The organism is Pantoea sp. X-Soil-ISGK-421, assembly GCF_059730785.1.
Genome location: NZ_AP035979.1, coordinates 1,664,145 through 1,778,786, shown reverse-complemented (window position 1 = coordinate 1,778,786; position 114,642 = coordinate 1,664,145). Strand labels below are relative to the sequence as shown.

Sequence of the window (114,642 nt, the reverse complement as noted above, 5' to 3'; positions counted from 1 at the left end):
ATCGACTTTAGCCACGGCAACTGTTTGAAGCAGCATGGTCGTCAGCGTGATGTTGCTGATGACGTGGCCGCACAAATCCGTGCGGGATCGCGGGCGGTGGCCGGCGTAATGATTGAGAGTTTCCTGCAGGAAGGGAATCAAAAAGTAGTGAGCGGTGAAGCGCTGACGTATGGCCAGTCGATCACCGATCCGTGCCTCGGCTGGGAAGACAGCGCCGAGGTGCTGGCGAAACTGGCTGCCGCAGTCGACAGCCGTTTTTAGTATCGCTTAGCTGGAACAACTCACTTCCAGCGTTTTGCCCCACTCCGGTGGCCGTTGGCGCAACTCCGCGCTGACGGCCGCATCGCTAAACGGCTGCTGTAATGCACAATGCAGCGTTTCCAATGCGGTTATCTCACCGTTTTCCACCTCTTCAATCACCTGCTGTGCCAGATAATTGCGTAATACTAGCGCCGGATTGGCCGCCTTCATCACCGCCTGACGCTGCGCATCGCTGGCCTCATCTTGCAACAAGCGTTGGCGATAGTCGCTGTACCAGCGATCAAAGGCGTCGCGATCGATAAACTCATCGCGTAACGGCGAACGGGTTTCCTGCTGCTGCGTCTCGCTCAGCATGCGGAAGGTCAGCGTGTAGTCACTGTGTTCCGCCGTCATCATCGACAACAAGCCGGTCAGCAGCGTGTTGTCGTTGGCATCTGCCGTCAGCAAGCCAAGTTTGGCGCGCATTTTCTCGCCCCAAACGCGCATCAGCGCGTTTTCATAATGGCCGAGCGCCTGTTTGAGTTGCTCGGTGGTCATCAGACCCGACAAAGCATGTGCCAGACGATTGAGGTTCCACAGACCAATCATCGGCTGATTTTCGAAGGCGTAGCGGCCCTGATAATCACTGTGATTGCAGATGTAATTCGGCTGATAGTCGTCGAGAAAACCGTATGGGCCGTAATCCAACGTTAAGCCAAGAATCGACATGTTATCGGTATTCATTACGCCGTGGGCAAAGCCCACGCTTTGCCAATGGGCGATCAGGCTGGCGGTGCGCTTGACGATATCGGTGAACCACAGCACGTAGCGATCGGCCTCGTCTTTAAGCTGCGGCCAGTGATGGCGTATAGCGTAATCCGCCAACAGGCGCACTTTGTCTTGTTCACCGCCGTAATAGAAATGCTCAAAATGGCCGAAACGCAGATGGCTGTCTGCGATGCGCATTAACATCGCGCCGCGCTCCTGCGTTTCGCGCAGCACTGGCTCATCGCCAATGGCTAACGCCAGCGCGCGCGTGGTCGGAATGCCAAGATGATGTAGCGCTTCGGAAGCGAGAAATTCTCGCACGCTGGAGCGGATTACCGCGCGGCCATCGCCCATACGCGAATAAGGCGTCAAACCTGCCCCTTTTAAGTGCCAGTCGAGCTTACGACCATTCGCCAGCTGCTGTTCGCCGAGCAGGAGGCCGCGTCCGTCACCCAGTTGTCCTGCCCAGACGCCAAACTGATGACCACTGTAAACCTGCGCCAGCGGCGACATGCCCGGCAACAATCCGCGTCCTGACCACACATCGTGCCCGTTGCCTGCGAACAGCGCATCGTCTAAACCCATCTCCTGTGCCAGCGGCGCATTGTGATAAAACAGCCGTCCGCCCGCCAATGGGGTTGGGTCCAGCGCGGTGTAGAATCCGGGTAATTCTTGCTGCCAGCTATTAATAAATTGCATCGACACTCCTGAAGGTGCGCTTAAACAAGGCACCAGCATTGAGTTTTAAGATAAAGAAGAGTGTAACGCCGACACGGCGCGGAAGACAGGCGAAAGGATGACGGCTATGAAGGCGTGTGTAAATTCAGATCGGAATAGATCAGATCGTTCAAACGCTCGGCCTGTACCACCGGGAACAGGCTGCCTTGCAGTTGCGCACCGGTTAACGTAGCCATTTTTTCCATTATCTGATTATCGTCAATACCGCAAATAATGATCTGCTCTGCATACTCAGAGAAATTATTGATAACTGTCTGAATAAAAGGCGTAAACGATGCACGTTTGGCCAGCTCCTGAATAAAGCCTTTATCCAGTTTTAACACGCTGAACAGATTATCGTACACCGCCGTTGCTGGCGCCTTGCCTGCTCCAAATTGTGAAAGCGATAAGCGAAATTCGCGCTGCAATGCAGCTAACAACGGATGAGATTTACCCAACGATAATTGCGGAAACGTTTCGCTGATATCTAAAACAATAAAGGGAATTTGTCGGAATTTCCTTAGCAGAAATTCGCTGGCTAAAAGTGTATTAGCCATGGAATCATCAATACGAACCAAAGCGGTAATTTGATTAATCTCAAAAAAGTCGCGGTACTTTTCCAGCAATGAAAGCTGGCTCTGCAGCAAACGTAATTGCTGTGCATCGTCCAATTGCGGCAATAGCAAATCCTGCGGCAGCGTAATAGGTGCACTGTCGTGGACGAATTGCGTCACCAGCTCGACCGCAGTCAGCTGGCCCGCCAGAGAGTAAACTGGATAAAACCAGGTTTCCGACTGATAGTCGGCAGACAAATGGACTTTCATTGTTCAAGCCAGAAGTAATGGCAATTGGCGCATCGTATATCAACGAATACCACCAGGCAATAGGACCAAACGTTTGAAGAGGTGCCGTTTTAGGTCTTATTACGCCGATTTAAGCCGTAAATAATACTTAAGCCAAATAAGCCGGGGTTAATGTCCATACCCATTAAATAAATTTAGCTTTATTAATAGTATTAAATCGATGGCGGGTAAAGTGCCATTTTAAATGATAGTTAAATATCGGCACGATTCGGATTTAATTCAGGGTGAGATAACCTTTCTTTTCTCGCGTCTTTTATTCAGCGTAACCAGCGCTATTTAGATGCGACGGGCCTGCCAAAATACTTTTCGCCAGTAAACATTATCCAGCGAAGAGCGGATCACGCCTTGACTGGTCGAGGCGTGAATAAAGGTATTGTCCGTATCGTAAATACCCACGTGCAAACCGTTTTCTCCGCTGCCGGTTTTGAAGAACACCAGATCGCCAGGCAACAGATCGCCTTTGTCGATACGCGTACCAATGTCGGTTTGATCGCTGGTCGAGCGCGGCAACTGCATGTCGAACTTATCGCGGAAGGTAAGATAGACGAAGCCTGAACAATCAACGCCACCGCGGCTTAAACCACCGTAGCGATAAGGCGTGCCACGCCAGCGGCTCAGTTGATCGTTAAGTTGGGCTATCACGGTGATGGAATCAGACAGGCGACCATTAGGCGGCGGCGCATGATGGCTACAGCCCGCCAGCAACAGTGCCAGAATCAAAATTGTCAGTCGCATCAGCATTTTCCTTCCTCCCTCGCCCGGCAAACACTTTAGCGGCAAAGCGCCACGGCACGCAATCATCTCTCAGGGAATAAACAGCAGCGGACCTTGCGCGGTAGCGATTTGTTCAAACGGGGTTTGGTAAAGCGGTGTTAATTGCGCAGCGGTCAGCACCTCGCTGGCACGGCCCTGACGGACAACCGCGCCCTGATGCATTAACCACACGCGATCGGCATGGCGCAGGCTGTGATTAAGATCGTGCCCGCTGGCAACAATCGCCAGACCGCTGCAACAGAGTTCGGCCAGCAGCTTATCGACCGCACGTTGCTGCGCCACGTCCAATGCGCTCATGGGCTCATCCAGCAGCAGCAGTTTGCCGCGTGGATTGATCGCCGGATGAATCTGTAACACCACGGCAGCCAGCCGTATGCGTTGCCATTCGCCGCCGGAAAGCTGCGTAAGGCTGCGCGTCAGTTTATCCAGCAGGCCTAACTGAGTCAGGACGGCCTGTAAAACGCGGTCTGTTTCCGCCGCCTGTGCGGTGATATGCATGCGTAAGTAGTGCCAAACCGGCATTTGTCCCGGTGCCATCTGCTGCTGCGGCAACCAGCCGCGCAACTGGGCTAATGCCGCTCCGTTCAACGCAGTCAGCGGCGTGCCATCAAGCAGAATACTGCCTTGACTCGGCAGCAAACCCGATAGCACGTTGAGCAGCGTACTTTTGCCAGCACCGTTAGGCCCAACCAGATGCACTAACTCACCGGCAATGAGGCTAAGTTCAACGGGAGCCAATCGCCCTGCGACGTTGGCTCCCTGACACTGCAATACCATTTACTCGGCCAGCGCCTGCTCAACGCTTTTCAGAATGATGGGATCGTCCGGCGTCATGTCCGGAGAGAAGCGCGCAATCACTTTGCCCTGCTTGTTGATGAGGAATTTCTCGAAGTTCCAGAGGATATCGCCTGGTGCTTTCGGCGCGCGGCCTTTGCTCTCCATACGTTCCAGGAATCCGCTGCCCTCGGGACGTTGCGCGACCGGCTGCGCCGCCGTCAACTGGGCATATAAAGGATGACGATGCTCGCCGTTGACGTCAGTTTTATCGAACATCGGGAAAGTCACGCCATACGTGGTGCTGCAGAACGTTTTAATCTCTTCGTTGCTGCCCGGTTCCTGCTCAAGGAACTGGTTGCACGGGAAGCCGAGCACGCTGAAGTTCTTATCCTGCCAGGCTTTCTGCAGCGATTCTAACTGCTCATACTGTGCCGTCAGGCCGCATTTTGATGCCACATTCACTACCAGCAACACTTTTCCTTCATATTCCGCCAGCGTGGTTTTTTCGCCGTCTAACGTAACCAGTTCTGTTTGATAAATGCTCATAGTCGATTCCTGTTGTTGATAACAAGTTGCCAGCCAAAGCTAGCGCGAAGACTTCACTAATAACACGATAAACAGCGGCGCGCCGAGCGTGGCAGTGACCACACCAATCGGCAGTTCGGCGGAGGTGAGCACCAACCGGGCAATAATGTCTGCGCCAAGTAACACTGCTGCACCGGCCAATGCCGCAGCAGGCAACAAATAACGATGATCGCTGAAACCGCTAAGACGCAATAAGTGCGGGATAACCAGGCCGACAAATCCGATCGCGCCGGCCATTGCCACGCTTACGCCAACCAGCCATCCCATGGCTAGCACCAGCAGGTTACGCCATAGCAGCAGGGGTAATCCGAGCTGACGTGCCGAGGTTTCGCCCAGCGCCAGCAAATTTAGTGTGCGCGCGGTAGCAATCAGCAGCAGTGTTACCGGCAGCAGCGCCAGCATCATCCAGCCGTAACGCCAGTCGATACCGCTAAAGCCGCCCATCATCCAGTACATCAACTGGCGCAGATCGAGGCTGGTGCTAAAATACACCGCCCACGTCATGATGGCGCTACAGATAATGCCGAGTGCCACACCGGTTAATAGTAAGCGGCTAACCGAGAGTTGTTGGTGAGCGAAATGCAGCAAAATCAACGTGATCAGCAGCGCTCCGGCCATCGCCGCCAGTGCTAAGCTCCATAACGAACCGTTGCCGAGCATGACGCCTAACACCAAACCAATCCCCGCCCCGTTAGAAACACCGAGTAAGCCGGGTTCAGCCAATGGGTTGTTGAACAGCGCCTGCATCACAACGCCACACACCGCCAGGGCCGCGCCGACCAGCAACACCGCCAGCGTGCGCGGCATACGCAGTTGCCAGACGAACAGTTCGCCATCCGCCGAAAACCATTGTGGGGGTGAAATCCAACTGTCACCGGCACACAGGCTTAGTCCAATGAGCAGTAGCAGCAGCGCACTGAGTGCAATAAGCCAGCGCTGGCTGCGGCGATTTGCCTGATGAGCAAGCTGATCCAGCAGAGTCATAGATAAGATTGGCTGAGAAAACAGAGATTTGATTGTAGTGGGATTGCAGCAAAAAGAAAGCGGCGCTGTGGTGGCGCCGCTGGAGAAGCATTACTGATGTGGCGGAATCGGCTGACCGTGGTTATCACGCGTTTGCTGATTATCACGCTGGTCGTGATGCTGCGGCTGCGGTTGTCGCTGTGGCTGACGCTTGTCATCCCGGTGGGGCCCATTGCCCGGATGCTGCGCCTGCCAGCCGTTACCGTTCCAGTATCCGTGCGGACCTTTGGTGCCAATGCGCTGGTTATGATGCTGTTTCCACCATGTTGGCGCACGCCAGTCGTAACCATCCCAATAGTAGCCACGCTTATCCTGGTCGCCGATATGGATCGAAACGCCCGGCGTGTTGATGTTAACGGAAACATTGGCGCTAGCCAGCAGCGGCATACCTAACAGGATGCTTAATAAAAGTGCTGTCTTTTTCATCAGCTGAACCTCTTTTTATGTGATGGCGCTGTTATAGCAAAAGTGTTGACGCCGTCACTATCGGTGTGAGCCGATTTTCACCCTATTTTCCGGATACTTACGAAATCCTTACATCATGAATAAATCGTGTAGGACGGACAAATTCAAGGCAAAAAAAAGGCCGCTAAGCGGCCTTTTTGTCGTACTGAAATTAGTCAGCATCCTTGGGTGTCGCGTTCTCGACGCGACTTTTCAACTTCTGTCCCGGACGGAATGTCACCACTCGGCGCGCGGTGATAGGAATATCTTCCCCCGTCTTCGGGTTACGGCCCGGACGCTGGTTTTTGTCACGCAGATCAAAATTACCAAATCCGGACAGTTTTACCTGTTCTCCGTTTTCCAAAGCGCGGCGAACCTCTTCAAAAAAAAGTTCCACCAACTCTTTGGCATCGCGTTTGCTCAACCCGAGTTTTTCAAACAGGTACTCTGACATTTCAGCTTTTGTAAGCGCCATAGGTTCAATCCCTCAAGGTTGCCTGGAATCGCTCTTTTAATGCCGCAACACATTTGGAAACGGTCGCGGCAATCTCCTCTTCTTCGAGTGTCCGGCTGGTATCCTGCAAAATCAGGCTAATCGCTAGGCTCTTTTCGCCTTCGTTTACGCCCTTACCACGGTACACGTCAAACAAGTTTACGCCAACTACCTGATTTACGCCAACTTTCTTACACTCCGCAATGATATCTGCTGCAGGGACGTTTTCAGCCACTACAACAGCGATATCACGGCGGTTTGCCGGGAAGCGGGAAATCTCGCGCGCATCAGGCAGGACGCGGTCTGCGACCTTATTCCAAAGCAGTTCAAACACTAAGGTGCGACCGTTAAGATCCAGCTTACGTTCCAGCTCTGGATGAACCACCCCGATAAATCCGATTCGTTCGTCCTGTAAATAAATGGCGGCGCTTTGTCCTGGGTGCAGCGCCGGATTGGCTTCCGCACGGAAAGAAATCGCATCAAGTTTACCGGTCAATTCCAGCAGCGATTCTAAATCGCCTTTCAAATCATAGAAGTCAACTGTCTGACGCGCCAGATCCCAATGCTCTTCATAGCGATTGCCGCTTAATACGCCCGCTAGCATAAGATCCTGGCGGATACCCAGATCGGCCTGTGTATCAGGAACAAAGCGCAAACCGCTCTCAAACAGGCGTACACGGCCCTGCTGACGGTTTTGGTTATACACCACCGCGCCCAGCAAACCGGTCCACAGTGACAGGCGCATGGCCGACATATCACTGGATATTGGGCTTGGCAGGATCAGAGCCTCTTCGCCCGGATGCAGTAACTGCTGCAGTTTGGGATCGACGAAGCTATAGGTAATCGCTTCCTGATAACCTTTATCCACTAACAGATTTTTTGCCCGCTTCAGCGAAAGATTGGCTTCACGATGCTGTGTCATGATCAGACTGGCTTTCACCGGCACATCAGGAATGTTGTTGTAGCCGTATACGCGCGCCACTTCTTCCACCAGATCTTCTTCGATAGCCATATCGAAACGCCAGCTTGGTGCAACAGCTTGCCACTCGCCTGTGCCAACCGTCACTTCGCAACCGAGACGCGTCAGGATGTCCGTGACCTGATCGTCAGCAATCACGTGACCAATTAAACGGTCGAGTTTTTCACGGCGCAGCGTAATGGTCGCGCGTGGTGGTAGCGCACTCGCGTCAGTTTGATCAATCACCGGACCCGCATTGCCGCCACAGATGTCTAGCAATAGCTGCGTGGCACGTTCAATCGCTTTGTGCTGCAGTGCCGGATCAACGCCACGCTCGTAACGGTGCGATGCATCGGTATGCAGACCCTGGCGACGTGCACGACCGGTAATCGCTAGCGGATCAAAATAGGCACATTCGAACAGTACGTTTTGCGTCTCTTCATTCACGCCCGAATGCTCGCCACCGAAGATGCCACCCATCGCCAGCGCTTTATGGTGATCGGCGATCACCAGCGTGTCGCTGCTGAGTTTGGCTTCTGTGCCGTCCAGCAACGTCAGCACTTCGCCCTCTTCTGCCATACGCACCACGATACCGCCGTCGAGGCGATCGAGATCAAAGGCGTGCATTGGCTGGCCAAGTTCCAGCAGCACAAAGTTGGTGATATCGACCACAGGATCGATTGAACGAATGCCACAACGACGCAGCTTTTCACGCATCCACAGCGGCGTAGCGGCTTTGACATTGACGCCTTTCACCACACGGCCGAGATAGCGCGGACACGCTGCGGTGGCATCGACCCGAATTGGGAAAGTATCGGGGATGGTTGCATTGACCGGCTCAATGGCTGGCGCCGTCAACGGCAAACCATTCAGCACGGCGACATCGCGTGCAATCCCAATGATACCCAGACAATCGGCGCGATTTGGCGTGACGCTGATTTCGATGGTGTTGTCATCCAGCTGCAGATAGCTGCGGATGTCGGTACCAATCGGTGCATCAGCCGGCAGCTCGATAATGCCGCTGTGATCGTCGGAAATACCCAGCTCAGAGAAGGAGCAGAGCATGCCTTCAGAAGGCTCGCCGCGCAGTTTTGCCGCTTTGATTTTGAAATCGCCTGGCAGGACAGCGCCGACGGTCGCCACCGCCACTTTCAGACCCTGACGACAGTTGGGTGCGCCACATACGATATCCAACAGGCGATCGCCACCGACATTGATTTTAGTGACACGCAGTTTGTCAGCGTTCGGATGCTGACCACACTCAACCACTTCACCCACCACAACACCGTGGAAAGCGCCAGCAACGGGATCTACACCGTCCACTTCAAGGCCAGCCATGGTGATTTGCTCAGACAGCGCAGCGCTGTCCAGGGCTGGATTTACCCATTCGCGTAACCAGAGTTCACTGAATTTCATTGGATAACCTGCCCTTATTTAAATTGTTTGAGGAAACGTAAATCATTTTCGAAGAAGGCGCGCAGATCGGTCACACCGTAGCGCAGCATGGTGAGGCGCTCCATGCCCATGCCAAAAGCAAAGCCCGAATAGATTTCTGGATCGATGCCTACATTGCGCAATACGTTCGGATGCACCATGCCGCAGCCCAGCACTTCCAGCCACTTGCCGTTTTTACCCATCACATCCACTTCAGCAGACGGTTCGGTGAACGGGAAGTAAGAGGGACGGAAGCGTATCTGCAGGTTCTCTTCGAAGAAGTTGTTGAGGAAATCGTGCAGAGTGCCTTTCAGGTTGGTGAAGCTGATGTCTTTATCAACAATCAAACCTTCCATCTGATGGAACATCGGCGTGTGCGTCTGATCGTAGTCGTTACGATAAACGCGGCCTGGCGCGATGATGCGGATTGGCGGCTGCTGGTTTTTCATGGTGCGGATCTGTACGCCAGATGTCTGGGTACGCAGCAAACGCGTGGCATCAAACCAGAAGGTGTCATGATCGGCACGCGCCGGGTGATGGCCGGGAATGTTCAGGGCATCAAAGTTATGGTAATCGTCTTCGATTTCCGGACCGGTCACCACCGCAAAGCCCAGTTCGCCGAAGAAGTTTTCGATACGATCGATGGTGCGGGTTACCGGATGCAGACCGCCATTCTCAATGCGACGGCCAGGCAGCGAGACATCGATGGTTTCTGCAGCGAGACGTGCGTTCAGCTCAGCGCTTTCCAGCGTTTCTTTACGTGCGGTAAGACGATCCTGCACTTGCTGCTTCGCCTCATTGATCACCGCACCCGCTGCCGGACGCTCTTCTGCCGGCAGTTCACGCAGGGTGGTCATTTGCAGCGTCAAATGCCCTTTTTTACCCAGAAATTCGACGCGCACGGCGTCCAGAGCAGCGATATCCGCCGCCTCGTCAATGGCGGCCGTGGCACGCGCCACCAGATCTGCGAGTTGGGACATGATTTCCTCTTCTTCCAGCCGGGCTGGTCAGTTCTCGTTGGGATCAGATGATCCGATTAAGTGTCGCCAGAAACAAAAAAGCCTCCACGAGGGAGGCTTTTAGCGCGATTTTTCGTTTCTTTTCTTATGCGCAAAAGCCCCTGATGTTCAGGCGCTAAAGTAAAAAAAGAAACGGAAAATAGCAGCATTCATGCTTGCGTTACCTTGTCATATTTAGAAACCGCACTATTGAAATGCGCAGCGACCAAAATGTCAATCTTTTGCGTGAGTTGCGGGTAATAAAAAAGGGAGCAAGCTCCCTTTTTCAACTGACTTACGCCAGAGCTGATTTTGCTTTTTCAACAAGTGCAGTAAATGTCACTTTGTCGAATACAGCGATGTCAGCCAGAATCTTACGGTCGATTTCAATAGAGGCTTTTTTCAGGCCATTGATGAAACGGCTGTAAGAGATACCGTTCTGACGAGCCGCAGCGTTGATACGCGCGATCCACAGTTGACGGAACTGACGCTTACGTTGACGACGGTCACGGTAAGCATACTGACCAGCTTTGATAACAGCCTGGAAGGCAACGCGGTATACACGTGAACGTGCACCATAGTAGCCTTTAGCTTGTTTTAAGATTTTCTTGTGACGTGCGCGAGCAATTACACCACGTTTAACGCGAGCCATGTGAGCTCTCCTATATCATATTCTGTGATGCCCTATCCCCTGCTGGCCGAAGGCCGGTACGCAAAGTTATCAGGCAGATTTATAAAAAGTTTACTTATGCGTACGGCAGGCAGGCAATAACCAGACCCAGATCGCCTTTAGACACCATGCCTTTCGGACGCAGGTGACGTTTACGCTTAGTAGACTTTTTAGTCAGAATATGACGCAGGTTCGCGTGCTTACGCTTGAAGCCGCCAGAAGCGGTCTTCTTGAAGCGCTTAGCGGCGCCACGTACAGTTTTAATCTTTGGCATTTTTACAAATATCCACTTCGCATTGTTAATAAAATGAATCAGATAGGCGAATAAAAATCCGCACAACGCAAGCGTTGCGCGGCTTTATTACTTGAAGGCCTACTGTTTCTTCTTAGGAGCGAGCACCATGATCATCTGACGACCTTCGATCTTCGAAGGGAAGGATTCGACAATCGCCAAATCCATGTCTTCACACAGATCTTTACGGACGCGGTTAAGCACTTCCATACCGATCTGCTGGTGCGCCATCTCACGACCGCGGAAACGCAGCGTGATTTTGGCTTTATCGCCCTCTTCCAGAAAGCGAATCAGGTTGCGTAGTTTGACCTGATAGTCGCCATCATCGGTACCAGGACGGAATTTAATTTCCTTAACCTGGATAACTTTCTGCTTCTTCTTCTGTTCCTTAGAAGACTTGCTTTTTTCATAAAGGAACTTGCCGTAATCCATAATACGGCAAACCGGTGGTTCGGCGTTCGGGCTGATTTCAACTAAATCTACGCCAGCTTCTTCAGCTTTCTCAATGGCTTCACGCAGGGTGACAATGCCAAGTTGCTCACCTTCGAGGCCAGATAAGCGCACTTCGGTGGCTCGGATTTCGCCGTTGATACGGTTCGGACGTGTTGGTTGTACTCGTTTTCCGCCTTTAATAACCTTTTTCCTCTAATTGGTGAAGATGTCGGCTGCGAATCTCTTGTTGCAGCTTCTCAACAAACACATCTACGTCCATGCTCCCAAGGTCTTTACCACGGCGGGTGCGCACGGCAACTTTGCCTGCTTCCACCTCTTTGTCACCGCAAACCAGCATATAAGGGACGCGACGTAATGTGTGCTCGCGGATTTTAAAGCCTATCTTCTCGTTTCTCAAGTCTGCTTTGACACGAATGCCCGCATTCTGCAATTTCTTTGTCAATTCGCTGACATATTCTGCCTGACTGTCAGTGATATTCATCACCACAGCCTGCACTGGCGCCAACCAACTCGGGAAGAATCCAGCGAACTCTTCGGTCAGGATGCCGATAAAACGCTCCATTGAACCGAGAATTGCGCGGTGAATCATCACCGGTGTCTGGCGATCGTTGTTTTCGCCGACAAAAGTCGCATCCAGGCGCTTTGGCAGGGAGAAGTCTAGCTGAACGGTACCACACTGCCAGGCGCGGTCGAGACAATCGTACAGTGTAAACTCAATTTTAGGGCCGTAAAAGGCACCTTCTCCCGGCTGATATTCGAATGGAATGTCATTCTCTTTCAGCGCTTCTGCCAAATCGACTTCCGCACGATCCCACATTTCGTCGGTACCGATACGTTTTTCCGGACGGGTCGACAGTTTCACCACGATTTTTTCAAAACCGAAGGTGCTATACATGTCGTATACCATGCGAATACAGCTGTTCACCTCATCACGTACCTGATCTTCAGTACAGAAGACGTGAGCATCATCTTGGGTAAAGCCGCGTACGCGCATCAGACCATGCAAAGCACCCGATGGCTCATTACGATGGCAGCTACCAAACTCCGCCATACGCAGCGGCAGATCGCGGTAGGATTTCAGACCCTGATTAAAGATCTGAACGTGGCCTGGGCAGTTCATTGGCTTGATGCAATACTCACGGTTCTCCGAAGAGGTGGTGAACATCGCTTCTTTATAGTTCTCCCAGTGCCCGGTTTTTTCCCACAGCACGCGATCCATCATGAACGGACCTTTCACTTCCTGATAGTCGTACTCTTTCAGCTTGGTACGCACAAACACTTCCAGCTCGCGGAAGATGGTCCAGCCGTCATTATGCCAGAACACCATGCCAGGCGCTTCTTCCTGCATGTGGTAAAGATCAAGCTGCTTACCAATTTTACGGTGATCGCGCTTCGCCGCTTCTTCCAGACGCTGCAAATAGGCAGCCAGCTGCTTTTTATCCGCCCAGGCCGTACCGTAAATACGCTGCAGCATTTTGTTATCGCTGTTGCCGCGCCAGTAAGCCCCGGAGATTTTCTGCAGTTTGAAGTGATGGCAGAAACGCATATTCGGCACGTGCGGACCACGGCACATGTCGATGTATTCTTCATGGTGATACAGGCCAGGACGATCGTCGTGGCTGATGTTCTCGTCAAGAATGGTGGTTTTGTAGCTTTCGCCACGCTCAGCAAACACATCACGTGCTTCCTGCCAGCTCACCTTTTTCTTAACGACATCGTAATTGCTTTCAGCCAGCTGGTGCATACGCTTTTCCAGCAGCTCAAGATCTTCCTGGGTCAAGGTGTGTTCCAGGTCGACGTCATAATAGAAACCGTTATCAATCACCGGGCCGATAGCCATCTTGGTGTTTGGCCACAGTTGCTTGATTGCATGCCCTAACAGGTGCGCGCAAGAGTGACGAATGATTTCTAAACCGGCGTCGTCTTTGGCGGTAATAATGGCTACCTGAGCATCTTCGGTGATCGGATCAACGGCATCGACCAACTCGCCATTCACGCGACCCGCGATACAGGCTTTCGCCAAACCCGGTCCAATATCCAACGCAATATCCATCACGCTGACCGGACGGTCAAAGCTGCGCTGGCTGCCATCAGGAAGAGTAATTACTGGCATTTCATATCCTTAATTGCAGTGGTAAGCCACACGAAAGCCTACATGCAAAAATCAGTTTCGTAGTGTGTTACCTGGCGTGATGTCAGACCCACATTGTCGGAATGACGCCAGGAGTGTAAAGCGGCGATGATAATAGCAGCTTTCACCGCCGATCAAAACCCGTGCTGAGATTCGCTAAGCTAAAGAGAAATAAAAAAAACCGCTGCGAGGCACAGGCCTGGCAGCGGTGATCCCTATTCGGCTCGCTTACATTGAGTATGAGAGCTGGATAGTGGTTTTGGTATCAGTACGATCCGGCGCAGATTCTGGCGGATTGTTGTTCCAGGTCACGTTGTAACCCAGCTTCAGCGCGAAGTGCGCATTAATTGCCACCTGCAGCGCGGTTTCTGAGTTCAGCGTGGTGTCTTCACCGAAGCTGCTCAGCACGGAAACACCCTGGATAAATTTGGTGGTATCCGTCAGCTGCCACTGATAGCTCACCGCACCATAGCCGAGAGCTTTGGTTTCATGGCCGCCATCATGGAAATCGTCGTAACGCACACCCGGACCGACTTCAGCACGCAGTGAGTGAACAGGACCGTTGAGGAACTGGCGACCGTAACCAGCGGTCAATACGTCGCGGGAGTCATAACCGTTGAAACGGTCACTTAACCAGCTTGCCTGACCAAACAGGTAATCGGCGCTGTTGAGGTTATAACGGCTACGACCACCAATGTTGTAGGTCTCGGACGAACGCTCATCGTTAGAGGAGTTGTTCGAGGCGTTACCCCACAAGCTCCATGCAGTATTGGTTTGGTACCACGTCATGTTGGTAGCGGCACTCAGAGAAGAGCTGGTGGTGTTACCGGTTTGAGCCAGATAACCCGCTGACGCACTGCCTTCAAACGGTTTTTTTGCCGTAGAAGGATCATCCATGGAGGTGAAAACGGCGTTATCTGCAAATGCCTGGTGACAAAATGCTCCAGCAGAGAGCAATAAAACAGCGGACAGCTTGTTAAGGGCTTTCATTAAAAATAATCCGTACGACAGTTTAAAAAACGAAGAGTTTGAAGCGTTTCTCCGACCAAGCAATGCAATTTAGCGTAAGTTTTGTAAAAAAGCATGTACTCACAAAAAAAGCCAGGAAAGCCGCTGAAGCGCTCATTTAATGGGATTCTTCCCATTTCCGTTGCGCATTATAGGGGGCAAATAACCAAATAACAGCTTAAGGACAACAAGAAATATCCGAAGTGTAGCGCGGTAGATTGATGCGTCATTTCCCCCCAATAAACTGCTCGAAATTCGCTCAATCCTGCTTGCTGGTCTACGCTGAAATCTGTTCGATAACAATGAGGTGAATGATGAGCGACCATGATGTAAAACGTTACATTGTCACGCTGAAATACCAGGAGAACGGACTCGGCGACCTGCAGTCGGTTAATAGCGCCATGATTAATGGCGGATACAGCACAACGTTAACGGATGATGAAGGCCATCCGCATGAGCTTGGCACCAATAGCTTTGGCACGGTCAGCGCCTTAGAGGAGCATGAAGTCGCTGAACAAGCTGCGGGATTTGCCCAAATCGCCCTTGACCATAAACCTGAAGTGGCAGTGACAACGCTGGACGCGTTTCTGAAAAAACAATCCTGACACGTTGCAAAAAACGGCATCGAGGTCAAATTTGCTGAAGTTTTGCGCGTTACAATCGAACTCACGCAGCGAACCAAGAGGATTACCCGATGTGGTCAGCCATTAGTCGTCTGTTAAGCGAGTACGCCGGTGATGCCCAAATCACCGACCATCAGGAACTTCCCGGTGGCGATGTGCATCCCGCCTGGCGTATCCGGTATGGCGAGTTAGATGTGTTCGTCAAATGTAACACCCGCGACATGCTTACGTTGTTTAGCTGGGAAGCCGATCAACTTGATCTGCTGGCACGCACGCAAACCGTTCGCGTACCGAAGGTTTATGGCGTGGGCAACGATCGAGATACCAGCTTCTTGCTGCTCGAATATATTCCTCCCGAACCGTTTACCGAACAGAGTGCCTTTCAACTCGGTCAGCAATTAGCGCATCTGCACCAATGGAGTGAGCAACCGCAATTTGGTCTCGATTTCGACAACAACATCACCACCTCGCCACAGCCGAATAGTTGGTTACGCCGCTGGTCAGTGTTCTTTGCTGAACAGCGCATAGGTTGGCAGCTGCAACTGGCTGCTGAAAAAGGGGTGCATTACGGCGATACCGAGCTCATTGTCGATTGTGTGCAGCGCACGTTAGCCAACCATCATCCGCAACCTTCTTTATTACACGGTGATTTATGGCCCGCCAATTGTGCAGGCAGCGCAAACGGCCCGTGGCTGTTCGATCCTGCCTGCTATTGGGGTGACCGGGAATGTGATTTGGCGATGCTGAGTTATTATGCTGACCTGCCGCGCCAAATTACTGATGGCTATCACGCGGTTTGGCCCCTTGAAGACGGATTCTCACAACGTCAGCCGGTCTATCAGCTTTATTACCTGCTTAATCGCGCCAATGTTTTCGGCGGCAACTGGACGGGCGAAGCGCAGTTCGCTATCGGCCAGTTGTTAGATGAAGATGTGTTGGGAGAACGTCAGGCCAGACCGGCCTGACGCTTTACAGCATGCCGAGTAACTTCAGCACAAAGTAGCCGGCAATAGCGATAATGATTGGCAAAATATAGAGCGGGAAAATCTGCAAAAAAATGGTGTGGCGCGGGATATGGATCTTCTCTTCCAGCTGTGCACGTGTGCGCCCTTCACTGCCTTTGGTCTGTTCCAGAATCAATTGATCTTCAATCCCCTCTTTGATATGGCGTGACTGACGCCACATGCGTGCGCCCGAAGCCTGCAAAGCAATGCCCACGAAAATCAGAATGTAGATCAGCCAAAAGCCAATGTTCGCGCCACCATTAAATTCCGGCACCGGTGAGTTCTGCCAGAAAACATTCAGGAAAGGCGTATTGAACTTCACCATATCGACCATGACATGGACAAAATCCAGCATCACGGCATCAATGCCAGGCTGCTTTTCACTGTGCTTAAACATAAAACCCAGCAAAGAAATAATAGTGGATAACAATGCTGGTATAAAAATCACCCAGCCAGCCACTCGCTTGAGGATGGCGATGCGGCCAGCCTGTTGGTAAGTCATGGTGTCTCCCTGAACCGAAATAGTTTTGCCTAAGTCTACCTGCACTACTGCAAATTTTCCTGAAAAATGCGTGGCCTGCCACACATCGGCTTTCGACAGCACTCGTGATAAGGTAAGCCAAATTTTAAAGGGAGCTGTTGTATGTCATATCGTCGTCCCGTAATGGCCGCCATCTTTGATATGGACGGATTGTTAATCGACTCAGAACCGCTGTGGGATCGGGCGGAGTTAGATATTTTCGCCAGCCTGAATGTGGATATCTCTCGCCGTCATGAGCTACCGGATACTTTGGGTTTACGTATCGATCAAACCGTGCGCATGTGGTTTGAAGCGCTGCCGTGGAACGGTCCGGATCAGCAAGAAGTCACGAACCGCATTATTGCGCGTGCGCTGGCGCTGGTAGAAGATACGCGCCCGCTGCTGCCAGGCGTGGAACAGGCGTTACAATTATGCCAGCAACAGGGTTTGAAAATCGGTCTGGCATCCGCTTCGCCGCTGCACATGCTGGAGCGCGTTCTGGAGATGTTTGACCTGCGCAAATACTTTGATGTGCTGGCTTCGGCTGAAACCCTGCCATACAGTAAACCGCATCCGCAGGTCTATCTCGACGCCGCTGCCAAACTGGGCATCGATCCGCTTAACTGCGTGACGTTGGAAGACTCCTTTAACGGCATGATTGCCACCAAAGCCGCACGCATGCGTTCGATTGTGGTGCCGGCGCCCGATCATCGTGCTGATGCCCGCTGGGCATTAGCCAATGTAATTCTTGATGATTTAACCCAGCTCAAACCCGAGCATCTGCACGGTTAATCACAGCCCGCACAACGCGGGCTTTTTTATGCAACTTGATCGCACACGCAAATAAATAAAACATCGTTTCATTTTTATTGAATTACCATCTCATCCTGCCTAAGATGCCCAAAGACCCGCATCGGGACCACTTCCATTGACCCTTGAGAGGCCTGAGATGGACATTCGTCAAAGCATTCATAGCGAGCATGCCAAAACCCTGGATACCGACGGCTTACGCCGCGAGTTTTTGGTCGACAAAATTTTCGACGCCGACAATTACACCCTCACTTACAGCCATATCGATCGCATCATGATTGGCGGCGTGATGCCCGTGCAGAAAGCGGTAACCATCGGTCATGAGGTGGGCAAACAGCTGGGCGTCAGTTACTTCCTCGAACGCCGCGAACTCGGCGTGATTAACGTTGGCGGACCGGGTTTAATTGAAGTGGACGGCAATACCTGGGAGATAGGTAATCAGGAAGCGTTATATGTCGGGCAAGGCGCACAGAGCGTGATTTTCCGCAGCAGCGATGCCAGCCGTCCGGCGAAGTTTTACTACAACAGCGCGCCGGCACATACCCATTATCCGGACAAAAAAATCACCCTCGATGAGGCAGTAAAAGCCACGCTGGGTGATGCCGCCACCTCGAATCGTCGCACCATTAATAAATTCATCGTGCCCGACGTGTTACCAACCTGCCAGTTAACGATGGGGCTAACGCGCCTTGACGACGGCAATCTGTGGAACACCATGCCGTGCCACACCCACGAACGCCGCATGGAAGTCTACTTCTACTTTGATATGGCCGACGACAGTGCCGTGTTCCACATGATGGGCCAGCCGCAAGAGACGCGTCATTTATTAGTGCATAACGAACAAGCTGTAATTTCACCGAGTTGGTCAATTCACGCGGGCGTTGGAACACAGCGTTATACCTTTATCTGGGGCATGGTGGGCGAAAACCAGGTATTTGATGACATGGACCACGTCAGCATCAGCGCGCTGCGCTAACAAGGAGCGAATTATGATTCTTAACGCATTTAATCTTGATGGCAAAATCGCGCTGGTCACCGGCTGCAATACCGGGTTGGGGCAAGGCATGGCGCTAGGTCTGGCGCAGGCAGGTTGTGACATTATTGGCGTCAATCGCGCAGGACCAGATGATACGCAAGCGAAAGTTGAAGCATTAGGCCGCCGTTTTTGGGCGATTCAGGCGGATCTTACCAAACCCTCCATTGTGCCGCACATTGTTGAACAAGCGGTGGCACATGCCGGACGCATCGATATTCTGGTGAATAACGCCGGTATTATTCGCCGCGAAGATGCGCTCAACTTCAGCGAACAGGATTGGGACGATGTGATGAACATCAACAGTAAAAGCCTGTTCTTCCTGTCGCAGCAGGTCGCAAGGCAGTTTATTGCACAAGGCAACGGCGGCAAAATCATCAATATTGCCTCAATGCTCTCGTTCCAGGGGGGCATTCGCGTGCCTTCCTACACCGCATCAAAAAGTGCGGTAATGGGGTTAACGCGCCTGATGGCTAACGAATGGGCGAAGCACGGTATCAACGTCAACGCTATTGCACCAGGCTATATGGCCACCAACAATACGGAACAACTGCGCAGCGATGAATCACGCAACGAGGAAATTTTGGGCCGTATACCCTCAGGTCGCTGGGGCATCCCGGACGACATGATGGGCCCGGTTGTGTTCCTCGCCTCTGGCGCATCGGATTATGTGCAGGGTTATACTTTAGCGGTCGATGGCGGTTGGTTAGCGCGCTAACATAACCCATTCTTTTCCCGCGTCATTGTGACGCGGGAAAGTGAAAAATATTAACGCTTCGTTACAGCGTCACCATTCTCATTCACTGGATAAATCCCTATACTGGATGCATCGACAGTTTTATGCAGCCAGGTTTCATCATGACGGCCGAAGGCCATATCATTTTTGCCATTGCCAGCGCCATTTTTGCCAAGCGCGCGGAGCTGACGCCAGTGCTGGCCAGCGCCGATTGGTGGCATTTAGTCCCTGCTGCGCTGCTGACCTGCCTGCTACCCGATATCGATCACCCCAAGTCCGTTTTAGGCCAGCGATTGAGGTGGCTGTCGCACCCCATCGCCCGCGCCTTTGGTCACCGTGGTTTTACCCACAGTTTGCTGGCGGTCGCGGTAAGTTTGTGGCTATTCCAGATCAATGTACCCGCCGATTGGTTTCTTCCGGCCGATGTATTGCAAGGTATGACGCTTGGTTATCTTAGCCATATCGTCGCCGATATGTTAACGCCTGCAGGTGTGCCGCTGTTGTGGCCTTGTCGCTGGCGCTTTCGGTTGCCGATACTTAAAAGCCAGAAAGGTAACCAACTGGAGCGGGCACTTTGCCTGGCGCTGGTCGGGTATGCGTTGTGGTTCCCGCCCGGATTGCCCTCTTTTGGTGCCAATGGATGGCCGGAACAGCTCTTCAATACGCTACAAAATGGCGTCGGTCGGCTGGTTAATGGTCAAAACGGTCAATAACCAGCCGAATCAAGAGATAAAGTTATAAACCATTCCTTTTGGGTATAAGTCTGCCCCGTTCTGAACTGATAACATTCTCAATATTCCCTAACGGGGACTTACTGTTTTTCGTGCCATTCCAACGGGATGGCATGTCACACTCTGGAGTTGAGCATGGATTTTCCCCTAATCATTAATATCGTGGCGTTTATCGCGCTGCTGATTTTGTTGAACCGCATTGGCAGTCAAAGCTGGAGCTTGTCAAAGCGCGTGCTGACCGGTTTAGTATTTGGTGTAGCATTCGGTCTGGCACTGCAAACCATTTATGGCGAAAACAGCCCGACGGTTAAAGCGTCGATTGGCTGGTTCAACATCGTCGGTAACGGTTACGTTCAACTGTTGCAGATGATTGTGATGCCGCTGGTCTTCGCCTCGATTTTGAGCGCGGTGGCCCGTCTGCATAACGCCTCATCGCTGGGAAAAATCAGTGTGCTGACCATTGGCGTGCTGCTGTTTACTACCGCGATCTCCGCTCTGGTCGGCGTGTTAGTGACTGGCCTGTTTGGTCTGAGCGCCGAAGGTCTGGTGCAAGGTGTACAGGAAACCGCGCGTCTGAGCGCGATTCAGAGCAACTATGTTGGCAAAGTAGCTGACCTCAGCACGCCGCAGCTGCTGCTCTCCTTCATCCCGAAAAACCCGTTTGCCGATCTGGCGGGCGCCAATCCAACCTCGATCATCAGCGTAGTGATTTTCGCCGCGTTCCTCGGTGTAGCAGCGCTGCAACTGCTGAAAGATGACAAGGTGAAAGGCGAACGCGTGCTGGTGGCGATCGATACCCTGCAATCCTGGGTGATGAAGCTGGTGCGTTTGATTATGAAGCTGACGCCGTACGGTGTGCTGGCGCTGATGACCAAAGTAGTGGCCGGCTCCAACCTACAGGACATCATTAAACTGGGTGGTTTCGTGGTGGCCTCTTATCTTGGTCTGGCGATCATGTTTGCCGTGCACGCGTTGCTGCTATCGGTCAACGGCATCAACCCAATGCGCTTCTTCCGTAAAGTCTGGCCGGTGATCACCTTTGCCTTTACCAGCCGCTCCAGCGCAGCCAGTATTCCATTGAACGTGGAAACGCAGACACGTCGCCTTGGCGTGCCAGAATCTATCGCCAGCTTCTCAGCCTCATTCGGTGCCACTATTGGTCAGAACGGTTGTGCCGGTCTCTATCCCACTATGCTGGCGGTGATGGTTGCACCAACCGTTGGCATCAACCCGTTCGACCCAATGTGGATTGCCACGCTGGTGGGTATCGTAACGCTGAGTTCTGCCGGTGTGGCCGGTGTTGGCGGCGGTGCAACCTTCGCCGCGTTGATTGTACTGCCAGCGATGGGCCTGCCAGTGACGTTAGTCGCGCTGCTGATCTCCATCGAACCGCTGATCGATATGGGCCGTACCGCGCTCAACGTCAATGGTTCCATGACCGCCGGTTCACTCACCAGCCGCTGGCTCGGTTTGACCGACAAGAAAGTGCTGGAGAGCGACGAACACGCCGAATTAGCACATCGCTAACCTTCCTCATCACGCCAACGGCAGGCCAGTGGCCTGCCGTTTTTTTATCCCCCCTTCTCCCTAATCCCCCTCAATCATGGCGGCTGCGTCAGGATAGCGTTAAGCATGGTAAACAGACGAAAAATCGGCCGCTTTTTGCTTGAGTTTTACCAGTGAAAAGCCAATTCTGCTGGAAGTCACAGCAGGAGAATCACCGATGAAAACAGTTATCGCCTCGGTGCTGGCGTTAACCTTGTTAACACCAGCTATCAGTTTCGCCCATCCCGGCGGTTGGGGTCCCGGTCCAGGTCCGCATTGGGGTGGAGGTCCACATTGGGGCGGCCCCGGCCCGCTGCGTTTCTTACCGGAAGCGGCAACGGCAGTATTGCTAGGCGGCCTGACCTATTACATGCTCAACGGCAATTATTATCAACGCCAGGGCGACACCTACGTGGTGGTGCAACCGCCTGAAGCCCCATCGGGCGGTGGTATGCGCGTGCTGGATTTTAACGGTAAGCGTTATTACGTGCAGGAGGGTCATTACTACCAGCGCGAAATCGACGGGGATTATATTGAAGTGCCACGCCCTTACGGCTTATAAGTGCCACAACGAAAAACGGCCCGTCAATGACGGGCCGTTTATTATTTATTCTGCTGCGTTTACTGAGCCGCTTGCGGATCGGTATCGTAGTCTTTACAACTCTGGAAACCATAATTCATTACGCGACCGGTGTCGCTATAGCTCACGAAGTAGGTCTGCGGTTTGCCATCACGCTCGCCAATCACATAAGTCTGGCACGTACCACGTGCGTGAACCATGGTGATTTCGGTAGAGGCTGGACCGGCAATCTGGCGAACCTGATCACGCGTCATGCCTTTTTTTACATCCTTCACAACCGGTTTGGTTACGTAGCTTTCAGCTTTGTCATAAGTCGTACAACCCGACAGGGCTGCCAGCGTCATAGCGGCAGCGATACATCCCATCACTTTATTCATGTTGTTGTTCCTCGTTTTTTTGTCCATGTGGAGTAAGCCTGGAACATAAATCCAGATTTATCAACTTTATGGGATAAATTTAGCCAAATTCCGAAGCGTTAGGATTTGGTAAAAATGCTGTGTTGATGCGCTACGGTTCGTATAATCACCCGCGAAAAAATACCTATAGTAATGAATAAAGACAGAGGATGAATGACACCTGCACCTTCTCATCGGCTAATTTATGCCATCACGCTGGGCCTGCTCGCTGCGCTCGGGCCACTTTGTATCGATCTTTACCTGCCTGCGCTGCCTGAATTAGCGCGCGATCTGCACACTGAAACCGCCACGGCGCAGCTGAGCCTGACGGCGGGTCTGCTCGGTTTGGGGGCTGGTCAATTGCTGTTTGGGCCCATGAGCGACAAATTTGGTCGCCTCCGTCCGCTGCTGTTATCGCTGGTACTGCTGTTTATTGCCTCAATTGGCTGTGCGCTGGCAAAAGATATTCACTCGCTGCTGGTCGCGCGTTTGTTCGAAGGATTGGCTGGCGCAGGCGGCGCGGTGCTATCGCGAGCCATTGCACGTGATATGTACAGCGGCCATGAACTGACGCGTTTCTTTGCACTGCTGATGTTGGTCAATGGCTTAGCGCCGATCGGGGCGCCGGTGCTGGGCGGTGCCTTAATGACGGTGCTTAACTGGCGCGGCATTTTCGTGGTGCTTGGCTGCATCGCCATCGTGCTGATGGTCCTCGCACGCTGGAAATTGCATGAAACCTTACCACCTGAGCGCCGCAGTCAGGGATCGATCTTTTCCGCCTGGGCGGCGCTGGGCCAGGTCGTCACCCATCGTCAGTTTATGGGCTTTTGTCTGACCCAAGGTTTTATGATGTCCGGCATGTTTGCTTACATCGGTGCCTCACCGTTTGTGCTGCAACAGTTGTACGGACTGACTCCGCAAACCTTCAGCTTCTGTTTCGCCGCCAACGGGCTCGGCTTGATTATTGCTTCACAAACCAGTGCGCGCCTGTGTCCGCTGTGGGGTGAATATCGCGTATTGAAAGGCGGCCTGACGCTGGCGTTTGTCGCGTCGAGCGGCTTGCTGCTGGCGGGACTCACCGGTGCTGCGCTGCCGATTATGTTGGTCGCCCTGTTCTTCACCATTGCCAGTAATGGCGTGATCGCCACCACCGCCTCATCGTTGGCGATGCAAAGCCAGGGTCAACGTGCGGGTAGCGCATCGGCCGTAATAGGCGTTTGCATGTTCACCTTTGGCGCCATCAGCGTGCCGATCACCGGCCTGGGCGGCACCTCGGTGGTGAGCATGACCCGCACCGTCTTTGGCTGCTTTATGCTGGCGATGGTGTCGTTTAATGTGCTGGTGCAGAAGTCAAAAAACGCCTGATTTGCCAGCAAATAACCTGAACAATAAGCCGTGTGGCTTGTTGTTTGTGGGGAGAGACGTTAGCTTTAGCAGATGATTCGCATTGTGCCGTCAGGCTACTGACTTGAGGAGAGGTTCATGTCACTGCAACAAGAAATCATTGAAGCCCTTGGTGTAAAGCCCGTTATCGACCCGCAGCAGGAGATCCGCGTCAGCGTGGATTTTTTAAAGTCTTACCTGAAAGCCCATCCCTTTTTGAAAACGCTGGTGCTTGGCATCAGCGGCGGCCAGGATTCGACGCTGACCGGCATCTTGTCGCAAACCGCTATCCGCGAACTGCGTGAAGAGACCGGCGATAATGATTACACCTTCATCGCCGTGCGTTTGCCGTATGGCGTGCAGGCCGATGAGCAGGATTGTCAGGATGCGCTGGCGTTCATTCAACCCGATCGCACGCTGGTGGTGAACATCAAAGAAGCGATTCTGGCCAGCGAACGTGCGTTGAAAGACGCGGGTATCACAGTGTCAGATTTCGTACGTGGCAATGAAAAAGCGCGCGAGCGCATGAAAGCGCAGTACAGCATCGCCGGTATGACCAAAGGCGTGGTGGTCGGTACTGACCACGCGGCGGAGGCGATCACCGGTTTCTTCACCAAGTACGGTGACGGCGGCAGCGACATCAACCCCATCTTCCGCCTGCATAAAGGCCAGGGCAAACAACTACTGAAAACACTGGGCTGCCCGGAACACCTTTATCTCAAACATCCAACGGCTGATTTGGAAGACGATCGTCCAGGTTTACAGGATGAGGTGGCGCTCGGCGTAACCTATCAGCAAATCGATGCTTATCTGGAAGGCAAAACCATCGATGCCGCTGCGGCGAAAACCATCGAAGGCTGGTATCTGAAAACCGAGCACAAACGTCGCCCGCCGATCACCGTGTTCGACGACTTCTGGAAGAAATAAGCGCGTCACGTTTCCCGCCGTCGGTGCGGGAAACTTTCTCATCGCCGCTGACTGGCGAGAAAAAGCACAGTTTGATACACTGGATGAACAACCAGTAATTGGAGTGTGCTTTGGTCAGACGTGCAGCCAGCCACCGCCTCGATTTCGATGCGGCAGCAATCTATCAATATCCCGAACATTTACGTCAGTGGCTGGAAGGTTTACCCAATCAGCCCGGCGTATATACCTTTCACGGTGAAAGCGAAAATCTGCCGCTGTATATCGGCAAAAGCGTCAACCTGCGCAGTCGGGTGATGGCGCATTTTCGTACGCCGGATGAAGCCAAAATGCTGCGTCAGGCAAGACGTGTCACCTGGATCCCCACGGCAGGCGATGTCGGCGCGCAGTTGCTCGAAGCGCAGATGATCAAAACCCAGCAGCCGTTGTTCAATAAGCGCCTGCGCAAGAATCGTCAGCTCTGTTCGCTGCAGTTGGGTGAGGGTCCACCGCAGGTGGTGTATGCGAAGGATCTTGATTTCTCGCGCTCGCCCAATCTTTACGGCCTGTTTCGCAGTCGTTTCGCCGCGCTGGAGAAACTTAAAGCCATCGCCGATGAGCAACGCTTGTGTCATGGCTTGTTAGGATTGGAATCACTACGTCCAGGACGCGGCTGTTTTCGTGCCGCCCTAAAGCGCTGCGCCGGTGCGTGTTGTGGCAAAGAGTCGGTTGCTGAGCATCAGCAGCGTTTGCATGCGGCATTAGAGCAGATGCGCATCATGTGCTGGCCGTGGCAAGGCCCGGTTGGCATGGTTGAAAGTGGAACAGACATCACCCAAATCCATGTTATCGACCATTGGTTTTGGCTGGGATCGGTGAGTAACGAAGCCGAAGCCCGCCAGCTGCAGCGCGCCTCACACGGTTTTGATCATGATGGCTATAAAATCCTCTGTCGCCCGCTGCTCTCGGGCGTGTTCCCGCTGATCGAGCTATAAAAAAACCGCCAATGTTGCCCAAAGCTTCTCACGCTATGGACAACGTCGGCGGTCTCTATTCAATTAACCCATAACTTATTCAGCATCAGCTGGCGGTGGCGGAGTTTTGCCATCATGCGGGCCTTTCTCGGTCAAACGCTTTTCAAAGTTGGCGTTGTACTGTTTCTTCTGCTCAGGAGTCAGTACGTTATAAATCTTGTTCTGGGTTTCCATCATCTGCAGCGCACGATCTTTCGCATTGGCAGTCATTTTCTCGGCCTGCGCTTCGGCTTTCGCACGATCAAACGTATCGGAAGCGATAATGGCATGGTCAGCACGACGCTCTTCCAGCGACGGGCGTTTCATCTCTTTGTGACCATCACGCAGGATGGTTTTGATCTGCGCTTTCTGCGCATCGGTCAGGTTCAAACCTTTAAACATCATCTCCATGCCATGATGACGCATTGGCGGTTTGTGCATCGGTTTTTCGCTGCCTGCTGGCGGCGGAGTCAGGTTGTCTGCCGCTGCATGGACGATATTTGCAGCACCAAGAGCCATTGCGGTAGCCAGGAACACAGAAGTTAATTTACGCATAATATTGTCCTTACTTATCAGTTTAATGACGACAGCCTGTGTCGCGTCTTCGGAAACAAGCATACGACGCTGAACGTCAACTACTCAGAGGCTGAGTAAAGCCCTGAAAGCATAAAAGACAGAGATTGGGCAATCATGGAGAGAAAGAGAAGAAATGCGTGAGGAATTGAAAAAGTTTATGACAATCAAGGGAAAAACGCAGGAATTAAGGAGGAGTGTAATGGTCTTGTCGATTTTCAGAAAGGGAAATGTCGGGCTTTAATCTCGTTGCTCGCCAACGGCGCATCTAAACGCATCTCCTCCGTGGCAGGGCCGCCATACAGGGCGAAGTGCTGATCAGTCAGGGATGTAAACGCACAGGTCGTCGCGGCGCAGTACATTGCGCCGCGACGACCTGTGCGATGATTTTCTGCTGAGCTTAACTGATCGGCATTACGCCATCGTATGCAACTGCATCACAACGCCAGCGCCTGCGTCTGTTCATTCTCTTCCACCAGCATCAGCCCGGCGCGCAATCCTGGCGCAACATTGGGGTTGGGAAATAGCACGTACTCGCGCGCCTGCTGCACGTAGTAGCGTCTGTCACCCTCTTCCGCCAGCAGTGTACCCTGCGGGAAAGCGGTAAAGTTTAGCGTCTCCGATCCCATGTGTAATACAAACTTGTCACCGTGGCGGGTAAGCTGCTGCGCTACGCGATAATGACGCGGTTGTTCATGCACTTCTGGCAACGCATCGCCATACAGTAACGCCGCCAGCGCCCGGTGCACGCCGCTAAACTGACTCAGATCGTTCTCACCAAATGGCAAAGCCTTGCCGAGTTCCAGCGTGCAGCTCGCCGCATCATGGTGTTCGCAGCTGTAATGGGTGAAAGTGCCGCCCGGTGAACGATGGAACACCAGCGCTTCCATTTCTGCTGCCGCCAGCCAGTGCATAAAGTCTTCGGGCCACGGATTAGGATTCAGCGGCATCACACCAAAGCGCGCATGATACGAACCGCGAATGGCGGTATGCAGATCGAGGTGCCAGCGCACTTCGTGATCGAGACAGGTGCGCCAGAAACTCTCCAGCTCTTGCTCCAGCTGCAATGCACGCTGCGCTTCTGGCACATCGGCCACTTGCTGCCAGCGTCCGCCAAACAGGCGGTTAATATCATGTTGCTGGTAGCGCTTGCCGCTACGCAACGCAGCCGGATTGCCCAAAATCACCAACAAGCGCACTGCCAGCGGCTTCTCGCCCTTCAACAGCGGCGTCAGTAACAGATTGAGCATTTCAACCGGCGCGGTTTCATTACCGTGAATGCCCGCAGAAAGCACCAGCGCCTGCTGCGTTGGCGTATGCGGCGTGAGGGACATCAGTCCCTCATTATGCCATTGCCAACTGAGATGGTCGTTGCTGCCCTCTCTTTGCTGTGGCGGCTCACCAGACAACGTCTGCTGTAAAAAATCCTGCATGTTCACTCCTTTTTAACGTCTTGGGGCGAACCTCTCGCCCGGCGTTAACGCTGAAACGCGTAGACACTGCCTAAGTCTAGCAGCTTCGTCAGCTCATCCAGCGCGGTGCGCCCTTCCCGCAGCAGTTGCGGATCGGCTAAATCCGCCTGGGTTAAGCGATCGCGATAATGGCGATCGACCCAATCGTTGAGCGTGGCAAACAGACGATCGTTCATCAGCACCGCCGGATTCAACGCCTGCCGTTCGGTTTCGGTTAACACCACACGCAGGCGCAAACAGGCCGGCCCACCGCCGTTAAACATACTTTCCCGCAGGTCGAACACTTTCAGTTCACGAATCGGCCCGCCGCTCTCCACCAGCTCGCAGAGATAACGCCACACGCCCGCATGCTGGCGCGACTCTTCCGGCAGCACCAACAGCATGCCGCCGTCCGCGCGTTGCAGCAGTTGGCTGTTGAACAGATAGGTGTTCACCGCATCCGTCACCGACACGTTATCGCGCGGCACTTCAATGGGCTGGAAACCGCTCACCCGCGCGGCGAGGTCGCTCAGCAACTGCGGTTGATTAACAAACGCATCCTGATGGCAGAACAGCACCTGCTGATTGCTCACGGCAATCACATCATTATGAAACACACCCTGATCGATGACTGCCGGATTTTGCTGGGCAAACAGCGTGCGCTGCGCGTTAAGCTGATTTAAACGCGCCACCGCTTCACTGGCTTCCCGCGTTTGGCGCGCCGGATAACGTGCCGGTGTCGCGCCCTGCTGCTGGCCATCGCGGCCATAGATAAACAGCTGCACGCCCGCATCGCCATAATCACTGCCGAAGCGGTTGTGATTGGCCGCGCCCTCATCACCGAACTGCGCCACCTGCGGCAGCGCATCGTGCACGCTGAAGTGCTGCGGATTGCGGAAAATCGCGCGCAGCAGGTCGGCGGTTTCCGGCGCCTCAATGGCGCGATGGAATTTGTTATTTAAATTGGCAACGGTGAAATGCACGCGACCATCGGCGCTATCTGCCGACGGAGATACCGTGGCCGCATTGGCCACCCACATCGCCGAGGCTGAACTGGCCGCCGACAGCAGCTGTGGCGCGCTCTTCGCCGCCTGTGCCAGAACCTGCTCATCGCTACCGCTAAAACCGAGCTGGCGCAGCAACGGCAGATTTGGACGCTCATGCGGCGGAATGACACCCTGCACGTAGCCCATATCCGCCAGCTCTTTCATCTTCAGTAAGCCCTGCTTTGCCGCCAAACGCGGGTTAGAGGGCTGCAGCTGATTGCGCGTTGAGGCTTCATTACCAAACGATAATCCAGCGTAGTGATGCGTCAGGCCGACCAGCCCATCAAAGTTAGCTTCAAACGCTTTCATTATTTCGCTCCCTGCGGTGAGAAATCGAGGCCCGGCGATAAGCTGCCCGGCAGCGCCATCGCCGGGCTCTCCAGCGATGCCATTGGCCACGCGCAGTAATCGGCGGCGTACCATGCGCTGGCACGATGGTTACCTGAAGCACCAATGCCACCAAATGGCGCGGTACTGGCTGCACCGGTCAACGGTTTGTTCCAGTTGACAATACCGGCACGCGCTTCCAGCAACAGCTGATCAAACTGCGCGCGCTGCGGCGAAATCAATCCACATGACAGCCCATAACGGGTGTTATTGGCGATAGCAATCGCCTGCTCGAAGCTGTCGTAACGAATCACTTGCAGCAGCGGACCAAATACCTCTTCATCTGCTAAATCATTCACTTCGGTGACATCAATGATGCCCGGCGTGATGATGGCACTGTCGCGATCCGGCCAGTGCATACCGAGCAACACCTTTCCGCCCTTATCCACCTGCTGCTGCCATGCGGCAAAAATATGTCCCGCCGCAACGGGGGAAATCACGCTGCCCATAAACGGCTGCGGCTCGGCATTCCACGCGCCAGGCTGTAAGCGTGCGCTAACGTCAACCAATCGCTGCAGGAAGGCATCGCCCGCCGCGCCGCGCTTCACCAGCAGACGACGCGCGCAGGTGCAGCGCTGTCCAGCGGTAATAAAGGCCGACTGAACGGCGATGTGCACCGCGCCATCCAGATCCGCGGGATCTTCAACAATCAGCGCGTTGTTGCCACCCATCTCCAGCGCCAGCATTTTTTCAGGTTGTCCGGCAAACTGGCGATGCAGGTGATAGCCGGTGGCGGCACTGCCGGTGAACAGCAGGCCATCAATTTGCGGCTCATTGGCCAGCGCCTGGCCGGTTTCACGACCGCCCTGCACCAGCGCCATAACGCCTGCAGGTAAACCCGCTTGCTGCCACAGCTCAACGGTTTTCTCCGCCGTCAGCGGCGTCAGTTCACTCGGCTTAAACACCACGCAGTTACCGGCCAGCAAAGCCGGCACGATATGCCCGTTTGGCAGGTGACCGGGGAAATTATACGGACCAAATACCGCCAGCACGCCGTGTGGACGATGGCGCAACGAGCTCTCGCCGTCGGTCTGTTCGCCGGTGCGGCTGTGATAGGCCTTAATCGAAATGGCGATTTTATTGATCATCGCCTGCACTTCAGTCAGCGTTTCCCAGCGCGGCTTGCCAGTTTCCTGGGCGATAGTTTCCGCCAGCGCGGTTTTATGCTTTTCAAGCAAACGGGCAAAGCCTTCTACCAGCGCCTGGCGTTCCGCAAAAGGTTTTCTCGCCCACCGCGGAAACGCCGCGCGTGCCGCTTCACAGGCTTCTGCCACTTGCGCGCCCGAAGCCGCTTTACCCTGCCACAGCGTTTCGCCGGTGACCGGATTGTGTTTATTTAAGGCGTCAGCGCCGCCGGTCACCCATTGACCATTAATAAAATGCGTCATGCTTTTTTCTCCTCGCGACACAGCGTAACCACACGCAGCTCATCGCCAATGTTGCAGTGCAGCGCCGCGCGCTGGGTCTCATTAAGACGTATCGTGCCGGATGCCATATCCACCGGCAGCAGCGCCACGCGAAAATGCTGATAATCGCCGTTAGCCACCAGACACAGCGGCCAATTGTCATCGGCGTCACCGCTTTCCGCAGTCAGCAGACGGCTCTTACGAATGGCGCGAATGCGATCAATTTCGCACTCCAGCGTCGGACCGCCGTCAAAGATGTCGACATAGTTGAGATAGCGGAAGCCCTCTGCCTCCAGTACCGCACGCGCGGGCGCAGTCTTCGGATGGACTTCGCCAATCACTTTTTGCGCCGCTTCAGACAGGTAATGAATGTAGAGCGGATGTTTTGGCATCAGCTCCGCGATAAAGGCTTTTTGCCCGGTACCGCTGAGAAAATCGGCTTTGCTGAACTCCATGGAGAAGAAGCGACTGCCAACGCTGTCCCAGAATGGCGAATGACCGTTGTCGTCGCTGACGCCACGCATCTCCGCCACCACGTGTTGCATAAAGCGGTCGCGGAAGTTGGCCATAAACAGAAAGCGCGATTTCGATAACAGATGGCCGTTTTTGCCATCGCGGTAATCGGGATCGAGGAACAGCGTACAGAGTTCGCTGCTGCCGGTGTGATCGTTGCTCAGCGAAAGCGTCGGTAAGCTGGCATAGACATTCAGTTCTTTCGAGGCGTGCACCTGCGTGCCGACGCGGAAATTGTACCAGGGATCCTGCAAACCCACCGCCGCTTCAATGGCGCAAATGCCGACGGCTCGATTGTCTTCACTGTCGGCCAGCACAAACACATAGCCTTGTTCAGCGGGCGGCAGCGCACCTTGCCAGGTCAGCAGCGAACGCTCAATACGGGCTTTGAGCGTATCGCTATCCGCAGGCAGCGAAGTTAAGCCGCCTCCGGTTTTGCCCGCCAGCGACAACAACTGCGCAAGATCGTCACGTTCGACGGGGCGAATCACCATCATGATGTGGCTCCTTTGAGCACGCGTTCACAGGCACGTTCGAAGCGCGCTAGCCCTTCTTTGACTTCGCGCTCGCTAATATTAAGCGCCGGCGCAAAACGCACCACGTTAGCGCCAGCAATCAGCACCATCACGCCCTCTTCAGCCGCAGTAAGGTTGAACTGTTTGGCTTTGCCGGCGAAATCATCGTTCAGCACCGCGCCAATCAGCAGCCCTAGCCCGCGCACTTCTTTGAACACCGGCAGACGTCGGTTCAGTTCTTCCAGTGCGTTAACAAACCATTGATGACGCTCGGCCACGCCCGCCATAAACGCCGGTTGGTTAATTAACTCCATCACTTTGCCGGCCACGGCGCCCGCCAACGGGTTGCCGCCGTAAGTGGTGCCGTGCGTGCCGACACCCATCACCTGCGCCAAATCTTCGCGCGTCAGCATGGCGCCAATCGGGAAGCCGCCGCCCAACGCCTTGGCGGTAGTCAACACATCCGGCGTTACGCCGTAATGCATGTAGGCATACAGCGAGCCGGTACGACCCACGCCGCTCTGTACTTCGTCAAAAATCAGCACTGCATGGTGTTGATCGCAAAGCTCACGCAGCCCGCGCAGGAATGCGGGATCGGCTGGCAGCACGCCGCCTTCACCCTGAATCGGCTCAACGATAACCGCGCACGTTTGGTCATTAATCAGCGCCGCCGCAGAGGCCAGATCGTTGAAATGAGCGTGCTCCACCGCCGGCGGCAGCGGCGCAAAGTCACGTGAATAGGCGGGTTGTCCACCCGCCGTCACGGTGAAAAGCGTGCGACCGTGGAATGCATTATTAAAAGCAACGATGCCATTTTTCTCCGCACCAAAACGATCGTGCGCGGTTTTACGAGCCAGCTTTAATGCCGCCTCGTTTGCTTCAGCACCGGAGTTACAGAAGAACACGCGATCGGCAAAGGTGGCATCAATCAGCTGTTTGGCGAGGCGCAGGATCGGTTCATTGGTATAGCCGTTGCCGGTATGCCACAGTTTGCCCGCCTGCTCGGTCAGCGCCTGTTGCAACGCGGGATGCGCATGACCCAATGCGTTAACGGCTATGCCACCGGCGAAATCGATATAATCTTTACCTTGCTGATCCCAGAGCGTTGACCCTTCAGCACGAACCGGAACAAAAGCAGCGGGTGCATAAACTGGCATCATCCATTGATCGAAATGTTGACGTGAAACCTGCAGTGACATAGCCCATTCTCCTGCTCCACACCCGGTGAAGCTTTTGTTTTAAAATTGTTAATAATGTTAAGTGACAGCTCTACTGTATATTGCAGTTAGCGTGCCAGCTAGCTGCAAAATTGCATAAACGGCTTACCACTACGAAATATCAATAACTTAACAACTCTTACTATTCACTTTAATTGCATAAAAAGTGAATACAAGTCTGATGGGGGTTGAATGGCAGCCATTTATTTAGCGGATTTATGCATCGGCAAAATGAAATATCGCTTTTGTGATCGCACAGGAAATATTTCGCCAAATTGAAGCGATAAACGCCCCTTTTTGGGGCGTCACGTGCTTGATTGGTGCAGAAAAGCATTAGCGCGGTGCAGATAAGGCCATCAGCTAATTAAATGGCTTTTAACATTTCAATTGCCGGATTGAATATTATTTAGCCAATCCATTCTTAAATGAACGCTAAATAACATATTGTGACCAAGGTTATTATCAGAACAGAAATAAAAAGACACAAACACATGAATACGTTAATTACCCTGCTAATGATTAGCGGGATTCAGATATCTGCTATTGAACAATAATGCATAGGCTTGTGCTATTTCACGAACAAGCTACTGATGTTATTTACGCATCTTTAAATTTAAAATAATTCATACAAATCATGATGTTAACTATTAAACTAATCATCTCCCCTCTCATTTTATGGATAAGTTTAACCAATAAAGAATTCCACATAATGGAATTTAAGATTAAAAATCACACAAAAAGTTAACAAGAAATATTTAGTTACATATATTGCACTGTCGATCTTGAACCTTTTGTGTCATTTTCTTTTCACCCCGAACATGGGGACAAAATTAAAAAATATTACAGGGTAAAAATTAAATGATGAAGCGCTCCTTACTGGCAGCAGTAATGCCTTTACTGCTGGGACTTTCTTCGGCTCAGGCCGCCGAAATCTATAACAAAGATGGCAACAAACTGGATCTGACTGGCAAAATTAACGTCTCGCATCTGTTTTCTGATGACGATGCATCAAATGGCGATAAGTCGTCTTATACCCGTCTGGGTTTTAAGGGCGAAACCAAGATCAACGACCAGCTGACCGGCTACGGTCAATGGCAATATCAGTACAGCCTGAGCAATTCTGAAGGCGCTGATGCGCAGTCAGGTAACAAAACCCGCCTGGGCTTTGCCGGTCTGAAGTTTGGTCAGTTTGGCTCTGTCGATTATGGCCGTAACTATGGCCTGATTTATGATGTACTGGGCTACACCGATATGCTGCCCTTCTTCGGCGGCGATCAAGGTTACTCTGATGGCTTCCTGTCCAGTCGTTCTGGTGGCGTGCTGACCTGGCGTAACAAAGATTTCTTCGGTCTGGTAAAAGGCTGGAACGTTGCGGCACAGTATGAAGGCAAAAACGATCGTAGCGATCCGAGCATTGCTGTGCGTCGTTCGAATGGTGATGGCTTCGCCCTTTCCACCTCATACGATTTCGATTTCGGTCTGAGCCTGGTCGGCGCTTACGCCAGCCTGGATCGCACCAATGCGCAGAACCAGGCCTTACGTGGCGAAGGCGAGAAAGCACAGCACTGGACTGCGGGCGTGAAATACGATGCTAACCAGATTTACCTGGCCACCATGTATGGCGAAACGCTGAATGCCACGCCAATCAGCGGCGGCTTTGCCAACAAAGCTGTGAACTTTGAAGCGGTTGCGCAGTATCAGTTCCTGAACGGTCTGCGTCCATCCGTCGGCTACGTGCAATCGAAAGGTAAAGAGATTGAAGGTATTGGTGATGTCGATCTCACAAAATACGTTGCGGTAGGCGGGACTTACTACTTCAACAAAAACATGTCTGTGTATGCGGAATACAAAATCAACCTGCTGAAAGACGACAATGCGTTGAACATCTCATCTGATGATGTCTCTGCGGTAGGTTTGGTGTACCAGTTCTAAATGACCGTTCCCTCATTGCATATCCGGCTGTGTCGGCTGGATATGAGCAAAGGGCAGCGTAAGCTGCCCTTTTTATATTCTGCACACACCGATTACGGCGCCAGCAAATCAAATCGATTGTTATCGCCTTGTTCCAATGAGAAAGGCGGTTGCAACTCCAGCACGATCTCATTCGAGGTGACACGATTCTGTTTGCTGTCTTCTAACACTACTGACAAGCGATAACTATTACGTGCGCCTGGCGAACTATCCCATGCGGGCAGAATCACACTCCAGCCCTGCGGATCGCTGGGATTGGCACCTGGCGTCAGGCTCAGCGCCTGCGTATCGCCCTCCCACATCACTTTAGCGATCGGATTGGTACTGCGGATCTGCAGTTTCAGCGGCAAACTTTCTCCGCCATTCAACTGCCACGGCGGTGTGGCGAGAAACACCGACAGCGTTTTACGTTGGCGATATTCCAGCACCGGCGTATTACTGCGCGTAACGTTATCGTAGCGACTGCCACGCAGTGAATGCGCGGCCGCGACGTTATCCGGACTCAACTGCTGGCTGAGCGCCACGCCAAAGCGATAGTTAAGGCGCAAGCCGAGTTGATCCTGGCTCTCACCGCTATCACTGGTTTTATGGCTGGCTGATAAGGTCACCAGCGGCACCGGCGTATACGTGACGCCAAAGGTCAACGCAGCCGGATTGTGGTAGCGATTACCGGAGCTAAACAGATCGACGTTATCGCCAAGATATTGCTGCCAACTCACCGACGCGCCGAGTTGACGATACTGCGGCAGATAACCTTGCGTGGTGAAATCGTAGCCGCGCGCCATACGCTGCTGCTGGAAAGGATTGCGATCCTGCCAGCCTGATAGCGGCGTGTAATAATTGGCGGAGAAACGCAGATAATCACCCCACGCTTCCGTACCAAGCGAAGCGCGTTGCTGGCCGCTGCTGAACATGCGATCGACAAAGCCGTTATAACCCAGCAGCCATTTGCCCGCCACCCAGCGTTGTCCAAGGCCAACATTGCCCACCAGCCCGTCATCGGTTTGATGAAAACCGACCTGACTGAAGGTCAGATAGCGGTAGTTATCCGCCCACGGTGTCAGTAGCGAAGCACCGCTGCCGGTAAAGTTGCCCTCGATATCCACGTTAAAGTCGATCTGCGCATTGCCATAGGGCGACAGCAGCGACTGACCTTCATTTTCCAGTCGATTTCCTACTTCATCGCGGAAATGATTGAAAGCCCACAGACCGGCCTGCTGACCTAATGGATTGTCAGCCGTGCTGTTCTGGCTGGCTTCACCGATGCTTTTCGCAATCGTTGCCAGCTTTTTGTTGAACGCTTCCGTTTCATCCTGATAACCCAAAGCGGGCAGCTGATCCGCCATTTTCTGGAAACGTGTGGGATCGCTAAACGGGGCATCTGCGAGTTTAGTATCAGAAATCAATGCTAGCGCGGGCGCGGATGCGGCAAGTGCTGCAATACCAGAGAGATAACGCACGCTTTTGAGTGATAACAAAGTAAATAACATAGCTAAAAGAGAGTTCGACCCGGTTCAGAATTAGAGATGGCTCACAAAACTGCATAAGTCTACCCTAGCATATTCTGATGCAAGTGCCGGAAATGTCTGGATTCGATTAAGACAATACCGAGTCGAACGCGGTTTTGTAGGGGGCGCCATTCATGCGCATTTGGAAACCGGTCGCCATAAATGACGACCCTACGTAACCGATGTGGTTTTGTAGGGTGCGCATTCATGCGCACCTGGAGGAAACATCAGGAGAAGATTAACCCGCCATCCACATTAATGGTCTGGCCGGTGATGTAACGCGCATCGTCAGAGGCGAGAAACGCCACCAAGCCGGCAACATCTTCAGGCTGCCCTGCACGCTTCAGCGGTATATTTTCTACCCACTCCGCCATCAGCTCCCCTTTGCCATATTGCTTTTTATCACTGCTGAGAATCTCGCCCCACACACGATCGTTGTAGTCCCACATTTCACTCTCAATGATGCCGGGACAAAACGCATTCACCGTGATATGCCACGGCGCCAGCTCTAGCGCCAGGCTCTGAGTAATACCAATCACGCCCATCTTGCTGGCGGCATAATGCGGCGTATAAATGAAGCCCTGACGTCCCTGACCAGACGAGGTGTTGATCAGGCTGCCGCTGCCCTGCTTAACCATATACTTTGCCGCTTCACGACAACACAGCCACACGCCGGTGGTATTCACCGCCAGAATCTTCTCGAAGTCGCTTTTCGGCATCGAGTCGAAGCGATCGATGGTGATGACACCGGCATTTTGAATCGATACATCAATGCTGCCAAAGCGTTCAGCCGCCTGCTGATAAAGCTGCTGCACTTCGATCTCATTGGTTACATCTACCTGTAACGCCAGAATCTCACTGCCAAACTGCTGTTCGAGAACCTGCGCGGTGCTGAAGACGCGATCGGCATTCGACACCATCACCAATCGTGCCCCATCGCGGGCAAAGCGTGCGGCAATACCCGCGCCAATTCCGCGGCATGCGCCCGTAATCACCACCGTCTTTCCACTAAAATCGCGTGTCATAGTGCCTCCTGTTATCCATGTGTCGCTTCAGGCAGGGCGGCCGATTGCTGCTTTTTTTCATGTCTGCGCAGCAGCACCACCTTACTTTGTAATTTTTGCTGGAACTGGTCGATCACCACGGCGGTGACAATCACTAACCCTTTAATGACCATTTGCCAGAAATCGCTGACGCCCATCATCACCATGCCATCGGCGAGGAACACGATGACAAAGGCCCCGATAATCGATCCCGATACCCGACCACGTCCGCCAGCCAATGCCGTACCGCCCAGCACCGTGGCGCCGATGGCGTCCATCTCGAACATGTTGCCGGTCATCGGATGCGCAGTTTGTAGCTGCGACGCCACAATCAGTCCCACCAGCGCGGCACACAAACCGGAAAAGGCATAAACAAAGACTTTGACTTTGATGATGGGCACACCTGCCAGGCGCGCCGCCGATTCGTTGCCACCGGTGGCGTAGATGTAGCGGCCGAGCGGTGTTTTACGTGTCAGATACAAACCCAGCAGCAGGAAGCCGAGCATCATCCATATCGGGATAAACACGCCCAGCACCGACCCCGAACCCAGCAAAGCAAAGCCGGTGTTGCCGAGCGCCGGTGTGCCGACGAGGTTGGCGTAAGTGCTGCCGTCGTTAAACAGCAGCGCAGCGCCACGTGCGACGTACATCATGCCGAGCGTACAGATAAAGGGCGCCACGCCGAGTCGCGTCACCACGGTGCCATTAATCAGTCCCAGCGCAATGCCGAACAGCGCCACCACCAGAATCACTTCGGGCACGTTGAAAAACAGGACATTGCCGCCCCACAGCGGCACGCCATTGGTGAGCAGCGCGCCCGCCACCATGCCGCAAATGCCCGCCACAGCGCCCACCGAGAGATCGATGCCACCGGTGAGAATCACCAGCGTCATGCCGATCGCCAGCAACCCGGTGATCGCCACATGCTGCGTCATAATCAGCAGGTTGGAGGTCGTGAGAAAGTTAGGCACCATAAAGCTGAAGAAGCTCACCACAATGAATAGGGCAATAAAGGTGCGCGCCTTAAGCAGGTACATATAGAACAGGTATTTTTGATTCATCGTCTTACTCTCCAGCGGGCTCAATCATGCGGCGTTGAGGCGCTAATCAGGGCTTCGCGCGTGACCACCGCGCGCGGTAAGTCGGCGGTGATGCGACCATCCGCCATCACCAGAATGCGATCAGCCAGCGCCATTACTTCATCCAGCTCGGACGAGGAAAACATCACCGCCAATCCTTGCTGCGCCAGGTTGCCAATCAGGTGATAAACGTCAGTTTTTGCCCCCACATCGATGCCGCGCGTCGGCTCATCCAACAGCACCACTTGCGGCCCGGTCATCAGCGCTTTGCCAAGCACCACTTTTTGCTGATTACCCCCGCTTAAGGACGTAATTGGCAGCTCGGGATCGCTGACTTTGATGGCGAGATGACCAATCATTTCATCGACGCGGCGCTGCTCTTTATGCGGATTGAGCATGCGCCAGCAGCGACGAAAGCCACGCAGACTGAGATCGCTGAGCGTCATGTTGGCGGTGATCGACATGAGCTGCACCACGCCTTCGGTTTGACGATCTTCCGGTACCAGCGCGATGCCTTTTTTCAATCGCTGCTGGAAGCTGCGTTTCTCCAGCGCTTCGCCGTTGAGACTGACGCTGCCCGACTGACAATGCATCATGCCAATCAGCCCTTTGAACAGCTCCGTGCGGCCCGCGCCGAGCAAACCGTAAATGCCAATCACCTCGCCTTTACGCAGCGAGAAAGAGACATCATTGAGCTTGTAGCCGCCGTTTTGATGCAGAGCGGTAAGCCCGTTCACGCTGAGTATCGTTTCGCCTTGCGTTGCCGGTTGATAATCGAAGTGCTTTTTCTTATCACCCACCATCTGCTCAATGATCCACGGGATCGAGGCGTCGCGAACGTCACGCTCGCTGATGAAACGTCCATCGCGGAAGATGGTGATGTGATCACCAATCTCCATCAGCTCTTCCAGCCGATGCGAGATATAGATGATGGTGACGCCGCGCCGTTTTAGCTGGTCGATAACGTTGAACAGCACCTTCACTTCTGACTGACTCAGTGCGCTGGTCGGTTCATCCATGATCAGCACGCGCGTGTCCTTAGATAACGCACGTGCAATCTCCACCAGCTGCTGATGGCCGATACCGAGTTCAGCCAGCGGCGCATAGGGATCAACATCCAGTTCCAGCCGCTCCAGCAGCGCTTTGGCGAGTGAGTATTGATACTTCTCGTTGATCACGCCGCGCTGGAAAAACTCATTGGCCATAAAAATGTTGTCCATCACGTTCATGTTGGGAAACAGGTTCAGCTCCTGGAAAATAATGCTGATGCCCTGTTTTTCCGCCTGATGCGTGGAGCTCAGCGCCACCGCCTCACCATCCAGCAGAATTTCGCCGGAGGAGGGGATCTCGACGCCAGCCAGCATTTTCATCATGGTGGATTTGCCCGCGCCGTTTTCGCCAATCAGCACGTTGACCTTGTTGCGATAGACGCGGTAATTGACCTGATCCAGGGCGGTAACGCCGGGATAAATACGTGACACATTGCGGGTTTCGATAATCACATCCAGCGGCCCGTCGGGCGGGATTTGCGACATAGCCCTCTCCTTATTGCCGGGTGATTTGCGCCGGTGTGATATCGGGCGCCTGCTGCGGAATGTCCCAACTGCTGAACACGCCAGCAATCGCCACTTTGTCGCCCACTTTCGGCTTAAATGCCTGCATCATGTCGGATGCCTGCTGATTGATGGTGCGACCGAAATCGCCAAACATCACCTGATCATTGAAGTCCTGATAGCTGACGCCTTTGTAAACATCACGTAATGCAGTACCGCGAATAATTGGCCCGGTTTGCACCGTTACGCTGGCACCCGAGATATCTTTCAGCGTCATCTTGCCGCTGCGCGAGGTGGTATTCACTGCCGTTACCTCGCCATTCAGGCTGACGCTGAATACGCAGGGATTCTCTTCCTGACTGCGATAGCCGTAGGTTTTACAAGCGCTATCAAAATCCGTGGCCGACTGGAGCGACTTCATCAGTTCTGCCAGCGGTTTCGCGTCATGGGCAATTTGCGGTACCAGCTTTTGCTGCCACATCTGTGTGATATTGCCCATGTTGGCATTGGGCGGATTTTTCAGGTCGGCCAGCTCCTGCTGCGACACAATGCGGCAACCGCTAAGGATCACGACAGGAAGCAGTAACCAGAGTCGTCTGTGCATCACATTCTCCTGGGCGCCCGGTGACCGGGCGCACCGCGTTGATTACGACTTGAAGTTAAAGTCCTGCACGCCTTTGGCGTTGTCTGGCGTGATAAGAATGCCGCGGAACATGACGCGCTGCTTCTCAGGCTTGGTGCCTTTCTGAATAAAGTTGTCGAGGTCGGTTACGCCCTGCGCGGCGATGGCTTGCGCCTGCAGCATTACCGTGGCTTTCAGGTCGCCTTTCTCCACCGCATCACGTTCATCATTGCTGCCGTCAATGCCCACCACGATGACATCGCTACGGCCCGCCGCTTTCAGCGCCGCAATCGCGCCCAGCGCCACCGGTCCGTTACCGCAGATCACCCCTTTCACATCCGGATGTGCCTGCAGGATGCTGTCCATAATGCGTTTGCCGTCAATCAGCGTGCCTTTCGCATCCTGACGCGCGACACTTTTCATGTCTGAATATTGGTCGAGAACCTGGTGGAAGGATTTGGAACGCGTGACGCAGTTGTTGTCGGCAAGGTTACAGGTGAGTTCAGCGTAGCTGCCCTTTTCACCCATCTTCTCAACAAAGACGTTCGCCACGTCGGAACCGGCCTGGAAGTTGTTATGAGTGATTTGTGCCAGCGCCACGTCATCCACCGGAATTTCGCGGTTAATCAGCACCACAGGAATTCCGGCATCTTTGGCTTTTTTAATTGCCGCAACGCTGGCGGTGGAGTCGGCGTTATCCAGCACAATGCCCTGTACTTTTTTACCGATGGCGGCATCAATCAGTTCACTTTGCTTTTTCACATCTTCGCCATGCGACAGCACGCTGGTTTTATAGCCCAGCTCTTGCGCTTTGAGGTTGGCACCTTTGGCTTCAGAGGCGTAATACGGGTTATCCAGTGAGTTCACCAGGATCATGATGGTGCCCTTTTCGGCAGCGAAACTGGCTTGCGCGATCAGGCAACTGGCAATGGCAGTCAACAGCAGGGTAGGTTTTTTCATGGTGGTTTTCTCTTTGTTGTATTTGCAGGGTCAGCCGCTCTGGTGTTGGCGCGGCGTTACCAGATGGTAAAGCCACCGTCGATCATCAAATCTGCGCCGGTGATCATGTCGCTGCCGTTGCTGGCGAAGAACAGCACCGCAGCGGCGATTTCGTCGGTATAGGCAAAGCGTCCCAGTGGGATGAGTTTTTTCATCTGTTCGCCCTTCTCACCGCGCCAGGCTTTTTCACCCATTGGCGTCAGCACCACGGTGGGCGACAAGGTGTTGACGTTAATGCGATGCGGAGCAAACTCTTTGGCCATCACTTTGGTCATGCCGAGCAGGCCGGCTTTGGCAGAGGTGTAGGCAACGTGGTTGTCGATAGCGATGGATGCCGCCTGCGAGGCAATGTTGATGATTTTGCCGCCGTTACCGGCACGCACCATGCGTTTACCCGCCGCCTGCGAGCAGAGGAAAGGCCCAGTGAGATTGACGTCAATCTGCTTTTGCCACTCGGCAAAATCGGTTTCTAATACCGGCTGCAACATGACGTAGCCCGCGCAGTTCACCAGAATATCGATCTGGCCATAATGCTGTTCGACGTGATTGAATGCCGCGTCAACCGAGGAAGGATCGGTTACGTCACAGCACACCAGCAGCACGCGATCGGCCGCAAACTGATCCTGCACGCCAGCCACTTTGTCGCTTTCGAATGGCGGATAGAGCAGCGCCAGCCGCGCCCCTTTCTCCAGCAGCATGGCGTTACTGGCCATCGCAATCCCGCCTAGCCCGCCAGTGACCACCGCCACTTTCCCGGTTAAATCCTGCTCAATGTTCACGCCGTAGCGCAGGTTAACGTCATATTCCCCACTCATTCACTCACTCCTTTCATCATTACGCTACGACCAGGTTTACCGCTGGCAGGATTATCGTTATTACAAATATCATTTTCGAACAAAAATATAAGCTATCGATAAATAATGGTTTGTGGGGAAGATCAAATTTCATACAAATTGCAGCAATAAAAATTATCCCCATGATTTTATTGAATTTGAAAAAATGACGGCATGTGGCGCATGGTTAGAGTGGCTAACGGCTTTCTGCGAAATCAATCGCATAGCTGATTATTATTTTCATTCGAAAATCATCATTTCTGGAAGCTGCCTCGCAAATGGCCAAAACGCAGAGTAAAATCAGCTCGGGTTTACTTTTTGGTGGAATCAGACCGTGATTGGAAAGAGGGAGCATTTCGATTGAAAAGCAAAACTGAGCAGTTGGCTGATATGCAGCAACGCCGTGAGAAGATTCTGGAGATGATCCGCGAAGACGGCACCGTCACGGTAAAAGCGTTAACGGATACCTTTGGCCTGACGGAAGCGACCATTCGTACCGATCTGCGCATGTTGCAGCAAGAGGGGCACGTGCAGCGTTATCACGGCGGCGCTACGCTGATGACCGGCAAGCGGAATACCGGCGCGATGCTGCTGGAGCGTCAGACGCATCTCGATGAAAAACAGGCGATTGGCCGACTTGCCGCACAGTATGTTGAAAATGGCGATACGGTGATTTTCGATTCCGGCACGACCACCACGGCGATTGCCGAAGCGATTAGCCATATACGCCGGTTGTCAGTGATCACGACCGCGGTGAATATTGCGCTGAAGCTGGGCGGTGAACCGGGCATCAATATTTTGCTGACCGGCGGCACCTTCAAGTTTCCTACGCTATCGACATCGGGAGAGAAAGCCGCCTCGTTTTTCGAAAACGTCCTGGCGGAGAAGTTGTTTCTTGCCACGGCGTGTATCTCACCGCGTTTGGGTTTGAGCTTTCCCAGCGAGACCGATATCAAGGTTAAACTGGCGATGATCAAATCCGCCAATACCGTCTATGTGGTGGCCGATTCCAGCAAGATTGATAAGGTTTCGATGTTCGCCTTGCCGTGCGACTGGAGCCATATTCACTATCTGATTACCGATAGCGGCATTACTTCGGCGCAGATCGCGGCGTTTGAGGCGTTGGGTGTACAGGTGCTGGTGGCGGAAGCGGAAGGGTTGAGAAAACGTGCGGCATCGTGATTTTACTGCACGCTTTGACCAGGTGGGCATGCATGCCCACCCTACAAAACGGCGTAGGGTCGGCATTTATGCCGACCGCTAGCCAAAACATTAAAACCCTAAGCTATCCAGCAGGTCATCAACCTGATCCTGGTTCGCGACCACGCCGGGTGCATTGGCATGGATCTGCGGACCATTTAGCAGGCTGGTCGCATCCTTACGGGCTGCGGCGTTGGCTTCTGGCATATTCTCCAACAGCACCATCAACAGCTGACGCTCGATCTCCTGGATCACATCCATCATGCGCTTGATCACCTGACCGGTAAGGTCCTGGAAATCCTGCGCCATCATGATTTCGAGCAACTGCTTGTTGGTGTACGACGTGTGTCCCGGAACGTCAGTCAGGAACTGGCGCGTATCCGAAACCAACTCGCGCGCATCTGTCAGTTCAATCGGATTTTCAAACCACGCATCCCAGCGGCCTTTCAGCTGGTTGGCGTTGGCTTCCATTTGGTCCTGGTGTGGCTGCGCTGCTTCAACGCAGTTCAACGCACGTTCAGCCGCTTGCGCCGTCATTTGCACAACATAATCCAGACGATCGCGCGCGTCAGGAATTGCTTCCGCCGCTTCTGCTATTGCCTGGTCTAACCCCAGCTCACGCAGACTGTCGCGCAACATGCGCGTCAGTGAGCCGATGCGGGTAATAATGTCGTGTGCCGAGGCTTCTTCGGTTGATTTCGGAAGGTCGCTCATCACATCTCCTTACATACCCAGTTTTTCGAATATTTTGCCTAACTTCTCTTCCAGCGTGGCCGCGGTGAACGGTTTCACCACGTAGCCGCTGGCGCCCGCTTGCGCTGCTGCGATGATGTTCTCTTTCTTCGCTTCCGCGGTGACCATCAGTACCGGCAGTTTACTCAGCGTGGCATCGGCACGAATGGTTTGCAGCAGTTCCAGACCGTCCATGTTCGGCATGTTCCAGTCTGAAACCACGAAATCAAAGCCGCCTGCACGCAGTTTAGTCAGGGCATCGACGCCGTCTTCTGCTTCTTCGACGTTATTGAATCCAAGCTCTTTCAGCAGGTTACGGACGATACGACGCATCGTATTGAAGTCATCCACCACCAAAAAGCGCATATTTTTATCAGCCATATCTACTCCCGTGTTGTCTCGTCCAGCAGGACGGGCTTGTTAAATTCGCAATGCCTGTCCGGCGCTAATTTTCGCCAGCATGTGCTGACTGATGTGGCCCAAATCGACCACTTCACTGGTGCCGCCCATCGCAATCGCTTCGCGCGGCATGCCAAATACCACGCAGCTGGCTTCATCCTGGGCGATGGTCCAGGCGCCGGCGCGATGCATTTCCAGCATCCCGGCCGCGCCATCGTTACCCATCCCGGTCAGGATCACGCCAACCGCATTTCGTCCTGCATGGACCGCCACCGAACGGAACAGCACATCAACCGATGGCTTGTGTCGGTTCACCGGCGGACCGTCATTCAGTTTCACCACATAGTTCGCGCCACTGCGCGCCAATTCCATGTGCATCGCGCCTGGCGCGATATAGGCATGGCCCGGTAAAATACGCTCGCCGTCTTCCGCTTCTTTCACGGTGATCTGGCACAGCTTGTTCAGTCGCTCGGCAAACGAGCGGGTAAAACCCGGCGGCATGTGTTGCGTAATCAGCAGCGCCGGACTGGTCGCCGGCAGCGGCTGTAATACATGGCGAATCGCTTCGGTGCCGCCGGTGGACGAGCCGATGGCGATCAGCTTTTCACTGCTCAGCAGCGGCCCCGCTTTCAGCATCACCGGCATCGGTGCAGAGGCACGCACATGCAGTTTGGCGCGCGCGGCGGCGCGAATTTTATCGGCAATCATCTGGCTATAGGCCAACATGCCTTCACGGATGCCAAGCTGTGGCTTGGTGACAAAATCCACCGCACCTAACTCCAGCGCGCGCAGCGTCACTTCCGATCCTTTACCGGTCAGCGAGGAAACCATCACCACCGGCATCGGACGCAGGCGCATCAGCTTCTCGAGGAAATCGAGGCCATCCATGCGCGGCATTTCCACATCCAGCGTCAACACCTGCGGGTTGTACTGTTTGATTAAATCCCGCGCCACCAGGGGATCTGGCGCACTCGCGACCATCTCCATATCGGGATGGCTGTTGATGATTTCCGTCATCAACTGACGCATTAGCGCAGAGTCATCCACGCACATCACGGTGATTTTGCTCATCGTCTTTCCTTGCTCAGTCCATAGACTGTCTGTCCACGCAGCCAGAACTCTTTACTGATCTGACTAAAGTTCTCTGAATGCCCGGCAAACAGCAGACCGCCGGGTTTCAGCAGGGGCACGAAACGGCGCAGAATCTGTTCCTGCGTCTCTTTATCGAAATAGATCATCACGTTGCGACAGAAGATCGCGTCGAACGGACCCGGCAACGCCCAGTCGTTGGCCAGTAAATTCAGTTGCGAATAGTTCACCATGTTGGCGAGGTCGGAACGCACGCGCACCATGCCTTCGTGCGGGCCAGTGCCACGCAGGAAAAAGCGCTGCAGCTGCGACTGCGATAACGTGCGCAGCTCTTCCTGGCGATAGACGCCCGCCACGGCTTTTTCTAACACCTGCGTATCAATATCGCTGGCGTGTACCTGGAATTTACCCGGACCGGTGCCCAGCGTTTCTGCCAATGTCATGGCGATGGAGTACGGCTCTTCGCCGGTTGAGGCGGCGGTGCTCCACACGCTGTAATTCCCCGTGCGCTTACGCGCATGATCCGCGAGGATCGGGAAGTGATGCGCCTCGCGGAAGAAAGAGGTCAGGTTGGTGGTCAGCGCGTTGATAAACGCCTGCCACTCAGCACTGTTTTGGTCGTGTTCCAGCAACGCCAGATAACGACCAAAGTCATCGATATTCAGCGTGCGCAGACGACGCACTAAACGGTTGTAAACCATCTCGCGCTTGTGGTCGGCCAGCACAATGCCCGCGCGCTGATAAATCAGCTGGCTAATACGACGAAAATGAGTATCTGAGAGCGGTAAGCGCTGCACCATTTGCGAGAGCAGCGATGTCGCTTCACTTTGATCCAATAACGTCGATTTCTTCATTTCAGGTCACCCGGCAACAAACTGTTTAAATTGTGATACTGCGGTTGCTACTGTGCTGCCAGTCGCGCCATTCTCATGGGCCGCCTTGCGGCGGCCACAAGGATTAAAAGGTTTCCCAGTTATCGTCAGTGCTACGTGCGCCTGCAGGTGCCAACGTTTTTGGCGCACCAGAACGCAAACTTTTTGCCGCTGTAGATACGTTAACGGCCTGAACGACAAATTCTTTACCTATATTGAACACCGCAACCGACTGTTTCAGTCGGCTTGCCTGATCTTCCAGCGCGGCCGCCGCGGTAGCAGACTCTTCTACCAGGGCTGCGTTCTGCTGCGTCACGCGATCCATCTCGTTTACCGCCAGGCCAACCTGATCGATACCACGGCTCTGCTCGTCCGACGCCGAGGCGATTTCGCCCATGATGTCGGTGACGCGCGTGACCGCATTCACGATGTTGGTCATGGTTTCCCCGGCGCTCTCCACCAGCACGGAACCGGTGTTGACGCGGCTGACCGAATCTTCGATCAATCCTTTAATCTCTTTCGCCGCCTGTGCGCTGCGCTGTGCCAGACTGCGCACCTCACCCGCTACCACGGCAAAACCCCGTCCCTGCTCACCGGCGCGCGCAGCTTCTACAGCGGCGTTCAGTGCGAGGATATTGGTCTGGAAGGCGATGCCATCGATCACGCTGATGATGTCAGCGATTTTCTTCGAGCTGCCGGTGATCTCTTTCATGGTGGTGACCACGCCATCCACCACTTTGCCGCCCTGCTGCGCGGTTTCAGAGGCGGTGAGCGCCAGTTGCGATGCCTGACGGGCATTTTCAGCATTCTGCTTCACCGTAGCGGTCAGCTGCTCCATGCTGGCAGCGGTCTCTTCCAGTGAAGCCGCTTGCTGCTCGGTACGCGAGGAGAGATCGTTGTTGCCCATGGCGATTTCGCTGGCCCCGGTATAGATCGCATCGGAACCGTCACGCACGATACGCACCGTCCGCGCCAGTTCTTGCTGCATCTCTTGTACTGAGGTCAGCAGTTCGCCCATCTCATTGCGCACACTGATTTCCACCTGCTGCGTCAAATCGCCACGTGCAATGTGACGAATGTGCTCGATGCTCTGCTTCAGCGGACGAATCAGCACCGTGCGCATGCCGCTCCACACCAGCGCAATCACCAGCAAGGTCACCAGCAGCGTGCCTACCACCAGCATGATGGAACGGGTGTAGGCCGCTTCATTTGCCTCAATGCCTTTGTTCGCCAGCACGATGTTGTAACCCATCCACGCGTTGTAATCTTTGGCGAATTTGTCCTGGAATCCTTGCGTCGGTTGATCGACAAATCCTTTGAAATTTCCGCTACCGAGGAAATCGATCAACTCACCCAGTGCACCCCGATAGGCGTTGTAGTTGGCCTGCAGCGTCAGCACGTTCTCTGCCTTTTTGCCCTTTTCAGACAGGTTGGCGTTAAATTCGGCAAAACCTTCATCAGCGTGCTTCAACTCCTCGCTCGCCAGCGCTACCAGATCTTTCACGGTTGCGCCTGAGCCAGCCTGCTGACTGTCCAGCAGGTATCGGATGCCCGCACGGTTCAGCGTATTACGCGCCTGAACCAGCGATACCCATGAGGTGCCCATTGCCCGCTGCAGCGTGCTCAGACGCTGGTTATAGGCAAAATTATCTTTATCGGCTTTTACCGTGGAGTAGAACACCCCACCGGAAAACAGCTGCAGTAAGGCAAAGAGCGCCAGCACGCACAGCAGGCCGGATACAACACGAATACGACTTAACATAAACACCTCATTGGTTGGCGGATCGCTCCTGTTATCGGCTTTCCTGAGGGGATCTTTATGTGTGTTAGAAGGGGTTGGACCAGCGGGGATGAAGGAGGTCGCCATGCATGGCGACCCTACGGATGAGCTACAGGTTTTGTAGGGTCGGCATTCATGCCGACCTGCTACTCAGACGTTAAAACGTTTCCCAATTACCTTCCGCCACCGGCGCGCTCACCGCTTTGCGCGGGACGCTGACGGCCTGACGCACCTTCGGCTGCGCCTGAGTGGCGCGCGGAATGCGGAATACGGCGACAGACTGGCTCAAACGGCTCGCCTGCTCTTCCAGTGACGCGGCGGCAGAGGCTGACTCTTCTACCAGCGAGGCGTTCTGCTGCGTGACGCGATCCATCTCGGTCACCGCTTGCCCTACCTGATCGATACCGCGGCTCTGTTCATCCGATGCCGAAGCAATCTCGCCCATAATATCGGTAACGCGCGTAACGGCGCCGACGATATCATTCATGGTTTCTCCGGCGGTGCCGACCAGCTGCGAGCCGTTATTGACGCGATTTACCGAGTCTTCAATCAAGCCTTTGATCTCTTTCGCCGCTTGTGCACTGCGCTGCGCCAGGTTACGCACTTCACCTGCCACCACGGCAAAACCACGGCCCTGCTCACCGGCACGCGCGGCTTCAACCGCCGCATTCAGCGCCAGGATATTGGTCTGGAAGGCAATGCCATCAATCACACTAATAATGTCAGCGATCTTCTTCGAACTGCCGGCAATATCCTGCATGGTACGCACCACACCATCAACCACCTCGCCGCCTTTGCGCGCGGTGTCGGAAGCGCTGAGAGCCAGCTGTGAGGCCTGACGCGCATTTTCCGCATTCTGTTTCACCGTAGCGGTCAGCTGCTCCATGCTGGCAGCGGTTTGCTCCAGTGAAGCGGCTTGTTCTTCAGTCCGCGCCGAAAGATCGTTATTACCGGCGGCGATTTCGCTGGCTCCGGTGAAAATCGCATCGGAACCATCGCGCACATTGCCTACGGTGCTGACCAGCGACTGCTGCATTTCATGCAGGCTACCGGCCAACTGGCTCATTTCATTACGCCCTTCCACCACAATGTTTTGGGTGAGGTCGCCTGCGGCGATATGGCGAATATGTGCCAGCAACTGATGCAGCGGCTGAATCAGCACGCTGCGTAAGCCGAACCAACAGCCAACAATGACGACAATCACCACCAGCGCCACAGACGCCAGCAGCCACATCATGGTGTGGAAGGCACGCTGATTTTGCGCCACGCCTTCCGCTGCCAGCTCACTTTGGGCCGTGCGCCACTCTTCGTAGGTGGCTTTCATCGCCACTTGTTTGGCTTCAATGTTCTGCGCAAACATCCCTTGCAGATCGTTGGCTTTCAGGCGTTCCAGCATCGCTTTGAGTCCGTCATTAAACGCGGCATAGTTCGCTTCTAATTTATCGCGCAACGCATCCGGCAAGCCCGGTGTGGCGGGGGAATCGTAGTAACGTTGATAGTGGCCTGCGGCAACATCGAGCTGCTTTTCAGTCTGGGCAATTAACGCGCCCAACTGACCGCCATTGGCCTGCGCCGCCATGGTGCCCTGCATACGCAGCATGGCGCGGTTGAGCACCGTGCGGGTTTGGTTCAGTTCAATCCAGGCATCGGACATCGCGCCAACATTGTTGGTTGAGATCTGCGCCACCGCAAACGCCTCTTTATCTTTTTGTAAGGCAGACCAGAACAAGCCTCCCGACAGTAATTGTAAAGCGCCAAAAACCAGTAATACGGCAAGTAAACTGGTCACTACATTGATTCGTTTTAACATGGGATCTCCAGGGATTCGTTTCAGCTTCCCCCGTTATCGACCAATATTCTGAATTTTTCAGGGTGCTTAAGCGACTTTACAAATTAAAACTCTGCGTTTAAGTATGATTGCAGTGTTTTATAACTAAAAAAATTAACAGTAAAAAAAATGCGCCTTTATCGACGGAGCGATAAAGCCGCATTTCAGGGTTTTCTGGTCGCCATGAATGGCGACCCTACGGGTCAATCGTGTAGGGCGGCATTGATGCCGACCGGACTTTCAGCGAATTAAAACGTTTCCCAGTTACTGTCACCCGCCGCCGCGGTCACCGCTTTACGTGGCGTGCCCAGCGCGGGCGGGGCGATCTGCGGATGGCGCACACCGGCTCTCGCCTGCGGTTGCGCTTGTGCCGCGCGCGGTACGCGGAATACCGCGACGGACTGACTCAAACGGCTGGCCTGCTCTTCGAGCGATGCCGCCGCCGCGGCAGACTCTTCCACCAGCGAGGCGTTCTGCTGCGTCACGCGATCCATCTCCGTCACCGCCTGACCAACCTGATCGATACCCCGGCTCTGCTCATCCGACGCCGAGGCAATTTCGCCCATGATGTCGGTCACACGCGTTACCGCATTCACGATATCGCTCATGGTTTCACCGGCGGTGCCAACCAGGGCTGAACCGCTGTTCACCCGGTTGACAGAGTCTTCAATCAACCCTTTGATCTCTTTCGCCGCCTGCGCACTGCGCTGGGCCAGATTACGCACTTCACCGGCTACCACCGCAAATCCACGTCCCTGCTCACCGGCGCGCGCGGCTTCTACGGCCGCGTTCAATGCCAGAATATTGGTCTGGAAGGCGATGCCATCAATCACACTGGTGATATCGGCAATTTTCTTCGAACTGCCTGCAATGTCGCTCATGGTTCGCACCACGCCTTGAACCACGTCACCGCCCTTCTGCGCGGTTTCGGAGGCACTCAGCGCCAGCTGTGACGCCTGACGCGCGTTTTCCGCGTTCTGCTTCACGGTGGCGGTCAGCTGTTCCATGCTGGCTGCGGTCTGCTCCAGTGAAGCCGCCTGTTCTTCGGTGCGTGCCGAGAGATCGTTGTTGCCGGCAGAGATTTCGCTCGCCCCGGTAAAGATGGCGTCCGAACCGTCACGCACATCACTCACCGTACGCACCAGCGACTGCTGCATCTCATGCAGGCTTTCCGCCAGCTGGCTCATTTCGTTGCGCCCTTCAACCGCGATGCTTTGCGTCAAATCACCCTGCGCAATGTGCTGAATATGCTGAATGTTGTCGTTAAGCGGCTTAATCAGGATGTTGCGCATGCCGAACCAGCACAACATAATCACCGCCACGACCAGAGCCATCACCGTGCCTAACATCCACATCATGCTGACATAGGCGCTGCTGTTCGCTTCAACTCCTGCTGCCGTTAAGCGATTCTGGTCAGCGCGCCAATTGCGATACTCCTTGAGGAACGCACTTTGACTCGGCGCGACCGGCACTTTGCCCGCCTGCGCCAGATCTTTCGCTAGCAGCGCATCCTGCATCTCACCCAGCGCGCTGGCATAAGCCGAATAGGTTTCATCCAGACGTTTGTTGAGCGCGACATCCTGTCCCGGCGTATCCGGTGTGGCTTTAAACAGCGTGTAGTTATCTGCGGCATCTTTCTGGAAGGCTTTGCTGTCGTCGTACAAACCGGCGATATCCGCTTCGGTACCGGTCAGTTTACTGGTTGCCATGCGCAGTTGAATGCGGGTTAACACCACACGGCTCTGATTGAGGCTCATGTAGGCATCATTGATAGCGGCAATGTTTTTGCTCGCCAGTTGTGAAACGTTAAAACTGTTTTTGTCATCGCTCAGCGCTTTGAAAAACAGTGAGCCGGATGCCAGCTGTAAAAAGCCAAACACCAATAACACCAGCAATAAACTGGTGACAACGCGGATTCTCGTAAACATAGTTTGCCCTGGAAAAAGAAGAAAAATAATGCAGAACAGTTATCGACCAGCGGCGGAGAATATTGAGGAAAACAGCAGGTTTTTTTCGCGGATTTGTTATTGATTTTTAACGAGTTAATTCACGTACGTGATGATAACGGGCCGCCGCAGCGACCCGGTGTTTTTATTACGCGGTACGCAGGTTATCCACCAGCGCCATCTCTTCGCTGCTCAGCAGCTTTTCGATGTCGACCAGAATCAGCATACGCTCACCCAGCGCGCCCAGACCGGTCAGGTACTCGGTGGACATGGTGACGGCGAATTCCGGTGAAGGGCGAATCTGCTCTTGCGTCAATGACAGTACGTCAGAAACGCCATCAACCACGATACCCACCACGCGCTGCTCAAGATTCAGCACGATCACCACGGTGTTCTCGTTGTACACCACATCCGGCTGCGAGAATTTCACGCGCAGGTCGATGATCGGCACGATCACGCCGCGCAGGTTAGTTACACCTTTGATGAACTCCGGCGTGTTGGCGATACGGGTTACCTGATCGTAGCCACGAATCTCCTGCACTTTCAGAATGTCGATGCCGTACTCTTCGTCACCCAGTGTGAAAACTAAGAATTCCTGGCCCACGGTTTCGCCAGCGATTTTGGTCACGGTTGCCATGTCAGTCATTTTTTTACCCTTTCGTTATCTATTACGCTGCGGCACCGGCCACACGCTTTTCACGGTTCAACGATTGCAGTGCTGAGACATCCACAATCAGCGCCACGCTACCATCGCCCAGAATGGTGGCGGCAGAAATGCCCGGCACTTTGCGATAGTTGCTTTCAAGGTTTTTCACTACGACCTGATGCTGACCAATCAACTGATCGACCAGCAGCGCATAGCGACGGCCTGCGCTTTGCAGAATCACCACGATGCCTTGTGTGGCGTCGGTTTTGGCGTTCTGCACCTCAAACACATTCCACAGTTCCACCAGCGGCAGATATTCGCCACGCACTTCCAACACGCGCTCGCCACCGGCCAGCGGTTTCAGCTCTTCCGCGGTCGGCTGCAGCGATTCCATCACCGCGTTGAGCGGCAGAATGAACACTTCGTTGGCCACGCGCACGGACATGCCGTCAAGGATTGCCAACGTCAGCGGCAGCAGGATGCGAATGGTGGTGCCTTTGCCCTGCTTCGAGGAGATTTCGACGTGACCGCCCATCTCCTGGATATTCCGTTTCACCACGTCCATGCCGACGCCGCGGCCAGACACATCGGTCACTTGTTCCGCGGTGGAGAAGCCCGGCGCGAAGATCAGCATACCGACTTCTTCATCGCTCATGCTTTCGCTGACCGGCAGACCAGACGACAGCGCTTTGGCCAGAATACGTTCGCGGTTCAGACCGGCACCGTCATCGATCACTTCGATGCAGATGTTGCCACCCTGATGTTCCGCAGACAGCGTCAGGTTACCCACCGCTGTTTTGCTGGAAGCCAGACGTTTTTCCGGGGTTTCGATACCGTGATCGAGGCTGTTACGCACCAGGTGCGTCAACGGATCGATGATGCGCTCAATCAGGCTCTTATCCAGTTCGGTCGAGCTGCCAAGCAGCGTCAGTTCCACTTCTTTGCCCAGCTTGCTGGCCAAATCGCGAACTAAACGCGGGAAGCGACTGAAGACATACTCCATTGGCATCATACGAATCGACATCACCGATTCCTGCAGATCGCGGGCGTTACGCTCCAGCTGGCCCATGCTGTTCAGCAGGTCGCCATGTGCCACCGGATCTAACGCGCCGGAACGCTGCGCCAGCATCGATTGGGTGATCACCAGTTCGCCGACCAGGTTGATCAGCTGGTCAACTTTCTCTACTGCAACGCGAATGCTGCTGGATTCGCTGCCTTTGGCCGGTGCGGCTGCACGCTTAGGTTCGCGCTTCACCGCGGGGGTGATATCGGTCACGGTCGCGGTTTGCACCGGTTCAGCGACCACTTCAGCCACTGGGGCGTCGGCCACTGCTGCCGCGCCTGCCGGGAAGTGGATCTGTGCTTCATCGAGCACAAAGCACAGAACCGCGACAATGTCATCTTTGCCGACGCCATCAATGGTGACGTCCAGCGAGTTAGCGCCTTTCACCACATTGCTGACCGTACCAAGATTGCCGAGCTCTTCCAGCATCAGCTCCGGCTCTTTCTCTTTGAGGTCAATCAGCTGCAGACGCAGGCCTGCAGCCGGAGCCGCGATGTCAACGACTTCGGCGACTTTTGGCGCTTCAGGCGCAATGCCTTTCGCTTCCAGTGCCAGCTGACGCAGCGCTTCGCAGATGTATTTAAAGCTTTCTACGTTCGGCTCCTGCGCCGTTTTATAGGCATCGAGCTGTTCTTGCATAATATCTTTGGTTTCCAAAAACAGGTTGATGATATCGGTGCTGAGCTGCATCTCGCCGCGGCGCGCACCATCCAGAATGTTTTCCAGGATGTGGGTGGTTTCCTGTAAAACCGTAAAGCCAAACGTACCGGCTCCGCCCTTGATGGAGTGGGCGGCGCGGAAGATGGCATTCAACTGCTCGGAATCGGGCTCCTGGGGATCGAGTCCCAACAGGTGTTGCTCCATATCCGCTAACAGCTCATCGGCTTCATCAAAAAACGTCTGGTAAAAATCGCTGATGTCCATGCTCACGGGATCACCTCGGCTGTGAGGGTTGGTCTGGTGTCACCACGCTCGCCGCGGGCGTTGCCGCTGCCGCAGGTGCCGTTGCAGCAGCCGGCGCAGCCGGTGTCGCAGTGGAACCTGTTGGAGCAGTCGGCACAGCCGGTACGGCAGGTGCGGTAATGTCGGGGATAATTTGCGCCGGGTCGCTGACCTGAACGGCATCGCTCTCGGCATTCTCTTTTTCAATTGCCGCTTCGGTGTCGTGATTCAACACCAGCAGGCTAATGCGGCGATTGACTGCATCATTAGCACCACGGTTTTTCAGCTTCATGGTGTCGGCCATACCGACCACACGCAGCATTTTGCTGCCGTCCAGCCCACCGATCATCAGCTCGCGGCGTGAGGCGTTGGCACGATCTGCCGACAGCTCCCAGTTGCTGTAGCCGCGATCGCCATTGCCATACTGGATATCGTCGGTGTGGCCTGACAGGCTAATTTTGTTTGGAATATCATTCAGTACCGGTGCAATGGTGCGCAGGATGTCGCGCATATACGGCTCGACGTCGGCGCTGCCGGTTCTAAACATCGGGCGGTTCTGGCTATCAATAATCTGAATGCGCAGCCCCTCTTCCACCATGTTAATAATCAGATGCGGGCGCATTGCCTTAAGACGCGGATCGGCTTCAATCAGCTGATCGAGCTTTTCACGCAGGCGATTCAGGCGAATCTCTTCCAGCTTTTTCTTCTGCGCATCCATATCGACAATTTTCTTTACTTCACCCTTTTGCTGCGTCGGATCGTCGCCGCCACCGGGGATTGGACTTTCACTGTCGCTACTGCGTTGACCGCCGGTTAATGCCACTTTCAGCGGCGTTTTAAAGTATTCCGCAATTTGGACCAACTCTTTGGGGCTGGAGATGGAGAGCAACCACATCACCATAAAGAACGCCATCATCGCCGTCATAAAGTCGGCATAGGCAATCTTCCACGAACCGTGGCTGCCATGGTGACCTTTATGTTTGCGCTTTTTAACCAGCACAATGGGGCGATTGCCTGCTTTCATGAATTCTCATCCGAAGTTTGTTTCGCCGGGTTCTTGGCGTTACGCACGTGCTCTTCCAGTTCAGAGAACGATGGACGCTCGGCGGAATAGAGCGTTTTACGACCAAACTCGACCGCAATTTGCGGCGCATAACCGTTGAGGCTTGAGAGCAACGTCACTTTCACGCACTGCATCATCTTGGTGGTTTCGGCACATTTCTGACGCAGCACGGAGGCCAGCGGCGAGATAAAACCGTATGCCAACAAGATGCCGAGGAAGGTACCGACCATCGCATGGGCGACTAACGCACCGAGTTCTGCAGCCGGACGATCTGCTGAGGCCAGCGCATGTACCACGCCCATTACGGCAGCGACGATACCGAAAGCCGGTAAGCCATCACCCACTGCTGATATACTTTGCGCTGGTACTTCGCACTCGTGCTCGTAGGTCTCAATCTCTTCATCCATCAGCGCTTCGATTTCAAACGCATTCATATTTCCGCTGACCATTAAACGCAAATAATCGGTAATAAAATCGACTAACTGTTTATCGGACAAAATACGCGGATAGTTAGCGAAAATTTCACTCTGGCTGGGATCTTCAATATCGCGCTCTAATGAAAGCATGCCTTGCTGACGTGATTTCGCCATCAGGCGATAGAGCAACGCCATTAAATCCATGTATACCGCTTTGTTATATTTCGAGCCGCGCATTAACAATGGCAGCGCTTTTAATGTTTTCTTAATCGATTTGCCATTATTACCGACTAAAAAAGCACCAATACCGGCACCGCCGATAATGATCAGCTCCGCCGGTTGATATAGCGCGCCTAAATGTCCGCCGACCATCGCGTAGCCGCCCAACACGGAGCCGACGACCACGATATAACCCAGAATTATCAGCACAAAAAATCCTTACGTCCGTAACGTGTTGATGGAAGTTAAGCCAGAGAGCCGCAGGTGTTATTCGTTTATCGCAGGCAAAAAAAAAGCAGCGGTATTAACCGCTGCTGGATATTTTCCACGATGCGAACAAACTTAAACGGCGCGTTTAACCTGTTCATCCAGCAGTTGTGGAAAGGTATCGGCAGAATCTGCAGAAAGTTTACGTCTTTTTACGGCACGTGATGGCGGCTGGCAAAGGCTGCAGACAAAGCTGCCCACTGGCTGATGTGCGTGGTTAATAAAGCTTCCACCGCAGCACTTACAGTCAGAAAGTTCCAGCATGCCACTTTCAACGAATCGCACCAGGGTCCATGCACGCGTTAGCGCCAACAGCGGGCCCTCGTCCGATTGCGGACACTGCTCAAGATACAAACGGTAAGCTTTAATCACCGCTTCAACACCACTGTTCAACCCGGTTTTCAGCAGGAACTGCCAGGCGTTGCAGAACATAGAGGAGTGAATGTTTTGTTCCCAGGTCATGAACCAATCCGTAGAGAATGGCAGCATGCCTTTCGGGGGTGGAGCGCCACGCAACTCTTTATAGAGTTTAATCAGGCGACCACGGCTTAGCTGAGTTTCACTCTCCAGCATTTGCAGTCGTGCGCCCAACGTAATCAACTCCATTGCCAGCTGAATATCGCGCGCTTCCTGAACAATACTTTTTTCAGTCATTAAACTGCCCTCTTCTTCGCAGAGACGTCATCTTTAGACGCACTTCGCAATAAGCGGCTGGATAATAAAATACCGGTATGGATTTGCTGCAAGTCATCAACGCGTGACTCTTGAGTCAAACGATTAATGTGGTTGTGGTCGGTAAAGCGGAACTGGCAAACCAATTGGTTGGTCTCCGCTAATTTAACCATCTCAGGTAAGGTTAATTGTGACAATGCATCTGCCATCGACTCATCGATGCCTAAACGAAACATTGCTGAAGCTTTTTCCTGGTTAATTAAACGCTGAGCAAGAAGCAAATATGACAAGTTGATGTCATATATATGTTTTAGTAATTCTGATGTACCCATTTTTTTTCCATCCTGATAGACGCGACACATATACGGCCACAGAATTAAATTGTTCTATGGTTCGGGCTGCTGGTTGGTAAATCTAAAGATGGCAAAAAATAATCAGGCTTGAGCCAACGCATCCTTCACTTTCTGTTTGGATACTGATCAGTAGTAATCAAAACTCCAGGCCATTCTTTGCTTGAGTTGTAACCATCTTCCGTGACGTCTGCTTACAGTTTTTAAGACTATTCCGAAAACAACGCAAATCTATATCGTCTGATTTCGACATACAACGTGAGTGGCGCGAAATTTTAGATAAAGTGTGATCTGCGTCACACTTTTAAGGCAAATTTTTTTCCTAAACCTTCAGCGCTGCTTTTCTGTTGTGCGTTTTTTGCACGAATCCTGATTATTTCCTCGATATATTGCTAATCGGAGGCGGATTTTAGGCTCTGTGGCAGATTGTCGTTACCACACGATCAGTTATCTGTTTTGTTGCGATTACAGTGCTATAACACGCTACATAAAATACTATCTGCAGCATAATACTCCGAATCAAAGCAAAATTATTCGCTTCTAAATTAATCACTTACAGGGAATATTGCCCGCCAGTACTAAAGCGAGGCGCTAGCGAAGCGTGAAGTCTGGGCGCAGAGCGCCTGGGAACTGTCAGTGGATCGTAGGGAGTGTTTAGCGCATGGCAAGGGATGTAACAGGGCGTTACATTAGAGAAATGAATGAATAGGCGTTTTTTCGGTTTGCTACGCGAGAACTATCGGCGTACCAGCGCGGAACTTTAGGGTGAGAGCAAAAAAAAGCTTTTTTTTTCTATGATCGGGCGTTTTTTAACCAAAAGGTGCGCTTTTTACTGATGAATCAGCGCATTCACGCTTAATAAAATGAAATCGATTTCGTGAAGTTAAAGTGGCGCGTGGAAACGCTGTGCAGCGCAGCGGAAGTTCAAAAGACGCGCGATGAATCGCGCCGCTACAGAGCATGCGAATAATGGGCGAAGTGCTCAATGTTTGCATTTAGCGTAGCGGCGCAATTTATTGCGCGGTGAAGGATAAGGGCGCGCATTTACGCGCCCTTTTTTAGCGGGCTTACGCTAATTTAGGAAAGGTAGCGACCTTATTTTCCGTACCGTGATCGTCACTGCGCACCGGCAAGGTATTTAAATCTTTCAGAATGCTTTCACGCCAGTGCGAAATATCCTGTTTGCGCAACACCGCCATCATGTCGTTATAACGCGAAATACGTTCGGTACGCGGCATGGTCAACGCGCGATCCAGCGCCGCGGCCACTTCATCACGATCGTAAGGGTTGACGATCAGCGCCGAGGTCAGCTCATTTGCCGCACCGGCAAAGCGCGACAGCACCAGTACACCTGGATTATCCGGATCCTGCGCCGCCACATACTCTTTCGCCACCAAATTCATGCCATCACGCAATGGCGTAATCAAACCGACGTTGGTCAGACGGAAGATCTTCATTAATAAACGGCGGTCAAAGTGTTGGTTGAGATAGTAAAGCGGTGTCCAACCCAGCGTGCCGTATTTGCCGTTAATGCGCCCCGCTTCCGTTTCCAACTGATGACGGATGTCCTGATAGGCCTGAACATCGCCGCGTGAAGTAGGCGCAATTTGCGAATAACGAATTTTGCCACGATGCTGGGGGAAGTTCTCCAGCAAGGCTTCGAAGGCCAGGAAACGCTCCGGTAATCCTTTGGAATAATCGAGACGCTCGCAGGCAATGATGTTTTGCAAATCCCCGAGATCGCGTTTCATTGCCGCCATTTTCGGTGGCAACGGTCCTTCTGCCATCTCTTTAATGGTATCCGGCTCAATACCAATCGGATAGACCTCGGTCATAAAGGTATTGCCGAAAGCTCGGTGCTTTTTCTCACCTTTATTCTGCAACTGCGTTAGCTGGCTCAGGCTATCAAGGAACGCCACGCGGTCAGAGTCTGTCTGGAAGCCCAGCAGATCGTAATCGCACAGCATTTCCAGCAGTTCCTGATGCGGTGGCAACGCATTGAAGATCTCTGGCGTCGGGAACGGGATGTGTAAAAAGAATCCGATGCGGTTATTAATGCCCAGTTTGCGCAGCTCGGCAGCAAACGGCAGCAGGTGGTAATCGTGGATCCATAACACATCGTCTGGCTTCAGTAAGGGCTTCAGACGCTGTGCCAGCAACGTGTTCACCCGACAGTAACCTTCCCATGCTTCGCGCTGATACTGCACCAGATCGAGGCGATAGTGGAAAGCGGGCCAAATGACGGTATTCGAAAACTGCAGATAATACTGATCGTAATCGTTTTGATTCAGCGGCAGTGACGCGTAGGTAATTCCGTCTTTTTCGAGCTGAGAGAGCTCTTCATCCTCATCTTCTCCTGAGAATTCGCTGATCTCTCCGTTCCAGCCAAACCATAATCCTCCGGTATCTCGCAGAGCATCCAAAATACCGACAGCAAGCCCGCCTGCGCTGGCCTTGCTACCATCGGGAATCGCGATACGGTTAGATACGACGACTAAACGACTCATAACCTAAACTCCTTACCAACATTGTCATGTTCTAGTTGTAATAATAGTTGTTCAAGCCAGTGCCATACGGCCTCAACGCTGTTGAGGCGATAGCGTGCATGGCTGGCCCCTTCACCGACTTTGACAGAAATTCCCTGCATGGCGTTCACCACCAGAAATCCCTTTTCATCTGTCAGGTCGTCTCCCACAAATACCGGAATGCGTCCGGCAAAAGGCGCTTCCTGCATAAACTCACGCACGGCTGCACCTTTATCAATGCCCTGTGGCTTGAGTTCCACCACGCATTTGCCCGGCTGGAGCGCCAGTTCAGGAAAACGGGCGACGGCGTCTTCCGCCAGCTGCATGATGGCGTTTTCATACTGCGGCGCATTACGGTAGTGCAACGCAAACGCCATGCCCTTCACTTCTAAAAGCGTATCAGGCCACTGATCCAGCGTGTGCTGCAGTTCGGTTTGCAGCGTTTGCGCAATATCCCCCGGCAAGCTGTGGCGATGAACGGCGCCCGCCGCATCGCGGCGTTCTGCGCCATGTACACCAGCGGCTGGGGCTTTGAGTGGCGCCACTAAGACATCGAGTTGCGCAATCGGACGTCCGGAAACCAGCGCTAACGCGCCGTTGCTGAGTTGGGAAATTTGTTGCAGGAGCTGGCGTACCGAGGCGGGAATAGAGACCGACTCGGGCTGCGACTGAATCGCTGCCAACGTGCCGTCGACATCAAAAAAGAAGGCATAAAGTCCGCCACTTAACGACGGCAAGGTGCTGTTCTGATTAACCGCGGGGGTCACGACTTTTCTCCTGTCTTGTGGAATGTACCATTACAGGATGTTCGGAGGCTGGCGGGGCGATCGAGGCGGTAACAACCGCAGAATTGTATGCAAGGAGGTTTTGCAGATAACACGGCATTTCGATAGATAACTCTCCACAAACAAACATCATTTGAACTCACTCGCCAAGCTTACTGCGAACATCGTCAGCTTTAAGTGTAGACACAGATCACGATATTGCCAGATATGCGCGGCTTCGCTATAGGATAAGTGGCCGTTTTAAGCTTTATGCCGCAAAAGAATCACCTTATCGTTTTTTCATACGCTTCGCTTATTTTGACCACCAGCGCTGCCATGGTCCGCCTCATTTCCCAGATTAAGCCGACTTGCATCCTTCGCGAGGATTATCATATGGTTCGTTTACCGTGCGGCCACAGCGCGGAAAGAGAGCCCTGAGCAACATTTATCACGGCTTTTAGATGAATTCAGGCAGGAATCCGGACGATGGAAAACCGATCGACATCACATTTTTCACCTGTCATGGCGGGTGAAAGCGCATGATCCCACAAAGCTACAGCCAACGCGTTCACTTCTATTACTGCATTCTGGTCGCCCTCAAAATCAACGCCAAAACGAAGAAATCTGGCGGCGTACGCGGCAAGAATAACTTTCTGCTGAAATGGCTGCGTAATGCGCAGAACAACACCATTTTTCCGTCGGATATCACCAGCGAGATTGAGTGGTTGCGCGCCAAGATCATCAGCTCCGGACCTGATACCGATCTGGAACCGATGCTGCAATATGTTTACGACACGGCAAAACGTGCAGAGACGATGCGTTTAGGGTCGTGATTTCTCCTGTTTATTCCGCTAAGCAGAAACCGCGGTTTTATTGAGGCAACGCAATATCTGCATCTTCATTACCACGTAAATCTGGATACGGTTAAATCTTCTTATCTTGATGAATTTAATCGAAAAAACTCAAATCTGGCATCTACGTGAAGGTAATTAATATGATTAACAGAATGATCCTCAATGAGACCGCCTATTTCGGTGCGGGCGCTATTCATTCGATTGTCGATGAGATTCATAAACGCGGTTTTAGCAAAGCATTGGTGGTGACCGACAAAGATCTCATCAAGTTTTCTGTCGCCACCCGTATCACCGATCTGTTGACACAGCACGACCTCAGTTTCGACATTTACGACGAGGTGATCCCCAATCCCACCGTCGATGTGGTGCATGCGGGGGTCGACGCTTTTCGTCGTTCAGGCGCCGATTATCTGATCGCGGTGGGCGGCGGCTCGCCGCAGGATACCTGCAAAGCCATCGGCATGATGATCGCCAATCCGGAGTTCAGCGACGTACGCATGCTGGAAGGCGGTGCTGCCACGCGCAATCCTTCCGTGCCGATTATTGCGGTGCCAACCACCTCAGGCACTGCAGCCGAAGTGACAATTAATTACGTCATCACCGATGAAGAAAAAAAACGTAAGTTCGTCTGCTACGACCCGCATGATATTCCAGTGATTGCCATCATTGATCCCGACATGATGGCCAGCATGCCCGCCAGCCTGAAAGCGGCGACCGGCGTAGATGCACTTACCCATGCGATTGAGGGCTATATCACGCGCGGCGCGTGGGAACTCACCGACATGTTCCACCTCAAGGCGATTGAAATTATTGGCCGCTCGCTGCGTGACTCGGTCAAAGGCGTGCCTGCCGGCGTAGCGGATATGGCGCTCGGCCAGTACATCGCCGGAATGGGCTTCTCGAATGTCGGTCTGGGTCTGGTGCACGGCATGGCGCATCCGCTGGGCGCGTTTTATGGCACGCCGCACGGCATCGCCAATGCCGTACTGCTGCCGCATATCATGGCATTCAATGCCGAGCATACCGGCGAGAAATATCGCGCTATCGCCCATGCGTTAGGCATGGAAGGTGCTTATGCGTGTTCATTAGCCGATGCGCGTGCGCTGGCCATTGATGCGGTGATTGCCTTAAACCATGATATCGGTATTCCGCTAAGGCTGCGTGATATCGGCATGCAGGAACAGGATGTGGAAGCATTAGCCGCCGCCGCCTTCGCCGATGTCTGTACGCCGGGCAATCCGCGCGAGTGCAGCGTGGCGATGATCGCGTCACTGTATCGTGAGTTGTTCTAATTACGTGTATACCCGGTCGCCATTTATGGCGACCCTGGCGGTTTAGCTGGTGCGCATTGATGCGCACCAGGCAGAAGCGTTAGGCATAAATAACCGGCTGCACACATCATCCTTATCAATTATTTAATTCATGCCACTATTCACTAAACGCGAAATAAAAGTAATTCCGCACATCGAAAGAAAATATATTTAACCCGGTACGCTTGCAGCAATGGGATGCACGCTTAGTATTAATCAGGCGGCATGCAGTTGATGGGCGCAAGGCAAAGTACACTCCTTCCCTCCTCCATTTCTTATCGTTACTCATTATTTTAACTATCCCTGTTAATTCTCTTTCTCCATTTTTATTTTTTTTGAGGTGAGCTATGTTTCGACACGTAAAACAGTTGCAATTTACCGTGCGCGTTAATGCACCCAATCCCGGTCTGGCCAATTTATTACTCGAACAGTTTGGCGGTCCGCAGGGCGAACTGGCCGCTGCGATGCGTTATTTCACGCAGGGTTTAAGTGATGAAGATGTAGGCCGTCGTGAAATGCTGATGGATATCGCCACTGAAGAGTTAAGCCATCTGGAAATTATCGGTTCGCTGGTCGGCATGCTGAATAAGGGTGCGAAAGGCACGCTGGCGGAAGGCAGTGAAGAGCAAGGCGCGCTCTATCGATCGATTACCGGCGCGGGTAATGACAGCCATCTGACCTCGATTCTGTACGGCGGCGGCCCGGCATTGACCAACTCCGCTGGCGTACCCTGGACCGCGGCCTATATCGATACCATCGGCGAAGTAACGGCGGATCTGCGTTCTAACGTCGCTGCCGAAGCCCGCGCCAAAATCCTTTATGAACGCCTGATTAATCTCACCGATGATGTCGGCGTGAAGGACGCGCTGGGCTTCCTGATGACGCGTGAAGTGGCGCATCAGCTGTCGTTTGAAAAAGCGCTCTACTCCATCCACAACAACTTCCCGCCGGGCAAACTGCCACCGATTGAAAAGTATGCCCACACTTATTACAACATGTCTCAGGGCGACGATATTCGCGGCAGCTGGAATTCGGACGAGAACTTTGATTATGTAGCCGATCCTCAACCCGCGGTGGATGGCGGGGATGGTTCAGCCAGCGTCACGCTACCCGCCGGGCAGTTGAGCGATCTGGACACGCTTGCGGCGCGTACCGCTTCACACCCCGATCTCAATCCGATCACCGGCGCGGAACCTGGCAGTAAAACGCCACTGACTCAACAGTGATTCCTCATGATTATCATCAGGTCGCCATAAATGGCGTAATGTTCGTTAGTTAAGCGTGAATCGGTCACCATGAATGGCGCCCCTACGTTTACAGAGCTGGGTTTTCGTAGGGTGCGCATTCATGCGCACCTGCATAACCAGGCAATGATTTGCTTAAGTGAGCGGCATTACGCCATAAATGGCGACCCTGCCTTTGTTTGCTGTAATTTTCGTTTGGTGCGCATTCATGCACTTCTGGCAGATTAATCCGGAAAGTCCCCTTTATTTCAGTTACGCGGCTTGGTTACTGAGGGATGTGCCATAGTTAATGTTGGTATAAATAAGAAGGATTGCTCGATTATGTTCGGTTTTATAACTTCCCTGTTCGGTAGCCCCGAATCATTACTGCAAGTCATGACGCGGCAGGACATTCAGGAATCGATTGAGGAAGGCGATAGAATTATTATTGATGAAGATGGTAACGCTTCGGTTAATCCATTGAGTCCTGAAGTGCAGCGCGATTTTGCCGAGCATGTCAGCACACTGAAGGATATTTAAATGGGTACGGCGATATTTATGGTAATGATGGTGTGCGGCTATTGGTACACCAGTCGCGACATGTCGAGTCGCTTAAAAATTAAACGATCCTTTGGCTGGGATGTCTATTTTCTCATTGCCCTATATGGCTGTATTTTTGTTCTGCAAGGCGTGCTGGCGACCGCGATCATCTGGCTGATCCTGCTGGCTGCATCGGGCGTGAACAATGCCTTTGCCCTAACCTCGGCAGAGAATGTGCACTGGAACGTCGATTTCATGACGTGGAGTTTTTTAGGCATCCAGGCGCCGGTGGTACTGATGTTGGCCTTTGCCATTCTGTTTTGCATGTACCGTTCCAATTGGGCGGTCAGCGCCCGGCTCAACGCGATAGGACGTAAGGAGCTTTATCAGCGCCTTTCCCGTTCCAACGGCATTGAGCAACTGCTGCTGCAGTGCATGGAAGAAGGTGAATTGGCTTGGGTGACGCTGAAATCGCGCCGTATCTATATCGGGATGATCCATGCCGCCACCTTTGAATACCCTAATACCGCCAATATCGTGTTAATTCCGATGCTGAGCGGTTATCGCGATCCACGCACGCTGAGCCTGGCCGTTGAGCATAATTACAGCCAGTGGTACCAAAATCACAACATCGATTTTTCCTCAACACCTAAAAGTGTGCTGGAGTTTCGTAAAGTGATTATGGTGCATCAAATAGAAAGTTTGTCACTGTTTGATCCTGCCAGCGCCAGTGCATTAGCGATGGATAAGCAAAGCGGTAATAAACGCAAATGGATCAGACGATCCGCGTCTAAACGCGATTATCCTTAAAAGTAGTCTCCAACTATGCTGGCTTAAACACTGAATTGCTTTACGTTGCTGAGCCAGCACGACTTCATTACGCGTGAACATAATAAGGGCATCATAATGGACTTTAAAAAGTTCGAGACCACTCTACAGCTGTGGGGGGATTTACACTTCACGGGAATAGAATTACAACAGCGTGATAATAAAAGCGAAATTTACGCCACCGGCACCAATAATCATACGCAGAGTCAGCTGTATATTTGCACGCTTTCTACCGAGATCGCTTCACATATACAGTTAAAACAGTTTCGGACGTGGTTGCATAGAATTAATATTGGCAAAGCGAAGCGCCGGTTGGCTCTCATTGCGAAGGATTGACAATATTGTCCCCGCGTGGGGGGACAGAGCGGAATATCAGGCGTCGTCAGGCGTATAGCCCACCACTATTTCCAGTGTCTTGCGCAGCACATCGGCTTCGGCATCACTTTCTGCGGTTTCCAGCGCCATAATCAGGCAGAGAATAATCGATTTATTACTGACGCGTCCTTCGGTGGCCAGCACGTGGCGGATAACCCTATCCAGCACTGCAGATTCATTTCTTAATGTGCTATCTGCATTGCGAAAATGCTCGGCCAGCTCGGTGTCAGGCAGTGCAGCATAGAGGTTGTGATTTTCCGACATAATTTCAGTCCCGTGATTGCGTATATGCTCGAATCTATATGCCTAAACGCGAGCCAATCGGTCAATGTTTACGGTTGTTGCCAGACTGTTCATTATTACCAAACAGCTGAAGAACGTTGTCTCTTTGCGGCTGCTCTTCCCGGCGCTTTTTCCCCGCCGAAATACTGTTGCGCACCTCGGTGATAGCGGCAGTGATGGCCGCACGCTGTTCGTCATTCGAGCTCTGTTGCTTCATCAACATCAGCTGATCCATCAGCGCCTGGGTATTGACGGGCCCCGTTCGCTGCAAGAGCGCCAGCGCCGCTTCGCCAATAATTTCATCGATTATTTTCTGGTGTTCACTTCTATTCATAACGAATTATTCATAACGAATCTCTGATCGCCGCTTCGCCCCGGTGCGGGGCGAAGACAGTGTGGGAGCGTTTTCAGAGTAAAATATTTATACTTGTACAAGTTTGACGTCTGACTGGCTCTCAGCTTTCGCGGTCGAATAATAAGCCAATCAGCTGATGATAATGATGCTCTTCTTCCGCATTAGCAGCCAGTTCCAGTCTGCGCAGCAGCTTGGTGCAGAGCGATTTGCGGTTGAGATTACGGCCTTCACGCAGGATTTCAACCACGATCTGACCCAATGTTTCCTGCTGCGATGGCAGCGACGCTTTGCTGAAGTAGTTGGCAATGGCCTCGACTGAACTCGGCGTGTATCCGTTCTGACGCATAATTGACCCCAATAAATGAAAAAGTTAGATCATTTGACCTAAGTAAAGTTGTACAGGTAGCAAAAAGCTGTACAAGGAGCTTACTCAAGTTGTTAGGTGGGGTTTGTTGCAAAAAGTGCTAATAAGTGTGAATTAGGATAATTGGAAAGCTTTTATTTCCAAATCCATGAGCTCAGCGCCGAAAGTTATCGACGCGTGAGCCCGCTGGGATAGTTAACTGTCGTCGGTGTCTGCCGAGGGCAGTCTGACACTGCCTTCCTGACGACTCAACCCGCGTAACGCTGAATGGACACGATTATCGCTGCCCGCCGGTTGGCGGTGCGTGAGCAACCATTGCTGGGCCTGGGCAATGCGTTGCAGCTGTTCACTGTTTTGCACTTTTTTCGCCATGCGCGCGAGCTCTGCCAGCAGTGATAAGACACTGACTTCCTCGCGGCGCACCAGTAGCGTATAGGCGGCTTCGCCGATAATTTTAGGTTGCGAATCTGACATCTTCTACCTCCTGAGAATATGGGCTTACGCTTGGTTCTCAGTACTTACTATAGATCATCGGCGTAGCGCCTTGTTAACAGAAAGCTCTGGTTATCTTGGGTTTTTGTTACTAACACGTTATGGTAATTGCCGTTCGGTTGCCGTGCTCGCACCGACGATGTGATTAATAACAAGAATTAAGCAAGGAAATCTGGCATGGAGTTTACCATACGCAAAGCCAAGGCAGAGGATGCAGAGCTGCTGCACCTGCTGGGGCGCATGACCTACAATGCGCATTTCAAACATATGTGGGTTTCCGCAGAAGAACTGGATGCCTTTATCGACAAGGAATATGGTCTGGCAGAGCTGAATAGCAGCTTAGCGGCGCCCAATGAAAGCTGGCTGATTGCCGAGACCGACAAGCCCATTGGCTTCGCCAAAGTCACCTGGAACACGCCGGTGCCGGATTCTGGCATGAGCGGCGCGTTGCTGAATAAGCTGTATCTCAATCCGGAAGAAACCGGGAAAAACTATGGTCGATGGATGTTTGAGAGCATCATCAATGAGGCGCGTGACAAACGCGAAGGCTATCTGTGGCTGGAAGTGTTAGGCAATAACGTACGCGCTCGAAAGTTCTATGAAGCCTTTGGTATGCAGCACATCAAAGACATTCCGTTTGTCACCGCCTCGCAGCAAAGCACGATGCAGATCATGGGGATGATGATTTAAGCGCAGCGGCAGGCCGTTTTCTGCAGAATAAATTCTCTTTGCTGCCAACTGTTTTGCAGATCATTGCCTGTTCTGGCTTGATCAAACTGCCTAATCGATATTACTGTATACATATACAGTAACGATTTGAGATCGCAGCCATGCAGTTTTTTCAGCCCGCGGAAATCCGCGCCATTTTAGCGTTACCCTTGTTCATCAGCCGCGTGCCCTGCGGCTTTCCGTCGCCCGCTCAGGACTATGTAGAACAACGCCTCGACCTCAACGATTTTTTAGTGGATCACCCCAGCTCTACCTACTTCATCAGAGTCAGCGGTGACTCGATGATCGACATCGGTATCCATGAAGGTGACATGCTGGTGGTGGACAGTTCGCTCAAACCCAAACACGGTGACATTGTGGTGGCGTCGCTTTCCGGTGAGTTCACCGTGAAACAACTGATGTTACAGCCTTACCTGCATCTCAAACCGATGAATGCCGCGCATGCGATTATCGCCATTCCTGACGCCGATGAGTTCGAAGTTTTCGGCATCGTTAAACACGTGATTAAAACCATAGGCCGCTGATGTTTGCCCTGGTGGATGTGAACTCCTTTTACGCCAGCTGTGAAACGGTGTTTCGCCCGGATCTGCGCGGCAAGCCGATTGTGGTGCTGTCGAATAACGACGGCTGCATTATTTCCCTGAGCCGAGAGGCCAAAGCGCTGGGCATCAAAATGGGCGCGCCCTACTTTAAACATCGCGAAGAGCTGATGCGCCATAAGGTGGTGGTGTTTTCGTCCAACTATGCCTTGTACGGTGATATGTCGCGCCGCGTGATGGAAACACTGGCGCTGATATCCACGCGCGTGGATGAATATTCCATCGATGAAGCCTTCGTTGACGTCACCGGCATCAATGCCTGCATGACGTTCGAACAGTTAGGCTGCGATATTCGCGATCGCATTTATCAAGACACTCATCTGCGCGTGGGTGTCGGCATTGCGCCGACCAAAACCCTCGCCAAGCTCGCCAACTGGGCTGCGAAACGCTGGACCAAAGCCGAGAACGTGATGGATCTCTCCTTGCCCCGCCGCCAGCGCGAGTTGATGAAACTCGTTAAGGTCGAAGAGGTGTGGGGCGTGGGCCGTCGCTTATCGCAAAAGCTCAACCTGATGGGGATTACCACCGCGTTGCAATTGGCTGAAACCCCGACTGCGCTCATCCGTAAACACTTTGGCGTGGTGCTGGAGCGCACGGTGCGTGAATTATGTGGCGAGTCTTGTCTGGCGTTTGAGGAGGTGATTCCCAATCGACAAAATATCCTCTGCTCGCGCTCGTTTGGTGACCGCATTACCGAATACCAGGATATGCGCGAAGCCATCGCCAATTACGCCGCACGTGCCGCAGAGAAGTTGCGCAGCGAGCGGCAATATTGCCGTCATATCGGTACGTTTATTCGCACCAGTCCACATGACCCGCATCATCCTTATTACGCCAATGCGGCCAGCCAAACCTTGATTACGCCCACGGCTGACAGTCGCGATATTATTCAGGCCACGCTCAACTGTTTAGATCGCATCTGGGTTCCCGGTAAACGATATATGAAAGGCGGTGTAATGTTGGGTGATTTCTTTAGCGATGGCGTGGCGCAGTTTGATCTGTTTGCTGAGTATCAGCCGCGCCATAATAGTGACCAGCTGATGGCACTGATCGACAAAATGAATGCCCATCAGCGCGGCGCGTTATGGTTTGCCGGACAAGGGATTCAGAAACCCTGGTCGATGAAGCGCGAGATGCTATCACCGGCCTACACCACCCGGCTGGCGGATCTGCCGGTGGCGAAGTAACCGCTTCACGCTTGAATTACACGCATGCCAATGCGATATTCAGGCCCTGACACAGCCACAGCTTAATAACATCCGGAGAACCTATGGCGAATGAAGAACGCGTAAAAGAGCTGGAAGAAAACGTTAGCCGACTGGAGATTGAAGTCGCTGCCTTGCGCGAGTTAATGATTAAGCAAGTGGCAGTTAATAACATCACCTTCAAGGGCAAATATGACGAGGTGATTATTCAGCTGGCGAAAGAATATGAAGAACGCGGCTTAGAGGACGAAAGCAATAGCCAGATGCATGAAGCGCTGCGTCAATATATCAAGTACCAGCTGCCCGCAGTGGAATAAGCCCATTATTCTCTCTGCTCATCTGACAAAGGCAGCACCGTCACGCCTTTCGCACCATCACGCCCTTCACGCTTTGCCCGGTACAAGGCGTGATCGGCGTACTCCAGCAGTTTCACCGCGCTGAGGCTGGCGGATGTGGCGGTGGTCGCGCAGCCAGCACTGAGCGTGACAAAGCCTTTGGGCGAAGAATCATGCGCAAGCTGCTTTTCCCTCACCGCGTCAACAACCCGCTGGGCAATGATCATCCCCTCATCGAATGAAGTATCAGGCAGGATGAGCGCAAACTCCTCGCCGCCATAGCGCGCGGCCATATCGGTTCGCCGCCCGGCCACGTTAGTTAACACCTCACCGATCACTTTCAAACACTTGTCCCCGGCAATATGGCCGTAAGTGTCGTTGTAGTGCTTAAAGAAATCGATATCCATCATAATCAGCGAAAGCGGTTTACCGCTTACGGCGACATTTGCCAGCGCGTCATGCAGGAAACGATCAAATTCCCGGCGATTTGCCAGACCGGTTAAACCATCAACATGCGCGAGTTTGTTCAGTGCAAGATTGGCGTTGTGCAGTTTGTCGCGCAGGCGGTGCAGCTCCTGCTGATAACGCAACACGCGACGCGCCTGACGCAGCTGGAAGGTGCCGAGTAGCATAATGGTCAGCAGCAGGATGATGCTGAGCAGAATATCCTGCGCCCGACGGTTGACCCATACATGGAAGAGATCGTCGCTGTTGTAACCGGCCGCGACAATAATAGGATAGCGATCGGAACGCGCAAAACCAAAGATACGCGGTTGATCATCAAGCACCGATTTCCATTGCCCGCTACCGCGATCCATTTTGGCCAGCATCTCCTGAAACAGCGGACTGGACGAGAGATTTTTTCCGATGAAACTGCCTGGCATCGGGCGGGCATACAGCACGGTGCTGTCAGCCAGCATTAACACCAGCACATCACGCGCACCAAGCTCGTAATAGCTGTAGAAACGACGGAAGAAGTCAACTCTGATGGTGGCCAGTAACACGCCCTTAAATCCACCGCTGGCATCACTGACGCGCAGGGAAACGGGGATCACTAACTCGCCGGTGCTGCGACTGTTGATCACCGGGCCGATATGCACGCTGTTGCGGCGATTAGTGCGCTGAAAAGCAAAGTATTCGCGATCGGAGTTATTGATATTGTTGGGCATGCGTTGCGCAGAGGTCGCAATCCACTTGCCGTCTTCATCGTAGTAGAACAAGCCGTGCAACTGCGGCAAGCGGCGTTGCAGTTCGCGCATGGTATTACTCAGGTCAGCGCCCTGAATACGCGTTGCGAGCTGTAGCTGCAGATCACGCTGAACCTGACGCAGCGACAGTTCCGTCTGCAAAAAGGTGTCTTCCGCCTGACGCGACTGTGATAACGCCAGATTCATCGCGGATTCCTGCGTCTGACGCACCGTGCCAAGCCAATCTTCACGCAAGGTCCAGATGCTCATGCTGGCCACCGTGATCAGCAGCAGCATGCCCGACAGCACAATGCTTTTCAGCAAACCCGCATCAGATGTTGTCGTGTTGTCCGTTTTTCTTTTTAACTGCATTTTGTCCTCTGTTTTCCGCACACAACAGAGTTAAGCAGGTAAACAGCGCTTCAGTAGACGATTAAGGTTATTTTTGGCACCATCGATAACTCATATGACCAGTAACGAAATATTACTGTAGTATGGCTCCACCACACTCAGTGGCAGCAACACAGCACGCGTTTACGACGAGATCATTCGGTAGTGGCATCTACCAAGCCCGCTTAGTGCGGGCTTTTTTTATTGCGATGCGGTTCAGCGCGGCAAACAATATGCCGCGCTAAATCGTTAAGCCGCGACGGTCAGCGCTTTTTTGCTGCGCGACCACACGCGATGGGATGCCATCAAGGAGAGGAAATCCGCCATAAAGGTGCCTTCGGCTTTAACGTCTTCCACCAGCCCTTCTTCAGCCTCGTTATCCTGCACGTTGAACTGTGCTTTAAACCGGCGCGCATCACCGCTCAGACCAATGACTTTGAGATGCTTGTATGCTTCCAGCAGGAAATAGCGCGCATCACCGCTCAGCAGCAACGCATCAATATTGCCATCTGGCACAATCACCGCATCAAAGGTCAGAGAAGGAAGACCGGTAAAGGTGGCGTCAACCGGCAGTACCGATCCGTCATCCGCCAGCACTTGTCCCATGTGCGCCGCCAGAATTTTGGCATGCACACCCTGCGCTTTTAGCGCCTGCAGAATCGCCAGCACGTCGGCGGCTTTTACCCCGTCACTCAGCAGTAACGCGACCTGACGGCCTTTAATATCGCCGCTCGGTTGCGCATACAGACTCAGGCTGTCATCTTTCTTCAGGCCGTTCACATCCTTCGGCGGAGCGGTTTTAAGCTGTTCATCACTGAGTTTCAGGCCCAGATTGGTGGCGACGGCCTGCGCCAGTGTGACATCAATTTGTAACAGATGATCGACCACACGTTCGCGAATGTAAGTACGCGCCACCTTACTCAGCTCAAATGAGTAGGCGCCGATAATATGCTGCTGCTCTTCCGCCGTCTGACTTAACCAAAATAGCCGTGGCTGCGAGTAGTATTCGCCAAACGACGGGCTACGCTCACGCACCTTGCTGCCTTCCACCCGCTCCTGGTAGCTCTCAAATCCACCCTCTTTGGCCGCAGGCGGAACTTCGCGTGGCCAGTTGTTATTGATGGAGTTCGGTTCGTAGTTGGCCGGGTTGGTATCGATTTCCGTGCGATGCATGCCCTGGCGCTGGAAGTTATGGTACGGGCAAACCGGACGGTTAATCGGAATCTCATGGAAATTCGGCCCACCCAGACGGCTGATTTGCGTGTCGGTGTAGGAGAACAAGCGGCCCTGCAATAGGGGATCGTTGGTGAAATCCAGCCCCGGCACGATGTGGCCCGGATGGAACGCCACCTGCTCGGTTTCGGCAAAGAAGTTATCCGGATTGCGGTTGAGCACCATTTTGCCCACCAGCTCCACCGGCACCAGCTCTTCAGGAATCAGTTTGGTGGCATCAAGAATGTCGAAATCGAATTTGAACTCGTCTTCTTCAGGGATCAGCTGCAAGCCCAGCTCATATTCCGGGAAATCACCCGCTTCAATGGCTTCCCACAGATCGCGACGGTGGAAATCAGGATCGCGACCGGTCAGCTTCTGCGCTTCATCCCACAGCAGCGAGGCTTTGCCCGCTACCGGTTTCCAGTGGAAGCGCACAAAAGTGGCTTTACCCTCGGCATTAATCAGGCGGAAGGTGTGGATGCCAAAGCCTTCCATGGTGCGGTAGCTGCGCGGAATGCCGCGATCCGACATCGCCCAGATGACGTTGTGCAGCGTTTCCGGCTGCAGCGACACATAATCCCAGAAGGTGTCGTGCGCACTCTGCCCCTGTGGAATTTCGTTGTGCGGTTCGGGTTTCACCGCATGCACGAAGTCCGGGAACTTATGGGCATCCTGAATGAAAAACACCGGCGTATTGTTGCCGACTAAATCAAAAACGCCCTCATCGGTATAGAACTTGGTGGCGAATCCACGGATATCGCGCACGGTATCGGCCGAGCCGGCGCCACCCTGCACAGTGGAAAAACGCACGAAGACGGGTGTGATTTTTTCGGCATCGCTGAGGAAGCCCGCTTTGGTCAATTTTTCCATGGAACGATAAGGCTGGAAATAGCCATGCGCCGCTGAACCGCGCGCATGCACGATACGCTCAGGAATACGTTCGTGGTCAAAATGCGTGATTTTTTCGCGCATGATGAAGTCTTCAAGCAGTGTCGGACCGCGTGAACCGGCGCGCAGCGAGTTCTGATCGTTGGCGATGCGGGTGCCCTGATTGGTGGTCAGGTCGGCGTTTTCGCCATTTTTACGATACTCGTCGAGCTGCTCAAGCTTATCGTTTTGCGTCGCGGGTGCTTTAAGGCTGCCGGGCGCGGTGGGTTGTTTGCCCGGTGGCGTCGGTTCGGCCGCGGGTTTATGTCCGCCGCCTTGCGGCGCTAAATCGCCTAAACCCGGCTCAGAGGTTTCCGGCCCTTTGTGCGGCGCGGTATGGGTTAAATTCTGTTCTTTTTTATCTTTCGACATGTTACATGCTCCTCCAGTTAAGACCCTATTAACTGTAGAGCAAAAATAGCGTTAAAATTCCGCTTCGCTTATAAATGATGTTTAAAGAGATTAATGAGGTTGATGTAAGGTGAGGTTATTTTAAGCAAAAGGTTAATTGGTTTTTAAATAATGAGATTAATCCTGATAAATACCGTTGTGTTTTTATCAATTGCCGCTGCGTTTGTCGTGCAGTCGCGCGTATTTGTGCCAGACTTGAAACAGAGAAAGCACGATAAAACATGGAGAACGTATGAGACATATCGTTTTAGCTTCGGTAATAATGATGTTCAGCGTCGGTGTTAGCGCAGCGGAAGGTGGCTACAAGTCAGGCGAAACCGCACCGCCACAAAACAATCAGGATGCGGGTTTTAAGGGTTCAGAAGATACCGGTCAAACACCCATATCGCGTATTCGGGATTTCCGTCAGGGCGGCTATGTCACCCTTGAGGGTCATATTATTGAAAAACTTAAAGGTGACAGTTATAAATTCCGTGATAATACGGGAACGATCACCATCAATGCCGAAAAGTCAGCGTTCAAAGAAAAAACCTATTCCGCCGATGATAAAGTTCGCGTCAGCGGAAAAGTGTATGGTCGTGGGGAACAAACCACATTGAAAGTATCACGTATTGATGAACCCTAAAGGTTGATTGATATAATCTTTACGTCTGCTGGGTGAGAAAGCCGTTTTGGCCTTCTCACCTTTTTACGCTTGCACCGTTCATATTGCGCAGCACATCATCGATTTCACATATAAGTTTTTCGCCATTCCTAAGGCACTATTTTGCGGGTATATTAGCTCGCATGTAGTGAATAGAACTCGTAAGAGTCTGAATGAGTTTTTATGGATAGAACGATTTATATTGTTGACGATGACCCCTCTGTCATCAACGCGCTGCAAAATCTTCTGAGCTCAGAAGGCTATCTGATCGCGACCTTTACTTCCCCCACGGAATTTTTGCATCAGCCGCATTACAGTACGCCGAGCTGTTTAATTGTCGATATGAACATGCCGGGTCTGGACGGTTTTGATGTCTCGCACGATCTCACCGCGCGCGGATACACTATTCCCACCATTTTCCTGACCGGCTTTGGCACCATTCCCCTGAGTGTCAGAGCGATGAAAGCCGGTGCCTTTGAATTTCTTACCAAACCGGTGATGCCCGATGATCTGATGCAAGTGGTAGCCGATGCCATGGCGCTGGCCGAAAAAAGCGCAGCGCTGTCACAGGAAAAAATCGCACTCACCGGGCGTTATCACTCTTTAACGCCACGAGAAAGGGAACTGATGCAGTTTGTCATTCGCGGTCTGTTAAATAAACAGATTGCCGCAGAAATGGTAATCAGTGAAATTACGGCAAAAGTGCATAAACGCCGGGTGATGGAAAAAATGGCGGTGCGTTCGGTTTCAGAATTGGTCAGAGCCGCTGAAAAACTCAACTTACTGCAAGATGAATAACGCCACGCGTTATATTGTAGGGTAATAACGGTGTGACGCTTCTCCCGCAAAATAGTGCGGGAGGAGAAGAAAAACTATTTATCAGTATTCACCGGCAACGTAAACCAGAATATGCTGCCGCCCTGCGGACGATTTTCCGCACTCAGTATGCCACCATGACGTTTAATTATTTCGTTACTGATTGTCAGGCCCATTCCCATCCCTTCCGCTTTTGTCGTATAGAATGAGTCAAATATTTTGTCAATAACCTCGGCTGATAAGCCGGTGCCGTTGTCAGCTACCTCAATACGAATAACTTTAGGATCAGGGTTGGATGATGAAAGTCGCAATAACCGCGTCCCCGGATGATCGGCCATCGCTTCAATGGCATTAATGACCAGGTTAAGCAGCACCTGTTGAATCTGTACGCGCTCGCAAAAGACCTCATCACATTCTGCTTTGATATCCAACTCTAACGAAACGGAGCGGCGCTCCAGTTCCAGACGCGACAAGGTTAAAATATCGCGTGCCAGCAGATGCAATCTGGCGGGTCCATACTCTGCGACGTTATTACGCGTGAGAGACTGCAGACCGCGAATAATTTCGCCGGCCCGCTGCCCTTCGTTGATAATTTCTTCAAGGCTCTGGCTGGCCTTATCCAGCTGGACCGGATCGCGCTTTAACCAGCGCAGGCTGGCGCCCGCATTCGCCACAATCGACATCAGCGGCTGATTGATTTCATGGGCAATAGAAGACGTCAGCTGTCCTACCGTGGTGGCCCGCGCAACGCGTGCGAGCTCTGCCTGCGCAATCCTGACGGCATCCTCAGACTGACGCTGCGCGGTGATATCCGTCAGCGTACCGAAATATTCAGCGACATCCGGCCAGTTTTCCACCGGCTCACCGATGCCCTTGATATAACGGCATTCACCGTCATCACGGATAATGCGGAATTCAGCCTGCATGCTCACGCCATTCGCCACGCTGGTTTCAATCAGCGCCTTCAGGCAGAGAATATCGTCCGGATGTACCCGCCGCTGAAACTCCGCCATTGAGGTGCTTACCTGCCCAGCCGGCAGCCCCATGATGCGTTTATATTCGTCCGATATCAGCTGGATATCCGGCGCCAGATGCCAGTGCCAGGTTCCGGTATTACTGATTTTTTCACCGAGCATCAGCGATGTCTGGCTGGCGCGCAGCTGTTTTTCAATTTTCCGCCGCTGGATGTTCTCTTCCACCAGCTCGGCATACAGCCGTGCGGTTTCCAGTGAAACCGCGGCCTGCGCCCCTAACATCGACACAATTCTTGAGTGCTCAGCGGTGAAGACCTCCGGCATCAGCCGGTTTTCCAGATAGAGCACCCCCACCATTTGTGCCTGACGGAACATCGGCACACACATCACCGCCGCACCGGAGGCAACCAGATAGTTATCCTGACTAAATGGACTGAACACTTCCGGTCTTCCAGTACGGATTTCCTGTCCGGTGCGGATCACCGCCGAGAGAATTGACAGCGGCAGATCGGTCGCAACCGGCAATTCCTTCACGATCTTAACTCTGACACCTTCCACCGTGGAGGACGCTCTGGCCTGTATTTCAGGTACATTGCCGTCAATGAGACGAATCAAAATACAGTGCTGAGCCCCGGCGCGCTCCACCAGCATCATCATCAAAATATGGATCAGCCGATCAAGATTGATTTCTTCGGTTAACGCGCGCATGGCGGTCACCATGCTCTGCACGTCGCTGATCGCCGCGCTTTGCTCAAACGTCACGGTGTTTAATGCGGTTTGTGGATGTTGTGTCGCCAGATGGGGATAGTGCATTTCAAGTTGACGAACTTTTGCCCCCGCGCCCCAGCGATCCCATGCAACCAGAGCGCCCTTAATATAGCCATCGGCGGCGAATGCCATGCCCCGATCACTGGCACAGCGCGCAGCAAGCTCACACGCCAGAGCATTGATATGATGGAACTGACCTTTGCGCGACAGTTCGATGGCGTTTTCATAGTGCTCAAGCGCCGATCCACTCTTATCTTCCAGCCTGAGCAATTCGGCACGCAGCAGCGCCGCTTTATCGGCAAAGGTGCCAGGATTCTCCGATGACCAGGTAATGATCCTTTCAAGATGGCGTTGCAGTTGTTGCCACTGACTGTCATCAACCTCATTCGGTTGCCGCGGTATCGTGAGTGACAGCGCGCTATACAGATGAAAATCCAGCATATGCACATGACCGGGAATAACGTCAGTCAGCGGTGCAGCATCAGCGAACTGGCCGTGGGCAGCGGCATATTCACCGGCAAAAAAATGGGCCATGCCTTTATACAACCGCGCCCAAAACTGCATCAAAAACGGCGGTTCAATGGCATTTTCCGGTTTAACCACGTTTAACGCTGGCACCCTGAAATCATCGCCGGACAACGTCTCGCCGGTAGGTTTACGTAAGAACATCACGTAATCCAACTGCATACCGAGAATCACTTCCACATCGCGATATTGCGCTTTGCGTACATAAACCATGCCGCGCATGATCGACGTATGCACCCCATCAAGATGGTCACCGCGCGCCAGGCAATTCATCGTGAGATGTCGCAGCGCCAAACATGCCGATGTGCGATCGCCGATATCCACCGCGACGTCAAAGGTGGTTTTAGCGCACTCAATGGCGTAACTCAGCGGCATGGTCCACACGCTGACCTGATCCAGCGGCATTAACGTACGCGCTTTGTAGCTGACGAAGTCGTGTTTATACACCAGCTCACGGGCCAGCAGCGCACTGGCAAATCCGCGGCTGTATTCGTCGTACTGATCGCCACACACCACGCCGTACCACGCCAGTGCCAGCGTGGATGCACCGCTGATGCCTTTGTCCATCGTCAGGTGCAGAAGTCTGCACAGGATAATGAACTGTAGCCTTGGGCTGATAAAGGCCGCGAAAGTACTGGCACTGGCCATCAGGTTCATGACGGCTTCGGTTTTGTGGCAGTTCAACCGCGGCAGTGAACGAAAGCGCGTGTAAGGATTTTTCCCTACATCCTCTTTCAGCAGCAGCCTGGCGGCATCGCACTCAGCTTTATCCGGAGAGCGGTTTAAATGAATGCCAAAAACCGCCAGCCAGGCTAAGGCGGTTTCCAATGCCAGTTGGCTGTCAGACTGCCGCATATGAATTTCAGCAATCAGCGTGGCCGCTTCGGCTTTATCTGTTACCGCACCGGGTGTGGCGAGAATCTCTGAACTCAACGCTAACGCGCCCGATAAATTGCCGTTTAAAAATTCACACTCCGCTTGCTCAAACAAAAATACGCCACTCTCCTCCTCGGCTGAGAGGGCGTTGAGCAATCGGGCGGTTTGCAAGAAACGCAGCGCAGACGCGTAATCCCCCATAATTTTCGCTCGTCGGGTCGCATTCAATAACAGCTGACAGAATGCAGCGGCTTCCGGCATCAAAAGTGTGCGGTTTTTCAGTGTGATGGTGTGGTGTGCGGCACTAAACAGTAGCGTATGCGCGCTATCCTCGCGGGATGCCTGCAGGTAATAGCCGGCGGCGGCGTAGTGAAAATCATCTTTTACTTCAGGCGAGAGCAACGTCAACGCGGCCTCATGCATGCTGTGATGCATAAAGGTGTAGGTGTTCTCTATCAGCGAGACAAGCCGGGCGTCAACGGCGGGTAATAACGTGGAGTGAATGGCAGTCACGGGTGTGCCCAGAATGCCGCCCAATATCTGCAGATCGCCCGTACTGCCGATGCAGGCCAGTCGGCCTAACAGCTGGCCCACCGGAAGAGGCAGCAATTGCAGCTGTTGCAGCACGCTGGCGGCAACGTTAGCGGTGTAATGGCTGTGTTTCAACGCCTGCGGGTTATAGCGCCATTTATGCGATGCAACGTGCGTGATGTGATTATCGCGCACCGCCTGGCGATAAAATTCTCGCGTGGCGAGCGGATTACCGGCGGTTTTTTCATGAATAATTTGCGCAAGCTCTGCCGTCTCCGCGCTACGCGTGTGAAAAAGCCCGGCCAGCCAGCTGGCAATATTTTTCACCGACAGCGGCTCGGGCGTCACATCCACAATGCGGGTGGCCGCCGCACGAATACGATCAAGACTGGCTGAGATCGTCGGACACGGCAACGAGGCGCGATCGCGGTGAGAAATCACCAGCAATAAGGGAATATCTTCGCTGGAACGCAGCAGATTCTGCAGCAGCTGCAAGGTCGCCTGATCGGCCCAATGCACATCATCAATCAGCAGGATCAGCGGTCGCCCCGGCACCGTAAAGGCTTTCACCAGGCTGCATGCCACCAGGTTCAGACGATTGCGTGCGTCCAGCGAACGCGCATCCGCCTGTACCGTGGCTTTCTGGTTGAGCAAGATGCCCAACTCGGGCACCAGATTGACCGCCAGTCCGGCATAATTACCCAGTTGGCGCGCAATATGTATTTTCCAGCGCGTCAACTCGTCGGCTGGCAGCCCGAGCAGATGCAGCGTCAGCGACCGGAACGCCGAGGTAAAAACCGCGTAAGGCAAAATGGGTGAGTGCTGATCGGCTTTGGTCACCGTTAGCAGCGCATTTTTATCCCGCAGAATTTTTAGCGCCGAGGCAATCAGGGACGATTTTCCTGAACCGGGCACGCCACCGATCGCCACCATGCAGTGTTTACCGCTGCTGCTCACCTCATCAAAAGCCGCCAGCATCTCACTGGCCTGAGCATGATCGCTATACAGTACGTCGGATAACAGTGTCGACGTCGGCATATCCTGTAATCCTAGCACGAAGGATTCCACTAAACCGTCAGGCATCAAATTTGACTCACAGCGCCGGAGATCGGCCAGCACGCCTTCGATCGTTTGATAACGGTGTTCGGGTGATTTAGTCAGCAGCCGTAAAATAATCGATGAGAGCACCAGAGGCACATCTTTGCGCAGCAAATGGGGCGGCAGCGCTTCGGAAGCAATGTGATGATGCACCCATTCAGCCACGCCGCCATCGGCGCTGCCATAGGGCAATCTGCCGGTCAGCAGCTCATAGAGCACGATGCCGAGGCTGTAGAGATCGCTCACCCGGCTGACAGCGTGCGCGGTGCGCGAGGTATGTTCGGGCGACATGTAGGCCAGCGTTCCACCGGTAATCGATGCACGCAGCGGCTGCTGTGAATCGGTTTCCTTAAACGCCAGGCCAAAGCCACCGAGGAGCACGTCACCTTGGTCGGTGAAGAAAAAATTAGCCGGTTTGATGTCGCCGTGGACCACGCCTTGCTGATGCAGCTTACTGAGTGCGTTGCACAGCAGGACGGCGCAACGGGTGAATTTGTGAATTTTACCCGCAGGCAGGCGCAGATAATCAGCCAGCGTTCGGTAGCTGAAAGCGCGGTAAATCAGGGCGTAGCGCCCATGATATAGCGTGTGTCTGAGGGGTTTTAGCGCCCAACCTTCCGCTAATGAGCTGCGCAGCGCGTACTCATTTTTCAGCAACTGAGTAACCTGAAAATCGGCCTCTTCTGCCGCAGCCGTGGCCAGAATGAAGCACTCATCGGAAATAAGATGTCGGCATTCGAGCCATTCAACCTGCCCTTCCTGAGCAAGAGGCGTGAAAACAATGTCGTCGCTGAGTACCAGCCCCGCGTCATCCGAAATATTTAACGACAGGAAAAGCGTGCTCATTGGCGCGCAGCCTGGGAGGGCAACGCCTGGCGGATATGTTCAAACAGCAGGTCGATATCAATGGGCTTTCGCATAAAGGTTATCGCGCCTAAGTTGATGGCATACCAGAGCATATTTTCATCACCGTTGCCGGAGATGATGATGCCGGGAGGATTCTTAAGATGTTTTACCAGCTCGCGAAACAATTCAAAACCCGACATGCCTTTGAGCTCAACATCAATAATGAACAGCGCAGCATCTTTCAGCGCCATTTCGTCCGCTAATAAAGCCTCAGCCGACTCAAACGCCTGCGTTGCGTAACCTTCCGACTGCAGCAGATTGGTCAGACCACTGCGAACAGTTCGTTCATCATCAACAACGACAATGCGCTGCGACAGCTGCATGCTGTTTTCCTTAATTATTATTCACTCCCTGCGGTGCGTCCTTAGGGGGTTTTGTCACCGGAGGGTGGCGGCGTGCCACTGATTTTTGGGACACATTCGTGACGGAACCAGGCCAGCGTCACCGGTTGACGGTTAATCAGGCGTTTGCACAGCGGGATAATCTGTTCGCCGACCAGCATACCAAACAGTCCCAGCAGCGCAATCACCGGCGGAGCCGGGGAATTGACGTCCATGACGGCATAAATGATGCCGACTAAAATGCCGACGGCGAGGGAAATCGCATAGGTTTTTAGCATCGTTATCCCGCCTGTTTAGGGGTTAGCGTGGCGGGTAGTGACGGCTGCTCGGCGGCAATCAAGCGCTGAGTATTAGGGTGCAGCGCGGCGGAGGCCGTTGGATGCGTCAGTTTGCCGCCCAGCGAACTGCCAATAATCATGCCCAACAATCCTACTAGCGCCACGGCGGGCGGAGCCGGCGATCGCACGTTGAGTAAGGCGTAAATCAGGCCGATAAACACGCCCGCAGCCAGAGAAACGAGTAAAGGACTCACAGGCCCTCCTTGCAAAAGAGGCAGGCGAGCCCAAAACGCGCTCGCCTGGAGGACGAATTAGCGAACTGGCGCGGCAACCGGAGCCAGAGTGCGATGCTCACTCTTCTGACGCGAAGGCGCTTTGTGCACCATGGTGTAAGCGTAATCAACACCAATGCCGTAGGCACCTGAGTGCTCTTTAGCGATATCCATCACGGCGTTATAGGTCTCTTTGTGCGCCCAGTCGCGCTGCCACTCCAGCATCACCTGCTGCCAGGTGACGGGAATCACGCCAGCCTGAATCATGCGCTGCATGGCATAGTCGTGGGCTTCTTTGGTGGTGCCGCCTGAAGCGTCCGCCACCATATAGATTTCGTAATCGCCTTCCAGCATGGCGCACAGCGCGAAAGTGTTGTTACACACTTCGGTCCACAGACCCGAAACCACAATTTTCTTTTTACCGTTGGCTGCCAGCGCATCACGCACTTTCTGGTCGTCCCACGAGTTCATGGAGGTACGCTCGAGAATGTCCTGACCTGGGAACACATCCAGCAGCTCCGGGAACGTGTTACCTGAGAAGCTCTCGGTCTCAACGGTGGTCAGCACGGTAGGAATGTTGAAAACTTTAGCGGCTTTAGCCAGCGCTACCACGTTATTTTTCAGGACCTGGCGGTCGATTGACTGCACGCCAAAGGCCATTTGTGGCTGCTGGTCGATAAAAATGATCTGGCAGTTTTGCGGCGTCAGTACTTCAAGTTTGCTCGTCGTCATGATGTTTTGTTCCATTGAGGTGAATGTCTGGACGCAGTGTAAGAACCTTCGGGCAGGCAAACTATTATCTATAGGTATAACTATACGGAGGTATACCTATCCTTTTGTATAACTAGACGCTTTCCCGCGCCCCTGAACATAATCCCTAACACGCAGTTAACCTGCGAAATCGGCAGGACATCTCATTCAGGAGGTTTTATGGTTACGTTAGGTAAAGCAGACATCATTTTGACCAATGGCCGGTTTCATACCGTCGATCGCGGCAATCCGATTGCCGAAGCCGTGGCGATGCGCGAGGGTAAATTTCTCGAAGTAGGCACTCTGGCCGAGGTGATGCAGCATCACTGTGAAGGCACCAAAGTGATTGACCTTAAAGGCCATACTGCCGTGCCCGGCTTGAACGACTCGCACCTTCACCTGATCCGCGGCGGCCTGAATTACAACCTCGAATTGCGCTGGGAAGGCGTGCCCTCCATCGCGGATGCCCTGCGCATGCTGAGAGAACAGGCGCTGCGCACGCCGTCGCCACAGTGGGTGCGCGTAGTGGGCGGCTGGACCGAGTTTCAATTCGCCGAGCGTCGCATGCCTACGCTGGATGAGATCAATGAAGCGGCGCCCGATACGCCAGTATTCATCCTGCATCTGTACGATCGCGCCCTGCTCAACCGCGCCGCGTTAAAGGTGGTGGGTTACACCAAAGACACGCCAAATCCACCGGGCGGCGAGATCCAGCGTGACAGCAATGGCAACCCAACCGGCATGCTGATTGCGCGCCCGAATGCCATGATCCTCTACGCCACACTGGCGAAAGGGCCGAAACTGCCGCTGGAGCAGCAGGTGAACTCCACACGCCAGTTTATGCGCGAGCTAAACCGTCTGGGCCTGACCAGCGCGATTGATGCCGGCGGCGGCTTCCAGAACTATCCCGAAGATTACGAAGTCATTGCTGAGCTGCATGAGAAGAAGCAGATGACGCTGCGTATCGCCTACAACCTGTTTACCCAGCGTCCGGGCCACGAGCTGGAAGATTTCGAAAAATGGACTGATATGCTGACGCCGGGCCAGGGCAGCGACTACTTCCGCCACAACGGCGCCGGTGAAATGCTGGTATTTTCCGCCGCCGATTTTGAAGATTTCCTCGAACCGCGTCCGGATCTGGCGCCAGGCATGGAAGATGAGCTGGAGCGCGTGGTGCGTCATCTGGTGGAGCACCGCTGGCCGTTCCGCCTGCATGCCACTTACGATGAATCGATCAGCCGCATGCTGGATGTGTTTGAAAAAGTGAACCGCGACATTCCGTTCAACGGTCTGCATTGGTTCTTCGACCACGCCGAAACTGTGACGCAGCGTAACCTTGACCGTATCAAAGAGCTGGGCGGTGGCATTGCCGTACAGCATCGCATGGCTTTCCAGGGCGAATACTTTGCCGAGCGTTATGGCATTGAGGCGACCCGCCACACGCCGCCGGTGGCGCGCATGCTGGAGACCGGCGTGCCGGTAGGTTTGGGAACCGATGCGACCCGCGTGGCCAGTTATAACCCGTGGACCGCACTTTACTGGCTGGTTTCCGGACGAACCGTGGGCGGCATGCAGATGTACGACGTTAACGCCCGCCTCGATCGTGATACGGCGCTGATGTTGTGGACGCAAGGCAGCGCCTGGTTCTCCAGCGAGCAAGGCAAAAAAGGCCAGATTAAAATCGGTCAGCTGGCCGACATGGTGGTACTGAGCAAAGACTACTTCAGCGTGCCCGAAGAGGAGATTAAAGGCATTGAGTCCGTGTTGACCATTGTCGACGGTAACATCGTGTATGCCGCAGGATCGTTCAGTTCAGAAGCGCCGCCATCGATTCCAGTGCTGCCGGAATGGTCGCCCGTGGTCAAGGTTCCCGGCCACTATCGCAGTGCGCCGCCCGCTGCAAATACCCGTGTCGGCATGATGCAACACGCGCATCACTGCAGCGGCCCGTGCGGCGTGCATTCCCATTCTCACGAAATTGCGCGCGGTGCTAACCTGCCGGTTTCGGAAGAGAACGCCTTCTGGGGCGCGCTCGGCTGCAGCTGCTTCGCCTTCTAAACCATGAAAAATTCACTCTCTCAGCCGCCTCGCATTGATGCGGGGCTGTTCTTCCTGCGGCTTACCGGCTGCCTGCTACTGCTTCACGTGCATGGCCTGCCGAAAGTGTTTCATTTCAGCGAAGAACTGACGCGTATTGAGGATCCGTTTGGCCTGGGTCCTTACATGAGTCTACTGCCGGCGATATTTGCTGAAGTGGTCTGTCCGCTGTTTATCCTGCTCGGCGTCTTTACCCGACTGGCCTGTCTGCCCATCATCGGTGTGTTACTGGTGGCGATGGTGTTTGTCCATCCCGACTGGAGCATAGCGGAAGGCCAGTTTGGCTGGCTGCTGCTGATCATTTTCACGACGCTGGCGCTCACCGGCGCGGGACGCTGGCGCCTTTTCAGCGCGGGATCATCGGAGGTGGCACGTGGCGCAGGTTAATGATGTTCATGACACGCCTGAGGCGGATTTACCAGCCGTACCGCTGACGGTTTCACCGTGGCAGCCGCTGCGTCAGCGAGTATTCCGTATGCTGTGGATTGCCACCGTGGTGTCCAATGTCGGTTCATGGATGAACGACGTAGGCATCAACTGGACCATGCTGACTCTGAGCGCCGACCCGCTCTCGGTGGCGCTGGTGCAAGCCGCCAGCAGCTTACCGATGTTTCTGTTTGCGCTGCCGTCTGGCGTGATGGCGGATATCGTTGATCGCCGTAAATATCTGCTGTTCTCACAGATTTGGGTATTCATTGCCGCAGCAGGCCTGACATGCCTTTCCTTTGCGGGGCTGGTCACACCGCTGGTGCTGTTGATTGCCGCTTTCCTGCTCAGCACCGGCGCGGCGATGAGCTCGCCACCTTTTCAGGCCATCGTGCCGGATTTGGTCAGCAAGGAAGAACTCGGCCCCGCGATTGCGCTCAACTCACTCGGTATCAATATCAGTCGCGCTATCGGCCCGGCGCTCGGTGGCTTGATCCTGTCATTTGCTGGTCCGTGGATGGTGTTTCTGCTCAATGCATTATCGGTACTGGGTGTCTTTATCGTGCTTTACGTTTGGAAAGCGCAGCCCAGTGTGCAGCGCCTACCACCGGAACACTTCTTCCCGGCGGTACGCGCGGGCGTACGTTATGTTCATGCCGCGCCGGTACTGCGCAATGTGCTGGCGCGTACCATCGCCTTCTTTGTGTTTGGCAGTGCTGGCTGGGCATTATTGCCGCTGGTGGCTCGACGTGAACTGGGGCTCGGGCCGGGCGGCTACGGCATTATGTTGGGTTGCATCGGCATGGGCGCAATTTGCGGCGCACTGCTGTTGCCGCGCCTGCGCAAACGCTTTAATCCGGATCAATTGATGGTGCTCGCCAGCATCATGTTTGCTGCCACTATGCTGGCGCTGGCGTTTATTCGTCACGTCTGGCTGCTCAATGCGTTTGAGTTCTTTACCGGCTTTGCATGGATCGCCGTGCTCTCCACGCTCAACCTTGGTGCGCAACGCAGCGCCGCCAAATGGGTGAAAGCCCGTGCGCTGGCGGTCTATCTGACCGTGTTTTTTGGCTCGATGACGTTAGGCAGCGCCCTGTGGGGACAACTGGCATCAACATTCAGCATTCCCTTCTCACTGTCTGTCGCCACCGTCGGCATGCTGCTGGCCAGCCTGACGGTGCTGCGCTGGCGGCTCGATCAAGATCCGGATCTGAACCTCGATCTCAGTACGGTTAACGATCCGTTGCCCGAGCTGCAGATTCGCCACGATCGCGGGCCGGTAATGGTCAGCTATCACTATCAAATCGACCGTAGCGATGCGCATGCTTTTGCGGTCTGCATGCAGGATATGCGTCGTGTCAGACGGCGGGGCGGCGCGCTCAATTGGTCTCTGTATGAAGACATGCTGCAGCCCGGCATTTTTGTCGAGACCTTTGTCGTCGGCTCATGGATGGAACATTTGCGGCAGCGCGAGCGTTACACCATGAACGATCAAAAGATTCAGAACCGGGTGCTGGGTTTCCATCAGGGCACAGACCTTCCGGCAGTACGTTATCTCGTGGCGCCTGAATAAGGCGCTCTCATCAATCAACATCAATAAGGCACAAACATGAGCACATTTAAGACGCAAGATGGTACAGCCATCTATTTCAAAGATTGGGGCACCGGCAAGCCAGTGCTGTTCAGTCACGGTTGGCCGCTCGATGGGGATATGTGGGACAGCCAGCTTAATTTCCTGGCGGAGAAAGGCTACCGCGTAATCGCTTTCGATCGCCGTGGCTTTGGTCGTTCCGATCAACCGTGGGAAGGCTACAACTACGACACCTTTGCCTCTGATATCAATGACCTGATCACCCATCTGGATCTGCAAAACGTGACGCTGGTCGGTTTCTCGATGGGCGGTGGCGATGTCGCGCGCTACATCAACAATTACGGTACCGCCCGCGTGGACAGTTTAGTGCTGTTAGGTGCGGTGACACCGATTTTCGGCAAAGCCGCCGATTATCCAGCAGGCGTCGATTTATCGGTGTTTGAGGGCATTCGTCAGGGCTTACGAAAAGATCGTGCGCAGTTCATCAGTGATTTTGCGACGCCGTTCTACGGCACCAACGCCGGTCAAACGGTTTCACAAGGCGCGCTAACGCAGACATTGAATATTGCCCTGCTGGCCTCGCTGAAAGGCACCATTGATTGTGTTACCGCCTTCTCTGAGACAGATTTCCGTCCAGACATGGCGAAAATCGACGTTCCTACGCTGGTGATTCACGGCAGCAACGACCAGATCGTGCCATTCGAAACCACCGGGAAAGTTGCCGCCGAAATGATCGCCGGGGCGCAGCTGAAAGTGTATGACAATGCCCCTCACGGCTTTGCGGTGACGCATACCGATCAGTTGAATGCGGATTTGCTGGCGTTTCTGCAGTCACTGTAACGGGAATGACCTTGATCGGCCGGTTTGACCGAATGCCAATCCGTTAAGCACGGCTTAAAATTACCCCACGCCGTAGCGGCGCGATTTATCGCACAATGCATTGCGCCGCTACAAGTCGTGCGCTCGGCAAGTTACGTTTTCACCTCTTAGCTCAGTGTGACTGAATACCTATTGCAGCGCGGTGGCGGCGAATTTTTCTAATGCCGCCCCGTCGAGTCGATAACGAACCCACTCATTTAAGGGCAGCGCATCAATACTGAGATAGAACTCTCTGGCCGACTGATCCCAATCTAACGCGCTCCACTCAATACGATTGCACTGGTGATTAACCGCGTGCTGCGCGACATACTGCAGCAGCGCTTTACCTGCGCCCAGTCCGCGAAAATTGGGCGAGAAGTACAAATCTTCCAAATAGAGTCCGCGACGCCCGAGCCATGCCGAGTAGCTACTGGTAATCACGGCATAACCGGCGGTTGAGCCATCAATCTCACACATCAACGCTTCACTATTACTTTCGGGAGTGAATAGCATCTTTCTGATCTCTTCAGCGGTAGCTGATGACTGCTGCAATCCATGCTCATAAACCGACAACTCAGCAATCATGCCGTAGATGGCGTCCGCGTCTTCAGGATTGGCTGGCCGAATCGTTATCTTCATTCATTATTTTCTGACTTAATCATATTGATGCTACCCAGCATAATGGGTATTGTTCGATGAAATAAGTGCAATAAAATCAATGATAGGTGAATTTCATGCATCATGTTCTGCGTCGACTGGACTTGAATCTCCTCCCCGTTTTCGACGCAGTTTTCAGACATCGCTCGGTCAGGCTGGCCGCGATTGAACTCAGTTTGAGTACCTCTGCGCTAAGCCACGCGCTCTCCCGATTACGTGAATTTTTTAACGATCCTCTGTTTTATCGCGAGGGCCACAAAATGTGTCCCAGCGTCTATGCCTGTCAGCTGGCGCCCTATATTGCCGAAACGCTAACCGGGCTAAATCGGCATCTCAGCCCGGTGCAGCCTTTTAATCCCCTAACCAGTGATGTCTGTTTTAGAATTGCGGTAACGGATTACACCGCTTTTTGTGTATTTCCGGGGCTGATGCATGCGCTGACAACGACGGCACCCAACCTGAGTTTTGAACTCTGCCATTTACCGCATAATCCGGCACTGATTGAATTACTCGCCGGTGAAATCGATATGGCGCTAAGTTTTAGCGAGCCGGACGGCATGCATCATCCCGATCTGGAAGAGACCGATTTATTCAGTGATGAATTTATTGTGGTTAGCAATGTGCAACGTTCCAGTCTGAGCCTGGAGGAGTATCTTGCTGCTGGGCATCTGGTCGTTACGCCGTGGAATGAAAAACAGGGATTACTGGATCCCCATCTTGAACAGATAGGTTTTAAACGTCGCATTACCATGAGAACACCATCAATGCTTAGCGCGCCGTTTATTGTCGCAGAAAGCGAACTTCTGATGGCGATCCCCTCATTCGTGGCCGGCAAAATTAAACAGGCCGCAGGGGTGAAAACGTTCAGGCTGCCGTTTCCAGCACCCAGGTTCACGGTGAAAATATATTCACACAAACGAAGCGGTAAACGAGAACCGACCGAATGGATTAAATCCATGATGGCCAGCACGATGAACGAGGCAGAGTACCGCTTTGAGGAGTAATACTGCGGACCCTGTTTTACTGGTCTAAAAATCGGCCGTTATAATCGGATTCAATCTTGTAATGATTGTCGTAACGGCCAAAAAGACGATAGCGATTTAAGGCAATGCGGTCGTAACAATAATTGCTGATAACGTCAGGCATAAACTGCAATACCGCCAGGATTCGCCACGGCCACGGCATACATTGCATGATGCGAAATATCGCCTGCGCGCGCAGCCAATGGTCATGGTCTTTCATCAACACAATGCTACGGATATTGTCATCCGGCAGACCGGCAAAACGTAATAGCGCCTTCCCCTGCTCACTCTGAACCGCCGCAAAACGTATATGGCGCGGAATACGGTGACGAAGTAAAAAAACTACCCACGCGTTGCACAATTTGCATACGCCGTCGTACAACACGACCTGTTCTCCGGGATTGATATACGGGGGAGTTGTCATCACTGGCTCCTTAACCACGCAGAGTGTCCCAGCAAAACAGGACTCACGTTTACGCCGCCTGCCACTCCGCCACCAGCGTATTAATCAATTCAGCGGCCGGCATATCCCGCGCCAGTGCCGCGCCCTGTCCGGCCCACTGCGCGCCAAATCCGTGTTCACCTTTGGCTGCGGCTGCGGCTGCCAGCGCCTTGCCCAGCGCATAGGCCAGCGGATAAGGCGGAATGGTCTCCTGCGCGAAATGACGCGCCAGATGGCAGAAATCGTTCGTTAGACATCTTGCCGATCGGCCGGAAATGGCTGCGATCATTTCGGTCCTGTTCGCCTGCTCGCTTTTTAACGCCTGACGATACGCCGCATTGGCGGCTGATTCCGGACACAAGATAAAAGCCGTTCCCAGCTGCACACCGACCGCACCCAGCTTGAGCATGGCGGCAATGCCCGCGCCATCCATGATGCCGCCCGCTGCGATGACGGGCAGGCGCGACATCTTGCGAATCGCCTGCACCAGCGTAAAGGTGCTGAGCCGCTGATCTTCACCTGCCGGATCGAATACCCCGCGGTGACCGCCCGCCTCAATGCCCTGCGCCACAATACAATCGATGCCTGCGGCTTCAATGGTGCGTGCTTCCGCAACGTTAGTTGCACTTGCCAGGGTAATGATCCCGCGACGTTTCAAGCGCTGCACCACCGCGGCGGACGGCAGACCAAAATGAAAGCTCACTACGGCAGGCGCGGTTTCCAGTAGCACTTCCAGCATTGCGTCGTTATCTAGGAATGTGTGATAAATCTCCGCCAGCGACTCAGGCAGTGCCGCTTGATAGCGGGCAAAAACCGGCTGAAAGCGTTGAATCCACGCCTGTTCCAACCGTGGATTGCGCTGCACCGGCGCGTGACAGAAGACGTTAACGTTGAGGGGTGCGGCGGTCAGGGCGCGGGTTTTACGGATCATGATCGCCGCCTGTTGCGGCGTTGAGGCGCCCACGCTGATCGATCCCAGCGCGCCGCTGTTACTGACCGCCGCCGCCATTTCCGGCGTGGAAACACCCGCCATCGGCGCCTGAATAATCGGATAGACGAGATTCAGCGTTTGACACCACGTTTTGTTCATCATTTACCTGCTTAATTCGCGATGCGTTACCACATTGAAGCCCTCTTCACTCTGCGGCGCAACGAAGTAGCTGCTTATCAGCGCAAACTGCGCATCGGTAGCAGCAAAGTCGTGCTGACCGGCGGCATTGCGCGCCTGCAGCCGCGTTTTGCAAAGCGCATCGGGCACATCGAGGAAATGCAGTTGATGTTCAGCCTCGGCGCTGTTGATCACCGCCTTCATCCACTGACGTTGACCAACGGTGTTGGCGGGGAAATCCAGCACCACCGACACGCCACATTGCAACAGCGAGATGAGATGAGGCGTCATCGCATTGCGCAGCTTACCGGCACAGCGCACGTAATCCGCCACATCCTGCATCTCTTCAGCAAAAAGATGGGCCAGCCACGCATCCTCGCTAACGATTACCGCACCGGTTTCCTGCGCCAGCTGATGGGCCAGCGTTGATTTTCCAGCGGCAATTTTGCCGCACAGCAGATGTAATACAGGACGAGAGGGGGACGCACACGCAGATGGCATAGAACTGCTCCAGATAAGATGACGCCTTACCATGCCGCGATTTTCCTGCACAGTAAAGCAGGCAGCTACACTTAAAACATCTGTCCCTACAACAGGAGAATGCAGATGCATAAAATCGACTTTCCGGTCAGCAAGGCACGGAAATATCTGGAGCCGGGTCCGGTGGTGTTGTTGAGTTCGCAGTTTAAGGATCACCGCGACATCATGACGCTTGGCTGGCACACCATTCTGGAGTTCTCGCCGTCGCTGGTTGGCTGCATGATTGCCGGCGGCAATTACAGTCATGACCTGATCCGCCAGAGCGGCCAATGCGTGATCAACGTGCCCTCGACTCATCTGGTGGATAGCGTGGTGGCGATTGGTAATAGCCACGGCGATCGTCTCGATAAGTTTGATGCCTTTAAACTGACCCCCGAACCGGCAAGCGTGGTCAATGCGCCATTGATTGATGAGTGTTTTGCCAGCTTCGAGTGCCAGCTGTATGACGATTCAATGGTGGATAACTACAACTTCTTTATCTTTGAGATCGTCAAAGCGCATGTAGCGGAAACGCCGGAGTTTCCGCCGACGCTGCACTACACTGGCGAAGGACGCTTTAGCGTGATGAGCAATGTGTTGCTCGACAAGCGCGGCGACTTTAAGCCAGAAATGTTAATTTAACTGCTTGAATTGAAATGGGCTTGCCCCCACTTTGATCCTTTCGTCCTGACAGGAGTAATTATAATGGCAACCGAATATGCGGTGATCGCGGGTGGCTGTTTCTGGTGTACCGAAGCAGTGTTTAAAGATGTGATTGGCGTGGAGTCAGTCGAGAGCGGTTATACCGGCGGCGCGCGCCCGAATCCCACCTATGAGCAGGTGTGCAGCGGCGCGACCGGCCATGCCGAAGCGATTCGCGTGGGTTTCGATCCGGCGCAGGTGAGCTACGGCGATCTGCTGGATATCAGCTTTGCCACGCACGATCCTACCCAGCTTAACCGCCAGGGCAATGATATTGGCACCCAATACCGTTCGGCGATTTTCCCGGCGAACCCTGAGCAGGAAGCTGAAGCCATTGCCGCCATTGCACGCGCGCAGGAAGGCTTGAGCGATCCGGTGGTGACCACCATCGAGCCGTTGAAAGAGTGGTATGCGGCGGAAGGTTATCATCAGGATTATTGGGAAGGCGCAGGCCAGCGCAACGGTTACTGCATGGCGGTAATTCCACCAAAACTGCAGAAGCTGCGTAAGAGTTTTGCGAATCGCGTCAAATCAAGTTAATTCCGTAGCGTAGGGTCGCCATTCATGGCGACCAGGTGCGCATAAATGCGCACCCTACGAATTTAATGCACATACCGTAGCGGCGCGATTCATCGCGCAATACATTGCGCCGCTCCCCTCTATGCGCGCGCAGGAAGATCCTCGCATGACGCCTTTTTGGCGACCTTGCCTCTTTTATCCGTCATAATACTCGCCCTCTTCTCATCCGAGAGCGATCATGTCTTCTCCACAGCAAGGAATCGCGGCGCGCAAGCAGCCGATGAAGCTCAATACGCTGGTCACTTTGATGCTCAGCGCAGTGATTGTGCTGGTGCTGCTCAGCGTACATATGTTCTATTTCTTCCAGATTGGCGCTGCGACCCGCGCGCAGCTGGAAGATAAAGCGATGGCCGTGGCGCGCACGCTGGCCGATTCACCGGAAATACAGCGCGCGCTGGCGTTTCCGCCGGACGGCACACGTATTCAGCCGATCGCCAAAGCGGTTGAAGAGACCAATAACCTGCTGTTCATTACCGTCACCAACATGGACGGCATTCGCTATTCGCATCGCAATCCCGAGCTGATCGGCAAACACTTTATCGGTGATGACCTTGAGCCTGCGCTGCGCGGCCATGAAAACGTTTCGGTGAATAAAGGATCGCTGGCAAAAGCGCTGCGCGTCTTCACCCCAGTTTATAACGATCAGCATCAGCAGATTGGCGTGGTGGCGATTGGCATCTCGCTGGATGCCGTTTCGGTGCAGATCAATGAGAGCCGCTGGAGCATCCTGTGGACCATTTTTATTGGCACGCTGGCGGGCGCCATCGGCACCTTTGTGTTGGTGCGCGTGCTGAAACGCATTTTGTTCGGCCTCGAACCTTATGAAATTTCCACCCTATTTGAACAGCGCCAGGCGATTCTCAACTCCCTGAAAGAGGGCGTAGTGGCGATGGACGAACAGGCGCAGGTGACATTGGTGAATCAGGCCGCGCGGTCGTTGCTTAACGAGTCGATGGGCACCATCAGCGGCGAGCGCATCTACGATGCGTCGGTGATTCATGATCATCTGCGCGATGTATTGCACAGCGGACGCGCGCGCCGTGATGAAGAGCTGAATGTGAATGGCCGCGTATTGCTGAGTAACACTGTGCCGGTGCGCAGTCAGGGACGGATTATCGGCGCGGTCTGCACCTTCAGGGATAAGACGGAAATCAGTCAACTGATGCAGCGTCTGACGGGCATGGTAAACTACGTCGATGCGCTGCGTGAGCGCTCACACGAATTTATGAACAAGCTGCATGTGATTCTTGGCCTGCTGCACATGAAAAACTACACGCAGGTGGAAAGCTACATTCTCAAGACGGCCAATAATTACCAGACAGAGATTGGTTTTCTGCTCGACAAGATTAAGTCGCCGGTCATTGCCGGTTTCTTGCTGAGTAAAATCAATCGTGCGTCAGATTGTGGCCATCGCCTGACCATCAGCGATGCCAGCTTCCTACCCGATAGCGGCAATGAGCAGCAGATGGCGGCGCTGATCACGGTGATCGGTAATTTGATTGAGAATGCACTGGATGCCATGAGCGAGCAGGTTGAAGGCGAGATTCACGTGATGTTGCACTATCAAAACGGCTGGCTGACCTGTGAAGTGAGTGACGATGGTCCGGGCATTGAAGCCGATCGCCTTAGCACCATTTTTGAAAAAGGCTTCTCCACCAAAGGTGAAAACCGCGGTGTCGGGCTGTTTCTGCTGCAGCAGCAAACCGAGAATCTCGGTGGCAGTGTAAGTGTAGAATCAGAGCCCGGCGTGTTTACCCAATTTTTAGTCCAACTTCCCTGGGATGGAGGAAACCAATCCGCATGATCAATGTGTTAGTGGTCGATGATGACGCCATGGTCGCCGAGCTTAATCGCGCGTATATCGGCCAAATTCAGGGCTTTCACTGTTGTGGCACCGCCTCAACCTTGAAGCAGGCGAAAGAGATCCTGTTTAACAGCGATACCGTGGTCGACCTGGTATTGCTGGATATCTATATGCAGCAGGAGAATGGCCTCGATCTGTTACCGGAGTTGCGAACGGCGCAGAGCGCGGTGGACGTGATCATCATTTCGTCGGCGGCCGATGCGGAGAATATCAAAACCTCGCTGCACTACGGCGTGGTGGATTACCTGATCAAACCGTTCCAGTTCCCGCGTTTTGAAGAGGCGCTCACCGGCTGGCGGCAGAAGAAATCGCTGATGGACAATCAGCATTACTATCAGCAATCGGATGTCGATCTGCTGATCCACGGCAGCCCGGCGACGCAACACGATAATAAGCGCCTGCCGAAAGGCTTAACGCCGCAAACGCTGCGTACGCTGTGTCAGTGGATTGACGCGCATCCGGGTCACGAGTTCTCCACTGATGAGCTGGCGGCTGAAGTGAATATTTCGCGCGTATCCTGCCGTAAATACCTGATTTGGCTGGCACAGATTAATATTCTGTTCACCAGTATTCACTATGGCGCCACCGGGCGTCCGGTGTACCGCTATCGTTTGCAGCCGGAATACCATTCGCTGCTGCAGCAATATTGTCAGTAACGCAGCTGCCAATTGAAATCGAGCTGCTGGAAGTGGAAGTGATGCGGCGAGGAGCAGATAATCTGCCGGTCGCGCGTGACAAAAACCGCGTCGATGTCGGGCTGGTCAGCGAGCGTCGCCAGCCCTTGCTCGACGCCCATGCCATAAAGCAACGTGGTGTAGATATCGCCATCAATCGAGCGATCGGAAATCACTGTCACACTCAGCAGTTCGTTATCAAGAGGATAGCCTGTTTGCGGATCAAAAATATGGTGCCAACAGCGATCGTCCAACTCGAAGTAGCGCTCATAAATCCCCGACGTCACCACTGATTTTCCCTGCACCTGCAGCACGCCTAACAGTTCATCATCGCCACCAAACGGCTTTTTCAGGCCGATACCCCAACCTTGCGGCTCATGCGGCGGCGAGCCCAGCGTTTGCACGTTACCCCCCAAATTAATCAGCGCCTGCTGTACGCCCTGCTGACGTAAAAACGCCTGTACGCGATCGGCGATATAACCTTTGGCGATGGCACCAAGATCGATCTCCATGCCCGACTGTTGCAAAAACACCGAGCGCTCAGCGGGATTGAGTACCACCTGATGCGGGTCGGTTAGCGCCAGCAGTGCGGCGATCTCCTGCGCGGGCGGCACGGCGCGACCGTGAAAACCGATTTTCCAGCGCTTCACCACCGGGCCGATGGTGAAATTAAACGCGCTGTCCGGCAGCAAACTCACTGCGTGCGCCACGCTGATCAAGGCAAACACCGGTTCGCTAACGATCACCGGATGACGGCCTGCGGCGTGGTTGATCGACATCACTTCGGATTCGGCGCGGTTGACGGTGAACAGGTTTTCTTGCTGTTTAATCAGTTGAAATACGTGGCGGGCAAGCGTGGGATTGTCATCAAACAATTTGAGCAGAATGGGCGAACCCATGAGTACGGCAGAGTAAGAAAAGACGCCAGCGGTCATTGCATGCCTCTAATGAAAACGATGCCCGCACAAGGCGGGCATCTTTACAACTTAGTGTCCTAGCGCCAGTTTAGCGGCATTGTGACCGGCTTTGATACCAAAGATGATGATATCGGCCACCGCGTTACCGCCGATGCGGTTCGCGCCGTGGATACCGCCCACCACTTCACCTGCCGCCCAGGCGCCTGGAATCACCGCTTTCTGCGCATCCAGCACCGCGGTATCGGTGTTGATTGTCACGCCGCCCATGGTGTGGTGCACGCCCGGTGCGATGCGAATCGCAAAGTACGGACCTTTGTTCAGCGGGTGACGTAGCGCGGTTTTACGACCGAAGTCTTCGTCATCCTGCTTCGCCACAAACTCATTGTAACGACCGAGCGTGGTTTGCAGCGCTTCCTGATCCATATTGAGTTTCACTGCCAGCTCGTGCGGCGTCGGTGCGCTGATCACGAAACCTTTGGCGATATACTCATCAGCCGCTTTGTTATTGGCGCGTACCTGCTCATCAAACACGATCCACGCACTTTTCTCTGGCAGCGCGATGATCTCAGCGGAAACTTTGTCACGGGTTTCCATTTCATTGTAGAAACGCTGGCCCGCCTGACTGACCAAAATGGCCCCGCCACCGCGCATCGCTTCGGAAATCAGGTACGACGTGGTTTGCTCAACCGTTGGGTGAATCTGGATTTCGCCCATATCGACAGTATCCGCACCGATGTGCTGCAACATCGCGATGCCGCTGCCGGTGGCACCTTTATGGTTGGTGGTCACGAAGCCGTCCAGCTCAGGACGATATTTCACCACCATCTCGCGGTTAGCACTGAAACCGCCGGTGGCGACAATCACGCTTTTAGCGTTAATGATGCGGCTATCGTTGTACTCATCGACCACTTTCACGCCGCTGACCGCACCGTTTTCCACCAGAATTTCTGCCACCGAGGTTTCCAGCAGCACTTCGATATTGCGCTGATTAACGTTCTTCACCAGGCCGCTGATCAGGAAGCCGCCGACTGCAGAACGATCTTCCGGACGGTGCGTACGATCGATGCTCATGCCGCCGGTGATAGTGATGTCACACAGCTCGATCTCTTTCGCCGCCAGCCATTCAATCGCTTCAGGTGCCTGCTCAACAAACTCGCGTAGCAGCACCGGATTGTTTTTGAATTTTCCGCCCTTCAGCGTCTCTTCGTAGAACAGTTCTTTACTGTCTTCAATGCCTTTCAGCTTCTGATAACGGGTTTCTGCCGCGTTCATGCCAACCGACGCTTTGATGGTGTTACCGCCGATGGTTGGCATCTTCTCGATGATCACCACGCGGGCGCCATCATCATGTGCCTGAATCGCCGCCGCCAGACCGGCACCGCCGGTTCCTACTACCACCACATCATAATTCACCGGTGCGTTCGGGTTACCGCCCTCTTCAATCACATACTCTTTGCTTGAGGTGGTCATGGCACGCGATACCGCTTTTTTCAGCGCTTCACTCTGCGTGGTGGCGCCGGTAATGGCATCGACATGCGGACTGTTCGCCACCAGAATGCGCTCACGCAGGCTTTCAAAGGTGCTGGTGAAGTCGACGTCAAGGCTCGGATCCGGCACCAGCGAGATGTCGGTAATACGGTCGGTGTCGAGCGTCACGTTAATTTTCAGCTTCAGCGCTTCGGCTTCCACTTTCGCCTGATAGACGCCGGCTTTGTATTTACGGCCGGTATCGCTGACGTCGCGGATCATCGCATCCACCAGCGAGAAGCGCCACAGTGGTTCCGGGATGGTCAGCTCTTCGCGCTTGGTGCTGTCGATATACAGCTCCATGTGCTGATTCTTGATAACGCGATCGGTCCAGTCCGGATAGGCGATGCAGGCTTTACCCACGGCAACCAGATCGAAACCGTGCTCTAGCGCGTTCTCGGCATCTTCTTTATTCACGATGCCGCCAACGCCAATAACCGGTACTTTCGCCAGGTTGGGTGAGCGTTGCGCCAGATATTTGGTGATCAGCGGCGTTGGGTCTTTGGTGTCGACAATCGACGGACGCAGCAACTGGCCGACAGAGAAGTGAACGTAATCCAGACCGCGTTCCGCCAGTTTCTCCAGCAGATACAGCGTGTCGTCCCAGCGGATGCCCGGTACTTCCAGCTCTTCCGGTGAGAAGCGATAACCGATGATAAAGTCTGCCGCGGCGAAGCGGTCAGCCATTTTGTGGGTGATCTCCAACACTTCGAGTGGGAAGCGGGCGCGATTGTCGCGGCTGCCGCCCCATTTATCGTCACGCTGGTTAGAGTTTGGCGAGTAGAACTGCTGGATCAAATAGGTATTCGCACCGTGGATCTCTACGCCGTCAAAGCCGGCTTTAATCGCACGGTTCACTGCGTCACCAAACTTGGTGATCATCACGTCCACTTCTTCTGCAGTCAGCGCTTGTGGCGTGGTTGCACCTTCACGCGGTGCGGCAATGGCGCTAGGCGCAACCGGCGTTTTACCGCCGATCAGCGCGGGTTCCACCATGCGGCCGCCATGATAAATCTGCAGAACGGCTTTAGAACCTTGTGATTTGATGGCATGGGCGATTTTCGCCAAGCCGGGGATTTTGTTATCGCTATCAATACCGAGCGCGCCCGGGAATGCAGGGCCGCGATTATCGACAAAGCAGCATTCAACAATAACGGTGCCGATGCTACCGGCACGGACGCGATAATATTCGACAAGGTCACTGGTGACACCGCCATCGTAATAGCCGGTACAGGTGGTCATGGGGGCCATAACCAACCGGTTTTTAAGCACCGCACCTTTCGGCAATGTCAGCGGATTAAGAATCGGGGTGAGCGTATTCATGATGAGCAACTCCAGAATTAAGAAATTTTGTATTCAATTCTTTGGCAGTTCGGAGGAATTTTATATTTATTTGAGTGGTCCGACTTCATGCCATAAATATACCATTTAATTTACTTACATAACCTTATTCGTTAGTTATATAAGTTTTACGCATGAAAATAATATTTGATGCTAATTGCTGAAAGCTGCGTTCCGCTAAGTTTTAACCAAGACTTGACAAAAATCAACTTTTTCCTTACATTTAAAACAAAGCCAGTCTTATCATAAAGATAAATCACCGCCCTTCTCTGTTTTTTGCTTGATTTGTTGCGTTTCGTTTGCCTTGCACAGTTAATTTTCACCTTATGGTTCATTTATTAACAGGCGCATGCTTAAAGCAAAAAAACCACCGATAAATTTTATTGATCTGGATCAAAATAGATATTTTAATTAATCGCATCATATTCACATTCAATAGATAATTCGCGTATCGAATTTTGAAATCAGCGATTTATTAAAACTCAGTTTTAAATGTCACGGCTAATCTGCTACAAGGGTTTTGTAACTTAAAAAACCATTTAGTTCGGGGCGTATAAACGCATTCTCCATAACTTGCAGACCAAAACTATGAACACACAAACAACCCAGAGTGAATCCCTAACAGCGCCCCCTCCGGCGCCGGGGAAAAAGAACCGCCTGTTTATGTTGTGCCTGCCAATTATTGTGGCTGTGCTGTTGCTGCTGGTACCGACTCCTGCGGGATTGGAACCTTACGCCTGGCACTTCTTCGCGATTTTTGTCGGGGTTATTGTGGGACTGATTTTCGAGCCGTTGCCGGGCGCCGTTATCGGTTTGACCGGCGTGGTGGTGATTGCGCTGTGCAGCCAATGGGTGCTGTTTAGCCCGGCGGAACTGGCCGATCCCAAGTTCAAAACGGCAGCACAGTCCTTTAAATGGGCAGTAAGCGGTTTCGGCAACTCTACGGTCTGGCTGATCTTCGGTGCGTTTATGTTCGCCGCGGGCTACGATAAAACCCAGTTTGGCCGCCGACTGGCGCTGATTCTGGTGAAATATCTGGGTCGCCGCAGCCTGACGCTCGGTTACGCCATCACCTTCGCTGACCTGTTGCTGGCCCCGTTTACGCCGTCAAACACGGCGCGCAGTGGCGGTACCATTTATCCCATCATTGCTAACTTGCCGCCGCTCTACGGTTCAAAACCGAATGACCCAAGCGCGCGTAAGATCGGTTCTTACCTGATGTGGGTTGCTATCACCGCCGCGTGTATCACCAGTTCGATGTTCCTTTCTGCTCTGGCACCTAACCTGCTGGCGCTGGCGCTGGTGAAAAGTGTGGTGGGCTTTGATATCTCGTGGGGCATGTGGTTCCTCGCCTTCCTGCCGCTGGGTGTATTGCTGATTCTTACCATGCCTCTGCTGGCTTACTGGCTTTATCCGCCAGAAGTGAAAGTCAATGATGAAGTGCCACGCTGGGCGACCGCTGAATTGGCAAAACTGGGCAAGCTGAAACGCAATGAAATTCTGCTGCTGGGCTTCGTGGTTGCTGCGCTGATGATGTGGATCTTCGCCACCGCATGGATTGAGCCCGCGATGGCCGCGCTGTTGGTCATCGTACTGATGCTGTGGACCGGTGTACTGAACTGGAACGACATCACCAGCAATAAAGCCGCCTGGAACACCTTTGCCTGGTTCGCCACACTGGTCGCGCTGGCCGATGGCTTAGCCCGTGTGGGCTTCATTGCCTGGCTGGGTAAAGAAGGTGCGATGCTGCTGCAAGGCTACGATCCACAGGTTTCAGCGGTGGTCCTGTTAATTGCCTTCTACCTGCTGCACTACCTGTTTGCCAGTACCACGGCGCACACCACCGCGCTGCTGCCCGCGATGCTGACCATTGCTGCCTCTATCCCGGGTATCAATATGCCGGTGTTCTGTCTGATGATGTGTGTTTCTCTCGGTGTGATGGGCATTATCACCCCGTACGGCACCGGCCCAAGCCCGATTTATTATGGTAGCGGCTATCTGCCAACTAAAGATTACTGGCGTCTGGGTACCATCTTCGGCGCGCTGTTCCTGGTTCTTCTGATGGTTGTCGCCTATCCATGGATGGTGATGATGTTCTGATGATGTTGCTTCGATGTTAAAAACGGAGCCGCGCATTACCGTGAAAATGTTATGATACTCGCCAGTCAGCCCTGCGGAGGGCTGGCGAGAGAAAACCAAATAACAGAACGCCTAATTTGTCGCCCGTCATGCTGGCGGGCTACACGAAGCTAAGTGAGCCAACATGTCGAACAAACCCTTCTATTATCAAGATCCCTTTCCTCTCGCCAAAGATGATACCGAATACTATCTGCTGAGCCGCGATTACGTTTCTGTGGCTAACTTCGATGGCGAAGAGGTGCTCAAAGTCGATCCCAAAGCGCTGACGCTGCTGGCGAAGCAGGCATTCCATGATGCCTCCTTTATGCTGCGCGCCTCGCATCAGGCGCAGGTCGCGTCGATTCTTGCCGATGACGAAGCCAGCAAGAACGACAAATACGTCGCCCTGCAGTTCCTGCGCAACTCGGAAATTGCCGCCAAAGGCGTGTTGCCAACCTGTCAGGATACCGGCACCGCCATCATCATGGGCAAGAAAGGTCAGCGCGTCTGGACCGGCGGCGGCGATGAAGCCGCACTATCACAAGGCGTCTACAACACCTTTATTGAAGATAACCTGCGCTATTCTCAGAACGCCGCGCTGGATATGTATAAAGAGGTGAACACCGGCACCAACCTGCCGGCGCAAATCGACCTGTACAGCGTTGATGGTGACGAATACAAATTCCTGTGCATTGCGAAAGGTGGCGGTTCCGCTAACAAAACCTATCTGTATCAGGAAACCAAAGCGCTCATTACCCCCGCGAAGCTGAAAAATTATCTGGTCGACAAAATGATGTCGCTGGGTACCGCGGCCTGCCCGCCATACCATATCGCGTTTGTGATTGGCGGGACTTCTGCGGAAAGCACGTTGAAAACGGTCAAGCTGGCCTCAACGCATTACTACGATTCGCTGCCGACCGAAGGCAACGAACATGGCCAGGCTTTCCGCGACGTGCAGCTAGAAGAAGAGTTGCTGAAAGCCTCGCAGGAGCTGGGCCTGGGCGCACAGTTTGGGGGTAAATACTTCGCGCACGATATCCGTGTGGTGCGTCTGCCGCGTCACGGCGCATCTTGCCCGGTTGGCATGGGCGTGTCCTGCTCCGCAGACCGTAACATCAAAGCCAAGATCAACCGCGAAGGCATCTGGATTGAGAAGCTGGAAGACAATCCAGGCCGCTATATTCCGGAAGCGCTGCGTCAGCAGGGCGAAGGCGAAGTGGTACAGGTTGATCTGAACCAGCCGATGAGCGAAATTCTGGCCCTGCTGTCAGCTTATCCCGTCTCAACCCGCCTGTCGCTGAACGGAACCATCATTGTGGCGCGCGATATTGCCCACGCGAAGTTAAAAGAGCGTATTGATAACGGTGAGGGTTTGCCGCAGTACATTAAAGATCATCCGGTGTATTACGCGGGTCCGGCGAAGACGCCAGAAGGTTACGCCTCTGGCTCCCTCGGCCCCACCACCGCAGGCCGTATGGATTCCTACGTTGATCTGCTGCAGGCCAACGGCGGCAGTATGGTGATGCTGGCCAAAGGTAACCGCAGCAAACAGGTGACCGATGCGTGTCAGAAACACGGCGGTTTCTACCTGGGAAGCATTGGCGGTCCGGCAGCGGTGCTGGCACAGCAGAGTATTAAGAGTCTGGAATGCGTGGAGTATGCCGAACTGGGCATGGAAGCGATCTGGAAGATTGAAGTGGAGAACTTCCCGGCCTTCATTCTGGTGGATGACAAAGGTAATGACTTCTTCCAACAGATCCACAATAACTGTGCCGCCTGCGTGAAGTAATATTTCCCGCGTGCCATTTCTTAAGCCGTTATCATCGCGATAGCGGCTTTTTTATTGCGATATGTCTGGCGAAGAGTTCATCGAATAAGGTAGGTAGCAGCGTTAAAAACGGAATTGACTCTCCAGCTGACGCAGCGTTTCCATGCGCTGTGCCGTGGCGATTTCACGCGCCTTCACTTCCAGCAGCAGGTCAGCATCATTCTGACCAATCACATACACCACCTGACGGCCAGGCAGATTAACAGTAATAATATTTTGTTCCACACCGTCCAGCATCTCATCATGCTGTTCCAGGAAGTTATACAACGTGTTCATGGGTTCTCCTTAAAATTGGTGTGGCATTTTGCCGAATTGCCCTCTTTAAAGAACACAAGACCTGGCTTAATGATGTCGTTTCATCAGAAATTTCTTGTGACGCCATTATCTTGCCCCAGCAAGATGACCGGCAGATGAAAAGGCAGCAGTATTGCCCCGCTGCCATTAGCCATCAGAAGAAACCCAGCGGTTGCGTGCTATAGCTCACCAACAGGTTTTTGGTCTGCTGGTAATGATCGAGCATCATTTTGTGGGTTTCACGGCCGATACCTGATTTCTTGTAGCCGCCAAACGCCGCGTGGGCCGGATAGAGGTGATAACAGTTGGTCCACACGCGACCGGCTTTAATCGCGCGGCCCATACGATAGGCGCGGTTGATATCGCGCGTCCAGACGCCTGCACCCAGACCGTAAATCGAGTCATTCGCGATAGCCAGCGCTTCCGCTTCATCTTTAAACGTCAGCACGCCGACTACCGGCCCAAAGATCTCCTCCTGGAATACCCGCATGCTGTTGTCACCTTTGAGTAACGTCGGCTGAATGTAATAACCGCTGGCAAACTCTTCACCAATTTTTTCTACGCCGCCGCCATGCAGCACTTGTGCGCCCTCTTGCTGCGCAATCTCCAGATAGGAAAGGATTTTATCGAACTGCTGCTGCGACGCCTGCGCACCAATCATGGTTTCAGTATCGAGCGGATCGCCACGTTTGATGGTTTTGATGCGCTTCATCACCGCGGCCATAAACGGTTCAAAGATCGATTCCTGCACCAGCGCGCGTGACGGACAAGTACAGACCTCACCCTGATTGAGGAAGCCTAGCACCACGCCTTCTGCGGCTTTCTCGATGAAGCTCTCTTCGGCATCCATGATGTCTTCGAAGAAGATATTCGGCGATTTTCCGCCGAGTTCAACGGTAGAGGGAATCAGACTTTTTGCTGCCAACTCCAGAATATGACCGCCGGTGGCGGTTGAACCGGTAAAGGCGATCTTGGCAATGCCCGGATGCGAAGCCAACGCTTCACCCGCTTCTTTACCGTAGCCGTGCACCACGTTAACCACGCCCGGCGGCAGCAGATCTTTGATCACGTCCATAAACAGCGTAATCGACAGCGGCGTTTGCTCGGCCGGTTTTAGCACCACGCAGTTACCTGCGCCCAGTGCCGGCGCCAGTTTCCATGCCGCCATCAGCAGTGGGAAGTTCCATGGGATGATTTGCCCTACTACGCCCAACGGTTCATGGAAGTGATAAGCGGCGGTAAACTCATCAATTTCAGCGGCGGTACCTTCCTGTGCACGCACGCAACCAGCAAAATAACGGAAATGATCTACCGCCAACGGCAGATCCGCCGCCAGGGTTTCACGTACCGGCTTGCCGTTATCCCAGGTTTCGTTGACTGCGATATATTCCAGATTCTCTTCCAGCCGGTCAGCAATTTTCAGCAAAACCAATGAGCGCGCCTGCGGCGAGGTTTTGCCCCACGCATCAGCGGCGGCCTGCGCGGCAGCCACGGCGTTATCGACATCAGCGCGGTCCGAACGCGGAAACTCGCCAATGGTGGAAGCATTAATCGGTGAGGTGTTGACGAAGTAGTTGCCGTTAACCGGCGCAACAAATTCGCCGTTGATAAAGTTGCCATAACGCGATTGCAGAGTAATGAGAGAACCTTGTTCTCCCGGAGCAGCGTAACGCATGGTGTTTCTCCTTGCGGACAGAGTGGCGATTAACAACTAAGAAACCTGTTATTAACATTGAGCGATCAATGCCAGCCTGTCAGATCGCCGCACAGGAAACTGTGACCGCGCCGAGGGAAATATGGCGCACGGCGTGACCTACAGATAAATCCGAGTTTTCCCACATATGCAGCAAAAAGCGGAACATGGGCGAAATATGTGGTCAATATGAAGCAGGATACTAACCAGGAGAAACAGATGTTGGCTTCAGCCCTGACGTTAATGCGCGCCAAAGCGAACTTTGTTCAGCAATTTATCCGCAACCCGCGCAAAATGGGCAGCATCACGCCCTCTTCCGCCGCGCTGTGCCGCACCATGTGTGATGCGGTGAATTGGGATAACAGCCTGCGTATCGCCGAACTCGGCGCCGGTGATGGCGTGCTCACCCGCCACGTGCTGGCGCGCATGTCGCCGCAAGCTCAGCTTGATGTGTTTGAAATTTGCCCGGAACTGGTGAAAAGTCTGCGTGGATTGCCCGACACACGCATGCAGGTGCGCGCCTGTTCGGCGGAATATCTCGCCGGGGAATATGACGTGATTTTTTCTGGTTTGCCGCTGCTGTCACTGCCGCCCGCCACGCGCGACAACATTCTCAGTGCGGTGCATGATGCGCTGGGTCCCCACGGCGTATTTGTACAGTTTCAATACACCTCGTTTACCCAACCGAATCTGTCACGCTACTTCACCTGGGAACGCCAGCGGGTGCTAAAAAATATGCCACCCGCATGGGTTTATCGCTGCACGCGTCACTACGCGCCCTGAGCCTGCACGCGCGGCTGCGGCCGCGTTTGCAGCCAGAAGCTGCGCAATAATTCGCGCGACCAATCTTCGCCCGCCAACGGCGTCCCATCGTCACTCACCTCCGCCGGCAAACAGGCGGTCATGATGCTGTGGGTAAACTCCGGATGGAACTGCACCGACATCGCCTGAGGTGAATAACGCAAAATCTGACAGCTATCCAGCGCCGAGCTTGCCAGCACTTGCGCATGCTGCGGCGGCGTCAACACCGATTGCCGATGTGACAACCACGCCTGAAATTCGCCCGGTAAATCAGCCAGCCACGGATCGTTGTTCGCCTGCGCGCTGCGCGTCAGCGACTTAAGTCCTCGCTCCCAGCCATTGGGGTTATCGCCCACTTTGCCACCCAGCGCATACGCCATCAGCTGGTGTCCGTAACACACGCCAAGCAGCGGCAGATCCGCCTCCAGCGCGCCACGAATCCAGGCGGCAGTGCGTTCGCTCCAGTCAGCATGATCGGTGACCATCGCCCAGGAGCCGCTGAGGATCGCGCCACTGACGCGGCCAAAAGTCGGTAAATCATCGCCCAGATGCGGACGCACAATCACATAGTCATCAGGCTGCAGCTGCAGCGCGTCGATAAACCACCGGGGTTGTTCACCAATTTGCGCCACCACCTGCGGCGGCGGAACGTCGAGTTGAATCAGAGCAAGAGGTAAAGCGCGGGTATGTGTCATGCCGAATACGGTCCTCATTATGGTCGCCTTTCGGACGTTTACTCTGACAGTAAATTACCGACATGTCTTATTTTTTTCCTGCATGAGCTAATGCTCCCTCGAAAAAAAAGTCGTCGGTAGCGCCCGAATTCGCTGGCTTCATGCCATCATTAGCCGGTGATAATTCTGATTACCCGTGAAGGAAGACATTGTGGCAGTGCGGCATTTACTTATGGTTTTGATGGTGGTTTCCATCTGGGCTTTCAATAACGTAGCGGTAAAGTGGGGATTGCTGGAACTTCCTCCGCTGTTTCTCACCTGGATGCGCTTTGTCGTGGTGGCGATTGTGCTGGTGCCTTTCTGTCGCATCACGCGCGCACAGCTGCCGTGGCTGCTGACGCTGGCGTTCACCTTCGGCTTTATGCACTTCTCGCTGCTGTTTGTTGGCATGCGTTACACCGATGCCGGTACCGGCGCCATCGTGGTGCAGCTCGGTACGCCGATTGCCATGCTGTTGGCGATGGTGATTCTGAAAGAGAAATTGCGCTTGATACAGCTGATCGGCATCGCAATTTCATTGAGTGGCGTCGCAGTATTGTCGGGCAGCCCAACCATTCCGGCATGGTGGGTGCTATGCATTCTGCTGTGCAGCGCCTTCGGCTGGGCAATCAGCAATATGATTGTAAAAAAATCGCCGCCGATTAAGCCGCTCACGCTCACCGGTTGGATCTCCTTCCTCGCGGTGCCGATTGTTGGCGCGGCCTCATGGCTCACCGAATCAAACCAGATTTACGCGTTAAGCCACGCGGGCTGGCGCGGCTGGTTTGGCATTCTGTATAGCGCCCTCGCCTCGTCGATTGTGGCCTATACGCTGTGGTACGCGTTGCTGAAGAAGTACAACGTCAACCTGATCATGCCTTATTCGCTGCTGACGCCGGTGCTGGCGGTGTTGATGGGCGTGCTGGTGCTCGGCGACAGCATGAACAGCTTCAAAATCCTCGGCGCCTCATTGGTGGTGCTGGGCACCGCGATTGCGGTGATTAACCTGCGTAACCTGCGCATGCACGCGCGTTTCCCGCGCTTACGCCGCCGTTAAATTCCCTCTGCTATGCTTGAGTCTCGCGCGTTATCCGGAGACTCAACATGGATTCTCAACGTGCTGCCGCACTCTGGCAGCAAATGTGGCAGGGATTGCGAGGCACGGCCCCGCTGCCCGCGCTCACCTTTCTCCAGCCCGATACGTTCTCGTCTGCCTTCGCCGTGAGCGAACTGGCGGCCACCAGCACGGGCCTCGCTTGCCAGGCGCTGAGCGATCTGCTCGGTCAATCCACGCCGGTCAGCGTCAACGTGCGTCTCGCCTCGCGCTGGTTTCAACACAGCCTGATCCCGCTCAATCGCCCGCCCGCTGCTCTGTGGGACGAATTCGCCGGTGATTATGCCAGCGCTGACGGCTGGATCCGCCTGCACACCAATGCGGCTCATCATCGCGCGGCGATGGAGCGCGTGCTTGGTCAGCATGCGAATCGTGCCTCGCTGGCCGCCGCGGTCGCACGCTGGTCCGCCACTACGCTGGAACAGGCGGTGATTGATGCCGGCGGCTGCGCCGCGCAGATGCGTAGCGAAGCGCAATGGTTGCAGCATCCACAAGGCCGCGCCGTGCAACAGGAACCGCTGATCGCGCAGCAGGCAAACGGTGAAGCAGCGATCCCAGCCTGGGCGTTATCGCCCGCGCGCCCGTTGCTCGGCGTGCGGGTGTTGGATCTCACCCGCATCATTGCCGGGCCGGTGGCGACGCGCTTTCTTGCCAGCCTCGGCGCCACGGTATTGCGCATCGATCCGCCCGACTGGCACGAACCGACGCTGGAAGAGGAGATCACCTGCGGCAAACGCTGTGCGCGGCTTGATATCAAATCGCGCGCCGGGCGTGAACAGCTGCGCCACCTGTTGCAGCATAGCGATGTGCTGGTACAGGGTTATCGTGCTGATGCATTAGAAAAACTCGGGCTGGATGCCGATGCACGCCGCAAACTCGCGCCTGGCTTAGTCGATGTAAGCCTGAATGCATGGGGTTGGAGCGGGCCTTGGCGCAACCGACGCGGATTCGACAGTCTGGTACAGATGGGCTGCGGCATCGCCGAACAGGGCATGCACTGGAGCGGCAGCAATAAACCAACGCCGCTGCCGGTGCAGGCGCTTGATCACGCCACCGGTTACCTGATAGCCGCCACGGTGCTGGAAGGTTTGCGTCAGCGTTTACGCCATGGCGTCGGTTGGCAGGCACGTTTATCGCTAGCCCGCACCGCGCGGCTGTTGCAGCAGTGCGGTGCCGCGCCAGAGAATGCGCAAAACGGTATTCATGCGCAGCGTGATGATGTGCTGAGCAGCGTTGAGTTCAATCAGTGGGGCATTGCGGAGAGATTGCGTGCCGCGGCTTATTTGCCCGGCACGCCAATGATCTGCGCGACACCGGGCGTGAAGCTCGGTAGCAGCGCAGCAAGCTGGTAACGATTAGGCTTCGTCGCCCTGCTCTTCGTTCAGCTCGTCGTACATCGCCTGAATCGCCTCACGGCTCAAGGCCGCTAGCGTGCGATAAAACGCCGTGGTCGCATGCGCTTCCACTTTGCCCAGGAATGCGCCGCACCACGGCAGCAGGTACTCATCAAACAGCGCCAGCTGCGCGGCGGATTCATCTTCTGCCGACTGATCTTCCAGCCACGATGCCGCCAGCAGCAGCACGCCAAAGTGATCGGCTGGCGCTTCGCTCAGCGGCATGCCACGAGCACTGAGGAACGCACGCACGTCCGCTTCAGCGACACCGTTCGGCCACTGTGACGCATACGGCGGCACGCTGCACTCGCTGCCGACAAACAGCGCATTATAGTCGGCGGCCAGCGCCTGCGGATCGCTATTCTGCTGCAGACGCGTCAGCAGTTCATCCTGCTCCAGCGGCCACTGCTGTTGCAGTTTGCCTTCACGCAGCAGAGTGAACAGCGGTACCAGCAGCGGATCCTGCGGCTGGCGATTAAACAGCGAGCCGATAACGCGGCAGAGAATGGAAAACTCATTCATGCAACAGAATTCCTTGAGGCAAAAAAGTTAAAAATCAGCAAATTCAGCAATGTGTTTGCCGGTACGCTGTTCGAGGAAATCGAGCAGGCGACGCGGCGTGACATTTAACACGCGATCTTCAGGAAAATCCACTGCGCTGGTGATGCGCAGACAGTGCTCAAAATGTCCCAGCGTAAAGGCCGTGTGTGAATCTGAGCCAAAGGCCAGACGGCCACCGGCATCGCGTACCGCTTCGGCAATGGCGCGGCAATTCGGTTCGCTGCCCGGACGCGAATGGGTAAAGGAGGAGTTGTTGATTTCCAACGCGACATCATAATGCGCGGCGGCTTCAGCAATCGCGCGGATATCTACCGGGAATTTCGGGTTGCCGGGATGGGAAATGATATGCACCAGCCCGCCGGCCATCGCGGCAATCATCGCTTCAGTGTGATGCGCTTTGTCACGCGGCGCATAAACCGGTTCATGGAAGCCTGCGACAATCAGATCCAGCGCATCAAGCATCGGGCCGCTGCAATCAATCTCGCCCTGCTGATTTTTAATGTTGGCTTCAATACCACGCAGTACGCCGACGCCATCAATCACGCGCGGCCAAATACGCATATTAATGAAGTGCCAGTGGTGCGGTGCATCGGCCATATCGGGTCCGTGATCGGTAATCGCGAATAGCTTTAGGCCATTTTGTTTTGCCTGCACCACATAATCGTGCAGCGTGCTGTAAGCATGCGTACTGGCAACGGTGTGCATATGTAAATCAACGGGATACATCTTCATCTCCTGACCAATGTGCATTAATAGCCGCGTTGGCGATCAACCAAACCGCCCGGCTGTTTACCCTGCTCAAGCGCAAGTATGGCATCCGCAATGTAATCCATCGCCTCGCCAGGCAAAGTAATGGCCGCAGTATGGGGCGTGATTGTGACATGCGGATGAGACCACAACGGATGATGCTGCGGCAATGGCTCGGTCTGAAACACATCCAGCGCGGCAGCCGCCAGTTGACCACAATGCAGTGCCGCCAGCAGATCGTCCTCTACCACATGTGCGCCACGCGCCAGGTTAAGGAAGTACGCGCCTTGCGGCAATGCGCTGAGCAATGAGCTGTCGATTAAATTTGTGGTTTCCGGCGTGGTGGGCAGCAGGTCGATGAGCACCTGTGTGCCACTCAGGAAGGCATCAAGCTGTTCACGGCCATGGAAGCTTTGCACACCGTCGATGTGCTTCGGCGAACGGCTCCAGCTGCGCAGCGGGAAGCCCCATTGACGCAGGCTTTCGAGCACGCTACGCCCCAGCACGCCCGCGCCGAGCACGCCAATGGTGAAGTTCTCGCGATCGAAGCCGTCCAGCTCCTGCCACTGCGCCTGCTGCTGCAGTTGACGATATTCAGCGAAACGGCGGAACCAGCCCAGCACGCACCAGTTAGCGTACTCCTGCATCTGGCGCGCCATGCCGGTATCTTCCAGACGGAATAACGGCACGTCGTCTGCCAGCATCCGCGGATTATCGCGCAGCTGTTTGAGGATTTCGTCCACGCCCGCGCCCATGGCAAACACGCCTTTCAGCGGGCGGTCCGCCAGCATTTCAACCGGCGGAGAACGCACCACGGCATAATCGGCCGGTGCAGTGTCGTCCGGCTGCCAGCAGCGCACGCGCGCCCCCGGTAAACGCTGATGCAAGCCGTCGAGCCAGCCCTGGGGCGCCAGCGACGGGTGATACCAGATAATCTCCATACGACTCTCCTTTTTTTGCTTAAGCCTCAGGCAAATAGCCGAACAGGGCAAGCAAAAACCTTAGCCTTGATGCAATTTCTCGCGTGATTAATTCCGGGTGCTTCACATTTCCGCCGCTGTGCGAGGCTAAGCGGCGCGATAGCGACTAAAGTTGTTCGGGTGGTCAATGCGTTAGCACACCACCTTTTCGGACAAGGAGAAAAACCGATGATAAAAAATGCCGTATTCACGCCCGCGCGTCTGACCTTTTTACTGAGCGCCGCTCTGCTGGCCGGTGCCAGCGCCGCGCACGCCGACGATCAAACCCGCATGCTCAGCAACCAACCGCAGCCACCGGATGTGCGCCTGGGACCGTTGTTCAATGCGGTACAGCAGGCTAAATTTTATCCGGACCAAAAAACCTTCGCCGATGCGGTGCCGAAATCTAATCCCTCTTCGATTCTGGCCGACTGGCAGATGCAAAAAAACCAGCGCAACTTCGATCTCAAGCACTTTGTCGATAGCAACTTCACGCTACCAAAAGAGGGAGACAAATATGTGCCGCCTGCCGGGCAAAGCCTGCGTGAGCACATCAACGGTTTATGGCCGGTGCTGACGCGCACGGCGCAGAGCGCCAGCCAGTACGATTCGCTGCTGCCGCTGCCAAAACCTTACGTCGTGCCTGGCGGCCGTTTCCGCGAAGTCTATTACTGGGACAGCTACTTCACCATGCTCGGTCTGGCGGAGAGCGGTCACTGGGATCGCGTGCAGGATATGGTGGAAAACTTCGCCACCGAACTCGATAAATATGGCCATATCCCCAACGGCAACCGCAGTTACTACCTCAGCCGCTCGCAGCCGCCGTTCTTCAGCTTGATGGTTGACCTGCTGGCGACGCATAAAGGCGACGATGTCTATCGCCAATACCTGCCGCAGTTGCAGAAAGAGTACGATTACTGGATGGCGGACAGCGACAAAGTCGCTGCCGGACAGGCCAGCAAACGTGTGATCAAACTCAGCGACGGCACGCTGCTCAACCGCTACTGGGACGATCGCGATGCACCGCGTACCGAATCCTGGCTGGATGACGTTAACACTGCCAATAAAGCGCCAGAGCGCAACAAGCAGCAGGTCTATCGCGATCTGCGCGCGGGTGCGGCGTCAGGCTGGGATTTCAGTTCGCGCTGGTTCACTGATGCGCACAACCTGGCGTCCATCCGCACCACGCAGTTGGCACCGGTCGATCTCAACAGCCTGCTGTTCCACCTCGAACAGACATTGTCTAAAGCGTCCAAACTGGACAAGCAGGATGACAAAGCCAAACAGTTTGCGGCGGATGCCGAGAAACGTCAGGCCGCGATCAATCGCTATCTTTGGGATGACAAAAAAGGCTGGTACGCCGATTACGACTTCCAGAAGAAGCAGGTTCACCCACAGCTGACCGCCGCGACGCTGTTCCCGCTCTATATGCAGTTGGCCGGCGACAAGCAAGCCGCACGCACTGCTGCAGCGGTGGAGAAACAGCTGCTGAAACCGGGCGGACTGGTGACCACCACGGTGAATAACGGCCAGCAATGGGATGCGCCAAACGGCTGGGCGCCGCTACAGTGGGTGGCGGTGGAAGGTCTGGAGCATTATAACCAACCGAAACTGGCGCAGCAGATTGGTCAGCGCTTCCTGCAAAACGTGCAGGCCACCTATGACAAGGAGCACAAACTGGTGGAGAAGTATGTGGTTGAAGGCGCACAGTTGGGCGGCGGAGGCGGCGGTGAGTATCCGTTGCAGGATGGTTTCGGCTGGACCAATGGCGTGACGTTGAAACTGCTCGACAAGTACTGCCCGAAAGACAAAACCTGTAACAGCGCCGGTGATATTCCTGATATGCCGGCGTTAACCTCCGCGAAGTAACCTTGTTCCTTAGCCCGGGTGAATACACCCGGCAACCGCACAATCCGTAGCGGCGCGATTTATCGCGCGTAGTAATGGCGGCATTATGCCCATCCAGAGAATGCGCAATAAATTGCGCCGCTACGGATGCTACGTGCCACCTTGTGCATTTTTCTCACACCATTCTTACAACAAATTCACACCTTGAAACACACCTCGCAAAAGATAATAATTCTCAATCTAATTTCTATAGCCATTCTCATTAAAACAACAGGAACCTCTCATGACCTCGCTGTTTACCTTTAAACGTGGCCGCGTGCTGTGTGCGCTGGCGCTGGCTTTACCGGCTGCCAGCTTCGCCGAAGAGTCGATTGTCGTCACGGCGCAACCGCAAGAAAGCGCCACCTCACCGACGCAGGGTTATCTTGCCACGCGTAGCAGCGGTGCCAGCAAAAC

General features: G+C 53.9%; 110 protein-coding genes and 1 other annotated feature (2 of these 111 running past the window's edge). Of the genes, 41 read left to right on the top strand and 69 right to left on the bottom strand.

The window, feature by feature from the left end:
* Window positions 1-261 carry the end of a 3-deoxy-7-phosphoheptulonate synthase gene (locus AC6I8K_RS08310; RefSeq protein WP_064741033.1) on the top strand. The gene continues 786 nt to the left of window position 1, outside the view, so 261 of the gene's 1,047 nt are visible here — the last part of the coding sequence; its start codon lies off the left edge, out of view; it ends in the stop codon at window positions 259-261.
* Between the two features lie 6 nt (window positions 262-267).
* Here AC6I8K_RS08310 and AC6I8K_RS08305 read toward each other — a convergent pair whose 3' ends face one another.
* From AC6I8K_RS08305 to AC6I8K_RS08230, 16 genes are all read right to left on the bottom strand, one after another.
* Window positions 268-1,707: a protein adenylyltransferase SelO gene (locus AC6I8K_RS08305; protein WP_483817262.1), complete on the bottom strand. Its 1,440-nt coding sequence runs from the start codon at window positions 1,705-1,707 to the stop codon at window positions 268-270.
* Between the two features lie 104 nt (window positions 1,708-1,811).
* Window positions 1,812-2,549: an EAL domain-containing protein gene (locus AC6I8K_RS08300; RefSeq protein WP_064741031.1), complete on the bottom strand. Its 738-nt coding sequence runs from the start codon at window positions 2,547-2,549 to the stop codon at window positions 1,812-1,814.
* A gap of 315 nt (window positions 2,550-2,864) precedes the next feature.
* On the bottom strand, window positions 2,865-3,323 hold the full coding sequence (locus tag AC6I8K_RS08295) for an NlpC/P60 family protein (protein WP_064741220.1): 459 nt from the start codon (window positions 3,321-3,323) through the stop codon (window positions 2,865-2,867).
* Between the two features lie 69 nt (window positions 3,324-3,392).
* On the bottom strand, window positions 3,393-4,139 hold the full coding sequence (gene btuD / locus AC6I8K_RS08290) for a vitamin B12 ABC transporter ATP-binding protein BtuD (RefSeq protein ID WP_497826510.1): 747 nt from the start codon (window positions 4,137-4,139) through the stop codon (window positions 3,393-3,395).
* Window positions 4,140-4,685 carry a glutathione peroxidase gene (locus AC6I8K_RS08285; protein WP_064741029.1) on the bottom strand — a complete coding sequence of 182 codons (546 nt, stop codon included), beginning with the start codon at window positions 4,683-4,685 and terminating at the stop codon, window positions 4,140-4,142.
* Between the two features lie 39 nt (window positions 4,686-4,724).
* A complete protein-coding gene (gene btuC, locus AC6I8K_RS08280) occupies window positions 4,725-5,708 on the bottom strand; it encodes a vitamin B12 ABC transporter permease BtuC (protein WP_483817260.1) in 984 nt (327 codons plus the stop codon).
* A 90-nt stretch (window positions 5,709-5,798) separates the two neighbouring features.
* Complete coding sequence (locus AC6I8K_RS08275; RefSeq protein WP_064741027.1) at window positions 5,799-6,173, bottom strand: DUF2502 domain-containing protein; 375 nt, start codon at window positions 6,171-6,173, stop codon at window positions 5,799-5,801.
* Window positions 6,174-6,363: 190 nt separating this feature from the next.
* On the bottom strand, window positions 6,364-6,666 hold the full coding sequence (ihfA, locus tag AC6I8K_RS08270) for an integration host factor subunit alpha (RefSeq protein WP_007892687.1): 303 nt from the start codon (window positions 6,664-6,666) through the stop codon (window positions 6,364-6,366).
* 4 nt (window positions 6,667-6,670) lie between these two features.
* Window positions 6,671-9,058: a phenylalanine--tRNA ligase subunit beta gene (gene pheT / locus AC6I8K_RS08265; protein WP_497826509.1), complete on the bottom strand. Its 2,388-nt coding sequence runs from the start codon at window positions 9,056-9,058 to the stop codon at window positions 6,671-6,673.
* A 14-nt stretch (window positions 9,059-9,072) separates the two neighbouring features.
* Window positions 9,073-10,056 (bottom strand): phenylalanine--tRNA ligase subunit alpha, encoded by a 984-nt coding sequence (gene pheS, locus AC6I8K_RS08260; protein WP_483817257.1) that lies wholly within the window; start codon window positions 10,054-10,056, stop codon window positions 9,073-9,075.
* Between the two features lie 71 nt (window positions 10,057-10,127).
* Window positions 10,128-10,253 (bottom strand) — a sequence feature (Phe leader region).
* A complete protein-coding gene (pheM, locus tag AC6I8K_RS08255) occupies window positions 10,204-10,248 on the bottom strand; it encodes a pheST operon leader peptide PheM (protein WP_106120997.1) in 45 nt (14 codons plus the stop codon). Its footprint overlaps the feature before it by 45 nt.
* Window positions 10,254-10,369: 116 nt before the next feature.
* Window positions 10,370-10,726, bottom strand: coding sequence for a 50S ribosomal protein L20 (rplT, locus tag AC6I8K_RS08250; protein ID WP_007892678.1), 357 nt, complete (start codon window positions 10,724-10,726; stop codon window positions 10,370-10,372).
* 94 nt (window positions 10,727-10,820) lie between these two features.
* Complete coding sequence (rpmI, locus tag AC6I8K_RS08245) at window positions 10,821-11,018, bottom strand: 50S ribosomal protein L35 (protein ID WP_004157374.1); 198 nt, start codon at window positions 11,016-11,018, stop codon at window positions 10,821-10,823.
* Between the two features lie 99 nt (window positions 11,019-11,117).
* A complete protein-coding gene (gene infC / locus AC6I8K_RS08240; RefSeq protein WP_064741024.1) occupies window positions 11,118-11,669 on the bottom strand; it encodes a translation initiation factor IF-3 in 552 nt (183 codons plus the stop codon).
* The gene (thrS, locus tag AC6I8K_RS08235) at window positions 11,665-13,602 is read right to left on the bottom strand and encodes a threonine--tRNA ligase (RefSeq protein ID WP_064741023.1); all 1,938 of its coding nucleotides are present in this window, start codon (window positions 13,600-13,602) and stop codon (window positions 11,665-11,667) included. The genes infC and thrS overlap by 5 nt, the downstream gene beginning before the upstream one ends.
* A 246-nt stretch (window positions 13,603-13,848) precedes the next feature.
* Window positions 13,849-14,610 carry a DUF481 domain-containing protein gene (locus AC6I8K_RS08230; protein ID WP_064741022.1) on the bottom strand — a complete coding sequence of 254 codons (762 nt, stop codon included), beginning with the start codon at window positions 14,608-14,610 and terminating at the stop codon, window positions 13,849-13,851.
* 332 nt (window positions 14,611-14,942) lie between these two features.
* Here AC6I8K_RS08230 and ghoS point away from each other — a divergent pair, with 332 nt between their 5' ends.
* Both ghoS and AC6I8K_RS08220 read left to right on the top strand, forming a co-directional pair.
* Window positions 14,943-15,233, top strand: coding sequence for a type V toxin-antitoxin system endoribonuclease antitoxin GhoS (gene ghoS, locus AC6I8K_RS08225; protein ID WP_064741021.1), 291 nt, complete (start codon window positions 14,943-14,945; stop codon window positions 15,231-15,233).
* Between the two features lie 89 nt (window positions 15,234-15,322).
* Window positions 15,323-16,216, top strand: coding sequence for a fructosamine kinase family protein (locus tag AC6I8K_RS08220; RefSeq protein WP_497826508.1), 894 nt, complete (start codon window positions 15,323-15,325; stop codon window positions 16,214-16,216).
* Between the two features lie 4 nt (window positions 16,217-16,220).
* On the opposite strand, the gene AC6I8K_RS08215 is transcribed toward AC6I8K_RS08220, so the two are convergent.
* On the bottom strand, window positions 16,221-16,757 hold the full coding sequence (locus AC6I8K_RS08215; protein ID WP_064741019.1) for a YniB family protein: 537 nt from the start codon (window positions 16,755-16,757) through the stop codon (window positions 16,221-16,223).
* 141 nt (window positions 16,758-16,898) lie between these two features.
* Between AC6I8K_RS08215 and hxpB the strand changes: the two genes are divergently transcribed.
* The 6 genes from hxpB to AC6I8K_RS08185 all read left to right on the top strand — a co-directional run bounded on the left by hxpB (window position 16,899) and on the right by AC6I8K_RS08185 (window position 22,192).
* Complete coding sequence (gene hxpB / locus AC6I8K_RS08210) at window positions 16,899-17,567, top strand: hexitol phosphatase HxpB (protein ID WP_497826507.1); 669 nt, start codon at window positions 16,899-16,901, stop codon at window positions 17,565-17,567.
* A 157-nt stretch (window positions 17,568-17,724) separates the two neighbouring features.
* Window positions 17,725-18,561 carry a 5-dehydro-4-deoxy-D-glucuronate isomerase gene (gene kduI / locus AC6I8K_RS08205; RefSeq protein ID WP_497826506.1) on the top strand — a complete coding sequence of 279 codons (837 nt, stop codon included), beginning with the start codon at window positions 17,725-17,727 and terminating at the stop codon, window positions 18,559-18,561.
* A 13-nt stretch (window positions 18,562-18,574) separates the two neighbouring features.
* Window positions 18,575-19,336, top strand: coding sequence for a 2-dehydro-3-deoxy-D-gluconate 5-dehydrogenase KduD (gene kduD, locus AC6I8K_RS08200; RefSeq protein WP_064741016.1), 762 nt, complete (start codon window positions 18,575-18,577; stop codon window positions 19,334-19,336).
* Window positions 19,337-19,476: 140 nt separating this feature from the next.
* Window positions 19,477-20,067, top strand: coding sequence for a metal-dependent hydrolase (locus AC6I8K_RS08195; RefSeq protein ID WP_064741219.1), 591 nt, complete (start codon window positions 19,477-19,479; stop codon window positions 20,065-20,067).
* A 153-nt stretch (window positions 20,068-20,220) separates the two neighbouring features.
* Window positions 20,221-21,612, top strand: coding sequence for an L-cystine transporter (locus AC6I8K_RS08190; RefSeq protein ID WP_497826505.1), 1,392 nt, complete (start codon window positions 20,221-20,223; stop codon window positions 21,610-21,612).
* A 196-nt stretch (window positions 21,613-21,808) separates the two neighbouring features.
* Window positions 21,809-22,192, top strand: coding sequence for a DUF6515 family protein (locus AC6I8K_RS08185; protein WP_497826504.1), 384 nt, complete (start codon window positions 21,809-21,811; stop codon window positions 22,190-22,192).
* A 59-nt stretch (window positions 22,193-22,251) separates the two neighbouring features.
* On the opposite strand, the gene osmE is transcribed toward AC6I8K_RS08185, so the two are convergent.
* Entirely contained in the window at window positions 22,252-22,587 is a 336-nt protein-coding gene (gene osmE / locus AC6I8K_RS08180; protein ID WP_483817252.1) for an osmotically-inducible lipoprotein OsmE, read from the bottom strand.
* Between the two features lie 192 nt (window positions 22,588-22,779).
* Here osmE and AC6I8K_RS08175 point away from each other — a divergent pair, with 192 nt between their 5' ends.
* The 3 genes from AC6I8K_RS08175 (at window position 22,780) to cho (ending at window position 25,886) form a co-directional block, all read left to right on the top strand.
* Window positions 22,780-23,970 carry a multidrug effflux MFS transporter gene (locus AC6I8K_RS08175; protein WP_497826503.1) on the top strand — a complete coding sequence of 397 codons (1,191 nt, stop codon included), beginning with the start codon at window positions 22,780-22,782 and terminating at the stop codon, window positions 23,968-23,970.
* 117 nt (window positions 23,971-24,087) lie between these two features.
* Entirely contained in the window at window positions 24,088-24,915 is an 828-nt protein-coding gene (nadE, locus tag AC6I8K_RS08170; RefSeq protein WP_483817250.1) for an NAD(+) synthase, read from the top strand.
* A gap of 110 nt (window positions 24,916-25,025) precedes the next feature.
* Window positions 25,026-25,886, top strand: a complete 861-nt coding sequence (gene cho, locus AC6I8K_RS08165) for an excinuclease Cho (RefSeq protein ID WP_483817249.1) — start codon at window positions 25,026-25,028, stop codon at window positions 25,884-25,886.
* 75 nt (window positions 25,887-25,961) lie between these two features.
* On the opposite strand, the gene spy is transcribed toward cho, so the two are convergent.
* The 6 genes from spy to AC6I8K_RS08135 form a co-directional block, all read right to left on the bottom strand.
* Window positions 25,962-26,459 (bottom strand): ATP-independent periplasmic protein-refolding chaperone Spy, encoded by a 498-nt coding sequence (gene spy / locus AC6I8K_RS08160; protein WP_064741010.1) that lies wholly within the window; start codon window positions 26,457-26,459, stop codon window positions 25,962-25,964.
* A 455-nt stretch (window positions 26,460-26,914) separates the two neighbouring features.
* Window positions 26,915-27,910 (bottom strand): succinylglutamate desuccinylase, encoded by a 996-nt coding sequence (astE, locus tag AC6I8K_RS08155; protein WP_483817248.1) that lies wholly within the window; start codon window positions 27,908-27,910, stop codon window positions 26,915-26,917.
* Between the two features lie 44 nt (window positions 27,911-27,954).
* Window positions 27,955-29,283: an N-succinylarginine dihydrolase gene (gene astB, locus AC6I8K_RS08150; protein ID WP_497826502.1), complete on the bottom strand. Its 1,329-nt coding sequence runs from the start codon at window positions 29,281-29,283 to the stop codon at window positions 27,955-27,957.
* Window positions 29,283-30,749 (bottom strand): succinylglutamate-semialdehyde dehydrogenase, encoded by a 1,467-nt coding sequence (astD, locus tag AC6I8K_RS08145; protein WP_497826501.1) that lies wholly within the window; start codon window positions 30,747-30,749, stop codon window positions 29,283-29,285. The genes astB and astD overlap by 1 nt, the downstream gene beginning before the upstream one ends.
* Window positions 30,746-31,777, bottom strand: coding sequence for an arginine N-succinyltransferase (gene astA / locus AC6I8K_RS08140; protein WP_483817245.1), 1,032 nt, complete (start codon window positions 31,775-31,777; stop codon window positions 30,746-30,748). Before astA ends, astD begins: the two co-directional genes overlap by 4 nt.
* On the bottom strand, window positions 31,774-32,994 hold the full coding sequence (locus AC6I8K_RS08135) for an aspartate aminotransferase family protein (protein ID WP_497826500.1): 1,221 nt from the start codon (window positions 32,992-32,994) through the stop codon (window positions 31,774-31,776). Before AC6I8K_RS08135 ends, astA begins: the two co-directional genes overlap by 4 nt.
* A gap of 876 nt (window positions 32,995-33,870) precedes the next feature.
* On the opposite strand from AC6I8K_RS08135, the gene AC6I8K_RS08130 reads away from it, so the two are divergent.
* Window positions 33,871-34,944 (top strand): porin, encoded by a 1,074-nt coding sequence (locus AC6I8K_RS08130; RefSeq protein WP_483817243.1) that lies wholly within the window; start codon window positions 33,871-33,873, stop codon window positions 34,942-34,944.
* A gap of 92 nt (window positions 34,945-35,036) precedes the next feature.
* On the opposite strand, the gene AC6I8K_RS08125 is transcribed toward AC6I8K_RS08130, so the two are convergent.
* The 7 genes from AC6I8K_RS08125 to AC6I8K_RS08095 form a co-directional block, all read right to left on the bottom strand.
* Window positions 35,037-36,473: a YchO/YchP family invasin gene (locus AC6I8K_RS08125; RefSeq protein WP_483817242.1), complete on the bottom strand. Its 1,437-nt coding sequence runs from the start codon at window positions 36,471-36,473 to the stop codon at window positions 35,037-35,039.
* A gap of 245 nt (window positions 36,474-36,718) precedes the next feature.
* Window positions 36,719-37,516, bottom strand: coding sequence for an SDR family oxidoreductase (locus AC6I8K_RS08120; RefSeq protein WP_497826499.1), 798 nt, complete (start codon window positions 37,514-37,516; stop codon window positions 36,719-36,721).
* Between the two features lie 11 nt (window positions 37,517-37,527).
* A complete protein-coding gene (locus tag AC6I8K_RS08115) occupies window positions 37,528-38,595 on the bottom strand; it encodes an ABC transporter permease (RefSeq protein WP_064741001.1) in 1,068 nt (355 codons plus the stop codon).
* 20 nt (window positions 38,596-38,615) lie between these two features.
* On the bottom strand, window positions 38,616-40,148 hold the full coding sequence (locus AC6I8K_RS08110; protein WP_483817239.1) for a sugar ABC transporter ATP-binding protein: 1,533 nt from the start codon (window positions 40,146-40,148) through the stop codon (window positions 38,616-38,618).
* 10 nt (window positions 40,149-40,158) lie between these two features.
* Window positions 40,159-40,770 carry a DUF2291 family protein gene (locus AC6I8K_RS08105; RefSeq protein WP_497826498.1) on the bottom strand — a complete coding sequence of 204 codons (612 nt, stop codon included), beginning with the start codon at window positions 40,768-40,770 and terminating at the stop codon, window positions 40,159-40,161.
* A gap of 42 nt (window positions 40,771-40,812) precedes the next feature.
* Window positions 40,813-41,748, bottom strand: coding sequence for a D-ribose ABC transporter substrate-binding protein (locus AC6I8K_RS08100; protein WP_064740998.1), 936 nt, complete (start codon window positions 41,746-41,748; stop codon window positions 40,813-40,815).
* A gap of 56 nt (window positions 41,749-41,804) precedes the next feature.
* Window positions 41,805-42,602: a GolD/DthD family dehydrogenase gene (locus AC6I8K_RS08095; protein ID WP_064740997.1), complete on the bottom strand. Its 798-nt coding sequence runs from the start codon at window positions 42,600-42,602 to the stop codon at window positions 41,805-41,807.
* A gap of 378 nt (window positions 42,603-42,980) precedes the next feature.
* Between AC6I8K_RS08095 and AC6I8K_RS08090 the strand changes: the two genes are divergently transcribed.
* Window positions 42,981-43,802, top strand: a complete 822-nt coding sequence (locus tag AC6I8K_RS08090; RefSeq protein ID WP_483817237.1) for a DeoR/GlpR family DNA-binding transcription regulator — start codon at window positions 42,981-42,983, stop codon at window positions 43,800-43,802.
* Window positions 43,803-43,892: 90 nt separating this feature from the next.
* On the opposite strand, the gene cheZ is transcribed toward AC6I8K_RS08090, so the two are convergent.
* The 15 genes from cheZ to otsB form a co-directional block, all read right to left on the bottom strand.
* Complete coding sequence (cheZ, locus tag AC6I8K_RS08085; protein ID WP_007892566.1) at window positions 43,893-44,534, bottom strand: protein phosphatase CheZ; 642 nt, start codon at window positions 44,532-44,534, stop codon at window positions 43,893-43,895.
* 9 nt (window positions 44,535-44,543) lie between these two features.
* Window positions 44,544-44,933: a chemotaxis response regulator CheY gene (gene cheY, locus AC6I8K_RS08080; protein ID WP_497826497.1), complete on the bottom strand. Its 390-nt coding sequence runs from the start codon at window positions 44,931-44,933 to the stop codon at window positions 44,544-44,546.
* Window positions 44,934-44,972: 39 nt separating this feature from the next.
* Window positions 44,973-46,022: a protein-glutamate methylesterase/protein-glutamine glutaminase gene (locus tag AC6I8K_RS08075; RefSeq protein WP_064740995.1), complete on the bottom strand. Its 1,050-nt coding sequence runs from the start codon at window positions 46,020-46,022 to the stop codon at window positions 44,973-44,975.
* Window positions 46,019-46,894, bottom strand: coding sequence for a protein-glutamate O-methyltransferase CheR (cheR, locus tag AC6I8K_RS08070; protein ID WP_064740994.1), 876 nt, complete (start codon window positions 46,892-46,894; stop codon window positions 46,019-46,021). The genes AC6I8K_RS08075 and cheR overlap by 4 nt, the downstream gene beginning before the upstream one ends.
* Before the next feature lie 103 nt (window positions 46,895-46,997).
* On the bottom strand, window positions 46,998-48,674 hold the full coding sequence (locus AC6I8K_RS08065) for a methyl-accepting chemotaxis protein (RefSeq protein WP_497826496.1): 1,677 nt from the start codon (window positions 48,672-48,674) through the stop codon (window positions 46,998-47,000).
* 175 nt (window positions 48,675-48,849) lie between these two features.
* On the bottom strand, window positions 48,850-50,502 hold the full coding sequence (locus AC6I8K_RS08060) for a methyl-accepting chemotaxis protein (protein WP_497826495.1): 1,653 nt from the start codon (window positions 50,500-50,502) through the stop codon (window positions 48,850-48,852).
* A 266-nt stretch (window positions 50,503-50,768) separates the two neighbouring features.
* A complete protein-coding gene (locus AC6I8K_RS08055) occupies window positions 50,769-52,448 on the bottom strand; it encodes a methyl-accepting chemotaxis protein (protein ID WP_483817234.1) in 1,680 nt (559 codons plus the stop codon).
* Between the two features lie 166 nt (window positions 52,449-52,614).
* Window positions 52,615-53,112, bottom strand: coding sequence for a chemotaxis protein CheW (cheW, locus tag AC6I8K_RS08050; protein ID WP_064740990.1), 498 nt, complete (start codon window positions 53,110-53,112; stop codon window positions 52,615-52,617).
* 22 nt (window positions 53,113-53,134) lie between these two features.
* Window positions 53,135-55,099: a chemotaxis protein CheA gene (gene cheA, locus AC6I8K_RS08045; RefSeq protein ID WP_497826494.1), complete on the bottom strand. Its 1,965-nt coding sequence runs from the start codon at window positions 55,097-55,099 to the stop codon at window positions 53,135-53,137.
* 10 nt (window positions 55,100-55,109) lie between these two features.
* Window positions 55,110-56,141, bottom strand: a complete 1,032-nt coding sequence (gene motB / locus AC6I8K_RS08040; protein ID WP_064740988.1) for a flagellar motor protein MotB — start codon at window positions 56,139-56,141, stop codon at window positions 55,110-55,112.
* Window positions 56,138-57,025: a flagellar motor stator protein MotA gene (gene motA / locus AC6I8K_RS08035; protein WP_007891047.1), complete on the bottom strand. Its 888-nt coding sequence runs from the start codon at window positions 57,023-57,025 to the stop codon at window positions 56,138-56,140. The genes motB and motA overlap by 4 nt, the downstream gene beginning before the upstream one ends.
* 132 nt (window positions 57,026-57,157) lie before the next feature.
* Entirely contained in the window at window positions 57,158-57,736 is a 579-nt protein-coding gene (gene flhC, locus AC6I8K_RS08030) for a flagellar transcriptional regulator FlhC (protein ID WP_008102852.1), read from the bottom strand.
* Window positions 57,736-58,086, bottom strand: coding sequence for a flagellar transcriptional regulator FlhD (gene flhD, locus AC6I8K_RS08025; protein WP_064740987.1), 351 nt, complete (start codon window positions 58,084-58,086; stop codon window positions 57,736-57,738). The genes flhC and flhD overlap by 1 nt, the downstream gene beginning before the upstream one ends.
* Before the next feature lie 1,085 nt (window positions 58,087-59,171).
* Window positions 59,172-60,611: an alpha,alpha-trehalose-phosphate synthase gene (gene otsA, locus AC6I8K_RS08020; RefSeq protein ID WP_064740986.1), complete on the bottom strand. Its 1,440-nt coding sequence runs from the start codon at window positions 60,609-60,611 to the stop codon at window positions 59,172-59,174.
* On the bottom strand, window positions 60,608-61,396 hold the full coding sequence (otsB, locus tag AC6I8K_RS08015) for a trehalose-phosphatase (protein ID WP_483817232.1): 789 nt from the start codon (window positions 61,394-61,396) through the stop codon (window positions 60,608-60,610). The genes otsA and otsB overlap by 4 nt, the downstream gene beginning before the upstream one ends.
* A gap of 536 nt (window positions 61,397-61,932) precedes the next feature.
* On the opposite strand from otsB, the gene AC6I8K_RS08010 reads away from it, so the two are divergent.
* From AC6I8K_RS08010 to AC6I8K_RS07990, 5 genes are all read left to right on the top strand, one after another.
* Window positions 61,933-62,226 (top strand): hypothetical protein, encoded by a 294-nt coding sequence (locus tag AC6I8K_RS08010; RefSeq protein WP_483817231.1) that lies wholly within the window; start codon window positions 61,933-61,935, stop codon window positions 62,224-62,226.
* Window positions 62,227-62,387: 161 nt separating this feature from the next.
* A complete protein-coding gene (gene fucO / locus AC6I8K_RS08005; RefSeq protein ID WP_497826493.1) occupies window positions 62,388-63,539 on the top strand; it encodes a lactaldehyde reductase in 1,152 nt (383 codons plus the stop codon).
* A 365-nt stretch (window positions 63,540-63,904) separates the two neighbouring features.
* Window positions 63,905-64,783 (top strand): manganese catalase family protein, encoded by an 879-nt coding sequence (locus AC6I8K_RS08000; RefSeq protein WP_483817229.1) that lies wholly within the window; start codon window positions 63,905-63,907, stop codon window positions 64,781-64,783.
* Window positions 64,784-65,122: 339 nt separating this feature from the next.
* Entirely contained in the window at window positions 65,123-65,320 is a 198-nt protein-coding gene (locus AC6I8K_RS07995; RefSeq protein WP_064740983.1) for a hypothetical protein, read from the top strand.
* Complete coding sequence (locus AC6I8K_RS07990) at window positions 65,321-66,130, top strand: hypothetical protein (RefSeq protein ID WP_064740982.1); 810 nt, start codon at window positions 65,321-65,323, stop codon at window positions 66,128-66,130.
* 390 nt (window positions 66,131-66,520) lie between these two features.
* Here AC6I8K_RS07990 and AC6I8K_RS07985 read toward each other — a convergent pair whose 3' ends face one another.
* From AC6I8K_RS07985 to AC6I8K_RS07970, 4 genes are all read right to left on the bottom strand, one after another.
* Entirely contained in the window at window positions 66,521-66,787 is a 267-nt protein-coding gene (locus tag AC6I8K_RS07985; RefSeq protein WP_064740980.1) for a biofilm development regulator YmgB/AriR family protein, read from the bottom strand.
* A gap of 61 nt (window positions 66,788-66,848) precedes the next feature.
* Window positions 66,849-67,139: a YnaE/YdfK family cold shock protein gene (locus AC6I8K_RS07980; protein WP_064740979.1), complete on the bottom strand. Its 291-nt coding sequence runs from the start codon at window positions 67,137-67,139 to the stop codon at window positions 66,849-66,851.
* Between the two features lie 121 nt (window positions 67,140-67,260).
* A complete protein-coding gene (gene ycgZ, locus AC6I8K_RS07975) occupies window positions 67,261-67,506 on the bottom strand; it encodes a regulatory protein YcgZ (protein WP_483817228.1) in 246 nt (81 codons plus the stop codon).
* A 213-nt stretch (window positions 67,507-67,719) separates the two neighbouring features.
* A complete protein-coding gene (locus AC6I8K_RS07970; RefSeq protein ID WP_497826492.1) occupies window positions 67,720-67,998 on the bottom strand; it encodes a hypothetical protein in 279 nt (92 codons plus the stop codon).
* A 195-nt stretch (window positions 67,999-68,193) separates the two neighbouring features.
* On the opposite strand from AC6I8K_RS07970, the gene AC6I8K_RS07965 reads away from it, so the two are divergent.
* The 4 genes from AC6I8K_RS07965 to AC6I8K_RS07950 all read left to right on the top strand — a co-directional run bounded on the left by AC6I8K_RS07965 (window position 68,194) and on the right by AC6I8K_RS07950 (window position 70,866).
* Window positions 68,194-68,706, top strand: a complete 513-nt coding sequence (locus tag AC6I8K_RS07965; RefSeq protein ID WP_064740976.1) for a GNAT family N-acetyltransferase — start codon at window positions 68,194-68,196, stop codon at window positions 68,704-68,706.
* A gap of 140 nt (window positions 68,707-68,846) precedes the next feature.
* A complete protein-coding gene (gene umuD, locus AC6I8K_RS07960; protein WP_497826491.1) occupies window positions 68,847-69,269 on the top strand; it encodes a translesion error-prone DNA polymerase V autoproteolytic subunit in 423 nt (140 codons plus the stop codon).
* Complete coding sequence (umuC, locus tag AC6I8K_RS07955) at window positions 69,269-70,531, top strand: translesion error-prone DNA polymerase V subunit UmuC (RefSeq protein ID WP_483817226.1); 1,263 nt, start codon at window positions 69,269-69,271, stop codon at window positions 70,529-70,531. Before umuD ends, umuC begins: the two co-directional genes overlap by 1 nt.
* Before the next feature lie 83 nt (window positions 70,532-70,614).
* Entirely contained in the window at window positions 70,615-70,866 is a 252-nt protein-coding gene (locus tag AC6I8K_RS07950) for a hypothetical protein (RefSeq protein WP_064740969.1), read from the top strand.
* A gap of 5 nt (window positions 70,867-70,871) precedes the next feature.
* Here the strand turns inward: AC6I8K_RS07950 and AC6I8K_RS07945 are convergent, their stop codons facing one another.
* Window positions 70,872-72,443, bottom strand: a complete 1,572-nt coding sequence (locus AC6I8K_RS07945) for a sensor domain-containing diguanylate cyclase (RefSeq protein WP_497826490.1) — start codon at window positions 72,441-72,443, stop codon at window positions 70,872-70,874.
* A gap of 267 nt (window positions 72,444-72,710) precedes the next feature.
* The gene (katE, locus tag AC6I8K_RS07940) at window positions 72,711-74,975 is read right to left on the bottom strand and encodes a catalase HPII (protein WP_497826489.1); all 2,265 of its coding nucleotides are present in this window, start codon (window positions 74,973-74,975) and stop codon (window positions 72,711-72,713) included.
* A gap of 271 nt (window positions 74,976-75,246) precedes the next feature.
* Here katE and AC6I8K_RS07935 point away from each other — a divergent pair, with 271 nt between their 5' ends.
* Window positions 75,247-75,639 (top strand): YgiW/YdeI family stress tolerance OB fold protein, encoded by a 393-nt coding sequence (locus tag AC6I8K_RS07935; protein ID WP_064740966.1) that lies wholly within the window; start codon window positions 75,247-75,249, stop codon window positions 75,637-75,639.
* Between the two features lie 201 nt (window positions 75,640-75,840).
* Window positions 75,841-76,455: a response regulator transcription factor gene (locus AC6I8K_RS07930; protein ID WP_483817224.1), complete on the top strand. Its 615-nt coding sequence runs from the start codon at window positions 75,841-75,843 to the stop codon at window positions 76,453-76,455.
* Between the two features lie 74 nt (window positions 76,456-76,529).
* Here AC6I8K_RS07930 and AC6I8K_RS07925 read toward each other — a convergent pair whose 3' ends face one another.
* From AC6I8K_RS07925 to AC6I8K_RS07905, 5 genes are read right to left on the bottom strand one after another with little or no spacing between them, the layout of a single operon-like run.
* Window positions 76,530-82,091 carry an ATP-binding sensor histidine kinase gene (locus AC6I8K_RS07925; protein ID WP_497826488.1) on the bottom strand — a complete coding sequence of 1,854 codons (5,562 nt, stop codon included), beginning with the start codon at window positions 82,089-82,091 and terminating at the stop codon, window positions 76,530-76,532.
* On the bottom strand, window positions 82,088-82,474 hold the full coding sequence (locus AC6I8K_RS07920) for a response regulator (protein ID WP_064740963.1): 387 nt from the start codon (window positions 82,472-82,474) through the stop codon (window positions 82,088-82,090). Before AC6I8K_RS07920 ends, AC6I8K_RS07925 begins: the two co-directional genes overlap by 4 nt.
* A 41-nt stretch (window positions 82,475-82,515) precedes the next feature.
* Window positions 82,516-82,770: a XapX domain-containing protein gene (locus AC6I8K_RS07915; RefSeq protein WP_064740962.1), complete on the bottom strand. Its 255-nt coding sequence runs from the start codon at window positions 82,768-82,770 to the stop codon at window positions 82,516-82,518.
* 2 nt (window positions 82,771-82,772) lie between these two features.
* Window positions 82,773-83,024 (bottom strand): DUF1427 family protein, encoded by a 252-nt coding sequence (locus tag AC6I8K_RS07910; RefSeq protein WP_497826487.1) that lies wholly within the window; start codon window positions 83,022-83,024, stop codon window positions 82,773-82,775.
* Between the two features lie 57 nt (window positions 83,025-83,081).
* The gene (locus AC6I8K_RS07905) at window positions 83,082-83,774 is read right to left on the bottom strand and encodes a hydrolase (protein ID WP_064740960.1); all 693 of its coding nucleotides are present in this window, start codon (window positions 83,772-83,774) and stop codon (window positions 83,082-83,084) included.
* A 198-nt stretch (window positions 83,775-83,972) separates the two neighbouring features.
* On the opposite strand from AC6I8K_RS07905, the gene AC6I8K_RS07900 reads away from it, so the two are divergent.
* From AC6I8K_RS07900 to AC6I8K_RS07885, 4 genes are read left to right on the top strand one after another with little or no spacing between them, the layout of a single operon-like run.
* Window positions 83,973-85,850, top strand: a complete 1,878-nt coding sequence (locus tag AC6I8K_RS07900) for an amidohydrolase (RefSeq protein ID WP_064740959.1) — start codon at window positions 83,973-83,975, stop codon at window positions 85,848-85,850.
* Window positions 85,851-85,853: 3 nt separating this feature from the next.
* Entirely contained in the window at window positions 85,854-86,276 is a 423-nt protein-coding gene (locus AC6I8K_RS07895; RefSeq protein WP_483817221.1) for a DoxX family protein, read from the top strand.
* Entirely contained in the window at window positions 86,263-87,888 is a 1,626-nt protein-coding gene (locus AC6I8K_RS07890) for an MFS transporter (protein WP_497826486.1), read from the top strand. The genes AC6I8K_RS07895 and AC6I8K_RS07890 overlap by 14 nt, the downstream gene beginning before the upstream one ends.
* A 36-nt stretch (window positions 87,889-87,924) precedes the next feature.
* Window positions 87,925-88,746 carry an alpha/beta fold hydrolase gene (locus tag AC6I8K_RS07885; RefSeq protein WP_483817220.1) on the top strand — a complete coding sequence of 274 codons (822 nt, stop codon included), beginning with the start codon at window positions 87,925-87,927 and terminating at the stop codon, window positions 88,744-88,746.
* A 168-nt stretch (window positions 88,747-88,914) separates the two neighbouring features.
* On the opposite strand, the gene AC6I8K_RS07880 is transcribed toward AC6I8K_RS07885, so the two are convergent.
* Complete coding sequence (locus AC6I8K_RS07880) at window positions 88,915-89,403, bottom strand: GNAT family N-acetyltransferase (RefSeq protein WP_064740955.1); 489 nt, start codon at window positions 89,401-89,403, stop codon at window positions 88,915-88,917.
* 95 nt (window positions 89,404-89,498) lie between these two features.
* Here AC6I8K_RS07880 and AC6I8K_RS07875 point away from each other — a divergent pair, with 95 nt between their 5' ends.
* Window positions 89,499-90,425, top strand: a complete 927-nt coding sequence (locus AC6I8K_RS07875) for a LysR family transcriptional regulator (protein ID WP_483817219.1) — start codon at window positions 89,499-89,501, stop codon at window positions 90,423-90,425.
* Between the two features lie 16 nt (window positions 90,426-90,441).
* On the opposite strand, the gene AC6I8K_RS07870 is transcribed toward AC6I8K_RS07875, so the two are convergent.
* From AC6I8K_RS07870 to AC6I8K_RS07860, 3 genes are read right to left on the bottom strand one after another with little or no spacing between them, the layout of a single operon-like run.
* Window positions 90,442-90,867 carry a thiol-disulfide oxidoreductase DCC family protein gene (locus tag AC6I8K_RS07870; RefSeq protein WP_064740953.1) on the bottom strand — a complete coding sequence of 142 codons (426 nt, stop codon included), beginning with the start codon at window positions 90,865-90,867 and terminating at the stop codon, window positions 90,442-90,444.
* Window positions 90,868-90,916: 49 nt separating this feature from the next.
* Window positions 90,917-91,975: an NAD(P)H-dependent flavin oxidoreductase gene (locus AC6I8K_RS07865; RefSeq protein ID WP_483817880.1), complete on the bottom strand. Its 1,059-nt coding sequence runs from the start codon at window positions 91,973-91,975 to the stop codon at window positions 90,917-90,919.
* A gap of 3 nt (window positions 91,976-91,978) precedes the next feature.
* Window positions 91,979-92,494, bottom strand: coding sequence for a P-loop nucleotide/nucleoside kinase family protein (locus AC6I8K_RS07860; RefSeq protein ID WP_064740952.1), 516 nt, complete (start codon window positions 92,492-92,494; stop codon window positions 91,979-91,981).
* Between the two features lie 105 nt (window positions 92,495-92,599).
* Between AC6I8K_RS07860 and AC6I8K_RS07855 the strand changes: the two genes are divergently transcribed.
* From AC6I8K_RS07855 to dcuR, 4 genes are all read left to right on the top strand, one after another.
* Window positions 92,600-93,154: a flavin reductase family protein gene (locus AC6I8K_RS07855; RefSeq protein WP_483817218.1), complete on the top strand. Its 555-nt coding sequence runs from the start codon at window positions 92,600-92,602 to the stop codon at window positions 93,152-93,154.
* Window positions 93,155-93,217: 63 nt separating this feature from the next.
* Entirely contained in the window at window positions 93,218-93,754 is a 537-nt protein-coding gene (gene msrA, locus AC6I8K_RS07850) for a peptide-methionine (S)-S-oxide reductase MsrA (RefSeq protein ID WP_007891162.1), read from the top strand.
* Between the two features lie 217 nt (window positions 93,755-93,971).
* On the top strand, window positions 93,972-95,597 hold the full coding sequence (locus AC6I8K_RS07845) for a sensor histidine kinase (protein ID WP_064740950.1): 1,626 nt from the start codon (window positions 93,972-93,974) through the stop codon (window positions 95,595-95,597).
* Window positions 95,594-96,313 (top strand): two-component system response regulator DcuR, encoded by a 720-nt coding sequence (gene dcuR, locus AC6I8K_RS07840; RefSeq protein ID WP_483817217.1) that lies wholly within the window; start codon window positions 95,594-95,596, stop codon window positions 96,311-96,313. The genes AC6I8K_RS07845 and dcuR overlap by 4 nt, the downstream gene beginning before the upstream one ends.
* Here dcuR and AC6I8K_RS07835 read toward each other — a convergent pair.
* Together AC6I8K_RS07835 and AC6I8K_RS07830 are read right to left on the bottom strand one after the other, a co-directional pair.
* On the bottom strand, window positions 96,307-97,266 hold the full coding sequence (locus AC6I8K_RS07835; protein ID WP_483817216.1) for an FAD:protein FMN transferase: 960 nt from the start codon (window positions 97,264-97,266) through the stop codon (window positions 96,307-96,309). The genes dcuR and AC6I8K_RS07835 overlap by 7 nt on opposite strands.
* A 51-nt stretch (window positions 97,267-97,317) precedes the next feature.
* Window positions 97,318-100,098: a flavocytochrome c gene (locus AC6I8K_RS07830; RefSeq protein WP_064740947.1), complete on the bottom strand. Its 2,781-nt coding sequence runs from the start codon at window positions 100,096-100,098 to the stop codon at window positions 97,318-97,320.
* 606 nt (window positions 100,099-100,704) lie between these two features.
* On the opposite strand from AC6I8K_RS07830, the gene AC6I8K_RS07825 reads away from it, so the two are divergent.
* Window positions 100,705-102,216 (top strand): anion permease, encoded by a 1,512-nt coding sequence (locus AC6I8K_RS07825; protein ID WP_064740946.1) that lies wholly within the window; start codon window positions 100,705-100,707, stop codon window positions 102,214-102,216.
* A 163-nt stretch (window positions 102,217-102,379) separates the two neighbouring features.
* The gene (fumA, locus tag AC6I8K_RS07820) at window positions 102,380-104,023 is read left to right on the top strand and encodes a class I fumarate hydratase FumA (RefSeq protein WP_064740945.1); all 1,644 of its coding nucleotides are present in this window, start codon (window positions 102,380-102,382) and stop codon (window positions 104,021-104,023) included.
* A gap of 102 nt (window positions 104,024-104,125) precedes the next feature.
* Here fumA and AC6I8K_RS07815 read toward each other — a convergent pair whose 3' ends face one another.
* Window positions 104,126-104,338 (bottom strand): hypothetical protein, encoded by a 213-nt coding sequence (locus AC6I8K_RS07815; protein ID WP_064740944.1) that lies wholly within the window; start codon window positions 104,336-104,338, stop codon window positions 104,126-104,128.
* 172 nt (window positions 104,339-104,510) lie between these two features.
* Window positions 104,511-106,031: an acetaldehyde dehydrogenase ExaC gene (exaC, locus tag AC6I8K_RS07810; RefSeq protein WP_497826485.1), complete on the bottom strand. Its 1,521-nt coding sequence runs from the start codon at window positions 106,029-106,031 to the stop codon at window positions 104,511-104,513.
* 237 nt (window positions 106,032-106,268) lie between these two features.
* On the opposite strand from exaC, the gene AC6I8K_RS07805 reads away from it, so the two are divergent.
* Entirely contained in the window at window positions 106,269-106,832 is a 564-nt protein-coding gene (locus AC6I8K_RS07805; RefSeq protein ID WP_483817214.1) for a class I SAM-dependent methyltransferase, read from the top strand.
* Here AC6I8K_RS07805 and AC6I8K_RS07800 read toward each other — a convergent pair.
* The gene (locus AC6I8K_RS07800) at window positions 106,820-107,545 is read right to left on the bottom strand and encodes a glutamine amidotransferase (protein WP_483817879.1); all 726 of its coding nucleotides are present in this window, start codon (window positions 107,543-107,545) and stop codon (window positions 106,820-106,822) included. The two genes, AC6I8K_RS07805 and AC6I8K_RS07800, sit on opposite strands and share 13 nt — an antisense overlap.
* A gap of 190 nt (window positions 107,546-107,735) precedes the next feature.
* On the opposite strand from AC6I8K_RS07800, the gene AC6I8K_RS07795 reads away from it, so the two are divergent.
* Both AC6I8K_RS07795 and AC6I8K_RS07790 read left to right on the top strand, forming a co-directional pair.
* Window positions 107,736-108,620: a DMT family transporter gene (locus AC6I8K_RS07795; RefSeq protein WP_064740941.1), complete on the top strand. Its 885-nt coding sequence runs from the start codon at window positions 107,736-107,738 to the stop codon at window positions 108,618-108,620.
* 47 nt (window positions 108,621-108,667) lie between these two features.
* Window positions 108,668-110,029: a CoA transferase gene (locus AC6I8K_RS07790; protein ID WP_497826484.1), complete on the top strand. Its 1,362-nt coding sequence runs from the start codon at window positions 108,668-108,670 to the stop codon at window positions 110,027-110,029.
* Window positions 110,030-110,032: 3 nt separating this feature from the next.
* On the opposite strand, the gene AC6I8K_RS07785 is transcribed toward AC6I8K_RS07790, so the two are convergent.
* From AC6I8K_RS07785 to ghrA, 3 genes are read right to left on the bottom strand one after another with little or no spacing between them, the layout of a single operon-like run.
* Window positions 110,033-110,593: a TorD/DmsD family molecular chaperone gene (locus AC6I8K_RS07785; protein WP_064740939.1), complete on the bottom strand. Its 561-nt coding sequence runs from the start codon at window positions 110,591-110,593 to the stop codon at window positions 110,033-110,035.
* A 27-nt stretch (window positions 110,594-110,620) separates the two neighbouring features.
* Entirely contained in the window at window positions 110,621-111,358 is a 738-nt protein-coding gene (locus AC6I8K_RS07780) for a phosphatase (protein ID WP_483817212.1), read from the bottom strand.
* A 23-nt stretch (window positions 111,359-111,381) separates the two neighbouring features.
* Window positions 111,382-112,320, bottom strand: coding sequence for a glyoxylate/hydroxypyruvate reductase GhrA (gene ghrA, locus AC6I8K_RS07775; protein ID WP_497826483.1), 939 nt, complete (start codon window positions 112,318-112,320; stop codon window positions 111,382-111,384).
* Window positions 112,321-112,527: 207 nt separating this feature from the next.
* On the opposite strand from ghrA, the gene treA reads away from it, so the two are divergent.
* Together treA and AC6I8K_RS07765 are read left to right on the top strand one after the other, a co-directional pair.
* Window positions 112,528-114,207, top strand: a complete 1,680-nt coding sequence (gene treA, locus AC6I8K_RS07770) for an alpha,alpha-trehalase TreA (RefSeq protein ID WP_497826482.1) — start codon at window positions 112,528-112,530, stop codon at window positions 114,205-114,207.
* A 262-nt stretch (window positions 114,208-114,469) separates the two neighbouring features.
* Window positions 114,470-114,642 carry the start of a TonB-dependent siderophore receptor gene (locus AC6I8K_RS07765; RefSeq protein ID WP_497826481.1) on the top strand. Its footprint extends 1,927 nt past the window's final position, so 173 of the gene's 2,100 nt are visible here — the first part of the coding sequence; it begins with the start codon at window positions 114,470-114,472; its stop codon lies off the right edge, out of view.

What these genes read in the sequence shown, in the direction of transcription:
- AC6I8K_RS08305 (WP_483817262.1), bottom strand. Translation starts at nt 1,707, where the DNA reads ATGCAATTTATTAATAGCTGGCAGCAAGAATTACCCGGATTCTACACC.
- AC6I8K_RS08300 (WP_064741031.1), bottom strand. Translation starts at nt 2,549, where the DNA reads ATGAAAGTCCATTTGTCTGCCGACTATCAGTCGGAAACCTGGTTTTAT.
- AC6I8K_RS08295 (WP_064741220.1), bottom strand. Translation starts at nt 3,323, where the DNA reads ATGCGACTGACAATTTTGATTCTGGCACTGTTGCTGGCGGGCTGTAGC.
- btuD (WP_497826510.1), bottom strand. Translation starts at nt 4,139, where the DNA reads ATGGTATTGCAGTGTCAGGGAGCCAACGTCGCAGGGCGATTGGCTCCC.
- AC6I8K_RS08285 (WP_064741029.1), bottom strand. Translation starts at nt 4,685, where the DNA reads ATGAGCATTTATCAAACAGAACTGGTTACGTTAGACGGCGAAAAAACC.
- btuC (WP_483817260.1), bottom strand. Translation starts at nt 5,708, where the DNA reads ATGACTCTGCTGGATCAGCTTGCTCATCAGGCAAATCGCCGCAGCCAG.
- AC6I8K_RS08275 (WP_064741027.1), bottom strand. Translation starts at nt 6,173, where the DNA reads ATGAAAAAGACAGCACTTTTATTAAGCATCCTGTTAGGTATGCCGCTG.
- ihfA (WP_007892687.1), bottom strand. Translation starts at nt 6,666, where the DNA reads ATGGCGCTTACAAAAGCTGAAATGTCAGAGTACCTGTTTGAAAAACTC.
- pheT (WP_497826509.1), bottom strand. Translation starts at nt 9,058, where the DNA reads ATGAAATTCAGTGAACTCTGGTTACGCGAATGGGTAAATCCAGCCCTG.
- pheS (WP_483817257.1), bottom strand. Translation starts at nt 10,056, where the DNA reads ATGTCCCAACTCGCAGATCTGGTGGCGCGTGCCACGGCCGCCATTGAC.
- rplT (WP_007892678.1), bottom strand. Translation starts at nt 10,726, where the DNA reads ATGGCTCGCGTTAAACGTGGTGTAATTGCTCGCGCACGTCACAAGAAA.
- rpmI (WP_004157374.1), bottom strand. Translation starts at nt 11,018, where the DNA reads ATGCCAAAGATTAAAACTGTACGTGGCGCCGCTAAGCGCTTCAAGAAG.
- thrS (WP_064741023.1), bottom strand. Translation starts at nt 13,602, where the DNA reads ATGCCAGTAATTACTCTTCCTGATGGCAGCCAGCGCAGCTTTGACCGT.
- AC6I8K_RS08230 (WP_064741022.1), bottom strand. Translation starts at nt 14,610, where the DNA reads ATGAAAGCCCTTAACAAGCTGTCCGCTGTTTTATTGCTCTCTGCTGGA.
- ghoS (WP_064741021.1), top strand. Translation starts at nt 14,943, where the DNA reads ATGAGCGACCATGATGTAAAACGTTACATTGTCACGCTGAAATACCAG.
- AC6I8K_RS08220 (WP_497826508.1), top strand. Translation starts at nt 15,323, where the DNA reads ATGTGGTCAGCCATTAGTCGTCTGTTAAGCGAGTACGCCGGTGATGCC.
- AC6I8K_RS08215 (WP_064741019.1), bottom strand. Translation starts at nt 16,757, where the DNA reads ATGACTTACCAACAGGCTGGCCGCATCGCCATCCTCAAGCGAGTGGCT.
- hxpB (WP_497826507.1), top strand. Translation starts at nt 16,899, where the DNA reads ATGTCATATCGTCGTCCCGTAATGGCCGCCATCTTTGATATGGACGGA.
- kduI (WP_497826506.1), top strand. Translation starts at nt 17,725, where the DNA reads ATGGACATTCGTCAAAGCATTCATAGCGAGCATGCCAAAACCCTGGAT.
- kduD (WP_064741016.1), top strand. Translation starts at nt 18,575, where the DNA reads ATGATTCTTAACGCATTTAATCTTGATGGCAAAATCGCGCTGGTCACC.
- AC6I8K_RS08195 (WP_064741219.1), top strand. Translation starts at nt 19,477, where the DNA reads ATGACGGCCGAAGGCCATATCATTTTTGCCATTGCCAGCGCCATTTTT.
- AC6I8K_RS08190 (WP_497826505.1), top strand. Translation starts at nt 20,221, where the DNA reads ATGGATTTTCCCCTAATCATTAATATCGTGGCGTTTATCGCGCTGCTG.
- AC6I8K_RS08185 (WP_497826504.1), top strand. Translation starts at nt 21,809, where the DNA reads ATGAAAACAGTTATCGCCTCGGTGCTGGCGTTAACCTTGTTAACACCA.
- osmE (WP_483817252.1), bottom strand. Translation starts at nt 22,587, where the DNA reads ATGAATAAAGTGATGGGATGTATCGCTGCCGCTATGACGCTGGCAGCC.
- AC6I8K_RS08175 (WP_497826503.1), top strand. Translation starts at nt 22,780, where the DNA reads ATGACACCTGCACCTTCTCATCGGCTAATTTATGCCATCACGCTGGGC.
- nadE (WP_483817250.1), top strand. Translation starts at nt 24,088, where the DNA reads ATGTCACTGCAACAAGAAATCATTGAAGCCCTTGGTGTAAAGCCCGTT.
- spy (WP_064741010.1), bottom strand. Translation starts at nt 26,459, where the DNA reads ATGCGTAAATTAACTTCTGTGTTCCTGGCTACCGCAATGGCTCTTGGT.
- astE (WP_483817248.1), bottom strand. Translation starts at nt 27,910, where the DNA reads ATGCAGGATTTTTTACAGCAGACGTTGTCTGGTGAGCCGCCACAGCAA.
- astB (WP_497826502.1), bottom strand. Translation starts at nt 29,283, where the DNA reads ATGAAAGCGTTTGAAGCTAACTTTGATGGGCTGGTCGGCCTGACGCAT.
- astD (WP_497826501.1), bottom strand. Translation starts at nt 30,749, where the DNA reads ATGACGCATTTTATTAATGGTCAATGGGTGACCGGCGGCGCTGACGCC.
- astA (WP_483817245.1), bottom strand. Translation starts at nt 31,777, where the DNA reads ATGATGGTGATTCGCCCCGTCGAACGTGACGATCTTGCGCAGTTGTTG.
- AC6I8K_RS08135 (WP_497826500.1), bottom strand. Translation starts at nt 32,994, where the DNA reads ATGTCACTGCAGGTTTCACGTCAACATTTCGATCAATGGATGATGCCA.
- AC6I8K_RS08130 (WP_483817243.1), top strand. Translation starts at nt 33,871, where the DNA reads ATGATGAAGCGCTCCTTACTGGCAGCAGTAATGCCTTTACTGCTGGGA.
- AC6I8K_RS08125 (WP_483817242.1), bottom strand. Translation starts at nt 36,473, where the DNA reads ATGTTATTTACTTTGTTATCACTCAAAAGCGTGCGTTATCTCTCTGGT.
- AC6I8K_RS08120 (WP_497826499.1), bottom strand. Translation starts at nt 37,516, where the DNA reads ATGACACGCGATTTTAGTGGAAAGACGGTGGTGATTACGGGCGCATGC.
- AC6I8K_RS08115 (WP_064741001.1), bottom strand. Translation starts at nt 38,595, where the DNA reads ATGAATCAAAAATACCTGTTCTATATGTACCTGCTTAAGGCGCGCACC.
- AC6I8K_RS08110 (WP_483817239.1), bottom strand. Translation starts at nt 40,148, where the DNA reads ATGTCGCAAATCCCGCCCGACGGGCCGCTGGATGTGATTATCGAAACC.
- AC6I8K_RS08105 (WP_497826498.1), bottom strand. Translation starts at nt 40,770, where the DNA reads ATGCACAGACGACTCTGGTTACTGCTTCCTGTCGTGATCCTTAGCGGT.
- AC6I8K_RS08100 (WP_064740998.1), bottom strand. Translation starts at nt 41,748, where the DNA reads ATGAAAAAACCTACCCTGCTGTTGACTGCCATTGCCAGTTGCCTGATC.
- AC6I8K_RS08095 (WP_064740997.1), bottom strand. Translation starts at nt 42,602, where the DNA reads ATGAGTGGGGAATATGACGTTAACCTGCGCTACGGCGTGAACATTGAG.
- cheZ (WP_007892566.1), bottom strand. Translation starts at nt 44,534, where the DNA reads ATGAGCGACCTTCCGAAATCAACCGAAGAAGCCTCGGCACACGACATT.
- cheY (WP_497826497.1), bottom strand. Translation starts at nt 44,933, where the DNA reads ATGGCTGATAAAAATATGCGCTTTTTGGTGGTGGATGACTTCAATACG.
- AC6I8K_RS08075 (WP_064740995.1), bottom strand. Translation starts at nt 46,022, where the DNA reads ATGAGCAAAATCACCGTGATGTGCGTGGATGACTCTGCGCTAATGCGT.
- cheR (WP_064740994.1), bottom strand. Translation starts at nt 46,894, where the DNA reads ATGAAGAAATCGACGTTATTGGATCAAAGTGAAGCGACATCGCTGCTC.
- AC6I8K_RS08065 (WP_497826496.1), bottom strand. Translation starts at nt 48,674, where the DNA reads ATGTTAAGTCGTATTCGTGTTGTATCCGGCCTGCTGTGCGTGCTGGCG.
- AC6I8K_RS08060 (WP_497826495.1), bottom strand. Translation starts at nt 50,502, where the DNA reads ATGTTAAAACGAATCAATGTAGTGACCAGTTTACTTGCCGTATTACTG.
- AC6I8K_RS08055 (WP_483817234.1), bottom strand. Translation starts at nt 52,448, where the DNA reads ATGTTTACGAGAATCCGCGTTGTCACCAGTTTATTGCTGGTGTTATTG.
- cheW (WP_064740990.1), bottom strand. Translation starts at nt 53,112, where the DNA reads ATGACTGACATGGCAACCGTGACCAAAATCGCTGGCGAAACCGTGGGC.
- cheA (WP_497826494.1), bottom strand. Translation starts at nt 55,099, where the DNA reads ATGGACATCAGCGATTTTTACCAGACGTTTTTTGATGAAGCCGATGAG.
- motB (WP_064740988.1), bottom strand. Translation starts at nt 56,141, where the DNA reads ATGAAAGCAGGCAATCGCCCCATTGTGCTGGTTAAAAAGCGCAAACAT.
- flhC (WP_008102852.1), bottom strand. Translation starts at nt 57,736, where the DNA reads ATGACTGAAAAAAGTATTGTTCAGGAAGCGCGCGATATTCAGCTGGCA.
- flhD (WP_064740987.1), bottom strand. Translation starts at nt 58,086, where the DNA reads ATGGGTACATCAGAATTACTAAAACATATATATGACATCAACTTGTCA.
- otsA (WP_064740986.1), bottom strand. Translation starts at nt 60,611, where the DNA reads ATGAGTCGTTTAGTCGTCGTATCTAACCGTATCGCGATTCCCGATGGT.
- AC6I8K_RS08010 (WP_483817231.1), top strand. Translation starts at nt 61,933, where the DNA reads ATGATCCCACAAAGCTACAGCCAACGCGTTCACTTCTATTACTGCATT.
- fucO (WP_497826493.1), top strand. Translation starts at nt 62,388, where the DNA reads ATGATTAACAGAATGATCCTCAATGAGACCGCCTATTTCGGTGCGGGC.
- AC6I8K_RS08000 (WP_483817229.1), top strand. Translation starts at nt 63,905, where the DNA reads ATGTTTCGACACGTAAAACAGTTGCAATTTACCGTGCGCGTTAATGCA.
- AC6I8K_RS07995 (WP_064740983.1), top strand. Translation starts at nt 65,123, where the DNA reads ATGTTCGGTTTTATAACTTCCCTGTTCGGTAGCCCCGAATCATTACTG.
- AC6I8K_RS07990 (WP_064740982.1), top strand. Translation starts at nt 65,321, where the DNA reads ATGGGTACGGCGATATTTATGGTAATGATGGTGTGCGGCTATTGGTAC.
- AC6I8K_RS07985 (WP_064740980.1), bottom strand. Translation starts at nt 66,787, where the DNA reads ATGTCGGAAAATCACAACCTCTATGCTGCACTGCCTGACACCGAGCTG.
- AC6I8K_RS07980 (WP_064740979.1), bottom strand. Translation starts at nt 67,139, where the DNA reads ATGAATAGAAGTGAACACCAGAAAATAATCGATGAAATTATTGGCGAA.
- ycgZ (WP_483817228.1), bottom strand. Translation starts at nt 67,506, where the DNA reads ATGCGTCAGAACGGATACACGCCGAGTTCAGTCGAGGCCATTGCCAAC.
- AC6I8K_RS07970 (WP_497826492.1), bottom strand. Translation starts at nt 67,998, where the DNA reads ATGTCAGATTCGCAACCTAAAATTATCGGCGAAGCCGCCTATACGCTA.
- AC6I8K_RS07965 (WP_064740976.1), top strand. Translation starts at nt 68,194, where the DNA reads ATGGAGTTTACCATACGCAAAGCCAAGGCAGAGGATGCAGAGCTGCTG.
- umuD (WP_497826491.1), top strand. Translation starts at nt 68,847, where the DNA reads ATGCAGTTTTTTCAGCCCGCGGAAATCCGCGCCATTTTAGCGTTACCC.
- umuC (WP_483817226.1), top strand. Translation starts at nt 69,269, where the DNA reads ATGTTTGCCCTGGTGGATGTGAACTCCTTTTACGCCAGCTGTGAAACG.
- AC6I8K_RS07950 (WP_064740969.1), top strand. Translation starts at nt 70,615, where the DNA reads ATGGCGAATGAAGAACGCGTAAAAGAGCTGGAAGAAAACGTTAGCCGA.
- AC6I8K_RS07945 (WP_497826490.1), bottom strand. Translation starts at nt 72,443, where the DNA reads ATGCAGTTAAAAAGAAAAACGGACAACACGACAACATCTGATGCGGGT.
- katE (WP_497826489.1), bottom strand. Translation starts at nt 74,975, where the DNA reads ATGTCGAAAGATAAAAAAGAACAGAATTTAACCCATACCGCGCCGCAC.
- AC6I8K_RS07935 (WP_064740966.1), top strand. Translation starts at nt 75,247, where the DNA reads ATGAGACATATCGTTTTAGCTTCGGTAATAATGATGTTCAGCGTCGGT.
- AC6I8K_RS07930 (WP_483817224.1), top strand. Translation starts at nt 75,841, where the DNA reads ATGGATAGAACGATTTATATTGTTGACGATGACCCCTCTGTCATCAAC.
- AC6I8K_RS07925 (WP_497826488.1), bottom strand. Translation starts at nt 82,091, where the DNA reads ATGAGCACGCTTTTCCTGTCGTTAAATATTTCGGATGACGCGGGGCTG.
- AC6I8K_RS07920 (WP_064740963.1), bottom strand. Translation starts at nt 82,474, where the DNA reads ATGCAGCTGTCGCAGCGCATTGTCGTTGTTGATGATGAACGAACTGTT.
- AC6I8K_RS07915 (WP_064740962.1), bottom strand. Translation starts at nt 82,770, where the DNA reads ATGCTAAAAACCTATGCGATTTCCCTCGCCGTCGGCATTTTAGTCGGC.
- AC6I8K_RS07905 (WP_064740960.1), bottom strand. Translation starts at nt 83,774, where the DNA reads ATGACGACGAGCAAACTTGAAGTACTGACGCCGCAAAACTGCCAGATC.
- AC6I8K_RS07900 (WP_064740959.1), top strand. Translation starts at nt 83,973, where the DNA reads ATGGTTACGTTAGGTAAAGCAGACATCATTTTGACCAATGGCCGGTTT.
- AC6I8K_RS07895 (WP_483817221.1), top strand. Translation starts at nt 85,854, where the DNA reads ATGAAAAATTCACTCTCTCAGCCGCCTCGCATTGATGCGGGGCTGTTC.
- AC6I8K_RS07885 (WP_483817220.1), top strand. Translation starts at nt 87,925, where the DNA reads ATGAGCACATTTAAGACGCAAGATGGTACAGCCATCTATTTCAAAGAT.
- AC6I8K_RS07880 (WP_064740955.1), bottom strand. Translation starts at nt 89,403, where the DNA reads ATGAAGATAACGATTCGGCCAGCCAATCCTGAAGACGCGGACGCCATC.
- AC6I8K_RS07875 (WP_483817219.1), top strand. Translation starts at nt 89,499, where the DNA reads ATGCATCATGTTCTGCGTCGACTGGACTTGAATCTCCTCCCCGTTTTC.
- AC6I8K_RS07870 (WP_064740953.1), bottom strand. Translation starts at nt 90,867, where the DNA reads ATGACAACTCCCCCGTATATCAATCCCGGAGAACAGGTCGTGTTGTAC.
- AC6I8K_RS07865 (WP_483817880.1), bottom strand. Translation starts at nt 91,975, where the DNA reads ATGAACAAAACGTGGTGTCAAACGCTGAATCTCGTCTATCCGATTATT.
- AC6I8K_RS07860 (WP_064740952.1), bottom strand. Translation starts at nt 92,494, where the DNA reads ATGCCATCTGCGTGTGCGTCCCCCTCTCGTCCTGTATTACATCTGCTG.
- AC6I8K_RS07855 (WP_483817218.1), top strand. Translation starts at nt 92,600, where the DNA reads ATGCATAAAATCGACTTTCCGGTCAGCAAGGCACGGAAATATCTGGAG.
- msrA (WP_007891162.1), top strand. Translation starts at nt 93,218, where the DNA reads ATGGCAACCGAATATGCGGTGATCGCGGGTGGCTGTTTCTGGTGTACC.
- AC6I8K_RS07845 (WP_064740950.1), top strand. Translation starts at nt 93,972, where the DNA reads ATGTCTTCTCCACAGCAAGGAATCGCGGCGCGCAAGCAGCCGATGAAG.
- dcuR (WP_483817217.1), top strand. Translation starts at nt 95,594, where the DNA reads ATGATCAATGTGTTAGTGGTCGATGATGACGCCATGGTCGCCGAGCTT.
- AC6I8K_RS07835 (WP_483817216.1), bottom strand. Translation starts at nt 97,266, where the DNA reads ATGACCGCTGGCGTCTTTTCTTACTCTGCCGTACTCATGGGTTCGCCC.
- AC6I8K_RS07830 (WP_064740947.1), bottom strand. Translation starts at nt 100,098, where the DNA reads ATGAATACGCTCACCCCGATTCTTAATCCGCTGACATTGCCGAAAGGT.
- AC6I8K_RS07825 (WP_064740946.1), top strand. Translation starts at nt 100,705, where the DNA reads ATGAACACACAAACAACCCAGAGTGAATCCCTAACAGCGCCCCCTCCG.
- fumA (WP_064740945.1), top strand. Translation starts at nt 102,380, where the DNA reads ATGTCGAACAAACCCTTCTATTATCAAGATCCCTTTCCTCTCGCCAAA.
- AC6I8K_RS07815 (WP_064740944.1), bottom strand. Translation starts at nt 104,338, where the DNA reads ATGAACACGTTGTATAACTTCCTGGAACAGCATGATGAGATGCTGGAC.
- exaC (WP_497826485.1), bottom strand. Translation starts at nt 106,031, where the DNA reads ATGCGTTACGCTGCTCCGGGAGAACAAGGTTCTCTCATTACTCTGCAA.
- AC6I8K_RS07805 (WP_483817214.1), top strand. Translation starts at nt 106,269, where the DNA reads ATGTTGGCTTCAGCCCTGACGTTAATGCGCGCCAAAGCGAACTTTGTT.
- AC6I8K_RS07800 (WP_483817879.1), bottom strand. Translation starts at nt 107,545, where the DNA reads ATGACACATACCCGCGCTTTACCTCTTGCTCTGATTCAACTCGACGTT.
- AC6I8K_RS07790 (WP_497826484.1), top strand. Translation starts at nt 108,668, where the DNA reads ATGGATTCTCAACGTGCTGCCGCACTCTGGCAGCAAATGTGGCAGGGA.
- AC6I8K_RS07785 (WP_064740939.1), bottom strand. Translation starts at nt 110,593, where the DNA reads ATGAATGAGTTTTCCATTCTCTGCCGCGTTATCGGCTCGCTGTTTAAT.
- AC6I8K_RS07780 (WP_483817212.1), bottom strand. Translation starts at nt 111,358, where the DNA reads ATGTATCCCGTTGATTTACATATGCACACCGTTGCCAGTACGCATGCT.
- ghrA (WP_497826483.1), bottom strand. Translation starts at nt 112,320, where the DNA reads ATGGAGATTATCTGGTATCACCCGTCGCTGGCGCCCCAGGGCTGGCTC.
- treA (WP_497826482.1), top strand. Translation starts at nt 112,528, where the DNA reads ATGATAAAAAATGCCGTATTCACGCCCGCGCGTCTGACCTTTTTACTG.